Origin of the sequence: Streptomyces sp. NPDC048361 (assembly GCF_040651795.1) — a bacterium.
Lineage (GTDB): Bacteria > Actinomycetota > Actinomycetes > Streptomycetales > Streptomycetaceae > Streptomyces.
Genome location: NZ_JBEZKW010000010.1, coordinates 1 through 115343, shown reverse-complemented (window position 1 = coordinate 115343; position 115343 = coordinate 1). Strand labels below are relative to the sequence as shown.

The 115343-nt window shown below is 71.7% G+C and carries 89 protein-coding genes, 1 rRNA gene and 3 pseudogenes (1 of these 93 running past the window's edge); 44 read left to right on the top strand and 49 right to left on the bottom strand.

The window, feature by feature from the left end:
• Nucleotides 1-457: the 5' end (the start) of a winged helix DNA-binding domain-containing protein gene (locus tag AB0D31_RS08350; protein WP_362718766.1), read on the bottom strand. It extends 746 nt beyond the left edge of the window; the window shows 457 of its 1203 coding nt (coding positions 1-457); the start codon lies at nucleotides 455-457; the stop codon falls past the left edge of the window.
• A gap of 395 nt (nucleotides 458-852) precedes the next feature.
• Between AB0D31_RS08350 and AB0D31_RS08345 the strand changes: the two genes are divergently transcribed.
• From AB0D31_RS08345 to AB0D31_RS08335, 3 genes are all read left to right on the top strand, one after another.
• The gene (locus AB0D31_RS08345) at nucleotides 853-2076 is read left to right on the top strand and encodes a magnesium and cobalt transport protein CorA (protein ID WP_362718764.1); all 1224 of its coding nucleotides are present in this window, start codon (nucleotides 853-855) and stop codon (nucleotides 2074-2076) included.
• A 463-nt stretch (nucleotides 2077-2539) separates the two neighbouring features.
• On the top strand, nucleotides 2540-2779 hold the full coding sequence (locus AB0D31_RS08340; protein WP_362718762.1) for a DUF6243 family protein: 240 nt from the start codon (nucleotides 2540-2542) through the stop codon (nucleotides 2777-2779).
• Between the two features lie 275 nt (nucleotides 2780-3054).
• The gene (locus AB0D31_RS08335) at nucleotides 3055-4371 is read left to right on the top strand and encodes a phosphatase PAP2 family protein (protein ID WP_362718868.1); all 1317 of its coding nucleotides are present in this window, start codon (nucleotides 3055-3057) and stop codon (nucleotides 4369-4371) included.
• A 100-nt stretch (nucleotides 4372-4471) separates the two neighbouring features.
• Here the strand turns inward: AB0D31_RS08335 and AB0D31_RS08330 are convergent, their stop codons facing one another.
• The gene (locus tag AB0D31_RS08330; protein ID WP_362718760.1) at nucleotides 4472-5563 is read right to left on the bottom strand and encodes a helix-turn-helix domain-containing protein; all 1092 of its coding nucleotides are present in this window, start codon (nucleotides 5561-5563) and stop codon (nucleotides 4472-4474) included.
• Between the two features lie 316 nt (nucleotides 5564-5879).
• On the opposite strand from AB0D31_RS08330, the gene AB0D31_RS08325 reads away from it, so the two are divergent.
• From AB0D31_RS08325 to AB0D31_RS08315, 3 genes are all read left to right on the top strand, one after another.
• Entirely contained in the window at nucleotides 5880-6494 is a 615-nt protein-coding gene (locus tag AB0D31_RS08325; RefSeq protein WP_362718866.1) for a hypothetical protein, read from the top strand.
• An 81-nt stretch (nucleotides 6495-6575) separates the two neighbouring features.
• Nucleotides 6576-8714 carry a flotillin family protein gene (locus tag AB0D31_RS08320; protein WP_362718757.1) on the top strand — a complete coding sequence of 713 codons (2139 nt, stop codon included), beginning with the start codon at nucleotides 6576-6578 and terminating at the stop codon, nucleotides 8712-8714.
• A 138-nt stretch (nucleotides 8715-8852) separates the two neighbouring features.
• A complete protein-coding gene (locus AB0D31_RS08315; RefSeq protein ID WP_362718756.1) occupies nucleotides 8853-13700 on the top strand; it encodes a DNA repair ATPase in 4848 nt (1615 codons plus the stop codon).
• Between the two features lie 36 nt (nucleotides 13701-13736).
• On the opposite strand, the gene lgt is transcribed toward AB0D31_RS08315, so the two are convergent.
• From lgt to AB0D31_RS08300, 3 genes are all read right to left on the bottom strand, one after another.
• Entirely contained in the window at nucleotides 13737-14579 is an 843-nt protein-coding gene (lgt, locus tag AB0D31_RS08310; protein ID WP_362718754.1) for a prolipoprotein diacylglyceryl transferase, read from the bottom strand.
• Nucleotides 14580-14916: 337 nt separating this feature from the next.
• The gene (locus AB0D31_RS08305; RefSeq protein WP_362718751.1) at nucleotides 14917-16434 is read right to left on the bottom strand and encodes a DEAD/DEAH box helicase; all 1518 of its coding nucleotides are present in this window, start codon (nucleotides 16432-16434) and stop codon (nucleotides 14917-14919) included.
• A gap of 385 nt (nucleotides 16435-16819) precedes the next feature.
• Nucleotides 16820-17023: a cold-shock protein gene (locus AB0D31_RS08300; RefSeq protein WP_035796868.1), complete on the bottom strand. Its 204-nt coding sequence runs from the start codon at nucleotides 17021-17023 to the stop codon at nucleotides 16820-16822.
• 345 nt (nucleotides 17024-17368) lie between these two features.
• Here AB0D31_RS08300 and AB0D31_RS08295 point away from each other — a divergent pair, with 345 nt between their 5' ends.
• The 4 genes and pseudogenes from AB0D31_RS08295 to AB0D31_RS08280 all read left to right on the top strand — a co-directional run bounded on the left by AB0D31_RS08295 (nucleotide 17369) and on the right by AB0D31_RS08280 (nucleotide 21795).
• On the top strand, nucleotides 17369-18622 hold the full coding sequence (locus AB0D31_RS08295; protein ID WP_362718863.1) for a histidine kinase: 1254 nt from the start codon (nucleotides 17369-17371) through the stop codon (nucleotides 18620-18622).
• Nucleotides 18619-19275, top strand: coding sequence for a response regulator transcription factor (locus AB0D31_RS08290; RefSeq protein ID WP_362718748.1), 657 nt, complete (start codon nucleotides 18619-18621; stop codon nucleotides 19273-19275). Before AB0D31_RS08295 ends, AB0D31_RS08290 begins: the two co-directional genes overlap by 4 nt.
• 239 nt (nucleotides 19276-19514) lie before the next feature.
• Nucleotides 19515-20159, top strand: a complete 645-nt coding sequence (locus AB0D31_RS08285) for a GPP34 family phosphoprotein (RefSeq protein ID WP_362718745.1) — start codon at nucleotides 19515-19517, stop codon at nucleotides 20157-20159.
• A pseudogene (locus AB0D31_RS08280) lies at nucleotides 20152-21795 on the top strand (carboxylesterase family protein). The gene AB0D31_RS08285 and the pseudogene AB0D31_RS08280 overlap by 8 nt, the downstream one beginning before the upstream one ends.
• Nucleotides 21796-21916: 121 nt before the next feature.
• Here AB0D31_RS08280 and AB0D31_RS08275 read toward each other — a convergent pair.
• The 7 genes from AB0D31_RS08275 to AB0D31_RS08245 all read right to left on the bottom strand — a co-directional run bounded on the left by AB0D31_RS08275 (nucleotide 21917) and on the right by AB0D31_RS08245 (nucleotide 31648).
• On the bottom strand, nucleotides 21917-22801 hold the full coding sequence (locus AB0D31_RS08275) for a polysaccharide deacetylase family protein (protein WP_362718742.1): 885 nt from the start codon (nucleotides 22799-22801) through the stop codon (nucleotides 21917-21919).
• Nucleotides 22802-23217: 416 nt separating this feature from the next.
• Nucleotides 23218-24450, bottom strand: coding sequence for a GNAT family N-acetyltransferase (locus AB0D31_RS08270; protein ID WP_362718739.1), 1233 nt, complete (start codon nucleotides 24448-24450; stop codon nucleotides 23218-23220).
• Between the two features lie 205 nt (nucleotides 24451-24655).
• Nucleotides 24656-25807 carry an XdhC/CoxI family protein gene (locus tag AB0D31_RS08265; RefSeq protein WP_362718737.1) on the bottom strand — a complete coding sequence of 384 codons (1152 nt, stop codon included), beginning with the start codon at nucleotides 25805-25807 and terminating at the stop codon, nucleotides 24656-24658.
• Nucleotides 25808-25854: 47 nt separating this feature from the next.
• Nucleotides 25855-27318: an NCS2 family permease gene (locus tag AB0D31_RS08260; protein WP_362718734.1), complete on the bottom strand. Its 1464-nt coding sequence runs from the start codon at nucleotides 27316-27318 to the stop codon at nucleotides 25855-25857.
• Nucleotides 27319-27735: 417 nt separating this feature from the next.
• On the bottom strand, nucleotides 27736-30141 hold the full coding sequence (locus AB0D31_RS08255) for a molybdopterin cofactor-binding domain-containing protein (RefSeq protein WP_362718732.1): 2406 nt from the start codon (nucleotides 30139-30141) through the stop codon (nucleotides 27736-27738).
• A 2-nt stretch (nucleotides 30142-30143) separates the two neighbouring features.
• Complete coding sequence (locus tag AB0D31_RS08250) at nucleotides 30144-30752, bottom strand: (2Fe-2S)-binding protein (RefSeq protein WP_362718862.1); 609 nt, start codon at nucleotides 30750-30752, stop codon at nucleotides 30144-30146.
• A 2-nt stretch (nucleotides 30753-30754) separates the two neighbouring features.
• Nucleotides 30755-31648, bottom strand: coding sequence for an FAD binding domain-containing protein (locus tag AB0D31_RS08245; RefSeq protein ID WP_362718729.1), 894 nt, complete (start codon nucleotides 31646-31648; stop codon nucleotides 30755-30757).
• Between the two features lie 259 nt (nucleotides 31649-31907).
• On the opposite strand from AB0D31_RS08245, the gene AB0D31_RS08240 reads away from it, so the two are divergent.
• Together AB0D31_RS08240 and AB0D31_RS08235 are read left to right on the top strand one after the other, a co-directional pair.
• Nucleotides 31908-33578, top strand: coding sequence for a PucR family transcriptional regulator ligand-binding domain-containing protein (locus AB0D31_RS08240; protein WP_362718726.1), 1671 nt, complete (start codon nucleotides 31908-31910; stop codon nucleotides 33576-33578).
• Between the two features lie 142 nt (nucleotides 33579-33720).
• On the top strand, nucleotides 33721-34494 hold the full coding sequence (locus AB0D31_RS08235; RefSeq protein ID WP_362718723.1) for a hypothetical protein: 774 nt from the start codon (nucleotides 33721-33723) through the stop codon (nucleotides 34492-34494).
• A 100-nt stretch (nucleotides 34495-34594) separates the two neighbouring features.
• Here AB0D31_RS08235 and AB0D31_RS08230 read toward each other — a convergent pair whose 3' ends face one another.
• Nucleotides 34595-35308: a GntR family transcriptional regulator gene (locus AB0D31_RS08230; RefSeq protein WP_362718859.1), complete on the bottom strand. Its 714-nt coding sequence runs from the start codon at nucleotides 35306-35308 to the stop codon at nucleotides 34595-34597.
• A 154-nt stretch (nucleotides 35309-35462) separates the two neighbouring features.
• Here AB0D31_RS08230 and AB0D31_RS08225 point away from each other — a divergent pair, with 154 nt between their 5' ends.
• Both AB0D31_RS08225 and AB0D31_RS08220 read left to right on the top strand, forming a co-directional pair.
• Entirely contained in the window at nucleotides 35463-36323 is an 861-nt protein-coding gene (locus AB0D31_RS08225) for a (2Fe-2S)-binding protein (RefSeq protein WP_362718721.1), read from the top strand.
• Between the two features lie 194 nt (nucleotides 36324-36517).
• Nucleotides 36518-37591 (top strand): DUF2637 domain-containing protein, encoded by a 1074-nt coding sequence (locus tag AB0D31_RS08220; RefSeq protein WP_362718719.1) that lies wholly within the window; start codon nucleotides 36518-36520, stop codon nucleotides 37589-37591.
• 172 nt (nucleotides 37592-37763) lie between these two features.
• Here the strand turns inward: AB0D31_RS08220 and AB0D31_RS08215 are convergent, their stop codons facing one another.
• The 4 genes from AB0D31_RS08215 to AB0D31_RS08200 form a co-directional block, all read right to left on the bottom strand.
• A complete protein-coding gene (locus AB0D31_RS08215) occupies nucleotides 37764-38231 on the bottom strand; it encodes an ATP-binding protein (RefSeq protein ID WP_362718717.1) in 468 nt (155 codons plus the stop codon).
• Nucleotides 38232-39211: 980 nt separating this feature from the next.
• Nucleotides 39212-41110 (bottom strand): serine/threonine-protein kinase, encoded by a 1899-nt coding sequence (locus AB0D31_RS08210; protein WP_362718714.1) that lies wholly within the window; start codon nucleotides 41108-41110, stop codon nucleotides 39212-39214.
• Nucleotides 41111-41388: 278 nt separating this feature from the next.
• Nucleotides 41389-43131 (bottom strand): pyruvate dehydrogenase, encoded by a 1743-nt coding sequence (locus tag AB0D31_RS08205; protein WP_362718711.1) that lies wholly within the window; start codon nucleotides 43129-43131, stop codon nucleotides 41389-41391.
• A gap of 27 nt (nucleotides 43132-43158) precedes the next feature.
• Entirely contained in the window at nucleotides 43159-44946 is a 1788-nt protein-coding gene (locus AB0D31_RS08200; RefSeq protein ID WP_362718856.1) for a protein phosphatase 2C domain-containing protein, read from the bottom strand.
• Here AB0D31_RS08200 and AB0D31_RS08195 point away from each other — a divergent pair.
• Nucleotides 44900-45271 (top strand): hypothetical protein, encoded by a 372-nt coding sequence (locus AB0D31_RS08195; protein WP_362718885.1) that lies wholly within the window; start codon nucleotides 44900-44902, stop codon nucleotides 45269-45271. The genes AB0D31_RS08200 and AB0D31_RS08195 overlap by 47 nt on opposite strands.
• A 149-nt stretch (nucleotides 45272-45420) precedes the next feature.
• On the opposite strand, the gene AB0D31_RS08190 is transcribed toward AB0D31_RS08195, so the two are convergent.
• Nucleotides 45421-49203 carry a S8 family serine peptidase gene (locus AB0D31_RS08190; protein ID WP_362718709.1) on the bottom strand — a complete coding sequence of 1261 codons (3783 nt, stop codon included), beginning with the start codon at nucleotides 49201-49203 and terminating at the stop codon, nucleotides 45421-45423.
• A 192-nt stretch (nucleotides 49204-49395) separates the two neighbouring features.
• Between AB0D31_RS08190 and AB0D31_RS08185 the strand changes: the two genes are divergently transcribed.
• The 4 genes from AB0D31_RS08185 (at nucleotide 49396) to AB0D31_RS08170 (ending at nucleotide 53251) form a co-directional block, all read left to right on the top strand.
• On the top strand, nucleotides 49396-50376 hold the full coding sequence (locus AB0D31_RS08185; protein ID WP_362718854.1) for a helix-turn-helix domain-containing protein: 981 nt from the start codon (nucleotides 49396-49398) through the stop codon (nucleotides 50374-50376).
• 199 nt (nucleotides 50377-50575) lie between these two features.
• Nucleotides 50576-51058 (top strand): DUF456 domain-containing protein, encoded by a 483-nt coding sequence (locus tag AB0D31_RS08180; protein ID WP_362718706.1) that lies wholly within the window; start codon nucleotides 50576-50578, stop codon nucleotides 51056-51058.
• An 89-nt stretch (nucleotides 51059-51147) separates the two neighbouring features.
• The gene (locus AB0D31_RS08175) at nucleotides 51148-51519 is read left to right on the top strand and encodes a PPOX class F420-dependent oxidoreductase (RefSeq protein WP_362718703.1); all 372 of its coding nucleotides are present in this window, start codon (nucleotides 51148-51150) and stop codon (nucleotides 51517-51519) included.
• Between the two features lie 292 nt (nucleotides 51520-51811).
• Nucleotides 51812-53251: a hypothetical protein gene (locus AB0D31_RS08170; protein WP_362718701.1), complete on the top strand. Its 1440-nt coding sequence runs from the start codon at nucleotides 51812-51814 to the stop codon at nucleotides 53249-53251.
• Nucleotides 53252-53375: 124 nt separating this feature from the next.
• Here AB0D31_RS08170 and asnB read toward each other — a convergent pair whose 3' ends face one another.
• The 12 genes from asnB to AB0D31_RS08110 all read right to left on the bottom strand — a co-directional run bounded on the left by asnB (nucleotide 53376) and on the right by AB0D31_RS08110 (nucleotide 66946).
• Nucleotides 53376-55217: an asparagine synthase (glutamine-hydrolyzing) gene (asnB, locus tag AB0D31_RS08165; RefSeq protein WP_362718699.1), complete on the bottom strand. Its 1842-nt coding sequence runs from the start codon at nucleotides 55215-55217 to the stop codon at nucleotides 53376-53378.
• Between the two features lie 342 nt (nucleotides 55218-55559).
• Complete coding sequence (locus AB0D31_RS08160) at nucleotides 55560-56660, bottom strand: ionic transporter y4hA (protein ID WP_362718697.1); 1101 nt, start codon at nucleotides 56658-56660, stop codon at nucleotides 55560-55562.
• Nucleotides 56661-56856: 196 nt separating this feature from the next.
• Nucleotides 56857-58263: an AlkA N-terminal domain-containing protein gene (locus AB0D31_RS08155; RefSeq protein ID WP_362718853.1), complete on the bottom strand. Its 1407-nt coding sequence runs from the start codon at nucleotides 58261-58263 to the stop codon at nucleotides 56857-56859.
• 453 nt (nucleotides 58264-58716) lie between these two features.
• A complete protein-coding gene (gene rsgA / locus AB0D31_RS08150; RefSeq protein ID WP_362718694.1) occupies nucleotides 58717-59883 on the bottom strand; it encodes a ribosome small subunit-dependent GTPase A in 1167 nt (388 codons plus the stop codon).
• 396 nt (nucleotides 59884-60279) lie between these two features.
• Nucleotides 60280-61302, bottom strand: coding sequence for an ornithine cyclodeaminase family protein (locus tag AB0D31_RS08145; RefSeq protein ID WP_362718691.1), 1023 nt, complete (start codon nucleotides 61300-61302; stop codon nucleotides 60280-60282).
• Nucleotides 61299-61982: a hypothetical protein gene (locus tag AB0D31_RS08140; protein ID WP_362718688.1), complete on the bottom strand. Its 684-nt coding sequence runs from the start codon at nucleotides 61980-61982 to the stop codon at nucleotides 61299-61301. Before AB0D31_RS08140 ends, AB0D31_RS08145 begins: the two co-directional genes overlap by 4 nt.
• A 140-nt stretch (nucleotides 61983-62122) precedes the next feature.
• Entirely contained in the window at nucleotides 62123-63106 is a 984-nt protein-coding gene (locus tag AB0D31_RS08135) for a branched-chain amino acid transaminase (RefSeq protein ID WP_362718685.1), read from the bottom strand.
• The gene (locus AB0D31_RS08130; RefSeq protein ID WP_362718682.1) at nucleotides 63103-64383 is read right to left on the bottom strand and encodes a phenylacetate--CoA ligase family protein; all 1281 of its coding nucleotides are present in this window, start codon (nucleotides 64381-64383) and stop codon (nucleotides 63103-63105) included. The genes AB0D31_RS08135 and AB0D31_RS08130 overlap by 4 nt, the downstream gene beginning before the upstream one ends.
• Before the next feature lie 228 nt (nucleotides 64384-64611).
• On the bottom strand, nucleotides 64612-65034 hold the full coding sequence (locus AB0D31_RS08125; RefSeq protein ID WP_362718680.1) for a DUF2000 domain-containing protein: 423 nt from the start codon (nucleotides 65032-65034) through the stop codon (nucleotides 64612-64614).
• A complete protein-coding gene (locus AB0D31_RS08120) occupies nucleotides 65031-66107 on the bottom strand; it encodes a DMT family transporter (protein WP_362718678.1) in 1077 nt (358 codons plus the stop codon). The genes AB0D31_RS08125 and AB0D31_RS08120 overlap by 4 nt, the downstream gene beginning before the upstream one ends.
• Before the next feature lie 31 nt (nucleotides 66108-66138).
• On the bottom strand, nucleotides 66139-66447 hold the full coding sequence (locus AB0D31_RS08115; RefSeq protein WP_362718676.1) for a Dabb family protein: 309 nt from the start codon (nucleotides 66445-66447) through the stop codon (nucleotides 66139-66141).
• Nucleotides 66448-66679: 232 nt separating this feature from the next.
• Nucleotides 66680-66946 carry a hypothetical protein gene (locus tag AB0D31_RS08110; protein ID WP_362718673.1) on the bottom strand — a complete coding sequence of 89 codons (267 nt, stop codon included), beginning with the start codon at nucleotides 66944-66946 and terminating at the stop codon, nucleotides 66680-66682.
• A 254-nt stretch (nucleotides 66947-67200) separates the two neighbouring features.
• Here AB0D31_RS08110 and AB0D31_RS08105 point away from each other — a divergent pair, with 254 nt between their 5' ends.
• The 3 genes from AB0D31_RS08105 to AB0D31_RS08095 all read left to right on the top strand — a co-directional run bounded on the left by AB0D31_RS08105 (nucleotide 67201) and on the right by AB0D31_RS08095 (nucleotide 70895).
• Nucleotides 67201-68949, top strand: coding sequence for an ABC transporter permease subunit (locus tag AB0D31_RS08105; RefSeq protein WP_362718671.1), 1749 nt, complete (start codon nucleotides 67201-67203; stop codon nucleotides 68947-68949).
• A 72-nt stretch (nucleotides 68950-69021) separates the two neighbouring features.
• A complete protein-coding gene (locus AB0D31_RS08100) occupies nucleotides 69022-70440 on the top strand; it encodes a nitrate/sulfonate/bicarbonate ABC transporter ATP-binding protein (protein WP_362718668.1) in 1419 nt (472 codons plus the stop codon).
• Nucleotides 70441-70496: 56 nt separating this feature from the next.
• Nucleotides 70497-70895: a metalloregulator ArsR/SmtB family transcription factor gene (locus AB0D31_RS08095; protein WP_362718666.1), complete on the top strand. Its 399-nt coding sequence runs from the start codon at nucleotides 70497-70499 to the stop codon at nucleotides 70893-70895.
• A gap of 102 nt (nucleotides 70896-70997) precedes the next feature.
• Here the strand turns inward: AB0D31_RS08095 and AB0D31_RS08090 are convergent, their stop codons facing one another.
• Nucleotides 70998-72350: a M28 family metallopeptidase gene (locus tag AB0D31_RS08090; protein WP_362718664.1), complete on the bottom strand. Its 1353-nt coding sequence runs from the start codon at nucleotides 72348-72350 to the stop codon at nucleotides 70998-71000.
• Between the two features lie 581 nt (nucleotides 72351-72931).
• Here AB0D31_RS08090 and AB0D31_RS08085 point away from each other — a divergent pair.
• Complete coding sequence (locus AB0D31_RS08085) at nucleotides 72932-73324, top strand: VOC family protein (RefSeq protein ID WP_362718661.1); 393 nt, start codon at nucleotides 72932-72934, stop codon at nucleotides 73322-73324.
• Here AB0D31_RS08085 and AB0D31_RS08080 read toward each other — a convergent pair.
• Together AB0D31_RS08080 and AB0D31_RS08075 are read right to left on the bottom strand one after the other, a co-directional pair.
• Nucleotides 73264-74019 (bottom strand): AraC family transcriptional regulator, encoded by a 756-nt coding sequence (locus tag AB0D31_RS08080; protein ID WP_362718658.1) that lies wholly within the window; start codon nucleotides 74017-74019, stop codon nucleotides 73264-73266. The two genes, AB0D31_RS08085 and AB0D31_RS08080, sit on opposite strands and share 61 nt — an antisense overlap.
• Before the next feature lie 39 nt (nucleotides 74020-74058).
• Nucleotides 74059-75384: a YihY/virulence factor BrkB family protein gene (locus tag AB0D31_RS08075; protein WP_362718656.1), complete on the bottom strand. Its 1326-nt coding sequence runs from the start codon at nucleotides 75382-75384 to the stop codon at nucleotides 74059-74061.
• Nucleotides 75385-75401: 17 nt separating this feature from the next.
• On the opposite strand from AB0D31_RS08075, the gene AB0D31_RS08070 reads away from it, so the two are divergent.
• From AB0D31_RS08070 to AB0D31_RS08005, 14 genes are all read left to right on the top strand, one after another.
• Complete coding sequence (locus tag AB0D31_RS08070) at nucleotides 75402-77036, top strand: acyl-CoA dehydrogenase family protein (RefSeq protein WP_362718654.1); 1635 nt, start codon at nucleotides 75402-75404, stop codon at nucleotides 77034-77036.
• A 351-nt stretch (nucleotides 77037-77387) separates the two neighbouring features.
• The gene (locus AB0D31_RS08065) at nucleotides 77388-78725 is read left to right on the top strand and encodes a GAF domain-containing protein (RefSeq protein WP_362718651.1); all 1338 of its coding nucleotides are present in this window, start codon (nucleotides 77388-77390) and stop codon (nucleotides 78723-78725) included.
• A 43-nt stretch (nucleotides 78726-78768) separates the two neighbouring features.
• Nucleotides 78769-79332: a GNAT family N-acetyltransferase gene (locus AB0D31_RS08060; protein ID WP_362718648.1), complete on the top strand. Its 564-nt coding sequence runs from the start codon at nucleotides 78769-78771 to the stop codon at nucleotides 79330-79332.
• 144 nt (nucleotides 79333-79476) lie between these two features.
• Nucleotides 79477-79560, top strand: a complete 84-nt coding sequence (locus tag AB0D31_RS08055; protein ID WP_310591794.1) for a putative leader peptide — start codon at nucleotides 79477-79479, stop codon at nucleotides 79558-79560.
• A 115-nt stretch (nucleotides 79561-79675) separates the two neighbouring features.
• Nucleotides 79676-81373 (top strand): nitrite/sulfite reductase, encoded by a 1698-nt coding sequence (locus AB0D31_RS08050; RefSeq protein WP_362718645.1) that lies wholly within the window; start codon nucleotides 79676-79678, stop codon nucleotides 81371-81373.
• Nucleotides 81370-81549 (top strand): hypothetical protein, encoded by a 180-nt coding sequence (locus AB0D31_RS08045; RefSeq protein WP_362718642.1) that lies wholly within the window; start codon nucleotides 81370-81372, stop codon nucleotides 81547-81549. The genes AB0D31_RS08050 and AB0D31_RS08045 overlap by 4 nt, the downstream gene beginning before the upstream one ends.
• A complete protein-coding gene (locus AB0D31_RS08040; protein WP_362718639.1) occupies nucleotides 81546-82262 on the top strand; it encodes a phosphoadenylyl-sulfate reductase in 717 nt (238 codons plus the stop codon). The genes AB0D31_RS08045 and AB0D31_RS08040 overlap by 4 nt, the downstream gene beginning before the upstream one ends.
• A gap of 32 nt (nucleotides 82263-82294) precedes the next feature.
• On the top strand, nucleotides 82295-82840 hold the full coding sequence (gene cysC, locus AB0D31_RS08035; protein WP_362718636.1) for an adenylyl-sulfate kinase: 546 nt from the start codon (nucleotides 82295-82297) through the stop codon (nucleotides 82838-82840).
• Between the two features lie 118 nt (nucleotides 82841-82958).
• Nucleotides 82959-83894: a sulfate adenylyltransferase subunit CysD gene (gene cysD / locus AB0D31_RS08030; RefSeq protein ID WP_362718634.1), complete on the top strand. Its 936-nt coding sequence runs from the start codon at nucleotides 82959-82961 to the stop codon at nucleotides 83892-83894.
• Between the two features lies 1 nt (nucleotide 83895).
• Nucleotides 83896-85251: a GTP-binding protein gene (locus AB0D31_RS08025; RefSeq protein WP_362718631.1), complete on the top strand. Its 1356-nt coding sequence runs from the start codon at nucleotides 83896-83898 to the stop codon at nucleotides 85249-85251.
• Nucleotides 85252-85487: 236 nt separating this feature from the next.
• Nucleotides 85488-86600 carry an aliphatic sulfonate ABC transporter substrate-binding protein gene (locus AB0D31_RS08020; RefSeq protein WP_362718628.1) on the top strand — a complete coding sequence of 371 codons (1113 nt, stop codon included), beginning with the start codon at nucleotides 85488-85490 and terminating at the stop codon, nucleotides 86598-86600.
• 46 nt (nucleotides 86601-86646) lie between these two features.
• A complete protein-coding gene (locus AB0D31_RS08015; protein ID WP_362718625.1) occupies nucleotides 86647-87441 on the top strand; it encodes an ABC transporter ATP-binding protein in 795 nt (264 codons plus the stop codon).
• Nucleotides 87428-88327 (top strand): ABC transporter permease, encoded by a 900-nt coding sequence (locus tag AB0D31_RS08010; protein ID WP_362718622.1) that lies wholly within the window; start codon nucleotides 87428-87430, stop codon nucleotides 88325-88327. The genes AB0D31_RS08015 and AB0D31_RS08010 overlap by 14 nt, the downstream gene beginning before the upstream one ends.
• A gap of 3 nt (nucleotides 88328-88330) precedes the next feature.
• Nucleotides 88331-89071, top strand: a complete 741-nt coding sequence (locus tag AB0D31_RS08005; RefSeq protein ID WP_362718619.1) for a sirohydrochlorin chelatase — start codon at nucleotides 88331-88333, stop codon at nucleotides 89069-89071.
• A 45-nt stretch (nucleotides 89072-89116) separates the two neighbouring features.
• On the opposite strand, the gene AB0D31_RS08000 is transcribed toward AB0D31_RS08005, so the two are convergent.
• Nucleotides 89117-89785: a hypothetical protein gene (locus tag AB0D31_RS08000; RefSeq protein ID WP_362718616.1), complete on the bottom strand. Its 669-nt coding sequence runs from the start codon at nucleotides 89783-89785 to the stop codon at nucleotides 89117-89119.
• 257 nt (nucleotides 89786-90042) lie between these two features.
• On the bottom strand, nucleotides 90043-90672 hold the full coding sequence (locus AB0D31_RS07995) for a DsbA family protein (RefSeq protein ID WP_362718613.1): 630 nt from the start codon (nucleotides 90670-90672) through the stop codon (nucleotides 90043-90045).
• A 201-nt stretch (nucleotides 90673-90873) separates the two neighbouring features.
• Here AB0D31_RS07995 and AB0D31_RS07990 point away from each other — a divergent pair, with 201 nt between their 5' ends.
• On the top strand, nucleotides 90874-91725 hold the full coding sequence (locus tag AB0D31_RS07990) for an aldo/keto reductase (protein ID WP_362718611.1): 852 nt from the start codon (nucleotides 90874-90876) through the stop codon (nucleotides 91723-91725).
• A gap of 18 nt (nucleotides 91726-91743) precedes the next feature.
• Here AB0D31_RS07990 and AB0D31_RS07985 read toward each other — a convergent pair whose 3' ends face one another.
• From AB0D31_RS07985 to AB0D31_RS07965, 5 genes and pseudogenes are all read right to left on the bottom strand, one after another.
• Nucleotides 91744-92304: a DUF1697 domain-containing protein gene (locus tag AB0D31_RS07985; protein ID WP_362718609.1), complete on the bottom strand. Its 561-nt coding sequence runs from the start codon at nucleotides 92302-92304 to the stop codon at nucleotides 91744-91746.
• A 77-nt stretch (nucleotides 92305-92381) separates the two neighbouring features.
• Nucleotides 92382-93587 (bottom strand): S8 family serine peptidase, encoded by a 1206-nt coding sequence (locus AB0D31_RS07980; protein WP_362718606.1) that lies wholly within the window; start codon nucleotides 93585-93587, stop codon nucleotides 92382-92384.
• Nucleotides 93588-93859: 272 nt separating this feature from the next.
• Entirely contained in the window at nucleotides 93860-95149 is a 1290-nt protein-coding gene (locus AB0D31_RS07975; RefSeq protein ID WP_362718603.1) for an extracellular solute-binding protein, read from the bottom strand.
• Nucleotides 95150-95232: 83 nt separating this feature from the next.
• Nucleotides 95233-96071: pseudogene (locus AB0D31_RS07970) on the bottom strand (carbohydrate ABC transporter permease).
• Nucleotides 96068-96970, bottom strand: a complete 903-nt coding sequence (locus AB0D31_RS07965) for a sugar ABC transporter permease (RefSeq protein ID WP_362718850.1) — start codon at nucleotides 96968-96970, stop codon at nucleotides 96068-96070. Before AB0D31_RS07965 ends, AB0D31_RS07970 begins: the two are co-directional and overlap by 4 nt.
• Nucleotides 96971-97155: 185 nt before the next feature.
• On the opposite strand from AB0D31_RS07965, the gene AB0D31_RS07960 reads away from it, so the two are divergent.
• Nucleotides 97156-98067 carry an aminoglycoside phosphotransferase family protein gene (locus AB0D31_RS07960; RefSeq protein WP_362718848.1) on the top strand — a complete coding sequence of 304 codons (912 nt, stop codon included), beginning with the start codon at nucleotides 97156-97158 and terminating at the stop codon, nucleotides 98065-98067.
• Between the two features lie 39 nt (nucleotides 98068-98106).
• Here AB0D31_RS07960 and AB0D31_RS07955 read toward each other — a convergent pair whose 3' ends face one another.
• Together AB0D31_RS07955 and AB0D31_RS07950 are read right to left on the bottom strand one after the other, a co-directional pair.
• Nucleotides 98107-98829 carry a 3'-5' exonuclease gene (locus tag AB0D31_RS07955; RefSeq protein ID WP_362718600.1) on the bottom strand — a complete coding sequence of 241 codons (723 nt, stop codon included), beginning with the start codon at nucleotides 98827-98829 and terminating at the stop codon, nucleotides 98107-98109.
• A 111-nt stretch (nucleotides 98830-98940) separates the two neighbouring features.
• The gene (locus AB0D31_RS07950) at nucleotides 98941-100176 is read right to left on the bottom strand and encodes an SAV2148 family HEPN domain-containing protein (protein ID WP_362718598.1); all 1236 of its coding nucleotides are present in this window, start codon (nucleotides 100174-100176) and stop codon (nucleotides 98941-98943) included.
• 343 nt (nucleotides 100177-100519) lie between these two features.
• On the opposite strand from AB0D31_RS07950, the gene glgX reads away from it, so the two are divergent.
• Together glgX and treY are read left to right on the top strand one after the other, a co-directional pair.
• A complete protein-coding gene (gene glgX, locus AB0D31_RS07945; RefSeq protein ID WP_362718595.1) occupies nucleotides 100520-102640 on the top strand; it encodes a glycogen debranching protein GlgX in 2121 nt (706 codons plus the stop codon).
• A gap of 194 nt (nucleotides 102641-102834) precedes the next feature.
• Entirely contained in the window at nucleotides 102835-105186 is a 2352-nt protein-coding gene (gene treY / locus AB0D31_RS07940) for a malto-oligosyltrehalose synthase (RefSeq protein ID WP_362718592.1), read from the top strand.
• On the opposite strand, the gene AB0D31_RS07935 is transcribed toward treY, so the two are convergent.
• On the bottom strand, nucleotides 105146-106177 hold the full coding sequence (locus AB0D31_RS07935) for a cytochrome P450 (protein ID WP_362718589.1): 1032 nt from the start codon (nucleotides 106175-106177) through the stop codon (nucleotides 105146-105148). The genes treY and AB0D31_RS07935 overlap by 41 nt on opposite strands.
• 94 nt (nucleotides 106178-106271) lie before the next feature.
• On the bottom strand, nucleotides 106272-107219 hold the full coding sequence (locus tag AB0D31_RS07930; RefSeq protein ID WP_362718587.1) for a LysR family transcriptional regulator: 948 nt from the start codon (nucleotides 107217-107219) through the stop codon (nucleotides 106272-106274).
• 175 nt (nucleotides 107220-107394) lie between these two features.
• Here AB0D31_RS07930 and lpdA point away from each other — a divergent pair, with 175 nt between their 5' ends.
• On the top strand, nucleotides 107395-108861 hold the full coding sequence (gene lpdA, locus AB0D31_RS07925) for a dihydrolipoyl dehydrogenase (protein ID WP_362718584.1): 1467 nt from the start codon (nucleotides 107395-107397) through the stop codon (nucleotides 108859-108861).
• A gap of 44 nt (nucleotides 108862-108905) precedes the next feature.
• Here the strand turns inward: lpdA and AB0D31_RS07920 are convergent, their stop codons facing one another.
• Nucleotides 108906-109460, bottom strand: coding sequence for a DUF1707 and FHA domain-containing protein (locus AB0D31_RS07920; protein WP_362718581.1), 555 nt, complete (start codon nucleotides 109458-109460; stop codon nucleotides 108906-108908).
• A gap of 189 nt (nucleotides 109461-109649) precedes the next feature.
• Here AB0D31_RS07920 and AB0D31_RS07915 point away from each other — a divergent pair.
• Nucleotides 109650-110217, top strand: a pseudogene (locus AB0D31_RS07915) (hypothetical protein).
• A gap of 73 nt (nucleotides 110218-110290) precedes the next feature.
• Nucleotides 110291-112033 (top strand): malto-oligosyltrehalose trehalohydrolase, encoded by a 1743-nt coding sequence (gene treZ / locus AB0D31_RS07910; protein WP_362718845.1) that lies wholly within the window; start codon nucleotides 110291-110293, stop codon nucleotides 112031-112033.
• Nucleotides 112034-112069: 36 nt separating this feature from the next.
• Here treZ and AB0D31_RS07905 read toward each other — a convergent pair whose 3' ends face one another.
• The 4 genes from AB0D31_RS07905 to rrf form a co-directional block, all read right to left on the bottom strand.
• Nucleotides 112070-113200, bottom strand: coding sequence for an aminopeptidase P family protein (locus tag AB0D31_RS07905; protein WP_362718578.1), 1131 nt, complete (start codon nucleotides 113198-113200; stop codon nucleotides 112070-112072).
• 207 nt (nucleotides 113201-113407) lie between these two features.
• A complete protein-coding gene (locus AB0D31_RS07900; RefSeq protein ID WP_362718575.1) occupies nucleotides 113408-114361 on the bottom strand; it encodes a hypothetical protein in 954 nt (317 codons plus the stop codon).
• A gap of 60 nt (nucleotides 114362-114421) precedes the next feature.
• On the bottom strand, nucleotides 114422-115066 hold the full coding sequence (locus AB0D31_RS07895) for a nucleoside/nucleotide kinase family protein (RefSeq protein WP_362718572.1): 645 nt from the start codon (nucleotides 115064-115066) through the stop codon (nucleotides 114422-114424).
• 185 nt (nucleotides 115067-115251) lie between these two features.
• Nucleotides 115252-115343, bottom strand: a 5S ribosomal RNA gene (gene rrf, locus AB0D31_RS07890); the annotation flags it as partial.

The window sequence follows — 115343 nt, the reverse complement described above, 5'->3', positions numbered from 1 at the left end:
CGAGGTGGTCCGTGTCGACGCCGGCCAACCCTTTGCGGAACGTGTTCAGCTCGCGGTTCCGCGCGGCCTGTACCAGGGGGCGCAGGGTGAGAGCGTCGTCCGCGGTGTGCGTGTGGATGGTGGACCGCATGGTGACGAGCCGCACGACCTCGCGCTTCTCCATCAGCTCTGAGAGCGCTTCCGGCCGGAACCCGGCGAGCCGCGACCAGAGGGCGAAGTAGGGCGGCTTGACGTTCTGGGCCTGGAGTCCGAGCAGGTGGGCGACGGCATCCCTGGGCGAGAGCGTGTCGCAGCGCCGCAGCAGGAGCTGACGGTCGAGGGTGGCACGGTTGAGCGCACGGCGCGACAGCACGGGGTGGGCGTGCCGGGGTGCGCGGGTACTGGGGCCCGCGCCCGGGTTGGGGCCGGGCCCCGTGTTGCGGCCGGGCCCCGTGCCGGTGCCGGTGTTCGAGGGCATGGCGCGCACGGTACTCCACGCCACGTGGGCCGCGGTTTTACAGGCCGACGCCTCCTCCCCGTCACCCTTGGAAGCGCTCTCACAACCGGCGGGTCAGTGCGTGTCGCATACCGCGGCGGACCTGGGAGCCCTCCGGCTCTTCCGAGGCCCGGCCCATGGGCCCAATGCCGCGGTCCGTACCCCCCGTAACCTCCCCCAACCCCACGCACGCACCCACCCAGCCACCCCCGCCCAGGGAGGTACGCCGACTGCCTCCCCGGCCCCAAGGCCATACCCCAAGTCCATACCCCAAGTCCATGCCCGCGCCATTTGAGGCGTATATCCTGCTCCGGGGGCATACGGACGAACGCGTCGGCCGCTCGCCGGGCCGGTCGCAGAGCGGGAGGTGAGTGGCCATGCCCGAGCGACGCGCCCGCCCCGCGCGACCATCGAAGCTGCATTCCTGGCGCAGGCAGTCCTCCGTCGAACCATCCCCTCCACCGGATCCGGCTTCGACCACCGACGTCCCCGGATCAGCGGCGGTCCCCGGCGGGCCCAGGCCGCCCGCCGACGCACCCGCGAGGGACAGCCGCGACAACGGTCAGGCCGGCGGTGGAGTGGGCAGCGTCGTCCAGTCGTCCCTGTACCGCGGCGGGCGGCACATCGCATCGCCGGGCACCCTCGCGGAGACATTCCGCCGACTGCGCGAGACGCCCGACGGCATGGCGTGGATCGGCCTGCAACGCCCTTCGGAGGCCGAACTCCTCTCCCTGGCAGGCGAGTTCGACCTGCACGAGCTCGCGGTGGAGGACGCGCTCGAAGCCCACCAGCGCCCGAAGCTGGAACGCTACGGCGACACTCTCTTCGTCGTGCTGCGCGCGGCGCGCTATCTCGACGCCCCGGAGGAGGTCGACTTCGGCGAGCTCCACGTCTTCGTCGGCCGGGACTTCCTCATCACGGTCCGTCACGGCGCCGCCCCGGACCTCTCCGCGGTCCGCCGCCGCATGGAGGAGGACCCCGAACTCCTCGCGCTGGGCCCGGAAGCGGTGCTGTACGCGATCCTCGACGCGGTGGTGGACGGGTACGCCCCCGTGGTCGCGGGCGTCCAGAACGACATCGACGAGATCGAGACGGAGGTCTTCCGCGGCGACCCGGAGGTGTCTCGGCGCATCTATGAACTCTCCCGCGAAATGGTCGAGTTCCAGCGCGCCACCCGCCCGCTGGTCGGCATGCTGCACGGTCTGATGGCCGGCTTCGCGAAGTACCGCACCGACGAGGAGCTCCAGCGCTACCTCCGCGACGTCGCCGACCACGTCACCCACATCAGCGAACGCGTCGACGGCTTCCGCCAGGCCCTCACCGACATCCTCACCGTGAACGCCACCCTGGTCACCCAGCAACAGAACGCGGAAATGCGGGCGTTGGCGGAGGCGGGGTTCGAGCAGAACGAGGAAATCAAGAAGATCTCGTCGTGGGCTGCCATTTTGTTTGCCCCCACGCTGGTGGGGACGATCTACGGCATGAACTTCGAGCGAATGCCCGAGCTGGAATGGGAGCTCGGGTATCCGTTCGCGATCCTGCTGATGGCGGCGGTGTGCGTGAGCCTGTACTTCGTCTTCAAGCGGCGGGACTGGCTGTAGGAGCCAACTCGGCGCGACTCACCCCCTCGCCTGCTCCTGCGCACCTGCCGTACGACGCGGTTCAGCCGAGCGGCTTCAGCCAACCGGCACCGAGTCGTCTCCTGCAAGGCCCTGTCGATAATCCCCGTGGACGCTTTTGACCGTCTTGGTGAGAGCGATGGCGGGTCCGAGCCACCCGGCACGCCTGGCCACCCTGCCCGGCGACGACGGGTCGGCCGGTCGGGAGTCACGTTCTGCCGCGCCTTCGACGGCGGCGTGCATGCCTGTCTGCGCGGCGTCGATGTTCCCGAGGCGAGAGTGGGCCGCGGGACCGGGTAACGTCTTTGTCATGTTCGTCGTGTTCTTCCAGACGCCGATTTACGAGTGAGCGGGCGGCGGTCCCCGCCGGCGTCCTTCGCCGTTGCCGCGCCCGTCCCCCACCGTCGGATCCGTAGATCACCTCACTTCACCACCGGGAGAACCCGTGACTGACAGCAAGAACATCAACAACCCCGTGGGCCAGGGCGGCGGCCACCGCAAGAAGCTCTCGCGGGCCGAGCGGCAGAACAACGGTCCGCACCGCAACCTCGACCGCCAGAACGCCGCCGACCAGAAGGCGGAGCTCGTGCGCAAGATGCGGGAGAAGGCGGCCGCAGCCAAGGATGCCGGGCAGGCGGGCGATGACACCGCCGCCGACACGGGCTCCGGCGCCGCGAAGAGCTGACCCTCCGCCCGCACCTGGGCGACACCCCCTGGAACCGCCAGTACCAGCGGCACCGGCCCGCTCCACCGGCCCGATGACATGATCGAGCTTTCGACGAGCGCCCGCATCACGTCCCTTCCGCCGGGACGGGAAACGCCGTGCCACGTGGCGGGTGTGCCGCTCGGACGGTACCTACGACAACGGCCAGAGAATTGATATCGAGATTTTCGCGGATCTTTCCGCGCGCACCCCGCGAAGCGACGGCGATACCCGCCCCGCCGCATCCGCGCCGCGGGATCCTGTGGGGCGCGGCCGGCCTGATGGGGCTCGGGTTCCTCGTTCTTCTTGAGGTCTTCGCGCGTCGCCACGGCATACCCGGGCCGATCAGCGCCCAGGTGCGCGAGGTCGTTTTCGCGCCCAAGCCGGGGCCGCTGTACGGCGGTCTGGCGTTGACGATGGTCGTGCTCACCTGGCGGCAGCGGTTCGTCGTGGCCGGCGCCGCCGTAGGGGTCGACATCGTTTTCGCGCTGGTGCGCTGGGCCGTCGGAGCCCAGGTCCCCGAGGGGCAGTACTTCGGCAACGGCGCCCTGTGGGCGATGCTCGGCTGCGCCGTCTTCGCCGTCGTGCGCCGCACCGGCCGCGAACGCGTCCTGCTCCTCAAGGGCGTCGGCCTCGGGCTGCTGCTCGTCACCGGGCGCAAGATCGGTGACACCTGGCTGCTCATCACCTCCAAGACCCGCCCCACCGTGCTCGACCCGTACGTCGCGACCGCCGATCACGCGCTCGGCAACCCCTCGTGGGCCGCGGGCCGGATGCTCAAGGCCATGGGTCCGTTCAGCGGCCATGTCGTGCATGTGGTCTACGCCCAGCTCGCGGTGGCCGCCGTGGTCGTCGCGCTCTACCAGTTGCGCAACGTGGCGGCCGAGCGCCGCTTCCCGCGCCACCATCTGGTGCGGACGTTTCTGGCGATCGGCCTCCTCGGGCCCGCCATCTACATGATCTTCCCGGTGGTCGGACCGGTCTTCGCCTACGGTCCCGGCACCTCCGGCACCGGCGGCGTCGAGTGGGCCGTGGCCAATCTGTGGCCGCACACCCCGCCACCCGTCGGCAGCCCGCACCCCGTGCCGTACGACGCGATCACGCCCCGCAACTGCATGCCCAGCCTGCATACGGCGTGGGCCACCGCGATCTTCATCCACACCCGGAAGGGGCCTCGACTCCTGCGGTTCGCCGGGGCGTTCTGGCTCGTGGCGACGCTCGGCGCGACGCTGGGCTTCGGGTACCACTACGGCGTGGACCTCGTGGCCGGTGTGGTGTTCTCGCTCACCGTCGAGGCGGCCCTGCGCACCGTCGATCGCGGCTGGGACCGGTCGGGGCTCCGGCTCGTCGCGTACGGCACCGCGGTCTTCGCTGCGCTCCTGGTGGCGTACCGCTGGCTGCCGGTGACGATGGCCGGGCATCCCTGGGTGTTCGGCCCTCTTGTCGTGCTCGCGATGGTCTCGGTGGTCTGTGGCTACCTGCGCACCACGCGGGCCTGGGAACCGGAGGCCGTGCCCGTCGCGCGGAGCGAACCGCAGTCCGAAGTAGCCCGAATCGGTATGACCCCGCTCTGAAGGGCCACGCCTCCGTCGCGCTTTGGTCGCGCCTCCGTCGCGCCTCCGTCGCGCTTTGGTCGCGCCTCGGTCGCAGGTCATCACAGCTCGTCGCCACTCGTCACAGCTCCTTCGCCGGCCAGTCAAGGAGCCTCGCCCCGATGACGGCGGTCTGCAAGGTGTAGCGGTGGACCGGGTCGGCCGGGTCGGCGCCGGTGAGCTGGTGGACGCGTTCCATGCGGTACGTGAAGGCCCGCACGCTCAGGCTGAGCCGGCGGGCCGCCTCGGCGGCGACGCAGCCCGCGTCGAAGTAGGCGATGAGGGTGTCCAGAAGCGACTGGGGGCCGCCGCGGGACCCTCGCAGCGGGCCGAGCACCCGCGCCACCAAATCCGCCATGGCTTGGCGGTCGCGCATGAGGACGGGGAAGACCAGCAGGTCGGCGGCGTGCAGCACCCGGTTTTCGAGGTTCATGCGCGTGGCGAGGTCGAGGGCGTTGAGCGCTTCCTCGTAGGAGTGGGCGACGCCGCCCGCGCCGGGGTGCGGGCGCCCGATGGCGACCCGGCCCGTGGTGGCGGCGTACGCCTGTTGGGCGAAGTGGCGCAGGACGTCGTCCTGGTCGGCCGGGGCGACGCAGATGAGCCGGCCGTCCTTGGTGGTGGTCAGGATGCGCCGGTTGCCGAAGCGGCCGAAGAGCGCCTGCCGTACCCGCTGGGTCGCGGGGTGCGCGTCGTCGTACGCGTCCGGGCCCTTCGCCACGGCCACGGCGTGGGCGTGGGAGAGCAGCAACCCGAAGCGTTCGGAGCGTTCTACCAGGTTGCCCGGGTCGCTGCGCCCGTACAGGAGGTCGTCGATGAACTCGCGGCGCGACGCCTCCTCTTGGCGTACGGCCAGGAGCTGTGCGCGTTCGTGTCCTTCGGCGAGGGCGTCGATGACCTGGCCCACGGTGGCGAGGAGGTGGTCGAACGAGGCGCGGGGCAGATCGGGGCAGGCGGTTCGGGCGGTCGCCAGGTGTTGCTGCACCAGTGTGCGCAGGCTGTGGCCGGCCGCGGCGGCGCGTCCGCCGAGGGCGCGGCGCGACTCCAGTTCGTCACGGGTCAGTCGGCGGCCGGTGGCGCAGGTCTCGGCCAGTATGCGGGCGTAGCCGTCGAGATAGTCCGTCGGTATGCCCTGATCCGCGATCTGCCCCGTGTGCCCCTTGCCCTGCCCTGCCACTGGTTCTCCTGGTGTTGATGGGCCGGCCAGTCCTTGATGCGCCACTGTCGGCTTCTTGACGCTCTGCCGACGCCTTCTTGACGGGACGGCGCCGTCGGCGGGCGCCGCGCCCTCGTGGTGAGTATCCGGCATCAGAGAATCGTAAAGACTGCCGGGATCCGGCAATGCGAACAGCCGTGCCCCGTGGCCAAGATGGCCGAGGGGAAACACGGGGGAATGACTCCGGTGCCGGGATGCGACGACGCGCCTGGTGCCGGAGAACCCCGGTGTGTCCCGGAATCACCATCACCGGGCCATGAGCGAAGGGGGCGCCACGATGACCGAGTTCATGGCCGCCGCGCTCGGCTTCCCCGCCGCCCTGTTCAGCGCGGCTCTGATCGTCGTGGTGGCCTTCTGGCTCCTGGTGCTGGTCGGAGCCGCCGAACACACCACCTTCGACGGGGATGTGCACGGCCATGTGTTCGGCGGGGACGGCGTTCCCGTGAGCGTCGCGGTGTCGCTGCTCACCGGGGTCTCCTGGTTCATCAGCCTCAGCGGTTCCGTTCTGATACGCCGCTCCGGCGCGTCCGGCACCACGGCCGCGGCCCTCGCCGCCGGGGTGCTCGCGGTGGCCCTGCTGTGCGGCTGGATCGTCACCCGGTTCCTGGTCGGCCGGCTGCGGCGCGCCTTCCCCGACCATCCGCCGCCGTCCCGGCTCGACTTCGTCGGCCTCACCTGCACGATCCGTACCGGCTCCGTGTCGGCCGACTTCGGGCAGGCGGAGGTCGCGGCGGCCGACGGATCGACCGCCCTGGTGCAGGTCCGCCAGAGCGGCACCGAGCCCCTGCGCCTGGGCAGCACGGGCCTGTTGTACGCGTTCGACGACGACGGCGAGTTCTTCTGGGTCGCGCCCTACGACGCGGCGCTCGACCCGCGCACCACCCGCACCTGACGCGTCCGTACCCATCCGGCCTCCGGCCCGGCCCGGCCCGCGCTTGTTCCTTCTCACTTCACCTGTCCCCAAGGACGTCTCATGGATGCCATTTCCCTGGGCCTCGGCGTACTCGTCGCCGTTGTCCTGCTCATCGCGATCGCCCTGCTCCTGGTGGTCGGCAAGCTGTTCCGGAAGGTGGAGCAGGGCCGCGCGCTGATCATCTCCAAGACCAAGAAGGTCGACGTCACCTTCACCGGCGCCGTGGTGCTTCCGGTGCTGCACAAGGCCGAGTACATGGACATCTCGGTGAAGACCATCGAGATCCGCCGTACCGGGCGCGAGGGCCTGATCTGCCAGGACAACATCCGGGCCGACATCCACATCTCGTTCTTCGTGCGGGTCAACAAGACCGTCGAGGACGTCATCAAGGTGGCGCAGTCGATCGGCACCCAGCGGGCCAGTGACCGGGTCGCCATCCAGGACTTCTTCGCCGCGAAGTTCTCCGAGGCGCTCAAGACCGTGGGCAAGCAGCTCGACTTCGTCGACCTCTACACCAAGCGCGAGGAGTTCCGGGACCGGATCATCCGGGTCATCGGCACCGATCTGAACGGCTACCACCTCGACGACGCCGCCATCGACCACCTCGAACAGACACCGATGACGCAGCTGGACGCGGCGAACATCCTCGACGCCCAGGGCATCCGCAAGATCACCGAGCTGACGGCCGTCGAGCACGTACGCACCAACGAGTTCCAGCGCACCGAGCAGAAGGAGATCACCCGGCAGAACGTGGATGCCAGGGAGACCATCCTGGAGCTGGAGCGGCGGCAGGCCGAGGCCGAGATCAAGCAGCGCCGCGAGGTCGAGACGCTCCGTGCCCGGGAGGAGGCGGCCACGTCCAAGGTGCAGGAGGAGGAGCGGCTCGGGGCGCAGACCGCGTTCCTGCGCACCGAGGAGCAGCTCGGGGTCCAGCGGGAGAACCAGGCCCGGGAGATCGCGGTCGCGCAGAAGAACCGTGAACGGGTCATCGCCGTCGAGAACGAGCGCATCGAGAAGGACCGGATGCTTGAAGTCATCGGCCGTGAGCGGGAGACGGCGCTGTCGGCGATCGCCAAGGACAAGGAGGTCGAGGCGGAGCGCCGTGAGGTCGCCGATGTGGTCAGGGAGCGCATCGCCGTGGACCGTACGGTCGCCGAGCAGGAGGAGTCGATCAAGAAGCTCCGCATGGTCGAGGAGGCCGAGCGCACCCGGCAGGCCGTGATCATCGGCGCCGAGGCGGAGGCTCAGGAGAAGTTGGTCAAGGACATCAAGGCGGCGGAGGCCGCTGAGGCCGCCGCCAAGCACCGGGCGGCCGAGCAACTCACGCTGGCCGAGGCCCGGTTGAAGTCCGCGGACCTCGACGCGCGCGCCAAGCTGCGGCTCGCCGAGGGGCTCCAGGCGGAGGCGGCGGCCGAGGGTCTCGCCCAGGTGCAGGTCCGCGACAAGGAGGCCGAGGTCATCGAGAAGGCCGGCCGCGCCGAGGCAGAGGCGACCGGGGCGCGTCTGAAGGCGGAGGCGGAGGGGGCCCGGCTCAAGGCGCTCGCGGTCGCGGAGGGCACCCAGGCGCAGGCCACGGCGGACGCCGCGATGATCGGCGAGAAGCTGAAGGCGGAGGCCGAGGGGCTGACCGAGAAGGCGGCCGCGATGGCGGCGCTCGACGACGCGTCGCGCGGCCACGAGGAGTACCGTCTGCGGCTCGCCGCGGAGAAGGAGATCCGGCTCGCCGGGCTCACCGCCCAGCGGCAGGTGGCCGAGGCTCAGGCCTCGGTCGTGGCCGCGGGCCTGGAGAAGGCCGACATCAACATCGTCGGCGGCGAGTCCGTCTTCTTCGACCGGCTGGTCTCCTCGATCTCCCTCGGGCAGAGCGTCGACGCGTTCGTGCGGCACTCCGAGACCGCGCAGGCGCTCGCGGGGCCCTGGCTCGACGGGAGCGCGAGCTTCCCCGAGGACCTGACCCGTGTGCTCGGCTCGGTGTCCACCGGCGACGTACAGAACCTGACCGTGTCCGCGCTCCTGATGAAGCTGATGAACTCCGGCGGCGCCGACGCCGGCCAGCTGGGCGAACTGCTCGACAAGGCAGGCAAGTTGGGCCTGACGGACATCCCGGTCTCGGCACTGGCCGCCTCGCTCAACGGCTCGCCCGCCGGCTCGCCCGCCGGCTCGCCCACAGGCACGCTCAACGGCACGAGCACGGTCTGAACCCGGTTTGAACTCGGCCTGACCCCGGCCTGACCTGTGCCCCGGCCCGGGTCCGTGTCCGGGGCCCGGCCCGGGTCCGGGGCCCGGCCCGGGGCCGGGGCCGAGTCACGTACGTACGCATCCGCAGGGAGCCCCACCATGAACAGCACGTCCTCCTCGTCCGCGGTGGACGCGGGCACCTATGAGGTGCTGCGGGACCGGCTGGCCGCGCAGGCCGCCGAACTGAGCCGCAGGGCCGAGGCGCTCGACGCACGGCGCACCGAGGAGTTCGGCTCCACCGAGCTGTCCCTCACCGGCACCGAGCAGCTGCGCACCGCGGACGGCTGTGTGGCCCGGGACGTCGTGGCGGTCGGCGAGCGGCTGTTGGTCGGTTACAGCGCCGCCGCCGGCCCGAAGAACACGACCGCTGTCGGTGACGTCTTCGCCCTGTATGAGCGCGACGGCCTGGAGCGGCTCCCCGAGGACGACGTCCCCGGGCTGCTCGACGATGCGGCGTTCGTCCGCGAGTTCACCGAGCTGCACCGCTACTACCGCGAGGCCCGGCTCCTGCGGCTGCGCCGCGTCGAGGGGAAGCTGCTCGCCGTCTTCAGGACCGGTGAGAGCGGCGACGACATCCGTGTGCTGCGCTGGGCCGTGGACGCGGACGGTGGCGCCACGTTCCTGGACGCCCACGGCGAGCGCGACCACGTCTTCCCGCCGTCCCAGGATGTCGAGTGGACCGCCGTCACCCGCGAGGACCAGGTGCTCGGCCGGCACCCGCACGTATCCGTCGGCGGCGAGGTGTTCGTGTCGACGGTCGGCGGCGCCCTCACCGTGAAAGTGGAGGACAACACCGAGACGGCTGAGGGGATTTACTCCGAGCCGGTCGACGAGGCGCTCCAGTCGCTCGCCGACGCGGAGATCGAGTACGCCTACGCGGGCCGGCTCGTGCTGCTGCGGGTGCGCCCGTACAAGGAGGAGGCGCGGCGCCATCTCGTCTTCAACCGCGCCACGCGCACCGTCGTCCGTATGGACGGCATCGGGCAGGCGTGCCTGCGCCTCCCCGAGGACCAGGGGCTCGTCTTCCCCGGCGGTTACTGCCTCACCACCGGCGCCGCCAAGACCTTCGACATCGCCACCGAGGGCCTGGAGTTCGAGCGGGTCCTGCGCTCCCCGGGCGCGGAGGACGTGCTGTACGCCTTCCATGCCCGGGCCGAGGGCCGGGGCCTGCTCCTGCCGTACCACGCGATCCGCAAGACGGTCACCGCCCCGCTCCCCTGCCACGGATACGCGCTCTTCGACGACGGCACGCTCCTGGTGCTGCGCGCCGACCCTGCCGGGGCGGCCGCGGAGCCGGTCCGCATCCATCCGATCCAGCGCTGGCGCTCCCCGTACGTCAGCGACACCTACGCGGCCGCCCGGCCCGCCGGTGGCGGCCCGCTGGCCCGCATCGGCAACGCGGACCTGGTGCGCGGCATCGCCGACTGCCTCTTCCTCGCGCGTACGGTCTCCGAGGCCACCGCGCCGACCACCGGTGTGTACGAGGCCCTGCTCGCGTCCTGTGTCCGCGCCGCCGACACCCACCACTGGCTGGGCGACTCCGATGTGGGCTACCTGCTGGGCCCGTTGAGCGAGGTCCGTGCCACGGCCGAGCAGGTTCTTGCCGAGTTCGAAACCGTCCAGACCCTGACCCGGCAGGCCGCCGAGGCGCTGGAGGAGGCCGCCGCGCAGATCGCCTCGCTGGTGCGCCGGCTGCGCGGGGAGGCGCCGCGCGAGGCCGCCGAGTGGGTGGCTCGGCTGAGCGAACTTCGCCGCGCCCAGGGTCACTTGGTGACGCTGAAGGAGCTCCGGTACGCGGACACCGGGCGCATCGACGAGCTGGCCGCGGAGGTCACGGCCGACATCGGCACGTTCGCGCAGCGCGCCGTGGTGTTCCTGGCGCGCGAGGACGCGTTCGCCGGGTATCACGACGACATCGCCGAACTGGCGGCACGGGCCGAGGGGATCGGCACGGTCGCCGAGGCGGCCCCGGTCACGGCCCGGCTCGACGAGCGGACCGAAGGGCTCAGGACCGTCACGGAGGTCGTCGCGGGGCTCGATGTCGGCGACGCCACCGTCCGTACCTCGATCCTGGAGCGGATCGCGGACGTCCTCGGCGGCGTCAACCGGGCCCGTGCCGCCCTCGACGCGCGCACCCGCGAGCTCCGCGACCATGAGGGTGCGGCCGAACTCGCGGCGGAAATGGGCCTGTTGGGGCAGTCCGTCACCGCGGCGCTCGCCGGCGCCGACACCCCGGAGCGCTGCGACGACCAGCTCGCCGGGCTCCTGCTGCGTCTGGAGGACCTGGAGTCGCGGTTCGCGCACTCCGACGCGGCGCTCGCCGAGATCGGCACCCGGCGCACCGAGGTGTACGAGGCGTTCTCGGCCCGCAAACAGACGGTGCAGGACGCCCGCGCCCGTCACGCCGAGCGCCTCGCCGACTCGGCCGGGCGTGTCCTTGAAACGATCGCTCGGCGACTGACAGCCCTCCCCGACCTGGACGCGGTCAACACCTACTTCGCCTCCGACCCGATGGTCGCCAAGGTCCGCAGGACCGCAGGTGAGCTGCGTGAACTGGGCGACCGGGTCAGGGCCGAGGAACTGGAGGGCCGCGTCAAAGCGGCCCGCCAGGAGGCGGCGCGCGCCCTGCGCGACCGTAGCGAGCTGTACGGCGACGGCGGCAGGACGGTACGGCTGGGGCGGCACGCGTTCGCGGTCAACACCCAGCCGCTGGACCTGACCCTCGTACCGCACGGCGACGGCCTGGCCTTCGCACTGACCGGCACCGACTACCGCTCCCCCGTCGACGACCCGGCGTTCGAGGCCACCCGCCCCTACTGGGGGCAGTCGCTGCCGTCCGAGAACGCCGAGGTGTACCGCGCCGAGTACCTCGCCGTGCGCCTGTTCACCGAGCACGGTCCCGCCGCCCTCGCCGACGCCGATCTGCCCGCGCTCGTGCGGCGGGCCGCCGAGTCGGCGTACGACGAGGGGTACGAGCGGGGTGTCCACGACCATGACGCCACCCTGGTGCTCGGCGCCCTGCTGCGGCTGCACGACGGTGCGGGCCTGCTGCGCCACCCGCCGGCGGCCCGCGCCGAGGCCCAGCTGTTCTGGGCGCACCGCACCACCGGCCCTGAGCGGGCCACCTGGACGCGGCGCGCGTCGTCGCTGGCCCGCGCCCGCGCCACCTTCGGTCTCGCCCCGGCCAGCGCGGACTTCCTGGCCGAACTGGCCGTCGCCATGGGGGCTTCGGCCACGGCGGCCGCGTACCTCTTCGACGAGCTGGCGTGCGCGCCCGACGGGTTCGTCACCCGTGCCGCGACCCGCGATCTGCTGGACAAGTTCCGCCGGGCGGCGGGCACTTCGGCGTACGAGGACGACTTGGCGGCGCTCGATGCCCTGGCCGACCGGCGTCAGCTCGTCGAGGCGTGGCTGTCGTCCTACGCCACCGCCGCGGGTGAGCCCCTCGACGAGGGCGATCTCGCGGAGGCGGTCGCCGTGGAACTCTGTCCCGGCCTGGTCCGGTACGGCTGTGAGGCATCCGTGTCCGTCACGGTCGAGGGGCTGCTCGGCACCCATCCCCGCATCACCGCGGGCCGCACTCTCACCGTGCGCATCGACGAACTCCTCACCCGTACAGGGGCGTTCACGGAGCGAGCCGCCGTCGGATTCCGCGACTACCAGCGTCTGCGGACGGCTCTGGTCGCCGCGGAGCGCGGACGGCTCCGCCTGGAGGAGTACCAGCCGCGGGTCATGTCGTCGTTCGTGCGCAACCGCCTCCTCGACGAGGTCTGTCTGCCGCTCATCGGCGACAGCCTCGCCAAGCAGCTCGGCACGACCGGTGACACCAAGCGGACCGACAGCAACGGCCTGCTGCTGCTCATCTCCCCGCCCGGCTACGGCAAGACGACGTTGATGGAGTACGTGGCGAACCGACTCGGTCTCGTCCTGGTGAAGGTCAGCGGGCCGGCGCTCGGCCACGCGGTCACCTCGCTCGACCCGTCCGAGGCGCCCGACGCCACGGCCCGCCGCGAGGTCGAGAAAATCAACTTCGCTCTTGAGGCGGGCAACAACACCCTGCTCTACCTCGATGACATCCAGCACACCTCGCCGGAGCTGCTGCAGAAGTTCATCCCGCTGTGCGACGCCACCCGGCGCATGGAGGGCGTGCGGGACGGCCGGGCCCGCAGCTACGACCTGCGCGGCAAGCGGTTCGCCGTCTGCATGGCGGGCAACCCGTACACCGAGTCCGGGCAGCTCTTCACCCTCCCCGACATGCTGGCCAACCGCGCCGACGTATGGAACCTCGGTTCCGTACTCACCGGCAAGGAGGACGCGTTCGCGCTGAGCTTCGTCGAGAACGCGCTGACGTCGAACCCGGTGCTCGCCCCGCTCGCCGGCCGCGACCGCGCCGACCTCGATCTGCTGGTGCGGCTCGCCGAACGCGACCCGTCGGCCCGCGCGGACCGGCTCAACCATCCTTACGCAGCGGCGGAGTTGGAGCGCGTCCTTGCGGTACTGGGTCACCTTCTCGTCGCCCGGTCCACCGTTCTCGCCGTGAACGCCGCGTACATCGCCTCCGCGGCCCGGAGCGACGGCAGCCGCACGGAACCGCCGTTCCAGCTCCAGGGTTCGTACCGCAACATGAACAAGATCGCCGAGCGGCTCGACCCCGTCATGAACGACGCCGAGCTCGCCGCCATCATCGAGGACCACTACAGGAGCGAGGCGCAGACCCTCACCACGGGCGCCGAGGCCAACCTCCTGAAGCTGGCCGAACTGAGGGGCCGGCTCACCGCCGAGCAGGGTGCGCGCTGGGCGGAGGTCACCTCCGCGTACGTCCGCGCCCAGGCGCTCGGCGGCGCCGAGGGCGACCCGCTCACCCGGGCGGTCGCGGCCCTCGGCCTGCTCGCGGACCGTGTCGCGGCCGTCGAATCCGCCATCACACGGGCCGGGGAGGCCCGGTAGGTTCCGGGCCCCCGTTGCCGGGCCCGAGGGCTCCGGTCATGGCGTCTTCTGTTCCTCCCGTGCCCTGGCGGGTTCGTCAACGGCCGCCGTTGGACGGCGAGTTGCGGCCAAGTAGGTCACGGCGCCGAGGAACAGAGCGACGGAGACCCAGTCGTTGAGGCGCAGACCGAGGAACTCGTTGGCGTGGTCGATGCGCAGGGCTTCGATCCAGGACCGTCCCGCGGTGTAGACCACGACGTAGCAGGCGAAGAGCCGGCCGCGCCGCAGCCGGTACCGCCGGTCGAGCCACAGGAGCAGGGCCATCGCGCCCAGGTCCCAGAGCGATTCGTACAGGAACGTGGGGTGGTAGAACGCGATGTCCGCGGACCCGTCGGGCCGGTGGGCCGGGTCGATGAGCAGCTTCCACGGCAGGGAGGTGGCGCGTCCGTAGAGCTCCTGGTTGAAGTAGTTGCCCCACCGCCCCATCGCCTGGGCCAGTACGAGGCCGGGCGCGGCGGCGTCCGCGAAGTCCGCGAGGGTGATGCCACGGCGGCGGCAGCCGAGCCACGCCCCCACGGCGCCGAGCGCGACGGCGCCGGGAATGCCGAGGCCGCCGTCCCAGATGTACAGCGCCCTGATCGGCTGGTGCCCGGCGGTGAAGTACAGCTCGGGGTCGGTGATCACGTGGTAGAGCCGGCCGCCCAGGAGCCCGAACGGCACCGCCCACACGGCGATGTCGGAGATGTCTTCGGGATTCCCGCCGCGCGCCGCCCAACGGCGCCGGGTGAGCCAGACCCCGGCGAAGACACCGGCGATGATGCAGAGCGCGTACGCCCTGATGGGGAGCGGGCCCAGGTGCCACACCCCCTGGGAAGGGCTCGGCAGATACGCCAGAACCATGAGCTCGACCACTCTCCACGCACGAAGGACCGGCGAGGTGCCGGGGGACCCGCCCGACAGTACAGAGGAGGCCGGATCGTCCGGCGGTCACGGTCACGGTCGCGGTCGGAGTCGGAGTCGGAGTCGGAGTCGGGGCAGGGTGGGGTGGGGGTGGGCGGTCACGGCCATGGTGGCGGGCCCGGCGGTCGACCGCCCCGCGCCGTCGCCCGGTTTGCCGGCTGACGCGCCGTCGCGCCGGTCGACCGCCACGGGCCCGCCCGCGCACCATGCGGTGGTGCGCGGGCGGGCCCGTGGTGAGATGACTGCTGAACTGCCGTACTGGAGAGCCGAGTTGGCGTCAGGCCGCGCGGCGGACGCGGGCGGCCTTGCGGGCCTCGCTCAGCTCACGGGTCTCGCCGGTGCGGCGCGAACCGGTGCTGCGGCCGGCCTGGCCGCGTGCGGTGCCCCGCCCCCGGAACGGGGCCTGGCCGCGCTGCTTGGGGCGGTCCTCCGTGGACGCCGCGGGGCCGACGGGGATGCCGGAGGGGGTCTGGGCGCCGGTGATGCGGCTCAGCTCGGCCTCGCCGGAGCGGACCTGGGTGATGGTCGGGGTGATCCCGGCGGCCATCATCAGGCGGCTCATCTCGCGGCGCTGGTTGGGCAGGACGAGGGTGACGACGCTGCCGGACTCGCCGGCGCGGGCGGTGCGGCCGCCGCGGTGCAGGTAGTCCTTGTGGTCGGTCGGCGGGTCCACGTTGACGACGAGGTCGAGGTTGTCGACGTGGATGCCGCGTGCGGCGACATTGGTGGCGACCAGGACCGACACCGCGCCGGTCTTGAACTGGGCCAGGGTGCGGGTGCGCTGCGGCTGGGACTTGCCGCCGTGCAGGGCCGCGGCCCGCACGCCGCTCTGGAGGAGGTGCTTGGTGAGCTGGTCGACGGCGTGCTTGGTGTCGAGGAACATGATCACCCGGCCCTCGCGGGCCGCGATCTCGGTGGTCGTGGCGTACTTGTCGGCGCTCTGCACATGCAGTACGTGGTGCTCCATCGTGGTGACCGCGCCGGCCGACGGGTCGACGGAGTGGACCACGGGGTCGTGCAGGTAGCGCCGGACCAGGAGGTCGACGTTGCGGTCCAGGGTGGCCGAGAACAGCATGCGCTGGCCTTCGGGGCGCACCTGGTCGAGGAGCTCGGTGACCTGCGGCATGAAGCCCATGTCGGCCATCTGGTCGGCCTCGTCGAGCACGGTGATGGCGACCTGGTCGAGGCGGCAGTCGCGGCGCTCGATGAGGTCCTTGAGGCGGCCGGGCGTGGCCACGACGACCTCGGCGCCGGAGCGCAGCGCGCCGGCCTGCCGCCCGATCGACATGCCGCCGACGACGGTGGCCATGCGCAGTTTGAGGGCCTTGGCGTACGGGGTGAGGGCGTCGGTGACCTGCTGGGCCAGCTCACGGGTGGGGACCAGGACCAGGGCGAGCGGCTTCTTCGACTCGGCTCGGCGTCCCGCGGTGCGCACCAGGAGGGCGAGGCCGAAGGCGAGGGTCTTGCCCGAGCCGGTGCGGCCGCGGCCCAGGACGTCCCGGCCGGCCAGCGAGTTCGGCAGCGTGGCCGCCTGGATGGGGAACGGCTCGTTCATGCCCAGGCTGGTGAGCAGGTCGAGGATGGGCGCGGGCATGTCGAGGTCGCCGAAGTTCTCGACGGGCGGCAGGGCCGGCGTCATGGTGACGGGGAGGGCGAACTCGCCCTGCGGCGCGGCGGGCCTACGGCCGCCGCCGGAGCGGTTCGAGCCCTGGGGGCGGAAGCGGGCGCCCCGGTCGGTGCTGCCGCCCTTGCGGGCGGCGGAGTAGCGGTCGTTCGTGCGAGCTGAACGGTTCAAGGAGAACCTTCCTCGATATGGCACGTATCGAGGGATCCCCGGCGCAGTGGAGCAGCCGGTACATCGCAAGAACGAGCCGAAACAGAAGTCGAATTCTGATCCGGCCGCACGGGGGCGCGTGAATGTTTCGCCCGTTGTCGGAATGCCGGGCATCCGCCGCCTGGTGGGGCGGTCGGGCCGGATCAGGACAGCGGGCCGGTCCGCGCCGGGCCGTGGCCATGGCGGTCGGTCCGCTGGGTGGCGGGACGCCCGGGGTGGTCCCCGGTGTCCCGCGGGGCCGCGAGAGTGCCGTCACACGGTGACGGCGGGCCCGGTGGTACAGCAACGGGCTGGGGCCCGCACCTCAAGGTGCGGGCCCCAGCCGCGCGCAGAAAACGCCTCAGCGTCAGGCAGGCGTGATGTTCTCGGCCTGGGGGCCCTTCTGGCCCTGCGTGACGTCGAAGTTCACCTTCTGGCCTTCCTGAAGCTCACGGAAGCCCTGGGTGGCGATGTTCGAGTAGTGGGCGAACACGTCCGGGCCGCCACCCTCCTGCTCAATGAAGCCGAAGCCCTTTTCCGCGTTGAACCACTTCACGGTGCCAGTAGCCATGTCATATCTCCTTCGGGGCAATGCCCGGGGGTCCGCACTGTGCTGACCCCGTCGTTACCGCGATGATTGCCCCGTCCGGAAAAAACACCGGAAATACAAAAGCGCCCGACGGCATAAAACCATCGAGGCACTTGAAGTCTTTGGGAACCACAACTGCAACTGGGATCAACAGTAGCACGGTTCCGAGAAGCAGGCACGGCGAATACCACCATTTCGGGCGCGCCGCCAGGAGACCTCGCCGTACATTGCGCAAATTTCTGCCGCTGGAGGGTGGACCGGGGCCCCGGAGTATTCAGCCGGACGGCCGGTCCCCGTAGGCCTTGATAGCGTCGCCGCGTGGGTCTCATGCGCGGTGCCGGCGGCGGTGGACGGGTGGTGACGGCCCGGGCGCTGCGGATGTCGCGGGCCGGCTCGACGGTGCTGGTGCTCGGTGTGACGGTGCCCACCTTCCTCGCGGCCGGCACCGGCATGCGGGCCGTCGGCGCCCTTGTCCTCGCCGTGGCGCAGACCGCGCTGCTGTGGTGGGTGATGATCCGGCCCGGCGGGGTGCTCGCGGTGAGCGCGCTGCTCGGCACCGCGATGTGGCTGCTCTTTCCCGCCCTGAGCCTGACCGGCGCCTTCCTCGGGGCCCAGATCGCCTTGTGCGCGCTCTCCGCCCTGCGTCCGGTGCGGACGTCGCGGTGGTGGCTGCTCGGGATGCTCGCGTTCGCCCCACTCGCGTACGTCGGCGCGGGCACCCTGGTGCTGGTCACCCACGTGCTGGCCGTGACACTGGCGTGGACGGCCGGGCAGTGGCGCCGGGCCCACCAGGACCGGCTGGCCGCCGAGACGCGGCGGGCGGTCGCGGAGGAGCGGGCCAGGATCGCCCGCGAGGTGCACGACGTGGTGGCCCACACGGTCTCGGTGATGGTGATCCAGGCGAGCGCCGCGGAGGACGTCTTCGCCACCCAACCCGAGCAGGCCAGACAGGCGCTGCGCGCCATCGACAGCGCGGGCCGCTCGGCGCTCGGGGAGCTGCGGCTGCTGCTGCGCGCCGAAACAGGCGAGTACGGCGAGTACGGCGGGTACGGACAGTACGGCGAGGGCCGCGAATACGGCGCGGAGGGTGCGCGGGGCGAGTACGGCGCGCAGGGTGAGCAGGGCGCGGGCGACGGCCGGGGCGCGGACGAGGGTCAGGACCCGGGCGACGACGGGTGGCGGCCGGCGCGCGGGCTCGGGGACCTCGACGGGCTCGCCGCCAACGCGCGGGCCGCGGGCCTCGCCGTCGAGTTGCACGAGGAGGGCACGGCGCTGGACGTCCCGGCCGCCGTGGGTCTCGCGGCGTACCGGATCGTGCAGGAGGCGCTCACCAACACGATGCGGCACGCGGGGGCGAGCCGGGTACGGGTCTCGGTGTGCCGGGGCGCGGATTCGGTGCGGGTCGAGGTGAGCGACAACGGCCGCCAGGGAGGCCGGAGTTGGCGCTCCGGCGGGTCGGGGCGCGGGCTCGCGGGGATGCGCGAGCGGGCCGCGCTGCTGGGCGGCACTCTGGAGGCCGGGCCCGGCCCCGGCGGAGGTTTCGAGGTGCGCGCCGAGCTGCCGATACAGTACGCCCCGTGACGATCCGGGTGGTGGTGGCCGACGACCAGGCGCTGGTGCGCGGCGGGTTCCGCCTGATCATCGACGCCAGGGACGACCTCGAAGTGGTCGGCGAGGCCGTCGACGGGCGTCACGCGGTGCGCCTGGTCGAGGAGGTGCGGCCGGACGTCGTCCTCATGGATGTGCGGATGCCGGTGATGGACGGTATCGAGGCCACGCGCGCCATCATCGCCTCGGGCAGTGCGGCCCGGGTCCTCGTCGTCACCACCTTCGACCTCGACGAACACGTCCTGACCGCGCTGCGCGCCGGAGCCAGCGGGTTCCTGCTCAAGGACATCAGGCCCGCCGAACTCGCCGAGGCGGTCCGGGTGGTCGCGCGGGGGGACGCGCTGCTCGCGCCGACCGTGACGCGGCGCATGCTGGACCGCTTCGCGCACACCACCGCCCCCTCGGCGCCTGCCGCGCTCGCCGAGCTGTCGCCGCGCGAGCGGGAGGTGCTCACCCTTGTCGGGCAGGCGCTGTCCAACACCGAGATCGCCCGGCTGCTGCATCTGTCGGAGGCGACGGTCAAGACCCATGTGTCGGCGGTCCTGCGCAAGCTGCGCCTGCGCGACCGGGTCCAGGCGGTGGTCGCCGCGTACGACCACGGCCTGGTCGAGCCCCGCCGGGGCTGAGCCACCGTGGCGGTCGAGCCACGCTCAGCCCGAGCCACCGTGGCGGTCGAGACCGCCGGACCCGAGCCACCCCAGGCGGCCGAGCGCCGCCATGCCCGAGCCACCCCGGTGGGCCGGTCCCGGCGGTCACGCTCCTCATCCCCCGGGGTGAGTCGTCCGCGCACTCATCCCGTGGGCCGAGCGCGGATCCGTACGCCGGGTGGATCCCGGCGCGGCGCGGATTGCCTAGCGTCGGTGCCATGACGCTCTCTCTGTACGGCCGGCTGTATCTCACGGCCTACAACACCGACGCCGGCGCGCTGTACGACCGCACCCGGGCCGGGTTCCTGCTGCGCGTCGCGGTGCTGGCCGAGCTGGCCCGTGCGGGCCGGGTCGCCGACCGTGCGGGCGAGGTGGCGGTCGTGGACGCAGCCGCCACCGGCGATCCCGTCCTCGATCTCGTCCTGCCCCGCCTCGGGGCGCACCGGCGCACGTGGAAGGCGTGGACGCGCGCCGACCGCAAGGAGACCCTCGCCGCCGTCGAGGACCGGCTCGCGGCGCTCGGGGTGATCACCGTGCGGGAGCGGCGGTCGGCTGCGTTCGCGCGCCCGGCGCGGCGCGAGGTGACGGTGTGCGACGCGGCGGAGGTACGGGCGCTCCAGGGCGCTCTCGCCGGGGTGCTGCGGGGCGAGGGGTCCGCCGAGCCGGACGACGCCGTCCTGGTGGCCCTCGCCGCGGCGGGCGGGGCGCACCACGTCGTGTCGCGTGCCGATGCCAGGGCCCGCAAGGACCGCGTGGGCGCGCTGACCGGGCATCTGGACGCGATCGCGCCCTCGCTCGGCCGAGCTGTCCGGGGGCTCGGGACCACCCTGGTCGCGGCTCAGGGCGGGATGGGCGGTGGCTGAGGTGCGCGCGATCGTGGCGGCACTCGCCGGCGCACTGGCCCTGACGCTTTCGCCGCCCGCGGCCCACGCGCCCTCCTCTCCCCCGGCTCTCCCGCTTTCACCGCCCGCGGCCCAGGCGCCCTCATCGCCCCCGCCCCGCACTCCCTCGCCGCCCGCGGCCCACGCACCCTCGCCGACGGCGCCCGTGGTGCACACCCCGGCCGGAGCCGTGCGCGGCTCGGCCCAGGACGGCTACCGGGTCTTCGACGGCATCCCGTACGCCGCGCCGCCCGTCGGTGCGTTGCGCTGGGCGGCGCCCCGCCCGGCCGCCGTGTGGTCCGGGATCCGCGACGCGACCGAGCCGGGCGACGCCTGTGCGCAGCCGGCGGGTGAGGTGCCGGGCGGCAGCACGAGCGAGGACTGTCTGTATCTGAACGTGACCACACCCGCCGACGCGTCGGCGAGCCGCCCCCGGCCGGTGATCGTATGGCTGCACGGCGGCGGCTTCATCAGCGGCGCCGGCAGCTCCTACGACGCGCACCGCATGGCGACCGGCGGCGACGTGGTCGTGGTCACCGTCAACTACCGCCTGGGAGCGCTCGGTTTCCTCGGCCTCCCCGGCCTGCCGGGGTCGGGCACCATCGGCCTCGCCGATCAGCAGGCCGCCCTGCGGTACGTACGGGACGACATCGCGGCGTTCGGCGGCGATCCCCGGAACGTGACGCTGGCCGGTGAGTCGGCCGGGAGTTACGCGGTCTGCGCTTAGCTCGCCTCCCCGTCGGCCGCGGGGCTCTTCCAACGGGCGATCATGGAGAGCGGGCCCTGCACGGGCGGCCCGGCGCGCCCGTTCGCCCCGTACGCGGTGGCACCTGGGGCGACTGATGCCGCCGGGGCGAAACTCGTGGCCGCCGTGGGGTGCGCCAAGGCGGTGGACGTGCCGCGGTGTCTGCGCACGGTCCCCGTCTCCCGGCTGCTCACGGCGCAGGGCGCGGACGCGCAGCCCGAGTACGGCACACCGCTGCTGCCGCGCGACCCGGCCGAGGCGCTCGCCTCGGGGCGGACGGCCCGGGTTCCGGTGCTCGTCGGCGCCAACCACGACGAGGGCACCATCTGGGCGGCGGGCATCATGGCGGCCGGCATCACGGTCACCCCGGCGAACTGGCCTGACGTGGTACGGGAGTTCGTGCCCGACCCGGCTCGCGCCGCGGAAGTGGTGAACGCCTACCCCGTGAGCGCCGCGGACGGCGGTCCGGTGTTCGGCGCGGTCATCGGCGATGCGAACTACGCCTGCCCCGCGCTGCGTACGGGGTCGCTGTTGGCGGCGCGGGGACGGGTGTGGCGCTACGAGTTCGCCGACCCCGATCCGCCACGGCCCCTTCCCACTCCCCCGCCGTTCCCGCTGGGCGCCACCCACACCACCGAGCTGCCCTACCTCTTCGATCTGGGCGGCCGGCCACGGGAGATGACGGCCGGCCAACATCGCCTGGCCGCCACCATGATCGGGTACTGGACGCGGTTCGCCCGCACCGGCGACCCCAACGGCGGGGACGCGCCGCGCTGGTCGCGCTCTCAGGTGCAGAGCCTCGCTCCGGGCCGCACGGGTCCGGTGCGGCCGGGTCCGGGTCATCATTGCGCGCTGTGGGCGACGATGCCGTAAGTCGTCAGGGGCCGCGCTGACATCCGAGGGGCCGTCGGCGCGGGCACGGGCCCTGTGCGGCGGCGCGTCGGAGGGCCCGTCAGGGCCTCGGCGGTGGCAGCGCTCAGACAGCGGGAAGCTGTCAGACGGCGGGGAAGCTGAAGGTGTACCCCTGCTGCGCCAGCCAGGGCAGCACCTCCTTGAGAGCGCTCACCGTCTGGGCGCGGTCGCCTCCTCCGTCGTGGAAGAGCACGATCGGGCCGTTCTTGAGCTCGTGCTTCACCGTGTTCACGATGGTCGCGGTGCCGGGCTGCTTCCAGTCCTTGGTGTCGACGTTCCAGCCGAGCGGGCGCATCCCGTGGATGGCCGAGATGTGCCGGTTGTCGGGCGTGAAGGCGCCGCCGGGCGCGCGGAAGTACTGCACCTTGGCGCCGCCCGACGCCCCCTCGATCATCTTCTGGGCGTCCAGAACCTCGGTGCTCTGGTAGGCGACGGGCTTCTTGTTCATGGCCTCGTCGTGGCTGACCGTGTGGTCGCACAGCCGGTGGCCGGCGGCGACGATCTGCTTGACCAGGGCGGGGTTCGCCTTGGCCTGCGGGCCGATCATGCAGAAGGTGGCCTTGACGCCGTACTGCTTGAGGACCGCGAGGATCTTCGGCGTCCAGACCGGGCTGGGGCCGTCGTCGATGGTGATCGAGACGGACTTGCCGCCGCTCTCGGTGGCGTGGTCGATCGTCTCCGATATCCCGGCGGTGCCGGGCGGCGCCGCGGGACCGGTGGCGCCGCGCGAGCCGTCCGAGCCGTCCGGGGCGCTGTCGTCGCCGGCCGGCCGCGACGGCGTGGCCGGCCGGCCGCCGGGCTTGTCGTCGGAGTTCGAGGTCGCCGTGGAGTGGGCGAGGATGGGGCCGGGACCGTCGGCGGATGTGTCACTGCCGAGGAACACCGCGGCGGCGACGCCGCCCGTCATGACGACGGCCGCGGCGGCGGCCATCACGATGCGGCGTGTGTGGGCAGTCGATCGCGCCATGGTTTCCCCATCCCCTCGGTACGTGCCGGTTCGGCAGCGGAGCTTCACCAGTCGGCCACGATCGCACGGTCGCGCTCGAATCCCGAAATGTGAATTCTCCGGCCGGTTACGGACGGAAAACACCCCTGTCCCGGCAACTTCCCTCGCCGGCAAGGGGGTTGACGAGAGCTCAGCGATCCGAGGTGTCCGGTGCGGGCGCCGCGCGCCGGGACCTTGGTCCCTAACGCGCAAGCAAAGACCGCACCAAGGGTCTTTCCGGTTCCCTCTCCCAGCAGGCAGTTCACCGGCGGTTCACCCGGGACCTTCGTCCCCGGCCCGGCGCTTCCCGTACGAGAGCCGCGTCACGCCGTACGGGAGTGGCGTCGTGCCGCCGCTCGGGGCGCCCCTCGCCGGCGCCCCTCGCCGGACGCGGCCGGTCAGAACTCGTCGACCGTGTGCGGCAGTTCCGCGGTGCGCAGCGCCGCGTCCAGGGCCGCCGCCGCGCCCGGGGTGTGCTCGGTCACCAGGCCCGCCGCGACCAGACGGCGCACTTCGGTGCCGCCGAGGTAGCAGGCGGCCAGGTCGCGCACGTCGAAGGTGAGGTCGGGCGCGGCCGGGGTCGGCTCGTAGGTGCAGCCGTGCGCGGACGCGGTCAGACGGAAGCGGCCGGAGTTGGCCGGGATGCGGTCGTCGCGGACGTCGAGGGCGAGGAAGATCTCGTCCGCCCAGGAGCGGGCGGTGAGCGCGGCCCGTACGTCCACCAGACGGATCCACAGCGCGGGGAACTGGGCGACGGCCTTGACCTGGTCCCGGTCGGTGGCGAACAGGAGCAGCGGGTCGTCCGGCGCGAGGCCCCAGGCGCGGACGGTGCCGGTGAGGTCGATGCCGGCGAGGTAGTTCCACAGCGCGGCCTCGGCGGCCGGGGTGTCCGCGGCCAGCTCGGCGACCTGGACGGTGCCGGGCTTGGCGGGGTCGTCCTCGCGCCGGGTGCGGTAGAGGGCGTATCCGGCGAGCGGTTCGCCCAGGGCGCCTAGCCCGACGATGCGGGGCGGGCCGAGCTCTTCGTCGTCCTCGTCGTTCTCGGGCAGCCACTCGCCGCGCCAGCGGTCGGCGTCGCGCGCGACGCGGCCGGCGCGGCGGGCCCGGGTCGCCTCGTAGTAGGGGCCGAGTTCGGCGGGGACGTCCGCGGGGTCGATGAGGCGCAGGGCGCGCGGGTCGGGGTCGACGCGCAGGGCGAGCGGGCGGGTGGAGTCGATCTCGACGGAGGTGCCGTAGGTGCCTGCGCCGAAGCCGAACCGGCCGTAGATGGCGGCTTCGGTCGCCCACAGCGCGGCGATGGGGCGGCCGTGCTCGGCGCAGCGCCGGAACACCTCGGCGATCATGCCGGAGAGCACGCCGCGGCGGCGATGGGTGGGGGCGACGGAGACGAACGTGAGCCCGGGGCAAGGGAGTTCGCCACCGGGCACGGACAGGGTGAAGCGGTGGGCGACGAGGAAACCGACGAGCGCGTCGCCGTCGTAGGCGCCGACCCGGTCGCAGCGCAGCACCATCGCGCGGTGGTAGGCACGCTTTTCCGGCTCGTCGGGCCGGTCGTGATAGACGAGCCACCAGAGTTCCAGCGCGCGGTCGACATCGGACTCGGGTACGTCGCGGAAGTGCAGCTCGCTCATGGCGGGACCCTAACCCGTACGAAACGGGCAGTCACTCACAGAACGGGCGGGTCGGTCGGGGGCGGGCACCGGGGTGTGCGTCGGCGTGTGTGGCGTGGCGCCGGACAACCTGCGCGGCGGCCACCGACGCAGCCGGCCACGGCGCCCCAGGTGCGACCTGGACGACACGCGACCTACTCCACTACGCGACTACGCGACTACGCGACTACGCGACCGACCCTATGCGCCGCCCCGTCGGCCCCGCGCCGTCGTGGTGGATCGGGGTGTGTGCTCCGGCCAGCGGGACGCCGCTGCCGCCGCGCCGGTTCGCGACGATCTCCGCGGCGATGGAGAGCGCGGTCTCCTCGGGCGTACGGGCCCCGAGGTCGAGGCCGATCGGGGAGCGCAGCCGGTTCAGTTCGAGCTCGGAGACGCCTGCCTCGCGGAGCCGCCTGTTGCGGTCCAGGTGGGTGCGGCGCGACCCCATCGCGCCGACGTAGGCGAGCGGCATCCTGAGAGCGCGTTCAAGCAGCGGGATGTCGAACTTGGCGTCGTGGGTGAGGACGCACAGGACCGTGCGGGAGTCCACGGTGGTGCGCTCCAGGTACTTGTGCGGCCACTCGACGGCGATCTCGTCGGCGTCGGGGAAGCGGGTCCTGGTCGCGAAGACGGGCCGGGCGTCGCACACGGTGACGTGGTAGTTGAGGAATTTGCCGACGCCTACCAGGGCGGCGGCGAAGTCGATGGCACCGAAGACGATCATGCGCGGGGCCGGGACGCTCGATTCGACCAGGACGGTGAGCGGCTGCCCGCACAGGCGGCCGTCGGCGCCGAGGGAGAGCGTGGCGGTGCGGCCCGCGTCGAGCAGGGCGACCGCTTCGTCGGCGACGGCGCGGTCGAGTTCGGGGTGTCCGCCGAGCACACCCTCGTAGTCGCCGTCCGGGTGGACGAGCAGGGCGTGGCCCATGAGGTCGGCCGGGCCCTCGGTGACGCGGGCGACGGCGGCGGCCTCGCCGCGGGCCGCGACGGCGAGCGCGGCGGCGAAGACCGGCCGGGCGGCGGAGTCCGCCCGGACCGGGGTGATGAGGATGTCGATGACGCCGCCGCAGGTCAGTCCGACCGCGAAGGCGTCCTCGTCGCTGTATCCGAAGCGTTCGAGGACGGTTTCGCCGTCGTCGAGCGCTTGTTGGCACAGTTCATAGACCGCGCCCTCCACACACCCGCCGGAGACCGAGCCGATCGCCGTACCCTCGCTGTCGACCGCGAGGGCGGCTCCTGGCAGTCGGGGCGCGCTGCCGCCGACGGCCACCACGGTGGCCACGGCGAACTCGCGTCCCTGCTCGACCCACCGGTTGAGCTCTTCGGCGATGTCCAGCATGTTCGGTTCTCCTTACGGATGTGCGGAGGGCACCAGCGGCACGGCCGCTACTTGACGCCCAGCCAGTTCTCGATCGGATGGAGCGCGAAGTAGATGGTGAAGACGGCCGTCAGGGCCCACATGAACCCGCCGATCTCGCGCCACTTGCCCTGGGACGCCTTGATCACGGTGTAGGCGATGACACCGGCGCCGACACCGGCGGTGATGTTGTACGTGAACGGCATCAGGGCGACGGTGAGGAACACCGGGATGGAGACCGACCGGTCGGTCCAGTCCACGTGCTTGGCGGCGCTCATCATCATCGAACCGATGACCACGAGGGCCGCGGAGGCGACCTGGGCGGGAACGAGCTGGGTGACCGGGGTGAAGAAGAGGCAGGCCGCGAAGAAGAGGCCGGTGACGACCGAGGAGAGACCCGTACGGGCTCCCTCACCGGCGCCGGATGCCGATTCGATGAAGACGGTCTGGCCGGAGGCGCCGGCGACGCCACCGATCGCACCGCCCGCACCGTCGATGAACAGTGCCTTGGACAGGCCCGGCATGCGGCCCTGCTCATCGGCGAGCTTGGCTTCCTGGCCGACGCCGATGATGGTGGCCATCGCGTCGAAGAAGCCGGCGAGCACCAGAGTGAAGACGATCATGGTGACGCCGATCGCACCGATGGAGCTCCAGCCGCCGAACTCGACGTGACCGAAGAGGCCGAAGTCGGGCGTGGAGACCGCGCTGCCGTTGAGGCCGGGAGCGGTGCCGCCCCAATCCGCGTCGGTCAGACCGGCGACCTTGGTGACCACGAAGGCCAGGACGCTGCCCGAGACGATGCCGATCAGGATCGCGCCGGGGACCTTGCGGGCCTGGAGCGCGAAGATCAGCAGCAGGGTGATGGCGAAGAAGAAGACGGGCCAGCCGACGAGCTGACCGGTCAGGCCGAGGGTGACCGGCGGCCCGTGTTCGGGGCCCTTGCCGACGAACCCCGCCTTCACCAGGCCGAGCAGGGCGACGAACATGCCGATGCCCATGGTGATGGCGTGCTTGAGCGCCAGCGGGATGGCGTTCATGATCATCTCGCGGAGGCCGGTGACGACCAGGAGCATGATCACGACGCCGTACATGACACACATGCCCATGGCCTGCGGCCAGGTCATGTTGGGGACCACCTGCGTGGTCAGGGCCGCGGAGACGTTCAGTCCGGCGGCGAGTGCGAGCGGAACCTTTCCGATGAAGCCCATCAGCAGGGTGCTGGCCGCGGCCGCGATCGCGGTGGCGGTCACCAGGCCGGCGTGACTCAGCGTGTGCTTGTCGACGTCGGGCGTCGAGAGAATCAGGGGGTTGAGCAGGAGGATGTAACACATCGCCATGAAGGTGGTGATGCCGCCGCGCACTTCCTGCGCGAGCGTGGATCCTCGCTCGGATATGTGAAAGTACCGGTCGAGCCAAGACCTGCCGGCGGAGGGACGGGAGCCGGAGCCCGCGTCCTCAACGGTGGTCTTGGGCTCCACAGACTGCTGGGTCATGGTGCCTACTCCCAAGGTTCACAGGGGCACCCGCATAAGACTTGAGTCCTCAGGTCAGACAAGCTGCGGGATTTGGGATTGCTGCGTGGGCTGCACGACCCGGGGGACGGCCCGAGACGAACGGTGTCTGCTCCTGCGGGGGTACCTACGGGTACCGCAGTGCAGATGGCTACGGGTGTTGCTGGTGTGACTCGGTAACGCTGGTGGTGCTGATGGTGCTGTTACTGCCGGTGTTGCGGGTGGTGCCTGTATTTCTTGTGTTGCCGGTCTTGCTGGTCTTGCTGGTCTTGCTGGTCTTGCTGGTTACGAGGACCGCGAGCGGTGCGGTACTGGTGTGCTCCGGGCGGTGCGGGCGTCGGAAGTGTGACGTTCCTGGGAGGCACGCACCGCCCGGAGGGCTTGGGGGATCCCGGGGGCTCAGACTCCGTTTCCCGTGAGGTGCTCGGGGCGGACCGGGGTCTTGTTCAGCGCCAGACCCGTCGCGTCCCGGATCGCCGCGAGGACGGCCGGGGTGGACGAGAGGGTCGGAGCCTCGCCGACACCGCGCAGGCCGTACGGCGCGTTCGGGTCGGCGAGCTCCAGGACATCGACCGGCATCGCCGGAGTGTCGAGGATGGTCGGGATCAGATAGTCCGTGAAGGACGGGTTGCGTACCTTCGCGGTCTTCGGATCCACGATGATCTCCTCCATCACCGCGACGCCCAGCCCCTGGGTGGTGCCACCCTGGATCTGACCGACGACGGAGAGCATATTGAGGGCCTTGCCCACGTCCTGCGCGGTGGCGAGCTCGACGACCTTGACGAGGCCGAGCTCGGTGTCCACCTCGACCACCGCGCGGTGCGCGGCGAAGCTGTACTGGACGTGACCGTTGCCCTCGCCGGTGACCAGGTCGAACGCCTGGGTCGGGCGGTGCCGGAACTCCAGCTCCACATCGATCTCCTCGCCCTCCAGGACGTCCGCGAGGTCGGCGAGGACCTCGCCGCCGTCGGTGACGACCTTGCCGGCTTCGAGCAGGAGCTCGGCCGTGGCCCAGGCGGGGTGGTAGGAGCCGAACTTGCGGCGGCCGATCTCCAGCACCCGGGCCCGGACGGCCTCGCAGGTGTTCTTCACGGCGCCGCCGGTCATGTACGTCTGCCGGGAGGCGGAGGTGGAGCCGGCGGAGCCGACCTGGGTGTCGGCCGGGTGAATGGTCACCTGCGCGACACCCAGCTCCGTGCGGGCGATCTGGGCGTGCACGGTGACACCGCCCTGACCGACCTCCGCCATGGCCGTGTGGACCATCGCGACGGGCCGCCCGTTGATCACTTCGAGGCGCACCCGGGCGGTGGAGTAGTCGTCGAAACCCTCGGAGAAGCCGACGTTCTTGATGCCGACCGCGTAGCCGACACCCCGGACGACGCCTTCGCCGTGCGTGGTGTTGGACAGGCCGCCGGGCAGGGCGCGCACGTCGGCGGCCTCGCCGGCCGACAGCCACTGCTGCTCGGGCGGCAGCGGGCGGGCCTTGACGCGGCGCAGGAGTTCGGCGACCGGGGCCGGGGAGTCCACGACCTGGCCCGTCGGCATGATCGTGCCCTGCTCCATGGCGTTGAGCTGTCGGAACTCGACCGGGTCCATGTTCAGCTTCGCCGCGAGCCGGTCCATCTGGGCCTCGTAGGCGAAGCAGGCCTGGACGGCGCCGAAGCCGCGCATCGCGCCGCAGGGCGGGTTGTTGGTGTAGAGCGCGATCGCCTCGATGTCGACGTTGTCCACGACGTAGGGACCGACGGAGAGCGAGGAGGCGTTGCCGACGACGGCCGGGGAGGCCGAGGCGTAGGCGCCGCCGTCCAGGACGATCCGGCACGTCATGTGCGTGATCCTGCCGTCCTTGGTGGCGCCGTGCTCGTAGGAGAGCTTCGCCGGGTGGCGGTGCACATGGCCGAAGAAGGACTCGAACCGGTTGTAGACCATCTTGACGGGCTTGCCGGTGCGCAGTGCCAGGAGGCAGGCGTGGATCTGCATCGAGATGTCCTCGCGGCCGCCGAAGGCGCCGCCGACGCCGGAGAGCGTCATACGGATCTTCTCCGGCGGCAGTCCGAGGACCGGGGCGATCTGCTGGAGGTCGGAGTGCAGCCACTGGGTGGCGACGTACAGGTCGACGCCGCCGTCGTCGGCGGGCACCGCGAGGCCGGACTCCGGGCCGAGGAAGGCCTGGTCCTGCATGCCGAAGGTGTACTCGCCCTGGACGATCACGTCGGCGCGTGCGCGCGCCTGTTCCACGTCGCCGCGGACGATCGGCTGGCGGTGCACGATGTTGGGGTGCGGGACGTGCGCGGCGTGGTGGTCGTCGCGGTTCTCGTGGATCAGCGGCGCGTGCGGGGCGGTGGCCGAGGCCTCGTCCGTGACGAGCGGCAGCTCCGTGCACTCGACCCTGATCTTGGCGGCGGCGCGGCGTGCGGTCTCCGGGTGATCGGCGGCCACGAGGGCGACCGGCTCGCCGTGGTGACGGATGCGGCCGTGGGCCAGGACCGGGGTGTCCTTGATCTCCAGGCCGTAGTGCTTCACCTTGGCCGGCAGGTCGTCGTAGGTGAGCACGGCGTACACGCCGGGCATCGCGACGGCCTCGGTGATGTCGATGTTCTCGATCCGGGCGTGGGCCACGGTGGAGCGCAGGGTGTGGCCCCAGAGCATGTCCTCGTGCCACATGTCCGAGGAGTAGGCGAACGCGCCGGTGACCTTGAGGGTGCCGTCCGGACGCAGGGTCGATGCGCCGATGCCGCCCTCGACGTGGTTCTGGGACACGTTGGTGGGTGTGCCGGCCGGTGTGGTGCGGGTTTCGCGCGCCATGGTCACACCGCCTCTTCCTGACGGGCGGCCGCGAGGCGGACCGCGTCCAGGATCTTCTCGTAACCGGTGCAGCGGCACAGGTTGCCCGAGAGCGCCTCGCGGATGTCGGCGTCGGACGGCTCGGCGTTGCGCTCCAGGAGCTCGTCGGCGGCGACCAGGAGACCCGGGGTGCAAAAACCGCACTGCACGGCGCCGGCATCGATGAAGGCCTGCTGGATCGGGGCGAGCGCGTCCGCCTCTCCAGTCTGCCCGTCCTCGGCCCGCGAGCCGAACTCGTCATCGGGTCCGTGGGCCGACCAGCGCCGGGCGGCGTCGATGGAGGTACCGCGGGCGCCCGGGTCGCGGCCGGCGGCGGCGCGGTGGGCGGCGTAGTCGGCCAGGCCCTCCACGGTGACGACCTCGCGGCCCTCGGCCTGACCGGCCGCGACCAGACAGGCACAGACGGGCACGCCGTCGAGACGGACCGTGCAGGAGCCGCACTCGCCCTGCTCGCAGGCGTTCTTCGACCCCGGAAGCCCCATGCGCTCGCGCAGGACGTACAGGAGGCTCTCGCCCTCCCAGACGTCGTCGGCCTGCTGCTCGCGCCCATTGACCGTGAAGTTCACGCGCATGGTCATGCAGCTCCTTCCAGGGTGCGGCCGTCGCCGCGGTAGGACTCCCAGGTCCACATCAGCGTGCGGCGGGCCATGACGCCGACGGCGTGCCGGCGGTAGCTCGCGGTGCCGCGGACGTCGTCGATCGGGTTGCAGGCGGCCGAGGCGAGCTGGGCGAACTGCTTGGCGATCGACGGGGTGATGATCTTGCCGTTGTCCCAGAAGCCGCCTTCGTCGAGCGCCGCGTTGAGAAATTCTTCGGCGGTCTTCGCCCGAATGGGGGTAGGGGCGGCCGAACCGATGCCGGTGCGGACCGTGCGCGTGGCGGGGTGCAGGGCCAGGCCGAACGCGCAGACCGCGATGACCATGGCGTTGCGGGTGCCCACCTTGGAGAACTGCTGGGGCCCGTCCGCCGTGGGGATGTGGACCGCCTTGATCAGCTCGTCCGCCGCCAGGGCGCTGCGCTTGACGCCCTTGTAGAAAGCGTCGATCGGGATCAGCCGGACACCGCGTGCCTGCGACTCGACCTCGACGTCGGCTCCGGAGGCCAGCAGCGCCGGGTGGGCGTCACCGGCCGGCGAGGCGGTGCCGAGGTTGCCGCCGACGCCGCCGCGATTGCGGATCTGCGGGGAGGCGACGGTGTGCGAGGCGAGTGCCAGGCCCGGCAGTTCGGCGCGCAGGTTCTCCATGATCTCGGTGTACGGAACGGAGGGGCCGAGCCGGACGCTGTCCGCTCCGACCTCCCACTGGGCCAGCTCGCCGATGCGGTTCAGGTCCAGCAGGTACTCGGGCCTGCGGTGATCGAAGTTGATCTCGACCATGATGTCGGTGCCACCCGCGATGGGCACAGCGGTGGGGTGCTCGGCCTTGACGGCGAGCGCCTCCTCCCAGCTGGCGGGGCGAAGGAAGTCCATGACTGGCTCCTCTTCTCAAGATCGCGGTGTTCCGTGGGCGACCCGCGTGGCAGCGGGTCTTCGGCATCCAGGTCGTTCATCTGTTGTTAACGCGGTGTGAGATCAGTACACAAGCCACGATCCCTCGGGTGCAGTCACCGAAACCATGAAGCAGTTGGCTGGTCTCCGCTCACGTTCTGTAGATTCGTATGAAAGGCGGTGCTCTGTTGACCCACCGTCTTCCAACGGCAACATCAAGACAGATCGGCGGCGACACGCGATGCGGCTGCGCGCACTTCTGGAAACCGACGCGCTGGGGCTGCGGCTGCTCGGCGGCGAGGACGAGCTGGACCGTACGGTGCGGGGAGTAATGACCACCGACCTGCGGGATCCGAGCCGCTACCTCACCGGCGGAGAGCTGGTTCTGACGGGTCTCGCCTGGCGCCGGGACGCCGAAGATTCTGAGCCATTCGTACGCATCCTCGCGGGTGCGGGCGTGGCCGGCCTCGCGGCCGGTGAGGCGGAGCTCAGCGCCATTCCCGATGATCTTGTTTTGGCTTGTTCTCGCCACCGTCTGCCGCTCTTCGCGGTGAATGAGTCGGTCGCGTTCGCAACGATCACGGAACATGTCGTACGGCAGGTCTCGGGCGAGCGCGCGGGCGACCTCGCGGCGGTCGTGGACCGTCACCGCAGGCTGATGACGTCGGGCCCGGCGGGGGGCGGCCCCGAGGTGGTCCTCGACCTGCTCGGTTCCGACCTCGATCTGCGGGCCTGGGTGCTTTCTCCGACCGGCCGCCAGATCGCGGGGGTCGGTGACCCGCTGCCGCCCGCGCTCGGCGCCGCGCTCGCTGCCGAGCACCTGGGTGCCACGCGCACCGGGCGCCGGGGCCCGCACCGGGCGGCCGTCGACGGAGTGACCTACTCGCTCTTCCCGATCCGCAACAACGGGCGGGGCGCCGCGCCCGCCGCCCGTGACGTGCGCGAGAGCGTGCTTTCGGACTGGCTGCTCGCCGTCGAGGCGGACGCGAGCGACTGGCCGGCCGCCCGGCTCGACCTGCTCCAGGGCGTCACCCAGCTCATCGCGGTCGAGCGCGACCGGCGCGACGCGGCCCGTACGGTGCGCCGCAGGCTCGCCCAGGAGGTGCTCGAACTGGTGCAGGCCGGCGCCGCGCCCGCCGAGATCGCGGCCCGCCTCAGGGTCGCGGCCCCGGTGCTGCTGCCCGGGCTCGGCTCTGCGCCGCACTGGCAGGTCGTAGTGGCCCGGGTGGACTGGGAGCGGGACTCGGGCGCGGAGATCGAGAGCGGCCCGGTCGCCCAGTCCCTCCTGGAGGAGATCCTCGTCGACCCCGCGGTCGTCGGCGCCGAGTCCTCCGACCGGATCGCCGTGGCCCACGCGGGCGACGAGGCGATCGCGCTCGTACCGCTGCCCCCGGTCACGGCCGAGGACGCCGAGGGCGGTCTGCACGCCGACGCGCTCCTCAACGTCGTCCGCGCGCCGCTCTCGGCGGGTCTCGCCGACGACGGCCGCCTGACACTGGGTGTCAGCGCCGCGGTGCACTCCGCTGAGGGTCTGCGCGGCGCTCTGGAAGAGGCCCGGCACGCCCGCCGGGTCGCCGCGGCCCGCCCCGGCCGGGTGTGCGCGGCCGGCCACCACGAGCTGGCCTCGCATGTGCTGCTGCTGCCGTTCGTGCCGGACGACGTGCGGCGCGCCTTCACGGCCCGCCTCCTGGACCCGCTGCGCGACTACGACCGGCGCCACCGGGCCGAACTCATCCCGACCCTGGAGGCCTTCCTGGACTGCGACGGATCGTGGACCCGGTGCGCGACGCGGCTGCACCTCCACGTCAACACCCTGCGCTACCGGGTGGGCAGGATCGAGCAGTTGACGGCCCGTGACCTGTCACGTCTGGAGGACAAGCTGGACTTCTTCCTGGCGCTTCGTATGAGCTGACAGTCGATCCCCGGCCAGTGTCGGACGATTGTGAACTCATTCACGCACCCCCCTTGGCCCGGCGTGCCATTCCGTGTTCAGATGCGGATCTACTCAGCAGCTCGATGGCGCGCTCGGGGAGGGCAACGTGGCGCTTACCGCCATGTCTGGTTCCGGAACGACTGCAGATGACGGGGATCCGCTCCAGACCGCGGTATGGCGGCTGCGCTCGCGCGGCTGCTGGACGGATGCCGCGGCGCTGCTCGAACCACATGCGGGAACGCCGGCCGGCGCCCTCCAGCGCACCGCGCTCCTCACCGAGCGCTGTGTCTACACCGAGTCCGGCTGGGCGGAGGCCGACGAGGCGCTGCGCGCCGCCGAGGCCATCGCCCGCAGCGACGAGGACCGCGGCGCCGCCGCCTGCGAGCGCGGCTATCTCGCGTACGCCTCCACGCTGTTCGGGGTGCGCGACCGGGCGGACGAGGCGCGTTCGGCGTTCGGCCGGGCCGCCGCGCTGACCGCGCCGGCCGGACGCGGCCGTGCGCTGCTCGACTTCCGCCGCGGCCTGCTCGCCGAGAACGTGGCCGACGCGCCCCAGGCCGCCCGCGCCGCCTACCGCCGCGCCCACGAGGGCGCCGAGGCGCACGGCGACATCCTGCTGCTCTCCTTCACCTGGCGCCATCTGGCCGGACTCGCCCTGCGCGACGGGGAGTTGGCGGAGGCGCGGCACGGCTTCACCGAGTCCCTGCGGATCCGCGAGGAGCTCGGCTACCTCATCGGCACGGCCCCGGCGCTCGCCGCGCTTGCCGACACCGAGGAGGAACCGGCCTCGACCCGGCTGCGCACGGAGGCCGCCCGTCTCGTACGCCTCCTCGGCGTGCCCACGTGGCTGGTGGCCCATCTGGGGGCGGTGCCACCCCCGTCACCGGCGACCTGACGGCACGTCACCTCAACGAACCCGTCAGCTCGACCAGCCCGTCAGCTCGACGAACCGGCTTGACGCGTACGGGAGTTGAGCCGAGCCGCAGCGGGCCGGATCAGAGCGCGGAACCGGTGAAGTGTTCCCGTACAAGGGCCTGGACGACCGGCAGGTTCTGGGCGCACAGGGCGTCCAGGAGGGCCAGGTGCTCGGCCGCGTCGGCCACCAGGTCGGCCCGGCGGGCGACCGGCGCCTCGGTCAGCGGCCACTGCGAGCGCCGGTGCAGATCGTCGGCGACCTGCACCAGCTGCCGGTTGCCCGCGAGGGCGAGGACCGCGCGGTGGAAGGCCCGGTCGCACTCGGCGTATCCCGCCCGGTCACCGGTCGCGGCCGCCTCGGTGGTGGCCTCGGCGAGCGGGCGCAGCTCGGCCCAGCGGGCCGCCGGCACGCTGCGGGCGAGCCGCAGCATCACCGGAACCTCGATCATGGCCCGCACCTCGGCGAGTTCGGCGAGCTCATGGGCGCTGCGCTCGGTGACCCGGAAACCCCGGTTGGGCACGACCTCGACCGCGCCCTCGATGCTGAGCTGCTGCATGGCCTCGCGCACGGGAGTCGCGGAGACCCCGAACCGCTCCCCCAGCGCCGGCGCCGAGTACACCTCGCCGGGCACGAGCTCGCCGTCGACCAGCGCGGTGCGCAGGGCGGCCAGGATCTGGCCGCGTACGGAGTGGCGATGGACGGCTCGGGGCGCGGGCGGCTCGCTGTGGGTGTGTTCGCCGCGCGCGTCGCTCCGGGTCTGGCCGGGGACGCGGGGTGACCCGGACGGAGGCATCGCCGCCTCCCGCGCGCTGCCCTGCTCCACCCCGGCCTCCTACGGCTCCGCCTGCCCCACACAGACCATAGGCGGACAAAGCGCGAGTTCAAACATCACAGCGATCGGCTAAGGTAAGCCTTACCTGTCAACGATCGCGATTAGGTGGTCCCGTATGACCGTCTCCACCTTGCTGCCCCGCCCGCTTCCCAGCCCGCCGCCGAGCCCCGTGGCGGACTCCTACGCCCGGCTCGCCGAGGTGTTCTCCGGCCTGGAGATCAGGGAGCCGGCCGAGGCGGAGGAGGCGCCCCGCGGCGCGGGCTGGGTCGGCGCGGCGGAGCTCGCGGAGGGCGGCGCGGCCCTCGACACCTTCCTGGCCTGGGACAACGCCCAGGTCATACGGGACTACGGCCACCAGGCCCGCCCCGACGTCATCGCCTCTTTCGGCTTCCACCGTTACGCCTGGCCGGCCTGCCTCCTGGTGACGGTGCCGTGGTTCCTGCACCGGCGGGTGCCGCGGATCCCGGTCGCCGACGTGGCGTTCCAGCGCACGCTCGGCCGGATGACCGTACGGGTGCGGGATTTCGCCTGTCTGCCCGGCGACCCGGCCGCGGCCCTGCCGGGGGCCCGTGTCGTACGGGACGAGGAGGAGCTGCGGGGCGAGGTACGGGCCGCGGTGGCCGACCACCTGGGCCCGGTGCTCGACGGCTTCGGGCCGCGCATGCGGCGCGGCAGGCGGGCGTTGTGGGGCATGGCGACCGACGAGATCGTGGAGGGGCTCTGGTACGTCGGCGCGCTGCTCGGCGAGGAGCCGCGCGCGATGGCCGAACTCGACGCGCTGCTCCCCGGCACCGCGAAGCCGTACGTGGGCACCCCCGGCTTCCGCGAGCTGACCGCGCCGGACGGACGGCGGCTGCCGACCCGGGACCGCGCGAGCTGCTGCTTCTTCTACACGATCCGCCCCGAGGACACCTGCGTCACCTGTCCCCGCACCTGCGACGCGGACCGGGTGGAGCGGCTCAGCGCCGCTTCCTGACTCCATGCCACCCGTACGGGTGAGCACCGGTCGAACCCAACTGGGCTGCGGGGAACGAAAGTTCGGGCCAATACCCCCTATCCGACCTCCCTCGGACTCCGTTGGCGTCCTCTTGCCCCGAAACCCCCTTGCCGCCCCGTACGGCTGGAGCAGTATGGCGGCCGATACGCCCTACGCGATGCAAGGGACACCGCATGCGACTGACCGACATATCGCTGGACTGGCTGCTTCCGGGCGGCGTGATGATCGTGGGGGTCGTCGTGGCTCTGGTAGTGCTCGCGCGCGGCAAGCGCACCGCTGACAACGCCACCGGGGACGACTCGTGGGAACGCAGCGAGGAGCGCCGCAGAAGGAAGGAGGCGGTGTACGGCACCGCTTCCTATGTGCTCCTGTTCTGCTGCGCGGCGGTGGCCGCCGCGCTCTCCTTCCACGGTCTGGTCGGCTTCGGCCGGCAGAACCTGAATCTGACGGACGGCTGGGAGTACCTCGTTCCGTTCGGCCTCGACGGCGCGGCCATGTTCTGTTCCGTGCTCGCGGTGCGCGAGGCGAGTCACGGTGACGCGGCGCTCGGCTCGCGGCTGCTCGTGTGGACGTTCGCGGGCGCGGCGGCCTGGTTCAACTGGGTGCACGCGCCGCGCGGCATGGCGCACGCGGGCGCCCCGCAGTTCTTCGCCGGGATGTCGCTGTCGGCGGCGGTGCTCTTCGACCGCGCCCTGAAGCAGACCCGCCGCGCCGCCCTGCGCGAACAGGGCCTGGTTCCGCGGCCGTTGCCGCAGATCCGGATCGTACGGTGGCTGCGCGCCCCGAGGGAGACCTTCGGCGCCTGGTCGCTGATGCTCCTGGAGGGCGTACGCACCCTGGACGAGGCGGTCGACGAGGTCCGCGAGGACAAGCGCACCAAGGAGGAGAACAAGCTGCGCAGGCGCGACCAGGAAAAGCTGGACCGGGCGCACTTCAAGGCGCTCAGCCGGCAGAACCGGGCCTGGGGACGCGGCCGGGGCGGCGGCCGTCAGGTCGACGTCCAGGGGATCGGCGCGGGGCCGGGCTCCGCGCAGCCCAAGGCCGTCGCGGAGCCGGCCATAGCGGAGCCGGGACAGCTGCCCCTGCGCAACCGGCCCTCCCTGCAAGCCGTCGGGACCACCGATCCCGCGGCGGCCGGCCCGGCGTCCCGGGCCGTGGACCTCACCGCCGAGGACGACACCCAGGCCCTTCCCCGGCTCGACTCCCTGGAGCGCAAACTGAAGGACCTTGAGCAGCAGTTCGGATAACGGCGGCGGCCCGGTCCGGGCGGGGGCGGACCGCACCGCGAGGCCGCGGACCGCACCGCGAGGCTCCCTCGCGGGTGGCGGCCCGGGCAGCGCGCGTTGTTCGTCGGTGGCTTTCGATGCTCTCGACGCCGCACCGGTCGGCGCGTGCACCAGCACCGTGGCGGCGCGTGCACTAACACCTGGGCGGTGCCCCGCCGTCGAGTTCGAACCAGACGGCCTTCCCCCGGTCGTGTTCGCGCACGCCCCAGGCGTCGGCCAGCGCCTCCACGAGGAGCAGCCCCCTGCCGTGCGTACCGTCGTCGCAGGATGGCCGGTACGGCGTGGGCAGATCGGCCACGAAGTCCTTCACCTCCACGCGGAGCCCGGACTCCCCGACCACGACGGTGACCACGGCGCCCCGGTCGGTGTGGATGAGGGCGTTGGTCACCAGCTCGCTGGTGAGCAGCTCCGCCACGTCGGCCGCGTCCGCATGCGGCGACGACGCGAGAAGTTCCCGCAGCGCGCGGCGGACGTCCCGCACCGCGGCCAGGTCGGCCTGCCCCACTCTCCTGCACAGCAGACGCTGGTCCCCCTGCTGCGCATCAGGTGTCCGGACGGGCCCGCTCCCCGCGGGACCGAATCCTGCCTGATGCCCTGTCATAACCCCCACCTGCACGGTGTGACGACCTTCTTTCCCTCGAACACGCACACGGGATGCATGCCCCGCCTGGCCACGGTCACGCATCGTGATTCCGCGACAACCGAAAGAGAGTGCTCTGCCCGCCCCCGCGAGATATCTCGGCAGTACGTCAACTACCGTCGTCGGAGCGGGGGTTGGGCGGCCCGTGCGCCCGTGTCTGCGCCCCGCGCGACCCCACGTCCGAAGGCCCTCCTCCCTCGCCGTTTGGCATGTGCCGGTCGAATCAGCGCGCCCCCGCCGAGCCCGTTGACGCCCGGATACGTAGGATTCGACGCCGTTACGCGGCAGAGCCCGGCCGGGCCGAGGGGCGGGTTCCGGATCGGAGGAGGGGTTTCCGGGCGTTCGCGGGCGTTACGAGGGGCCGAGATCGGCGGTGGGCGCCGGTCGCGAATCCTCCGCGCGGACGCGGGCTTCGGGGCGGCGGCGCTGGTGAACGCCTCGGCCTGCCCCGCGCGGCGCGTTCCCGCAGGCAGGGGGCGCATCCGGGCGGCAGCGCGTGAGGCGGGCGCGCGCCGGGTGTCCACGCCCGGGCACGCCCCGATCCCCGGCAGGGTCGCACGTCCGGGGACCGACGACTCCCCGAGAGACGCGGTGACCACAAGAGGCCGCCCCATGTGCAGATGCAGCGCTCCTGAAATCGGCGTACCCGACGACCGACCGGTGCACGCAAAGCTGGGCGCGGCGCTGGGGCCCGAGCCCGTGGGTGAGGGGCGCGATCCGGTCCTCAGCACGGCTGCGGCGCGCGGCCGTGGGGTCGCGCCGTCCGCCCCGGGGCGCGTACAGCCTCTCGTACGGCGCTCCCGACCGGTTGGGGAAGACGGCGCTGCTGCATCGGTCCCACGCCGTCCCGCCCGTTCACGGGCCACCCGCGCGCACCGGCGGCCGCACAAGACGTAGGCGCGCGTACGTCCCGCGGCAGACGGCACGCTCGCCGGGGCCGATCAGTAGGGCACCGTGCCGCACCAGGTCTGCGCCCACGCCGACGCGCCGTACTTGTTGGCCGCGCGCACCGCGACACAGATCTCGTCGCCCGAGTAGGGACCGTTGATCGTGTAGCCGAGGCCGCCGGTGGAGAGGATGGTGTCCACGCTCTTCTTCGTGAAGTTGCTGCCCTTGTTGGTGTAGTGGATGTCGTAGCGGGTCGCCCTGGAGACCGCAGGCCAGCTCACGGCGATCGGCATGGAACACGCGCCGACGCAGGAGTTGGTGTACTCCAGCTTGTAGGCGGTCATGGCCGGCGGCGGGGAGCCCGCGGTCGACCCGGACGAGCCCGATGACCCGGACGAGCCGGACGAACCCGTACCGCCGGAGCTTCCGCCCGATCCGGCGTGGCCCGTGGCGCCGGAGCCGCCGACCGCTCCCCCGCCGGCGCCCCGGGTGGAGCCGCCGCCGGTCGCGCTGCCGCCGCCTCCGGAGGACACCGCGCCGCCGCCGCTCTGGGCGTTCTGCCCGTCCGCGCCGCCGACGGTGACGCCGCCCTTGCCGTCCTGCCCCTGCGTATCGCCCTTGGCCTGGTCGCTCGGCGCCGCGGACGGTGAACTACTGGCCGCACTGGGCGAGTTGCTCGCCAGAGGCGTGGCGCTGACGGCGGGCCCGGCACTCGCGCCGGCACTCGCGTGGGCGCTCGCGCTGCTACTCGGCGGCTTGCCGTGGGCGTCGTTCCTGCCGTCGCTCGCGAAGGGCTGGAGCACGGCGACCGTGCCGCCGCCGACGGTGAGCACGGCGATGACGGGGAGCACGATGAGCCTGCGCCGGCGGGGCTTCTTCTCGGGCTCGCGCGCCGTGATGGTGCCGTCCCCCACGAGCCCGTCGGGCGGCGGGGTTCCCGGCCCGAGGGCGATGGTCGCCCGGTCCACGGGCTCCTCCCGCAGGGGCTTCGCCTCCGCGTCGAGCAGCCGCGCGGACTGCTGCGCGATGCGCGCCACGACGCGTGCGGGCAGCCAGGCGCCGCGCGCGCCGCTCGGACGTGGACGTTCCGGGTCGGCCAACAGCTCGTCCACAGTGGGCCGTTGGTCGATGTCCTTCTCCAGGCACCGGGTGATGAACGCGCGCAGCGCATCGTCCTCGACACCCGACAGGTCGGGCTCGCCCTCCACGATCTGGAACATCACGGCATGCTGGTTGCTGGCCCCCTGCCCGAACGGCAGCTGTCCCGTCGCCGCGTAGGTCAGCACACACCCGAGCGTGAACACGTCGCTCTCGACCCCGGCGCTCTGGCCGCGCACCTGTTCCGGCGACATGAACCCGGGAGAGCCGACCGCCATCCCCGTGCTGGTCAGCAGGGACTCCACGGAGGTTTCCAGGGCCCGGGCGATCCCGAAGTCGATGACCTTGGCGCCGTCCACGGTGAGCATCACATTGGACGGTTTCAGGTCGCGGTGCACGATCCCCGCGCCGTGAATGTCCTTGAGCGCCTTCAACAGCCCCTCGGCCAGGGCGTACAGAGACGTGGCGGGCAGCGGCCCGTACCGCCGCACGATCTGTTCGAGCGAGAGCCCGGGCACGTATCCCGTGGCCACCCAGGGCGGTTCGTCGCCCGGGCCCGCGTCGATGACCGGCGCCGTGTACCGCTCCCCGACCTTGCGCGCCGCCTCGATCTCCCGGCGGAACCGCGCCCGGAAGTGTTCGTTGGACACGTGCTCCTCGTGCACGACCTTCACCGCGACGGTGCGCCCGCTCTCCGACCGGGCGAGGAACACCCGCCCCATGCCGCCGGCGCCGAGCCGGCCCAGCAGCAGATACGGTCCGATCCGCGCGGGGTCACTGGCCGCGAGCGGTTTGATCCCCCCGTCGACGTAATCGTCCTTGTCGCCGTGCCCGTCCCCGTTAGTACCGCTCATGATGATGTGGCTCCCCCGGCCCTTCTCGCCTGGTCATCGGCGCAACTCGGCTGAGCGTAGTCGGTGTTGGGACGCCGAGTGAAGGTGAGGACGCGCGGGGCGGGCGGGACGGTTCTGCGGGCCGGGCGGTCACTTGGCCACCACTGGGCCGTCGCCTGGGCCTCGCCTGGGCCGTCGCTGGGCCTCGCCTGGCCGTCACTGGGCCGTCGCCTGGGCCTCGCCTGGGTCGTCGCTGGGCCGTCACCCGCGTCGCCGCTGGGTCGCCGCTTGAGGGGGCTCTACGGCCTCGGGACGTTGCGGAGGTTCGAGCGGGCCATCTGGAGCATGCGGCCCACCCCGCCGTCCAGGACGATCTTGCTGGCGGAGAGCGCGAAGCCCGACACCATGTCGGCGCTGATCTTCGGCGGAATGGAGAGCGCGTTGGGATCGGTGACGATGTCGACCAGGGCCGGTCCCTTGTGCTGGAAGGCGTCCTTGAGAGCGCTCCCAAGCTGCTTGGGCTTGTCCACCCGCACTCCGTACGCCCCGGCGGCTCGCGCGATCGCCGCGAAATCGGGGTTGTGGTTGGTCGTTCCGTACGAAGGCAGACCTGCCACGAGCATCTCCAACTCGACCATGCCGAGCGAGGAGTTGTTGAAAAGCACGATTTTCACGGGCAGGTCGTACTGGACGAGCGTGAGAAAGTCGCCCATCAACATCGAGAAGCCGCCGTCGCCGGACATCGAGATCACCTGGCGGTTCCGGTCGGTGAACTGGGCGCCGATGGCCTGCGGCAGCGCGTTGGCCATCGAGCCATGGCTGAACGAACCGATGATGCGGCGCCTGCCGTTGGGCGAGATGTAGCGGGCCGCCCAAACGTTGCACATCCCGGTGTCGACGGTGAACACCGCGTCGTCGTCGGCGAGTTCGTCCAGGACCGAGGCCACGTACTCGGGGTGGATCGGGACGTGCTTCTCCACCTTGCGGGTGTACGCCTTGACGACGCCCTCCAGCGCATCGGCGTGTTTCTTCAGCATCTTGTCGAGGAACTTGCGGTCCGTCTTCACCTTCACCCGCGGTGTCAGACAGCGCAGCGTCTCCTTCACGTCGCCCCACACCGCGAGGTCCAGCTTCGAGCGCCGGCCCAGGTGTTCGGGGCGCACATCCACCTGGACGATCTTGACGTCGTCGGGCAGGAAGGCGTTGTACGGGAAGTCGGTGCCGAGAAGGATCAGCAGATCGCACTCGTGGGTCGCCTCGTACGCGGCGCCGTACCCGAGAAGCCCGCTCATGCCGACGTCGTACGGGTTGTCGTACTGGATCCACTCCTTGCCGCGCAGGGCGTGGCCGACCGGCGCCTTGACGCGCTCCGCGAACTCCATGACCTCCGCGTGCGCTCCCGCCGTGCCGCTGCCGCAGAACAGGGTGACGCGTTTGGCCTTGTCGATGAGGGCCGCGAGCTTGTCGATCTCGGTGTCACCGGGCCGCACGGTGGGCCGGGACGTCACGAGGGCGTGGTCGATCGCCTTGTCGGGGGCGGCCGCGGAGGCGATGTCGCCGGGCAGCGCGAGGACGCTGACCCCGCCCCGGCCGATCGCGTGCTGGATCGCCGTCTGCATCACGCGGGGCATCTGCTGCGGGTTCGAGATCAGCTCGCTGTAGTGGGAGCACTCCCGGAACAGCTGGTCGGGGTGGGTCTCCTGGAAGTAGCCGAGGCCGATCTCGGAGGACGGGATCTGCGAGGCGAGGGCGAGGACGGGGGCCATCGAGCGGTGCGCGTCGTACAGGCCGTTGATGAGGTGGAGGTTGCCCGGCCCGCACGATCCGGCGCACGCGGCGAGGCTGCCGGTGAGCTGGGCCTCGGCACCGGCCGCGAACGCGGCCACCTCCTCGTGCCTGACCTGGATCCAGTCGATGCCCGGGGTGCGGCGGATGGCGTCGACGACGGGGTTCAGACTGTCGCCGACGACTCCGTACAGCCGCTTGACGCCCGCGCGCCGGAGGATGTCGACGAACTGCTCCGCAACGTTCTGCTTGGCCATGGGTCCATCAACCCATGGCCCGCGCGGTTACGCCTCCCAGACCGCGACTGCCGTACGGTCGTCGGCGTAACCCTTCACCCTCAGCTGGAGGTCGGCGAGGTACTCGGCGAGGCCCGGCGGCTCGGGGCGGGCCCAGCGTTCGGCCAGCTCCTTGCCGAGAGCGCTCTCACCGCGCAGGGGTTCGGCGAGGCCTGCGCTGCACAGCAGAAGGGTGTCGCCCGGACGGGCCACCGAGGCCCGGAAGCGGAACGGTTCGCCCGGCGGCGCCGGCGGGCCGATGTAGGGGCGGGCGGGCTCGACGGTGTTCAGGTCCATCGTGAGGCGGTCCCCCTGCGGGGTCTCGGCGGGGGCGGAACCGAAGCCGACGACCGGCGCCCCGGGCACGGCGCCGGGCTCGGGCACGACGGGCTCTATGTCCTGCCACACGCCGCCGCGCAGCCGGAACAGACCGCCGTGTCCGACGCCGAAGAAGACCCGGGTGCGGCAGGCGGGATCGGCCGAGAGCAGCAGACAGCGCAGGCTCGCGGTGTACTCCTCCGGCGGCATCCCGAGCTCGCCCGCGCGGGCCCGCAGCAGGCCGTAGCTGCGGTCGGTGAGCCGGTGCAGGCCCGACTTGAGGTCGCCGCGCCGGCCGGCCCTGATGTCCTCGGCGAGCCGGAGGTGGCTGCGGCCGATGGCACCGCCGATCCAGTGGCAGGCGTCGGCGGCGGCGAGGTGGGCCCGGTCGCTGGTGCGTGCGCCGCTGGCCACCGCGACCAGCACGAGAGCGCTCTCACCGGTGCCGAAGCGGGCGGTGAGCAGGGCGTCGCGGCGGGGCTCGCCGCGGTAGCGGGCGGAGTCGCCGCGCGAGGATCCGGCCCGCAGGACGTACGCGCCGTAACGGGCGCCGTCGAGCACGGTGTCGGCGACGAGTTCGTCGAGTCCGTCGGGGCGGGCGCCCGGCAGCGCGGTGGGCTCGGCGTCGTAGGTGGGCGGCCCGTCGCCCACATGGCCGGTACGGGGCCGGGGCACCGGGGCGAACTGCTCGGGCGGCGCGGTCTGCGCCGGCCCGAATCGCTCGTCGGGCGCGGTCTGCGCCGGCCCGAACTGCTCGTCGGGCGCGGTCAGGGGCGGGCCGGGCGTCTCGACGGGGGGTGTACGCAGACTCCGCGGCGCGTTTGCGACGCGCCGTTCGCCGTCGTCCCGCGGCGGCCCGGACGGAACCGGAGGCCGCCGCGCCCCCTCCACCGGACCACCCTCCGCCCACCCGGGCGGCAGCCCGGGCACGGGCTCGACCGGAGGCGGCGGAGCGGCCGGCACGGACGCCCACCAGGGGGCCCCACTTGACGGGGCGGTGCTGCTTGGCGGGGCGGTGGTGCTTGGAGCGGTGGTGCCGCTCGGCGGGGCTGTCCCGCCTGGCGTGGTGGTGCCGCTCGGCGGGGCGGAGGGGATGTGGCCCGGCGCGGCGGTGTGGCCCGGCGCTGCGGAGGGGGCGGTGGTGGCCGGCGCCTCGGGGGTACCGCTGGGCGGTGGAGGGGCGCTGTCGCGCGGCCCGGGAGATGAAGCGCCACCGGAAGAGGCGGGAACAGTACCGCTCGGCTCAGTGGCGGGAGTGCTGCCCGGCGGATTGACGTAGGTCCCGCTGGGCGGTGTTGGCGCGGTGGCGCTCGGCGGCGCGGGCGGAGGGGTGCTCCGGGGCGGCGCGGGCGGGGGGGTGCCCCCAAGCGGGCCCCGGGGGCGGTCCGCCTCGGCTCGGCCCGGGGCCGCCGGGTCGGGTTTGGCCGGGAGCGTGGCGGACGCCGACTCCTCCCGGGCCGCCGAGCCGGGGTCGGCCAGCGGCGCAGCCGACGCCGACGCGCCCGGGGCCGCCGAAGCGGAGGAGCCCGGCGGCGCCGCAGGCGCGGCGGACCCCGATGCGTCCGGGGCCGGGCTCGGGCGGGCCGCGGTCGGCGTGGGGCCCGGCCCGACCGGCCCAGCCGGTCCACCCGGCGCCGCCCGCTCCGGAGCACCCGGAGCCGCCGTGGACCCCACCGTGTCCGACGCCGAGTCGAAGCGGTCGTCGAGGGTGTCGCCCGAACCGTCGGGGCCGGTGTCCGGGGCCGACTCGTCGTACAGCCGGTGCCACCAGTCGTCGTCCCGGGTCTGCCTCTCCCCCTGCTGACTCATGCCCTTATTGTCCACCGCCGGAGGCACCCGAAAACGGGGCATCGGGAAAATGTGCTCAACGGACAAGTGTGGCAAGGGAAGCCGAGAGCCCGCCGGGTGCCCCCACCCCCCACGGGAGGGACACCCGGCGGACCCATCGCGTGGCTAACGCACGGAGTATGCGTTCACCACGGTCTGGGTGACCGAGTTGCCGTTGGCGTCGGTCAGTTCGGTCTTCAGGGTCACGTCCTTGGCGGCGGCGCCCGCATGGTTCACGGCGGCCGTCCAACTACCGCCGCGGTGGCTCGACTTGGCTTCGGTCCAGGTCGTACCGCCGTCGTAGGAGTACGACAGCTTGGCCGACACCAGGGCGGCCGGGGTGTAGCCGGCGTGGCCCGTGACGGAGAGCGCGATCGTCTGGCCGTCGGCGGCCGGGACCGTCTTGAGGCCGTCCGTCGGCACGCCGTAGTGGGGGAAGAGGAGCGGGATTGCCTGGGAGAGCGCGTTCGTGTCGAGGTGGGAGCGGAACGTCCAGCTCGTCACGACTTCCTGAGAGCGCTTCCAGACCGCGCCGGAGGGTCCGATCTTCTGGTTGTCGCTGATGAGTTCGTACGCCGCGTCGTCCGCGGGGACGGTGAACACCCCCGAGGGCCAGCCGCTGCTGTCGTAGTCCTCGCCGTTGCGGCGCAGGAGCAGGGAGCCGATGTCTCCGAACGAGCCGGGCTGCGCGCTGTGTTCGGTGTCGCCCCACATGTTCGGGGCGAAGCCCATCAGGTTGCCCTGGCGTTCGGCGGCGAGCAGGGGCTTGCCCGTCGCGTCGCGCCCGGCGTCGGGACCCACTACACCGTCGTACCAGCTCTCCCTGGTCTCGGTGCCCGGCCGGTAGGCCTTGGCCGGGGAGAGCATGAACTCGCCGAACGGGAAGCTGGACGAGACGAAGTGGTCCCAGGTGGTGCCGCTTGCGGTGTAGTACTCGGTGCGGGTCGAGGGGACGGCCACCAGGTCGATGCCGGAGACGCCGATCGGGTCGCCGCCGACGGGGCGGTGGGCGCTCACGCCGTCGATGAAGTCGGCCGGCACGCCCATCGAGTGGTAGGTGGAGACGTTGCGGCCGAGCTGTCCGTCGCGCACCCGGTAGGTGCGGTCGAAACGGAAGCCGCGGTCCTCCTGGAAGCCCAGGTTGTAGACGTATCCGCTCCTGGCCGTCGCTTTCCAGTCGAGGGTGACCGGGCCGTGCGCCAGGCGTCCGGCGAGCGCGGTCGCCTCGGCCGCCTCCACGGCGAGGGTGGGCAGCGGGCCGCCCGTGAAGCCGTACACCGGCAGCCAGCGGCCGGCCGAGGGGCGGTGCACGACGAGTGCCGTGGCGCCCGCCGCCTTGGCATCCCTGCCCAGGGTCGCGAGCGAGTCGGCGCCGTCCGGCACCGCCACGAGGGCGATCTTCCCGTCGACCCCGGCGGCCTTGAGCTCGTCCGGGGTGCCGTTGCCGGCGTCGACGAGTGGTGCGCGGCCGGTGCCGTCGAGGTTGTCGGAGCCGACGCTCGCGGTGAGCGGGTGCAGCGCGGGGCCGCCGGTCACGGACAGCTTCTCGAACTGCGGGGCGTACGCCCGCCAGTAGCTGCCGAACTCGAAGTCGCCCGTGCGGGCGTCGCCCTGGACGTCGGCGTAGTAGTCCTTGATCAGCCGGGTTCCGGTGATCGAGCCCGAGTGGAGCCATTGGCCGCCCCAGGAGCGGGCGAAGTCGAGGGTCGTGGTGCGGACCTCGCTCGGCCGGTCGGTCCGCACCGAGAGCCGGTGCGCGGCGCGGGCGTCCAGGACGAGCGTGGTGTCCTTCGTCAGGTCGAGCTGCGGGCGGCCGAGGTAGCTGACCGAGCCGACGTTCGCGCCGGTGGCGTCGCCGGGGTCGGCGGAGGCGACGAAGGAGGAGACGAAGTACGCGCCGGGGCGCAGCCGGTAGAGCTGGTCGGTGGCGCCCTCGTTGAAGCGGCGCTCGCCGGTCGCGGTGTCGGTGCCGATGACGTCGAGCGAGGAGGCGCCCGCGGCGGGCTTGCCCTGGCGGTCGACGAGCTTGACGCGCAGGGTGACGGTCTCCGGTTCGACGTACAGCGAGAACGGGGTGGAGACCTTGACGCCGTGCGCGGTGGCGAGCACGCGGCCGGTGACGTCTCCGTACTGGGCGGCCTTGAGGCGGGCGGCGGGGTCGAGGGTGAGCGGCACCTTGACGGTGGCGCCGGCCGGGACGGTCACCGATCCCGAACTCATCCTGGCTATACGGAAGTTGATGGGCGAGCCGTCGTTGCCGGTAACGCCCGCGACCTTGAGGTCGAGCCGCACGGAGCGATCGGAGACGTTGGTGTAGGGCACGGTGACGGTGGTGCGGTCGCTCGTGTCCTGCGGCCAGGCGAAGGTGCCGCCCTGCACGGCGGGCGCGCCGATGACGGTCTCGTCGATGGCGGCCTTGACGTCGAGCCGGCCGCCGCCGGTCTCGCGTACGTCCCCGGGGATGGCGCTGTCGGCGGACGAGACGAGCGCGGCCTTGATCTGCTGGGCGGTCCAGTCGGGGTGGCGCTGCTTGACGATGGCGGCGGCGCCCGCGACGTGCGGGGTGGCCATGGAGGTACCGGACATGGACTGGTAGGCGTAGATACCCCGGCCACCGGCGTTGGCGGCGAGGATGTCGACGCCGGGCGCGGTGATCTCCGGCTTCAGGGTGTGGGTGAAGGGCGCCGGGCCGCGGCTGGAGAAGCTCGCGGTGGTGTCGTCGTGGTCGACGGCGCCGACGGTCAGGACGGCGGGCGCGCAGCCGGGCGAGGACACGGTGTTCAGGCCCGGGCCCGCGTTGCCGGCCGCGACGACGAACAGGGTGTGGTCGGCCTGGGTGGCGAGCTGTTGTGCGGCGACGCTCATCGGGTCGGTGCAGTCGGTCGGCACGGGGCTGCCGAGCGACATGGAGACGACGTCCGCCTTGTTGCCGACGGCCCACTGCATGCCGGCGATGATCCATGAACTGTCGCCGGAGCCCGAGTCGTTGAGGACCTTGCCGACCAGCAGCGAGGTGCCGGGCGCGATGCCCTTCTGCTTGCCGCCGCTGGCCGCGCCCGAGCCGCCCACCGTGGAGGTGGTGTGGGTGCCGTGGCCCTGCCGGTCCTCGGTGTCGGGTGAGTCGGTGAAGTTCTCGGAGGCGGTGACGCGGCCCTTGAGGTCGGGGTGTTCGGCGTCGATCCCGGTGTCGAGGACGGCGACTCTGGTGCCCTTGCCGTCGTAGCCGGCGGCCTGGGCGAGGTCGGCGTGGATCTGCTGCGAGGACTGGTCGAGGGAGGCGGTCACCTTCCGGTCGAGCCACAGCTTCTTGATCCCGGCCGACGCGGAGCGGGTCCGGGGGCCGGTGACGTCGGCCCACAGCTGGGCGGCCTTGGCCTTGTCGGCGCTCAGGGCACGGCCGTTGACCGCGGGCAGGTTCAGGCCGGCCTTGGTGCCGCGCGGCACGGCCGGGGCCGCCGACCTCGCCGCAGCGCTGCCGTAGACCGCGATCAGCGGCATCGTCTTGGTGTGCGCGTCGTCGTAGCCCTGGCGGATGAGCCCGGCGACGTTGAAGAGTTCCTCGTCGACCGTGCCGGCGGCCAGCGCCGACGCCGCGTCGTCCGGGTAGACGTACAGCTCCTTGCCCGCCTGCCGGGTCTGCACGAGGGGTACGGAGCCGTCCTCGCGGGGCAGGGCGGTGACGCCGGTGGGCGTGCCGGAGGCGTCCCGGCTCACCACGACCTTGTCGCCGGTGACGAGGGTGACGGTGGCCGGTGTTCCCGTGCTGCTCGCGGCGGTGCCGACGAGAGGTCTCTTGGCGGTGTCCGCCGTGCCGTCGCCTCGTGGCGCTGCCACGGACGGCGCCACCGCGGTGACGGCGAGGGCGGCTGCGGTCGCCACCCCCAGAGCCGTACGCGATATCGGGCGCATCGCTCTCCCCAGATGATTCCGGAACAAAAGACACCCGTGCCCGAAGAGCACAAATGCCGTGCGCCCGGAGGCGGTTGGTGCTGCGGTGGCTCGACATTGGCAGAGCGGTGACGGATACGGCGATGATGTTGTGCGGCGGGTTTGTGCCGGGGCGGTTTCCCGCCATCGCGCAGGTGAGGAAGGCGGTCCGTGGTGCTGGGAGCGATAGGTCTCGACGAGACGCAGGAGTCGGCGTACCGCGCCCTGGTCGCGGTGGGGGCGGCCGAGGTGAGCGACCTCGCGCACCGGCTCGCGCTGCCGGAGAGCGAGACCGAGCGCGCGCTGCGCCGCCTGGAGCGCCACGGCCTGGCCGCCCAGTCCTCGGCCCGTACCGGACGCTGGGTCGCGGCGCCGCCGGGGGTGGCGCTGGGCGCGCTCCTCACCCAGCAGCGCCACGAGTTGGAGCAGGCGGAGCTTGCGGCGGCGCTGCTCGCCACGGAGTACCGGGCCGAGGCGGCCGAGCCCGCCGTGCACGACCTCGTCGAGGTGGTGACGGGCGCGAGCGCGGTCGCCCACCGCTTCCACCAGTTGCAGCTGGGCGCCGCCGACGAGGTGTGTGCGCTGGTGACGGGCACACCGGTCGCGGTGACCGGCATGGACAACGAGTCCGAGGAGCGGGCCTCGATCCGCGGGGTCGCCTACCGGGTGGTGGTCGAGCGTGCGGTGCTCTCCCTGCCCGCCGGGATCGTCGAGCTGTCGGCGGCGCTCGGCCGGGACGAGCAGGTGCGCACGGTGGAGCGGGTGCCGACCAAGCTCGTCGTCGCGGACCGCACGCTCGCGATGGTGCCGCTGACCGGCCGCGGCGCCGAGCCGGCCGCGCTGGTGGTGCACGCGAGCGGGCTGCTCGAATCGCTGATGGGTCTGTTCGAGGCGGTGTGGCGGGACGCGCTGCCGCTGCGGCTCGGCGGCGGGGGCCGCGACATCGTGGTGGACGGTTCGGGTCCCGACGCGACCGACCTGGAGATCCTCTCGCTGCTGCTCGCCGGGATGACGGACGCCAGCGCCGCCAAGCAGCTGGATCTCGGCCTGCGGACCGTGCAGCGCCGGGTCAAGGGCCTGATGGAGCTCACCGGGGTGACGACGCGGCTTCAGCTCGGGTGGCACGCCTACGAACGGGGCTGGGTCGCCCGCTGAACACCGCGCCGCGGGGCCGGGAGCGGGCCGGCACAGGAACCCCGTACGCCGCGGCCGAAGGCGGACCGGCACGCGGACCCCGTACCGCGGGGCGGGGGCGGGGCGGGGGCGGGGGCGGGGGCGGGCTTGAACCCCGTCCTACCGAGGCCGGGAATGGGCCGGAACTGCGGGAAACGGCCGCTTCCTGCACCCTAGGCAGATGGGCGTGTGGCAGCTCCTCGCGGTCGGGGCGGTGAACCTGATGGGCCTGTGCGGTGTGCTGGTGCCCGGCATTCCCGGGCCGGCGATCGTGTGGGCCGCCGTCGCGTGGTGGGCGCTGGACGACACGACCGGGCTCGCCTGGGCCGTCCTCGCGGGGGCCACCGGCGTCCTTCTCCTGAACCAGGCGCTCCGACCGCTCCTGCCACCGCGCCGCTTCAAGGCGGCCGGGGTGTCCAAACGGTCGGTGCTCACCGCGGGCGCGGCGGCCGTGGCGGGGTTCTTCGTACTGCCGGTGGTCGGCGCGATCGCCGGGTTCCTCGGCGGGCTCTACGGCGCGGAACGGGTACGGCTGGGCAGCCACGGCGACGGCTGGGCCTCGGCCCGCGCGATCCTGCGCGCGGGCGGCTACTCGGTGATGGCCGAACTCTTCGCCTGCCTCCTGGTGACCGGTGCATGGATCGGCGTGGTCGTCGGGGACTGACTCGGGGACCGACCGGGGCACGGCGTACGACCGAAGTCCCGGACCCGCGTGCCGATGACGGGGCGACGGCGGGCGTGTGAGGGTGAGCCATGACCGAATTCAGCGAGGCCGAGCGCACCTATCTCAAGAGCCAGCGCCTTGGCCGGCTCGCCACCGTGGACGGGAAGGGCCAGCCGCAGGCGAACCCCGTGGGGTTCTTCCCGCAGGACGACGGGACGATCCTCATCGGCGGGTACGCCCTGGGCACGACGAAGAAGTGGCGCAACCTCCAGGTCAACCCGAGGGCCGCCCTGGTGATCGACGACGTGGTGAGCGTACGGCCGTGGAAGGTGCGCGGCGTGGAGATCCGCGGAACGGCCGAACTCCTCACCGGGCCCCATGAGTTGGGTCCGCACTTCAGCGAGGAGCTGATCCGTATCCACCCGGACAAGATCCACAGCTGGGGGCTGGACGACCGGTGAGCGAGGCGGCCCTCCCGGCCGGGCCGTCGGCCGAAAGAAGGCAAAAGAAGGCTCTGACCTCCTGCTTGTCAGGATTTCGTGCATCAGTTACGGGGGGATTTCGCTGATTGTGGGGGGATTCGCGCCCTCCGGTCGTCCTCTCCTGCCCACGCATCACGCACCACGCATCACGCACCACGCATCGCCAGGAGGGCACGTGCACCATTGCGCCATACCGAGCCGGTCCCGTTCGTCACGTTCGACCGGGGGGTCGCGCCGACTCGTCACCGCGGCCACCGCGCTCGCTCTGGCGGTGACGGCCGGTCCGCTCGCCGCGCCCGCCCTGGCCGCCCCGGCGGCGGTGCCCGGCGCTCCGGCGAGCTCCGACGCGGCACCGTTCAAGATCGCCGCCGATGCGGAGCTCCTGAGCGCCGGCCGGACCGGTTTCCTGTCCATCGCGGGGTCGGGCAGCGGACACGACGTGCTGTGGACGCGGTACGCCGACGGGAAGACGACGGTGGTGGTGAAGGACGCGCCGTCGTATGCGACCCTGCCCACGTTCTACGGGACCGGGTCGGACGTCGTGGCGGTGAGGGACGACTCCGGCAGCACCGGCTCGCAGAAGGTCACCCTGCTCGACATGGCCACCGGATCGTCGAGCGTCATCGACCTCGACCAGTACGGCTACTCCTACCTGGGCGCGGTCGGTTCGCGCACCGTCGCGACCAAGCGGACCGGTGACAAGGTGGAGGCCCACGTCCTGGAGGTCGTGGATCAGAAGGTGTCCGACCGGGTCCTCACCGGCCTGCCCGCGGGCACGCAGGAGGTCGCCCTGAGGGCGGGCTCGGGCGATTCCGCCGTGCTGCGTTACTCGGTCTCCGCGGCGAACGGCGGTCTCTTCGACTACACCGCGGCCGACCTCTCCTCGGCCAAGGTCGTCACCGGCAACGGCATGGTGGGCGGCTACGTCGTAGGTATCGCCGTCTCCGCCACCCACCTGGCTCTCTCCGGCAACCTGTACATGGGCGACATCTCGTCGTCGGTGCGGACCATGGAGCTCGGCGGGGACCAGAAGCGGTGGAACATGAGTCTGGGCCGTCAGCAGGGGGACGACCTGGTGGGCCTGGTCGGCGGCTGGACCCTGTACGGCGAGAACCGCAGGCTCAACGAGGGCAACGACATCAAGGGTTCGGCCCTGCGCGCCACGCCGGTCGGCGGAGGCACGGAGCGCATGGTCATGGACCACGCCGGCTCCGTCGCACCCGCCCCGGACGGCAGTCTCCTCGCGGTGGGCGGCACCGCCGCCGACGGCGAAGGCCTCTACCGGATCTCCGCCGGGGCCGACGGGGCGCCGGTCGCCCACCTCCTGACGGGCACGGGCCGTCCCACGAAGCTCATCGTGGAGGAGTCGCAGGTCCCGACGGTGGCCGAACTCGACAAGGCGCCCTGGCAGCCGAAGTGGCGCCTGACGCACAACAACACCGATGCGACCGTCACCCTGCGCCATACCGCCTCCGGCGCCCAGCGCGAGATCGAGCTTCCGGTCGACCCCGCCAAGTGGGAGTCGGCCGAACCCGCCTGGCGCGAGCTGAACTGGGACGGCCTGCTCGGCGGCCCCTCCTACGCCCCGAACCAGTCCGCCCCCAACGGCGCCTACACCTGGACCCTGACCGCCAAGCCCCGCAACGGCATCGGCCCCGATCTGGTCGCGGAACGGGCAACTGGCGGGCCCCCTTCGCCCCGCGCGAGCTGACCGGCCTGTCCCGCGTGTGGTTCAACGAGACGATCAGCTAGGGCAGCAGGGGCATGCGCGCCGGGCGGGGTGGCACGTCCACCCCGCCCGGCGTTGCCCGGCGGACGCGGTTCCGCCGCTCCCGTTACGCCAGTTTCACTTCCGGCTTGTACAGGTCGAGCCAGATCGCGAGGTCGAGGGAGCGCTCCAGGCTGCGGCGCGAGGCCTGATGGATCTGCGGGGCGCTCACCTCGGTGGCCCGGCGCAGACCGTCCCGGTCGATGAGGTCGAAGACGGGGTGCGCGGGCTGGGCCAGCAGGTCCTTGGCGTGGGCCTGGAGGGCGGTGGCGTACTTCGGGTCCTGAGTCGAGGGGTAGGGGCTCTTGACCCGGTCGTACACCGTCTGCGGGATGACGTCCCTGGCCGCCTCGCGCAGCAGGCTCTTCTCGCGGCCGTCGAAGGACTTCACCGACCAGGGCGCGTTGTAGACGTACTCGACGAGACGGTGGTCGCAGAACGGTACGCGCACTTCGAGCCCGACGGCCATGCTCGCCCGGTCCTTGCGGTCGAGCAGGACGCGCACGAAGCGGGTCAGGTGGAGGTGGCAGATCTTGCGCATCCGGTACTCGAAGTCGCTCTCGCCGTCGAGGCGTTGGACGCCGGCGACGGCGGTGTCGTAGGAGTCCTTGACGTAGGCGGGAACGTTGAGCGCGGCGGTCAGGTCGGGGCGCAGCAGACCCGCGTCGTCGCCGAACTGCTCGGCGAACCTGACGAGCCAGGGGAAGGTGTCGGCGGCCCGGGCCTCCTCGTCGAAGAACTGCTTGTAGCCGCCGAACACCTCGTCCGCGGACTCGCCGGACAGTGCGACCGTGGAGTGTTCGCGTATCGCCTTGAAGAGCAGGTAGAGCGAGGCGTCCATGTCGCCGAAGCCCATGGGGATGTCGCGGGCGCGGATGACCTTGGCGCGCACCTCGGGGTCGGCGAGCGCCTGGGCGTCCAGGACGATGTCCTGGTGGATGGTGCCGGAGGTGCGGGCCACGTCGTGGACGTAGGGCGTGTCGGGGGTGGCGCGCAGTTCGTCGGCGACGAAGTTCTCGGTCTGGCCGACGAAGTCCACGGCGAAGCTGCGCACCTTCTGGTCCACCTCGCCGAGCTGGCGGGCGGCTATCGCGGTGAGCGCGGAGGAGTCGAGGCCGCCGGAGAGCAGCATGCAGCGCGGTACGTCGGCGACGAGCTGGCGCCGGACGATGTCGTCGAGCAACTCGCGGACGTGCGCGATGCTGGTGGCGCGGTCGTCGTCGTGCGGGCGGGTTTCGAGCGACCAGTAGGTGTGGGTGCGCAGTCCGCCGCGGTCGACGGTGACGACGGTGCCGGGCTCGACCTCCCGCATGCCGTCCCACACGGCATGGCCGGGGGTCTTGACCATGGTGAACATCTCGCGCAGGCCGTCGAGCGAGACGGAGCGCCGGGCCAGCGGGTTGGCGAGGATCGCCTTGGGCTCGGAGCCGAAGAGGACGCCGTCGGGGGTCTCGAAGTAGTAGAAGGGCTTGATGCCCATGCGGTCGCGGATCATGACGAGGCGCTGGGCGCGCTCGTCCCAGACGGCGAAGGCGTACATGCCGTTGAGGCGTTCGGCGACGGCCTCGCCCCATTCGAGGTAGCCGTGCAGGACGACCTCGGTGTCGGAGTCGGTGGTGAACCGGTGTCCGCGTGCGGCCAGTTCGGACCTGAGCTCGGTGAAGTTGTAGGCCTCGCCCGAGTAGACGAGGGCGACGGTCTTGCCGCCGGCTTCGACGGTCATGGGCTGGCGCCCGCCCGGAAGGTCGATGATCGCGAGCCTGCGATGGCCGAGGGCGGCCGGCCCGGCGGCCCAGACCCCGCGGTCGTCGGGTCCGCGGCATTCCATCGTCTCGGTCATCGCATCCAGGGTGTCCCGCTCGGCGCGCAGTTCACGGTCGAAGGAGATCCAGCCGGTGATGCCACACATGGTGCCTCCTGCCTCGCCGCTCCGGCCGGAGGGGGGACGTTCCGCCGGCCCAAGCGGATGTATTGAGCAACTACCTACCTTTCGATCGTGTGGCTCGGTTGGCGGCTCGTCAACAGGGCGGTGGCAGAAGTGGCTTGAATGTGGTGGGTTGGGTGAGGGCGGGTGCGGGCGCGTTGAGGACGAGCGCCCTTCAGGCGCGAACGGGATCCGGGGCGGAACCCCAGGGAGCCGGCACCCTCACGTAGCCGCAGGGCGGGTCAGGGGGTGGGAGAACGCGCTGGGCCGGCCCGGGGACACGGGCTGACTGGGTGGGTGGGAGAACGCGCTGGGCCGGCCCGAGGGCTACGGGCTGACCGCCAGCACGATGTACGCGGCGAACAGCGACAAGTGCACCCCGCCCTGCATCAGCGTCGCCCGCCCCGGCACAACCGTCAGAATGCCGACCGCCACGGTCAACGCGAGCAGCACCATATGGCTGGCGCCAAGCCCGAGCACCAGCGGCCCCGAAAGCCAGATCGTGGCGAGCGCGACGGCCGGAATGGTGAGCCCGATACTGGCCATCGCCGAGCCGAGCGCCAGATTGAGGCTGGTCTGAACCCGGTCGCGCCGGGCCGCACGCACCGCGGCGATGGTCTCGGGCAACAGCACGAGCAGTGCGATGACGACACCCACGACCGAAGCCGGCAGCCCGGCCGCGGCCACCCCCCGCTCGATGGTCGGCGACACGCCCTTGGCCAGGCCCACCACCGCGACCAGCGCCACCCCGAGCAGCGCGACGCTGACCCAGGCGGTGCGCGCGGAGGGCGGGTTGGCGTGGTCGTCGTCCCGCATCACCTCGCCCTGCTGGGTCACCGGCAGGAAGTAGTCGCGGTGGCGCACGGTCTGGGTGGCGACGAAGAGTCCGTACAGGAAGACCGAGGCGATCGCGGCGAAGATCAGCTGCGCCGCCGAGAACTCGGGGCCCGGCTTGCTGGTGGTGAAGGTGGGCAGGGCAAGGCTGAGGCCGGCGAGCGTGGTGACGGTCGCGAACGCCGTGACGGTGCCCTCGGCGTTGAAGACGGTGACCCTGCGGCGCAGAGCGCCCACCAGAAGGCACACCCCGACGATGCCGTTGCAGGTGATCATCACCGCGGCGAAAACGGTGTCCCGGGCCAGCGAGGCGCTCTTGTCGCCGCCGTCCGACATCAAGGTGACGATCAGCGCGACCTCGATGACGGTGACCGCGACGGCGAGCACCAGGGACCCGAACGGTTCGCCCACCCGGTGCGCGACCACCTCGGCATGGTGCACCGCGGCGAGCACCGCACCCGCAAGGAAGCAGGCGACCAGCGCCACGAGGCCGGCGGGCAGTGAGCGCCCCCAGGTGAGCGCGAGCAGCACGACGGCGAGCAGCGGCATCACCGTCGACCAGCGGTCCAGGGGCAGGCGCGCGAGACGGATCATGTCTTCGACGTTCGCAGAAGTGGCCGGGGCCCGCCCGTCGGACTACTGCGGCCAGGCCCGCCGGACCGCCCGTGGCCGGGGCCCGCCCGTCGGACTACTGCGATCATGCCTTTGACGTTCGCAGAAGTGGCTGGCACCCGCCCGTCGGACTACTGCGGCCAGGCCCGCCGTACCGTCCGCTCCACGCCCGGAGGATCTACTGCGCCCCATCCGTGCCGCGACCCCGGGTGACGTCGGCCGCCGCGACCGCCAGATGGCGCCGGGCGTAGGACCGCCAAGGTCGCCATGGGCCCTCCTCCTCATCCTCCCCCGCCCCTACATCGGGGTCGCCGAGCGCCCGCGTACGGATCACCGCGACGGTCTCGTCGTCCATGCCGGGCAGCGTACGCAGCACCCGTACGGCCTCGTCGCGGTCGGCGCCGGCGTCCAGGCGCAGGGTGGCGTCGGCAAGGGCGGTGGCGAGGGCGGCGAGGTGCGGATCGGGGTGGGTGGCGAGCGCGGCGGGCTCAGGGAAGAGGTGGGTGAGCGTGCCGCACGGCACATCGAGGCGTTTGCCGCACGTCTCGACGAGGGCGGCCGCGCGCTCCCGTCCGGCCAGCGCCCGTACCGCACACTCGTCGGGGTCGACGGCGCCGGGTGAGCGAAGGCCCGGGGTCCGCGCGACGAGGGGCGCGAGGCGCGGGTCGGCGCCGAGCCGCTCGTCCACGGCGTACGGGTCGGCGTCCAGGTCGAACAGGCGCCGCAGGCGCTGCACGGCGGTGGTGAGGTCGCGCAGGTCGGTGAGGTGGATGCGGGCCTCGAGCCAGCCCTGTCGGGCGGTGGGGTGCGCGGGGGCCGCCTCGTCGACGGCCACGACGGCGGTGCCGTGGGGCAGCCGCAGCGTACGGCGGTAGGTGCGGGCGCCGGGTTCGCCCGTGACCTCCTCGACGTGCTCGACGGCTTCGGCGGCCAGCAGGTCGAAGGTCTGCTGCACCGCGTACGGGCCCCGGTGGGCGAGGCGCAGCGGGACCCCGGCGGAGGTGGCGACGCCGGGCCTGGTGGCGCGGGTGCCGGCCTCTTCGCGCAAGGCGCTGGGGGTACGGGCGTAGATCTGCCGGATCGTGTCGTTGAACTGGCGCACGCTGGCGAACCCGGCGGCGAAGGCGATCTCGGTGACGGGGAGTTCGGTGGTCTGGAGCAGGACGCGGGCCGTGTGGGCGCGCTGGGCCCGGGCGAGGGCGACCGGGCCGGCGCCCACCTCGGCGGTGAGCTGGCGCTGGACCTGCCGGGCGCTGTACCCGAGCCGGGTCGCGAGCCCGGGCACGCCCTCCCGGTCGACGACACCGTCCCCGATCATGCGCATGGCCCGGCCCACGACGTCGGCCCGGACGTTCCACGCCGCGGAGCCGGGCACGGCGTCCGGGCGGCAGCGGCGGCACGCCCGGAAGCCGTTGCCCTGGGCGGCGGCGGCGCTCGGGAAGAACCGGACGTTCTTGCGGCGGGGGGTGACCGCGGGGCAGCTCGGCCGGCAGTAGATGCCGGTCGTCGACACGGCGAAGAAGAACTCCCCGTCGAACCGGGCGTCCCTGCTGCTGACGGCCTCGTACTGGGCTTCTTGGTCCATCACACGGTCCAGTGTGCGGGGTCCTCTGCTGGAGTGCTGGCGGGTTTCGGACGTGGCCCCCGGGGCGCGTTTTCCCGCCCTCCCGCCCGTGCGTTGCGGCTACTTGAGCGTGGGTGCCGGATCCCTGGGGCTCCGCTCCAGACCCCCTTCGCGCCTCATGGGCGCTCGTCCTCAATCCCCCAAGGCCTTACGGGCCAGGGGCCCCATGACGGGCTGACTACGCCAGGGCGGGCCCGCACCGAGTAGTTGAGGGTGCGGAGAACTGCGCGACCAGCCGCGCACGGCCCGCAGACGAAAGCGGGTTTCAGGGGCGTGGGAATTGCGCGGGCCCCCCAGCACCGTCCGCAGCCGAACGGCGGGGCTGGGGTGTCGGCCGCAGGACGAGCCCCGCCGAATCGCTCCCCGAAGGCTACGAGACGGCGGGGCGAGGCGGGGCCGGGCGGGGCCCCGGGCTCAGCGCAAGCGGCCCCGCTTCAGGGCGCCGTTCGCCCGCCCCTCCGCCCCCTTCGCCTTCCAGTCGCGCCTGATCTCCGCCCGGACCCGCGCATCCGTCTTCGCCACGATCCGCTGGTTCTCGCGCAGCAGCTTGCGGTAGCTGTCGAGGCGCCGCCCGCGCAGCGAGCCGTCCTCGATCGCGGCGAGCACCGCGCACCCCGGCTCAGCCTGGTGCGCGCAGTCGTGGAAACGGCAGTCGGCGGCCAGTTCCTCGATCTCGGTGAACACCTGGCCGACGCCGCTCTCCGCGTCGTACAGGCCGACGCCCCGCAACCCCGGGGTGTCGACGAGGGCGCCCCCGCCGGGCAGCACCAGTAGATTGCGCGTGGTCGTGGTGTGGCGGCCCTTGCCGTCGACCTCGCGGGCCGCCTGGACCGCCATCACCTCCTCGCCGAGCAGCGCGTTGGCGAGCGTGGACTTGCCCGCGCCGGACTGCCCGAGCAGCACACTGGTGCCACCCGAGACGACCGCGCCGAGCGCTTCGATGCCCTCACCGGTCCGCGCGCTGACGGGGACGACCCGTACGCCGGGCGCGGCGGTCTCCACGTCCTGGACGAGGTGGGAGAGTCCGGCCGGGTCGGGGATCAGGTCGCACTTGGTGAGCACGACCATCGGCTGCGCGCCCGACTCCCAGGAGAGCGCCGACGTGCGCAGCAGCGCGTCGCCACTCGAACTGGACATCGCAAGCGCGAGGAACCGCTCGATCCGCCCGAGGTCCAGTTCGACCGCGAGCGACACACAGACAACGACGTGATCGATGTTGGTGGCCAGCACCTGGCCTTCGGAACGCTTGGACGACGTCGACCGTACGAAGGCCGTACGGCGAGGGAGGATGGTGCGGGCGTACCGCGGGTCACCGCCCTCGGGATCGACGGCGACCCAGTCTCCTGTGCACACGACCTTCATCGGATCACGAGGAACGACGAACTCGGTGTCGGCCCGGATGACGCCGTCGGAGGTGGCGACGTCACACTGACCGCGGTCGACCCGTACGACCCGCCCGGGGGTCAGACCCCGCGCAGCGTACGGAGCGAACTCGGCTTCCCAGCCCTCGTCCCAGCCGTACTCGGCGAGGACGTGCTGAGCATCAGAAGGGGAAGGTGTGTTGAGCGAAGCGTTGAACAAGGGGAACCCTTCGAAGGGCAGCCCCCGGCGGCGCGCTCTGCGCGCGGAAGTCGAGTGGTGTCAGCCGGAGGCCACAGGGGTGGAGACGATGAACTCCTGAATGCGGGCAGCGCCCGTCACCGTGACAGTCATCAATGTCCTCACCTCCTGCTTCTTCTCAACGAACCGACACCGTCCCCCTCGGGAACGGATGAGCAGAACCCTAGGCCCCCTTCAGGGCACAGCACCACCGATTAAATGCGGGGGGCTCGCCCGTACGGCACGGCACGGCACCTGCAGCCGCGGATGTCGCCCCGTCCGGCGGCGATCGGGTAGACGCGGAAGGAACCGTGGACCCGCGCCGATGGAGCGACCGAGTCTCCTCATGTGCCCGCGTTCACCTCCCGCCGCACGGGCTCAGTACCGCGACCACCAGGTGCCGCCCGGGGCGCGGCCCGCATGCTCCGCGTGGCGGCGGGCGATCGCCACGGCGGCCGCCACGTCCTGGGCGGCGAGGCCGAGGGAGAGGTAGACGGTGCGCTCCCGCTCGTCGCGCCGGCCGGGCGCGGTGCCGTTCAGCACGGCGCCGAGCTCGGGGTGCGCGAGCCCGGAGGGCAGCAGCCCCTCTCGTGCGGGCACCAGCAGTTCGGATGCCTCCTTGGCTGCGGCCTCGGCGCTGTCCAGGAACACCGAGGAGCCGGCGACCAGTTCGGAGGACAGCTCCCGGGCTCCGGGCTGGCAGGCTCCCACGGCGGCGACGAATGCGCCCTCGCGGACATCGGCGTCCCCGAGGAAGGGCTCCTTCGCGGCCGTGGTGGTGCAGATCAGCCCGGCGTCGCGGACGGCCCCGACCGCACTGGCGCAGGCCTCGGCCGCGATCCCGTGGGTGGCTTCGGCCCAGGCCGCCGCCGCCTGCGCCTGCTCGACGCGCCGGCTCCAGAACCGCACGCGCTCGATGGGCAGGACCGCCGCCAGCGCGGTGACGTGGGCGCGCGCCTGGATGCCCGCTCCGGCGACCGCCAGCGTGTGCGGGCCGGGCAGTGCGAGGGCTTGCGCCGCCACCGCCGAGACAGCGGCGGTGCGCAGCTCGGTGATGGTGTCGGCCGGGAGTACGGCGACGGGCAGTCCCGTGTCGGGGGCGAAGACGGTCACCGTCCCGACGTGGGTGGGCAGTCCGCGCGCCGGGTTGTCCTCGCGGACTGCCACGGCCTTGATACCGAACCAGTACCCGCCCTCGAAGGGCACATGCGCGGGCATGGACCCGAACAGTCCGGGCTCGCTGCCCCCGCGCGCGGGCGGACGCAGCACCGTACGGACCGGCTGGGTGACCTCACCGGCCGAGAAGCTCTTCATGACCTCGCGCATCGCATCGACAGCGACGTCGGGGGTGAAGAGAGCGCGGGCCTCCGCGTCGGTGATGAAGACGGGCGCCGGGGTCACCACGACGGGTTCGCGGTGTTCGCCAGGAGCCGGCCGGGGGCCAGGCGGCGGTCGTCGAGCAGTTCGGCCCGGGTGAACACCGACCACACCATGCGGATGGGGCGGGTGCGGGAGACGAATTCGAGTCCGCGCAGGCGGGCGGCGGGCATGGTGGTCAGGGCGAGGGGCACCTCGCCGGCTACGACGGCCTCGGCGGCGGCGCTGGTGGAGTCGACGAACACGGTCTCCGTCAGGGTGTACTCCGCCGGCAGCAGTTCCTCGACGAGGGCGCGGGGCGCAGGGTGGGTGGCGACCGCGACCTTGGCGTCGCGGTCGCTGCCCGGCAGGCCGGCGATGCCGTAGTTCGGGGTGTCCTTGACGAACACGGCCGCGAGTCGCAGCGCAGGGTTCATATAGAACTGCTCGATGCGCGCATAGGCGTTCGCGACGACGACGAGGCTGCTGTCACCGGAGAGCAGGCTCGCGCCGGCTGCCTCGTACTGGTCGAACAGGTCGATGCGGACGTGTTCGTGGCCGCGCTGACCGAGGTGGCCCAGCAGGGCGCGGCTGGCCTGTTCGCTGCTGGTGCCCTCGGGGCCCAGCGAGGCGATGGACAGCGGGGTGCCCAACGGGAGTTGGAAGAGCGCCACGTCGGTGACCTGTCCGCTGAGCGCGGCTTCGGGATGGTGATGGGTGAGCATGGTTCCCCCTGGGAGCCTCAGTGGGGCGGCGGACCGGCTCCTGCGGCAGGAGCGCCCGGCGCGCCGCTCTGAGGAAGTTTTCACTGGTGAGGTGTGGGGTGCCGCCGGGAGAGGCCCGGCGGTACCCCGTGGATGTACGACTACGCGTGCGCGGCAGCGGCCGGCTTGGCCGCGGATGCGAGCCCGACCGGGGTGTTCCAGTCCCGGTAGCGGGGCAGTGCGCCCCGAACCGCTTGCTGGTAGACCTCACGGATCTGCCGGGTGAGCGGGCCGGGGATGCCGGCGCCGATCGGGCGGCCGTCGATCTCCACGACGGGGACGATCTGACAGCCGGTGCCGGTGAGGAACACCTCGTCCGCCGTGTACAACTCGGAGCGCGGTACGGCGCGTTCGGCCACGGTGATGCCCGCCTCCTCGGCGAGGATCCGCATGACGGCGGTACGCGTCAGCCCGAGCAGGATGTCGGCGTCCGCGCCCGGGGTGGCCACCTGGCCGTCGCGGACCACGAACACGTTGGCGGTGCTGGCCTCGGCCACGGAGCCCTGCTGGTTGAGCATGATGGCGTCGTCATAACCGGCGGCCGTCGCCTCGTCCACGGCGAGCGCGTTGTTGGCGTAGGCACCGGTGATCTTCGCGCGGGCGGGCAGTGAGGTGTCGGGGACCCGGCGCCAGGAGCTGATGCCGCAGCGGATTCCCTCGGCGCGTGTGTAGTCGCCCATGGGCAGCGCCAGGATGCTGACCGAGGTGCTCACCCCGCGCAGCCGCACCCCGAAGGGGGTGCCCGGCTCCAGGCTCAGCTTGTATACGAGGGGCCTGATGTAGGCGTCCCCGCGCAGGTCGTTGCGCCGGATCAACTCCGTGGTGATCTCGACGAGTTCGTCCGGGGTGTGGGGCAGGTCGAGGCGGAGCAGCCGGCAGGAGGCGTGCAGCCGCTCGTAGTGCTCGCGTGCCTTGAAGACTAGGGAGTCCCGGCCCTCGGTATCGGCGTAGGCACGGATGCCCTCGAAGACGCCGGTGCCGTAGTGCAGGGCCTGGGTGCCCGCGCCGAGGGCGACGTCGCCGGCTCGGACGAAGGCACCCTGGTGGAAGACCCACCGGTCCGCAGGGGCGGCCGCGGTGCTCATTCGCTCCGCCTCAGGGCGACCATGGCGAGGGCTGCTTGGCGTTCGGCGTCCGGGGCGCTGCGGCGGTCGTGGACGCGGGCCGCCTTCCAGCTGACCATGGCGCCGGTGGTGGTGACGCCTCCCAGCTTCCCGTAGGTGACCGACAGTGGGCATCCCCAGGCCTGCCGAGCGGCCGTGGCCAGCGCCGCGGTGGTGTCGGCCGGCAGCGGGATCCCGTCGCGGGTCTCCACCTCGACCTCGAGGGTGTCGGTGCCGTCGACCCGGTCGATGATCAGCTGGTAGTCCATGGCTCCGGAGAGCCCGTCCAGGATGAGCGCCTCCAGCTCGTACGCGGTGACCTGACGTCCGTTCAGATCGATACGGTCGCGGACCCGGCCGAGCGGGAGCAGCACCTCGGAGGGATAACTCGCGTCGCCGGCAGCGTCGTAGAGGCGCACCAGGTCACCGGTGCGGTAGCGCACCAGGGGCTTGCTGCCCTGGTAGAGGTGGGTGATGACGAGTTCGCCCTGGCGGTAGCCGTTTTCGGAGCGCGGGGCCGGGAGGGTGGTCACCGGGTCGATCAGCTCGTAGTAGACGTTGAGCGGGACGGTGCGGAGGCGGCCGTCGCCGTGGACGGCGCCGAGGATGGAGGCCTCCTGCGACGCGTAGAGGCAGTTGTACGCGGTCGCGCCCCACATCTCGCCGATGTTCTTCAGCAGGCCGGGGGTGGCCAACTCGCCGGTGAACATGAAGAAGCGCAGGCCCAGTTCCCTGGGTTCCAGGCCCGCCCGGATCGCTTCCTTGGCCATCGACATGGCGACGTTGGGGGTGCAGAAGACTCCGGTGACCGAGATCTCCTGGAGCACTTCCAGGGCCCGTTTGAAACCGACGACGGGCGAGTGCGGCCACATCTTGGCGTGGGCGTGCCCGAGGTTGCGGCACACGTCGCCGAAGGTGTCCCCGGTGGAGTGGAGCTCGTTGGGGCCCATCACGCCGATGACGTGGTTTTCGCCGTGGGCGCGGAAGACGTGGTCGTAACAGACCGACAGCGCGGTGTTGTTGACGATCGAGTCGACGTTGTCCCGGGGGCAGGGCGTGGCGCGGCCCGTGGTGCCGGTTGTCTCGTAAAAGATCCAGCCCTCGTGGATGGGCTTGGAGAGCAGGTCCTTCAGGCGCGTCCGGAGGTCGTCCTTGGTGGTGAAGGGGAGCCGGGCGAAGGATTCGGGGGTGAGGGCCGCGATGTCGCCCTCGTCGAGGTGACCGAGGAGTTCCTTGTAGAACGGGGAACGCCCGCTCACGTAACGGAGCGTTTCGCGCACTCCGTTCAGCTGGTGCGCGTCGAGTTCTTCCTGGTTCCAACCGGCGCTGTCGAAGCGCCGGTGGTCAGCGAGGGCTCGACGCGCGAAGACATCCAGTTCGTCATCGAATAGAGTGAACACAGTCCTGGGCCGATCAGTGTGGAAGCTGGCGGATTATGGGCTCTAGGTGCCCGCGGGTTGCAGCCGCGGGCACCTTTTTTGGGTCGGTCAGCGCAGCAGGGAGAGGTTCCCCGTCAGTTTGTTGAGGGGCTTGCGGGGGCCGAAAAGGCCGATTGAGGAGAAAGCGAGGTCCGTGGCGGGTGTTTGCGCCATACGGTCCGTGTACTCGTCGTAGGTGCGGCAGGACTGGGCCAGGTCACTGAAGCCGACGGTGATCACGTCGGGGTCGGCGTCGGCCAGGCGGTGGATCTCCGCGATCTTCTCCGCCGAGGCCTTGAGAATGGGCACCGGGATCAGGGTGATGCCGAGATGTACGCCGCCGTCTGCGTCCTTCACGTCCTGGCCGATGAGCCCGGGTACGGTGCGGCCCAGCGTGAGGGCAACCACGGAAGCCGCGTTCACGGTGAGGCCCGCGGCGAGCTCCTCGTTGACGATGATCACGCACTTGCTGCTGTCGATGTCGTGGTTCATTTCGATTCCAGCCCGGTGTCGTTCGTGGCCACGAACAGGCCGTGGCACTCTTTGCCCTCTTGACCATTGGTGTTTCCGTCGCGGCGGGATTCACCTGCGGGATCCTTCACGGATTCGAATCCGGAATCGTTCCTGGACGCTTTCCCGGATTTCGCAGTCGCGCCGAATGCGACGCCCACCACGACGACGGCACAGCCCAGCAGCTCGACCGTGCCGACCTGCTCCCCCGTGACCAGCGCCGCAGAGGCAAGGCCGAATACGGGGACGAGATTGAGAATGTTGACCGCCGCGCTGGGCGATACATCCCGGAGACCGTAATTGTAAAGAACGAATGCAGCGATGGAACACATTCCGGCCAGGAATGCCAGCATGCCGATGTCCTGGAGGTCCGGCGTCTGCCAGTTCCGGTACTCGATCGGGGTCAGCACGACGAAACCGGCCGCTCCGGCCAGCGTCTGATAATAGGTGCTCGTCAGCGCGGAATGCCCCGGGCTGGTGCGCCTCGCCACCATGTTGTAACCGGCCCACGCAATTCCCGCGGCCAGAAGGATGATGTCACCGAGCAGCCGGTGGCTTCCGCCCGCATTCGCGCTCTGGCGGACGATGAGCCAGACGCCGAAGATAGCCAGCGCCATGCCGGCCGAACCGGCCACCGAGGCGCGGCCCCGCTGGAACGCTATTTCGAGGAGCAGCGTGACGACGGGGAAGGACGCCACGATGACCGCCGCGTCACTCGCGGTGGCGAGGTCCACCCCGATGTTCTCCAGCCCGAAGTACGCGGTGATACCCAGGAGTCCCGCCCCTCCCATGGCTGCCGCCGAACGGAGGCCGACCGGCTTCCAGCCGCGTTGGAGACGCACGAGCACGGCGAGGATGAGCGCGGCCGCGGAGAAGCGGATCGCGCCGATCGTCAGCGGCGGAACGTTCTCCAGGAGAACCTTGGTCACGGCGAAGGACGTGCTCCAGATCAGCGCGGCGGCGATGATCGCCGAAAACGCCCGCCATGACACCTGCGGCCTGGATTTTAACGACATCGCCTTGCTCCCGTTCCGTCTTTCACGCACATCGTCCACACCGCGCCACTGCCGTCAGTGAAGACCGCCGTCAGTGAAGATCTTCGACTTCGAAATCCACGACCGACCAATCGGCGATGGCGCGCCACAATTCGACACCCTTCACGTGGTCGGGGTGAACGAGATAGCGGGCGACGGCGTCACGGTCGCGGAATCCGCCTACCAGTGCGAAATCGTGGGAGATGGAACGGTCCGCCACATTGCGTCCGCACTCCCAGGTGATGATGTCCGCGATCTGCTCCGGGTGCCCCTCGGTTGCGACAGCCGCCTCTCGGGCCCGGGGATCACCCCAGTCGACACCATCTTTGAATTTGAAAACCACGACATGCCGGACAGGCACCAGGCCGCTCCCCCCGTGTGTATTGCCGGTGCTGAGCAGTACATTTCCAAGATCTACATGGTGCGGAGCGGGGCCAGCAAATCGGGTCCACGATCCGAGATCCAGCCGATTGTGCGGGGGGAGTGCCTCGAAGTGGTCGCCCGTGACCGGTTCATGGTGGCCCGTCAGCTTGATGACGGGGGCCGGAACGTGACAGGGCACTCGCGCGGCACATACGGGCGGTGCCCACAACTCACCCGCCGCCGACCAGGCCGGGGGCTCCACCACGGGTTCCGGCGAGGCGGCGATACTGGGCGGTCCGGCCACGAAGCGGCGCCGGCGGATTCCCCGAGAACCGCACCGAGAACCGCACCGGCCTCGCGGCCCTGCGCATCGTCAGCGGCTTCGAGTTCACGCCCCACAGCGGCCGCCCCCCATATTTGCGCATCAGCGCAATAAGCGGCACACTGCAGTCGGCACCAAAAGCCGCATCACCGACATCACGGAAGGGGGCAGTCATGGACGCCGATCCTCCCAGTCCGCGCTGCCCCGCCGACCGCGCCTGACGGCTGTCTCATCCCGCCCCCGCCCGCTCCGGGCCGGCGGCCAGGGGTGACGGCGCGGTGCGGCTCGGGGTTCTCCAGGGCCGAGCGGCCCTCCTTCCCCACCCTTCCTCCCCCACCCTTTTCCCACCACGCCGGGCCGCGCCCGCCGGGGTGCGCGGTCGCGCCCCCGGGGCTCCTGTGCTCACCGTGTGGTTCGGAGGTTCCTGTGATGTCGTACCGGACGAGCAGCCACGCACCCCGGCTCGCCTCCCGTTTCGCCGGGCGTCTCGCCCGTCTGAGCTGGATCGACGCCGTGGTCGCCGCGGCCGTGCTCGTACTCTTCTACGTCGTGCTCCACGTGGGGCACGGCACCACGGTCCGGTTCTCCACCGATCAGTCGATCAAGGTCGACACCGATCCCGCCCAACTGCCCTACGACGCGGCGCGTTCGCTGCTCCGCATGTTCATCGCCCTGGCCGCGTCGATCGTCTTCACCTTCGTGTACGCGCTGGCCGCCGCGAAGAGCCGCCGCCTCGAACGCGTCCTGATCCCGGCGCTCGACATCCTCCAGTCGGTGCCGGTGCTCGGCTTCCTGACGGTCGCCGTCAGCGGGTTCATCGCCCTGTTCCCCGGCTCCCTGCTCGGCCTGGAGTGCGCTTCGATCTTCGCGATCTTCACCTCGCAGGCCTGGAACATGACGTTCGGTTTCTACCACTCGCTGACCTCGCTCCCCCGTGAACTCGACGAGCTGTCACGGTCGTTCGGGTTCACGCGCTGGATGCGGTTCTGGAAGGTCGAGCTGCCGTCGGGAATGATCGGCCTCGTCTGGAACGGCATGATGAGCTTCGGCGGAGGCTGGTTCTTCCTCGTCGCCTCCGAGGCGATCAGCGTCAACAACAAGGACTACGCGCTGCCCGGCGTCGGCTCGTACGCGGGCGCCGCCATCGCCGACGGCGACCTCGGCAAGGTCGGCTGGGCCATCCTCACCATGGCCGCCATGGTCATCGGGGTGAACTTCTTCTTCTGGCGGCCGCTGACCGCCTGGGCCGAGAAGTTCAAGAACGAGCAGTCGGAGGCGAGCGAGGTCCAGCGTTCCGTGGTCCTCGGCTTCCTGCGCCGCTCGCACTGGCCGCAGCTGCTCGGCACGGCGTTCCGTCCGGTGGGACGGTTCCTGAGCCGCGCGGGCCGGATCTTCGGCACCGACGACCGGCCGCTCACCGTCGACCCGGCCCGGCGCCGCACCGGCGACATCGCCTTCACCGTCGTCGCGGGCGGCCTCATCCTGTGGGGCCTGTACGACCTGGGCCGCTACCTCCACGACGAGACAGGCCTCGGTGTCTTCGGCGAACCGCTGCTCCTGGGTCTTGCGACGCTGGCCCGGGTGGTGGTCCTGGTGGCCGTCGCCACGGTCGTCTGGGTGCCGGTCGGCGTGAAGATCGGCTTTTCGCCGAGGCTGACCCGGATCGCGCAGCCGGTCGTACAGGTCCTGGCGAGCTTCCCCGCCAACTTCCTCTTCCCGCTGGCCGTCTGGTTCTTCCTCAGGACGGGCCTGTCCATCGACATCGGCGGCATCCTGCTGATGGCACTCGGCGCCCAGTGGTACATCCTCTTCAACACCATCGCAGGCGCCATGTCGATCCCCAGCGATCTGCGCGAGGCCATGGACGACCTCGGTGTACGCGGCCTGCAGCGCTGGAAGCGGCTGATCCTGCCCGGCATCTTCCCCGCGTACGTCACCGGCGGCATCACCGCGTCGGGCGGCGCCTGGAACGCCTCGATCGTCGCCGAGGTCGTCACCTTCGGCGGCACCACCCTCACCGCCACCGGCCTCGGCGCCTATATCGCCGAGGCCACGGCCTCCGGTGACTTCCCGCACCTGCTCGCCGGCGTGGCGGTGATGAGCCTGTACGTCGTCGGCCTCAACCGCCTGCTGTGGCGCCGCCTGTACCGGCTCGCCGACACGCGGTACGCCCTCTGACACCGGCCCCCGTGTCCCGGATCCCGGGTACCCCAAGCCTCCCTGAAACTCCGAGCCCTACTGGAGCTCCTCATGGTCCTGAACACCCTTCGCACCCTGCGCAACGCACGACACACGGCCGCCCCCAGGGCGCCTCGCGCCGCCGACGGCGAGATCCTGCTCGAAACGGTCGGCCTCACCAAGGCGTACGCCGGAGCCGACGGCGAGCTGCCCGTGCTCGGCGGCATCGACCTTCAGGTCCGGGCCGGCGAAATCGTCGCGCTGCTCGGCAAGTCGGGGTCGGGCAAGTCGACGTTGCTGCGTTGCCTGGCCGGGCTCGTGCCGCCGAGCTCCGGCACGGTCTCCTACCGCGGCACCCCGCTCACCGGCGCCAACCCGGGCACCGCCATGGTGTTCCAGACCTTCGCGCTGCTGCCCTGGCTGACCGTGCTGCAGAACGTGGAACTGGGCCTGGAAGCGCGGGGCGTACCGGCCGACGCGCGGGCCGACGCGGCACGCCGGGCCATCGACCTGATCGGCCTCGACGGCTTCGAGTCGGCCTACCCCAAGGAACTGTCGGGCGGCATGCGCCAGCGCGTCGGGTTCGCGCGGGCGCTGGTCGTCGAGCCGGACGTCCTGATGATGGACGAGCCGTTCTCCGCGCTCGACGTGCTGACGGCGGAGAACCTGCGCGGCGAGCTGATGGAGCTGTGGGAGTCGGGGCAGTTCCCGACCCGGGCGATCGTCCTGGTGACGCACAACATCGAGGAGGCGGTCCTGATGGCCGACCGGATCGTGGTGCTGGGCTCACGTCCGTACGGCACGATCCGCGAGACGTTCGAGGTGGGGCTCGACCGGCCGCGCGATCGCGAGGCGCCCGCGTTCGACGAGCTCATCGACCGGGTCTACCGCACGATGACGGGCCGCACGAAGGAGACGTCTCCGCCCGTGCTGCACGCTGTGCCGGAGGCGCTGCCCGCGTCCTCGGGCCGCCCCGAGAGTGTCGAGCCGGACCGGCGCACACCGGCGAACACCCCGCTGCCCGGGGCGAGCGTGGACGGCCTTTCGGGTCTGGCCGAGATGGTCGCCCACCGTGGGGGCGACTGCGACCTGGCGGACTTGGCGGACGATCTCGGCCTGGAGATCGACGACGTGCTGCCGCTGGTGGACGCGCTGGAGCTGCTCGGCTTCGCGGCCGTCAGCGGGGACGACCTGGTCCTGACCGACCTGGGCGCGGCGTTCGCGGGCGCGGACGTCCGCGGCTCGAAGGAGATCTTCGCGGCGGCAGCCCCGGAGGCCCCCTTGATCCACCTGATCACGACGAGCCTGCGCCAGAGCCCCGACGGCACCCTGCGGGCGGGGTTCTTCCGGGACGTACTCGCCCACCACTACACGAGCGAACAGGTGGCGCGGCAGTTGGAGACGGCGACGGACTGGGGGCGGTACGGGGAGCTGTACGGGTATGACGCGGAGCGGGAGGAGTACGGGCTCGACGGGGGTGTGCCCGCGTGACCCGGCGTGCGCGACGGGGCCCGCCCTGGGCTGAGCCGGAACGTTAGGCTATTTGCATGGGAGCGCAAGTGGAGAGTTGGGACGCCGAGCGGGCCGAGCGGGCGGTCGGGGTACTGAAGGCGGTGGCGGATCCGTCGCGGTACCGGCTGCTGTGGGCACTGAGCGGGGCCGAGCTGCCGGTGAGCGCGCTCGCGGAACTCCTCGGCGCGCATGTCGCCGCGACCTCCCAGCACTTGGCCAAGCTGCGCGCCGCCGGGCTCGTCACGTCGCGCCGCGACGGCACCCGGATCTTCTACCGGGCGGCCGGACCACGGGTGCGCGCCCTGCTGGAGGAGGCATCGCTGGCCGCCCTGGCGGCCTCCCCCGAGGCGGCGCCCGCCGCCCCCGCACCCCACGCCGCCGAGCCGGCCCGAGCGACCCGCAGGGCAAGGGCCCCGCATCCGGCGACGGAGTAGCGGCCACTCGCCGGGTGCCCTGCCCGGGGGCGGGGAACTGCGGCGCGGACCGCCGGCCGGGTTCGCGGACGGTGCCCGGGCCGGTCGGCCCGGGCGGGCTCGTCAGAAGGTGAGCTTCCAGCTGTCGAGGTAGCCGGTGTCCTGCGGACCCTTGTCCTGGAGCTTCAGCTTCCAGGTGCCGTTGGCGGCCTCCGACGAGGCGTTCACGGTGTACGTCGTGTTGATGTCGGGCGTGGAGTCGGACGACGAGTTGTGCAGCCGGTAGGAGCGTCCGCTCGGCCCGATCAGATCGATGACCAGGTCGCCGCTGTACGTGTGGACGGCGTTGACGGCGACCTTCAGGGTGGCGGGGGCGTTGCCGGTGCGACCGGAGACGGTGATCGAGGACGTCACGGCGGGCCCGGGCGAGTCCGGGACGGTGAGGTCCGTGGTGTTCTCGAAGGAGCTGCCCGGGTCGGGCGGGGTGGTGCCCCCTGCGGCGGCCAGCTGCCACAGTGCGTAGGCGATGGCATCGCTGTTGTGGTCCAGGGCCGTGGTGTCGATGTTGGAGCTGGTGTCGCAGGAGGCGTGGTAGCAGGCGTCGAACTCCTGGCCCACCGAGCCGCCCCACTTCTGCGCCTGTGCGGAGGTCTTGGTGTAGTCCGCGCCGGAGAACAGACCGCCGACGGGGATGCCCGCGTTCTTGAACGGGGCGTGGTCGGAGCGGCCGTCGCCCTCCGTCTCGATCTCGGTGGGGATGGAGAGGGTGGCGAAGTAGTCCTTGAAGACCTTCTCCAGGGTGGGGTCGTCGTCGTAGACGAAGTAGCCCGGGTTCGGCGAGCCGATCATGTCGAAGTTCAGATAGCCCGATATCTTCGAACGGTCGGCGCCCGCCAGGGAGTTGACGTAGTACCGCGAGCCGACCATGCCCAGCTCCTCGGCGCCCCACCAGGCGAACCTGAGGTGCTTGTCGGGCTTGAGCTGGGCGCGTGAGACGGCGAGCGCGGTCTCCAGGATGCCGGCCGAGCCGGAGCCGTTGTCGTTGATGCCGGGGCCCGCAGTGACGGAGTCGAGGTGGGCGCCCGCCATGACGGTCTGCGAGATGTCGCCGCCCGGCCAGTCGGCGATCAGGTTGTAGCCGGTCGCGCCCGAGGAGCTGAACTGCTGGACGGAGGTGGCGAATCCGGCGGCGTCGAGCTTGCCCTTCACGTAGTCGAGCGAGGCCCGGTAGCCGGATCGACCGTGCGCACGGTTGCCGCCGTTGGCGTTGGCTATCTGCTGCAACTGGGCCAGGTGCGCCTTGACGTTGGCGACGGGTATGTCGGGCGCGGCGACGGCCGCGGGGCTCGCGGCGGACGGGGTCGCCGGGGCGGCATGGGCGGCCGGTGCGAGCAGTCCGACGGCGAGCGTGGCGGTGGCCAGGGCCGCGCCGGCGGCCAGGGTGCGTGGGGAGTGGGAAAGGTGCCAGGAGTGCATGGGGGGGCTCCGTGTTCCGTTCGGGGATGGGGACGGAATGGGGACGGAAACGCGAGCCCGATGGTCAAGGAGAGGTACAGGGGTCGTCAAGAACGTTAATCGGCCATGGCCGTTCTCTTTCCGGACGCCCAAGGCAAACCAAATAGGAGCCCAACTCGCGCTAAATGACGGCCAATTGGGGTATGTCGGCCCGCCCCCGTCCCGACCCCGGGCGAGGGCCCGTCCCGATCCCGGGGCGAGGGCGGGCCGAGGGGTCCGGGTCACCCGGGCGGGCCGTCGCGGTGCGGTGTGCCGGTCGTACGGGTCTGTGCCTCGGCTGGGTCCTGGCCGTGCCCGGGCCGCGCCTTCGCCCTGCGGCCGGCGCCGCGTCCGGGTCACTGAGCGCAGGACTCGTCGGCCTCCGGGTCGGTCATCACGGTGCCCGGGGGCCGCTCTCGGGGCCGTACGGATCGTCCGGATGCCGGTCGGCGGCCGGATCTCGCGAGGCGAGGACCGGACTCGCCCGGAGCGCACCCCCGCACCCCGGCAGGACGTCCGATTCGTTCAAGACCGGCACGCCCCGCCCTGCCTACGGTGGCCCCATGACTCCCCGACTCGACGCCTTCGGCCTCATCGTGGCCGACATGGCCGCATCGCTCGCCTTCTACCGCCGTCTCGGCCTCGACCTCCCCGCCGAGGCGGACACTCAGCCGCACGTGGAGTGCACGCTCCCCGGCGGTATCCGGGTCCTGTGGGACACCGAGGACACCATCCGCTCCTTCGACCCCGGCTGGAAGCGCCCCGAGGGCGGCTCCCGCACCGGCCTCGCCTTCGCCTGCGACTCCCCCGCCGAGGTGGACGCGGTGTACGAGACGCTCACGGCGGCCGGCCACCACGGCCACCTCAAGCCCTGGGACGCCTTCTGGGGCCAGCGTTACGCCAGCGTCCACGACCCGGACGGCACGGAGGTGTCGCTGTTCGCCGCGTCCGCGTAGACGGACACGTGGGCGGCGGCGTACTCCCCCAGCGTCATCCCGGCCAGCGACCGCATCTCGCGGGCCAGGTGCGCCTGGTCGGCGCAGCCCGCGGCGAGCGCGGCCTCGGCGAACGGCGTGCCCCGCCGCACAAGGGCGAGAGCGCGCTGGAGGCGCAGGATGCGGGCCAGGGTCTTGGGTCCGTAGCCGAAGACGTCGAGGCAGCGCCGGTGCAACTGGCGGGCGCCGAGGCCCGCGTCGGCGGCGGTGGCGGCCACGCTCCAGCCGGCGGCGATGCGGTCGGCGACCGCGCGGGTCAGCGGGTCGGGCGCGGGCGCCCGGCCGAGAGCCACCGCTTCGAGCGCCGAGGCCGGGTCCGCCGCATCCCCGATCCGTTCGGCCAGCCGCCGCACCTCCGCGCCGGCCCAGAACGCGTCGAGCGCCACCCTTGCATCACGTACCTCGTGCGCCGCGACGCCGAGTACGGCGGGCCCGGCGCCCGGCGCGAAGCGGATCCCCGCGTACCGCGTGCCCGGGGCCGCCTCGGGTACGTGGGCGCGGGTGTCGGGGCCCGCCACCAGGAGGTGTCCCTCGCACCAGAGCAGATCCATGCAGCCGTCGGGGAGCACGGGCCGCGCGCCGTCGTCGTCGTCACCGCCGATGGTCCGGGACCACACGACGGCCCCTGCCAGCCGTGAGGGCCGCTCTCGGTACATGCTTCGAGGGTAGCCCTGGGGCGGGTGCGACCGGCGGGGTCAGTCGTGGTGGTGCGGGGACTTCCGGTGATGGGGTGTCCTCTGTTCCCCGGCGTTGTCGGACGCCTTGTCGGGCGCCCTGTCGGACGCCTTGCCGGTCGCCCTGTCGGACGCCTTGCCCGACGCCTCGCCGGACGGCTTCTCCGACGCCCTGTCCTCGTGCCTCTTCACGGTGTGCAGACGGGACTTCACGTCCTCGGGGGGCAGGAACTTCGACCAGCGTTCGGGGAATTCGGACGGCATCCCCGGATCGATGCCCTCGTCGTCCGCGCCCTCGCCGTCATCGTCGTCGCCGTCGTCACCGTCGTCGGTGTCGTCGAAGGACGCCGGCTTCCACGGCTGGGCGCGGGCGACCAACTCGGCGGCCTGCGCGGCACGCAGCCGGTCCGCCGCGGCGCGGGCCGCCGCCGTGGCCACCGACGGCCACACCCGGTCGATGGCCGCGTTGACGGCCGCGCCGACCAGGACCGCGAACGCCGAGATGCCGATCCAGAGCAACACCGCGATGGGCGCCGCGAGCGAACCGTAGATGGTGGGGCCCTCGACCGTACTGGTCAGGTAGATCCGTAGCAGGAACGAACCGAGCACCCACATCGCGAGGGCCACGAGCGCCCCCGGCACGTCCTCGATCCACGGCGAGCGGACCGGCACCGAGACGTGGAAGAGCGTGGTGAGGAAGGCGATGGACAGCAGGATCATCGTGGGCCAGTACAGGAAGCTGATCACGTCCGTGCCCCACGGGACCCACTCCACCACCCGGTCCGGACCCACCACCGCGAGCGGCAGCACGACCGCGCCGATGAGCAGCGCGACGATGTAGAGCAGCAGGGAGAGCAGCCGGGTCTTCACGATGCCGCGCTGCCCGTCGAGCCCGTACATCACGGTGATGGTGTCGATGAAGACGTTGACGGCGCGCGAGCCCGACCACAGCGCGATGGCGAAGCCGATCGAGACGATGTCGGGGCGCTTGCCCTTGGTGACGTCTTCGAGGAGCGGCTGCGCGAACTCGTGGACCCCCCGGTCGGACAGTACGGTTCCGGCCGCGTTGAGGATGTTCTGCTCGATGCTGGCGACGGTGTGGGTGCTGGTCCAGCCGTCCACGTAGCCGAGCAGCGCGATGACGCTGAGCAGCAGCGGAGGGAGCGAGAGCAGCGTGAAGAACGCGGCCTCCGCTGCCAGTCCCAGGATCCGGTACTCGACACAGGAGTTGACGGTGTCCTTAAGAAGCAGCCAGCCCAATTTCCGCTTCGAGACGTTGCGGTAGACGACGCGGGCCCGATGAAGGCGGCCGGATGTCCGCTCGGGTGTTTCATTTGCTGGCTGCACGTCCTTACCGTATCGGCATGGCAGCCACCACCCACACAGTGACCAACCAGGCTCCGCCCCTGGTGGGGTACGACGTCTTCACCGCCGACCGCGCCCTTGGCGAGGCGGTCGAGCGGCACACGCCGCCGGAGCTCGTCGACGAGGTACGAGAGGAGCTCGCGGGTCTGGGAAAGACCGCGGGATCGGCCCAGGCCCAGGAGTGGGGTGTGCTGGCCAACGAGAACCCGCCGAAGCTGCGCACCCACGACCGGTACGGCAACCGGATCGACGAGGTCGAGTTCCATCCGAGCTGGCACCGCCTGCTCGGCAAGGCCGTCACGTCGGGGCTCACCGACGCCTGGGGCCGGCCCGCGGGCCACGTACGGCGTGCGGCCGGGTTCCTGGTGTGGACCCAGGCGGAGGGCGGGCACGGATGCCCGGTCTCCATGACGCACGCGGCGGTGCCCGCGCTGCGCACCGACCCGGCGCTCGCCGCCGAGTGGGAGCCGCGGCTCACCTCCCATGTGTACGAGGAGGGGCTGCGGCCCGCCGCCGAGAAGAGCGGCGTGCTCTTCGGCATGGGCATGACGGAGAAGCAGGGCGGCAGCGACGTACGGGCGAACACGACGTCCGCGGTGCCGCTCTCCGCCGACGGCGAGTACGTCCTGACCGGGCACAAGTGGTTCTGTTCGGCGCCGATGAGCGACGGGTTCCTGGTACTCGCCCAGGCGCCCGGAGGCCTCACCTGCTTCCTGGTGCCGCGGGTCCTGGCCGACGGGACGCGCAACGCGTTCGCGATCCAGCGGCTCAAGGACAAGCTGGGCAACAAGTCGAACGCGTCGAGCGAGGTCGAGTTCGACGGGACGTGGGCGCGCCGGGTCGGCGAGGAGGGGCGCGGGGTGCGCACCATCATCGAGATGGTGGCCGCCACCCGCCTCGACTGTGTGATCGGCTCGGCGGCGATCATGCGTCAGGCGGTGACGCAGGCGGTCCACCACGCCGCGTACCGACGTGCGTTCGGCGGGTTGCTCATCGAGAAGCCGCTGATGCGCAACGTCCTGGCCGATCTGGCCCTGGAGTCGGAGGCCGCGACCACGCTGGCGCTGCGTCTGGCGGCCGCCTATGACGCGGACACGGAGGAGGAGCGGGCGTTTCTGCGGCTCGCGGTGCCGGCCTCCAAGTACTGGGTCACCAAGCGGTGTACGCCGGTGGCGGGCGAGGCGCTGGAGTGCCTGGGCGGCAACGGGTACGTGGAGGAGTCGGGGATGCCGCGGCTGCTGCGCGAGGCCCCGCTCAACTCGATCTGGGAGGGTTCGGGCAATGTCCAGGCGCTCGACGTGCTGCGGGCGCTCCAGCGTGAGCCGCATGCGATCAACGCGTTCCTCCAGGAGGTCGGCAAGGCGCGCGGCGCCGATCACCGCCTTGACGGGGCGATCAAAGGCCTGCTGACCGAACTCGCCGACCTGGACGGCATCGAGGGGCGGGCGCGGCGTCTGGTGGAGCGGATGGCGCTGGTGCTGCAGGGTTCGCTGCTGGTGCGCTGGGCGCCGTCGGAGGTGGCAGACGCGTTCTGCGCTTCACGGCTCGGCGGCGACTGGGGCGCGGCCTTCGGGACCCTGCCGCACTCGCTCGACCTGGCGTCGGTGGTGGAGCGGGCCCGGGCCGAGGGGTGAGGGCGGGCCCGGCGCGGTGAGCCCGGTGGGCCCGGGTGGAGGTGTGAGGGCGGGCCCGGCGCGGTGAGCCCGGTGGGGCCGGGTCGAGGTGTGAGGGCGGGCCCGGCGCGGTGAGCCCGGTGGGGCCGGCGGGGGTGGTGCCGCGCCGACACGGCGCCACCCCCGCGCTCTCATGCCTCCGTGGACGGGGCATGACGACCGGCCATCCGGTGCATGCTCACCTTCGTCCACCCGCGTGCGGCTCGCGAGGGTTGCACGGGGTTGCAAGCGTTGCGGGACCCGTCCACGTACGGCCGTTCGACATCAACCACCGGACAAGCGCGTCCAGTTGACGACGTACGGGCGCGCCGGATGCCGATCCCGGGCGGACACCGGGGCGACCGCAGGGAGGTTCGCGTGGAGAGCGAGGCGCTCGATGTGGCCCGGCTGGCCGCCATGGACTCCCGGGAGGCGACGCGGCTCCTGCAGCGCGTGCGCGCGGCCGCCCTCACCGGCCGGCGCTCAACGGTCGTACCGCGCAAGGAGATCGGAGAGTCCTGGCGGCGGGCGCTGCACAGCGGGCTCGACCCGGACGGCGGCAACCACACGGGGATCCTGCCGACGGCCGAGGTCGAACGGCGCAGGCGCCATTCGCCGTTCACGGACGTCCTGCCGGTCCTCAGGGACGCGCTGGTGTCGGTGGCCGACGCCGCGCAGCACATCATGGTCGTGTCGGACGCCGAGGGGCGGGTGCTGTGGCGGGAGGGCCACGCTTCCGTCCTGCGGCTCGCCGACACCCTGGGGTTCGAGGTGGGCGCGGACTGGAGCGAGCCGGCTGTCGGCACCAACGGGGTGGGCACCCCGCTTGTCACCGGGCGGCCCGTGCAGGTGTTCTCGGCCGAGCACTTCGTCTCCGCGCACCACACCTGGACCTGCGCGGGCGCGCCCGTCGTCGACCCGCGCGACGGCCGTCTGATCGGTGTGGTCGACGTGAGCGGGCCGCTGGCCACCATGCACCCGGCCACGCTGTCCTTCGTGACGTCGGTGACCCGGCTCGCGGCGGCCGAGCTGCGCGCCCAGCATCTGCTCGCCCTCGAACGGCTGCGCGCGGTGGCCGCGCCGGTGCTGTGCCGGGTCGGCGGGCGGGCCCTCGCCGTCGACGCCAACGGCTGGGTCGCCGCGGTCACCGGCATGCCGCCGAGGGACCGGCTCGCGGTCCCGAAGTCCGCTGTGTCGGGCCGGGTGTGGCTGCCGTCGCTCGGCATGTGCACGGTCGAGCCACTGCCGGGCGGCCGGCTGGTCCAGGCCGTCGACGGGACCCGTGACGCCCCGGCCGCGCGCGCCCTGCGGGTCGTGCTCGACCTGAGCCGGCCGCGGCACTGCTCGGTGACGGTGTCGGGGGACGCGGGCAGCTGGGCCCAGGAGCTCAGCCCGCGCCACGCCGAGCTGCTGTTCGTCCTCGCCCTGCACCGAGAGGGGCGCAGCGCCGCGCAGCTCGCGCAGGACATCTTCGCGGACCCGACGCGCACGGTGACGGTGCGGGCCGAGATGTCGCGCCTGCGCCGGCGCCTCGCGGAGGTGCTCGCCCATCGCCCCTACCGTTTCGGCGAGGACGTACGGGTGGAGGTGATCCGGCCGGACCGCGCCGCGGACCTGCTCCCCGGCTCCTCCTCGCCCGCCGTCGGCAAGGCCCGGGAGCGACAGCCCTGACCTGCGTTGGAAGCCGCGGGGAACGCATGATTGCCTGGCCTGCATGAGTACTACCGTGACCATCTGGTCCCTGGAGCAGACGGCGGCCGCCGATCTGCGCCCGGCCGCCGAGCCGCCGGGCGACATCACGATCCGGCGCGCCGAGGTCCCCTCGCCCGAGTTCAGCCGCTTCCTCTATACGGCGGTCGGCGGCGACATCATGTGGACCGACCGGCTCGGCATGACGTACGCCGAGTGGGAGCGGGCCCTGGACCGGCCCGGCACGGAGACCTGGGTCGCGTACGAACGCGGGACCCCCGCGGGCTACGTCGAACTGGAGGCACAGCCCGGTGGCAGCGTAGAGATCGTCTACTTCGGTCTGATCCCCGCCTTCCGCGGGCGGCGCATCGGCGGCCACCTCCTGACGCACGGGGTGCGGCGGGCCTGGGATCTGGCCGAACGCTGGCCCGGGCTGTCCGCCACGGAGCGGGTGTGGCTGCACACCTGCTCGCTCGACGGGGAGCACGCCATGGACAATTATCTGCGGCGTGGCTTCAAGCTCTTCGACACCAAGGAGGAGCCGGGGAGCGACGCGCCCGCGCCGGGTCCCTGGCCGGGAGCGTTCTGAACCAGCGCCGGCCGGCCCGGAATCGGACGCCGATTCGGCCCACGACCAGTGACCCGGAACACGTCGTCTCGCGCTTCGAGACATCTATGTCCACATTTTGGATAGTGGTGGACTGGGTCCAAAGTCCCATGACACGCTTCCGTCATGTCTGGAACTGGAATTGCCTTGGTGAGTCGGCGGCACGTCGACCTCGGCCGCATGTCCAGCGCCATCTGTCCGGCACGCTGACGCCTCCGGCAGCGCCGCGAATCCGATTTCCCCTTTCCTGACCTGCGCACCGCCGCGCCGAAGCGCGAGTGTGCAGGTCAGAGCCGCCCTCCTGCAGTCCCGAAGGACATACGCCATGGCCGCCAGCCCAGAAAACCCTGCCCCCACGACGCCCCGCCGCAAGCCGGGCCGGCACCGTGGTGAAGGCCAGTGGGCCGTCGGGCACTTCACGCCGCTCAACGGCAACGAGCAGGTGAAGAAGGACGACGACGGTCTCAACGTGCGGACACGCATTGAGACGATCTACTCCAAGCGCGGCTTCGACTCCATCGACCCCAGCGACCTGCGCGGCCGTATGCGCTGGTGGGGCCTGTACACCCAGCGCCGGCAGGGCATCGACGGCGGCAAGACGGCGATCCTGGAGCCGGAGGAGCTGGACGACGAGTTCTTCATGCTGCGCGTCCGCATCGACGGCGGCCGGCTCACCACCGAGCAGCTGCGGGTCATCGGCGAGATCTCGCAGGAGTTCGCACGCGGCACCGCCGACCTCACCGACCGGCAGAACGTCCAGTACCACTGGATCCGCATCGAGGACGTCCCCGAGATCTGGGAGCGTCTCGAAGCGGTCGGCCTGTCCACCACCGAGGCGTGCGGCGACACCCCGCGCACCATCCTCGGCTCGCCGGTCGCCGGGATCGCCGCGGACGAGATCATCGACGGCAGCCCCGCCGTCGACGAGATCCACCGCCGCTTCATCGGCAACCCGGCCTTCTCCAACCTGCCCCGCAAGTTCAAGACGGCGATCTCCGGATCCCCGCAGCTGGACGTCGCGCACGAGATCAACGACATCGCGTTCGTCGGCGTCGACCACCCCGAGCACGGCCCCGGCTTCGACCTGTGGGTCGGCGGCGGCCTCTCCACCAACCCCAAGCTCGGTGTGCGGCTCGGCGCGTGGGTGCCGCTGGACGAGGTGCCGGACGTCTTCGAGGGCGTCATCTCGATCTTCCGCGACTACGGCTACCGGCGGCTGCGCACCCGCGCCCGGCTGAAGTTCCTGGTCGCCGACTGGGGCCCGGAGAAGTTCCGCCAGGTCCTCCAGGACGAGTACCTCAAGCGCGATCTGCTCGACGGCCCCGCGCCCGAGCTGCCCAAGGACGTCTGGCGCGACCACCTCGGGGTGCACCGCCAGAACGACGGCCGCTTCTACATCGGCTTCGCCCCGCGCGTCGGCCGCGTGGACGGCGCCACCCTGAGCAAGATCGCCGAGCTCGCCGAGACACACGGCTCGGGCCGGCTGCGCACCACCACGGAGCAGAAGCTGATCGTGCTCGACGTCGCGGAGGACCGCGTCGAGTCGCTCGTCGCCGGTCTGGAGGCGCTCGGCCTCAAGGTCAACGCCTCGCCGTTCCGGCGCGGCACGATGGCCTGCACCGGCATCGAGTTCTGCAAGCTCGCCATTGTCGAGACCAAGGCGCGCGGCGCCTCGCTCATCGACGAACTGGAGCGCCGCATCCCCGAGTTCGACGAGCCGATCACCATCAACATCAACGGCTGCCCCAACTCCTGCGCCCGTATCCAGGTCGCCGACATCGGCCTCAAGGGCCAGCTGATCCTGGACGACGAGGGCAACCAGGTCGAGGGCTTCCAGGTGCACCTGGGTGGCGCGCTCGGCCTCGAAGCCGGCTTCGGCCGCAAGGTCCGCGGCCTGAAGGTCACATCGGCCGAGCTGCCCGACTACGTCGAGCGCGTCCTCAAGCGCTTCCAGGCCGAGCGTGCCGAGGGCGAGCGGTTCGCGACCTGGACCGCCCGCGCGAGCGAAGAGGCCCTGTCATGAGCGAGCGCGCGGCGCCCTTCCACTGCCCGTACTGCGGCGACGAGGACCTGCGTCCCAACGAGACCGGACACGGCGCGTGGGAATGCGCGGCGTGCAATCGGGCCTTCCAACTGAAGTTCCTCGGGCTGCTGTCCCGTGGAGTGACGCGCAACGACCGGGGAGGGGAAGCGATATGACGTCCACTCAGGTTTCCGCGGGCCGCACGGCGGCCGAGCTCAAGGCGCTCGCCGAACAGGCGGGCCGCGACCTCGAAGAGGCGTCCCCGCTGGAGATCCTGCGGTGGGCCGCCGACACCTTCGGCAAGCGGTTCTGCGTCACCTCCTCCATGGAGGACGCGGTCGTCGCCCACCTCGCCTCCCGTGCGATGCCCGGCGTCGACGTGGTGTTCCTCGACACCGGCTACCACTTCCCCGAGACCATCGGCACCCGTGACGCCGTCGCCGAGGTGATGGACGTCAACGTCATCACCCTGACGCCGCGTCAGAGCGTCGCCGAGCAGGACGCCGAGTACGGCCCGAAGCTGCACGACCGCGACCCCGACCTGTGTTGCGCCCTGCGCAAGGTCAATCCCCTTGAGCAGGGCCTGAGTTCGTACGCCGCGTGGGCCACCGGCCTGCGCCGCGACGAGTCCCCGACGCGGGCCAACACCCCGGTGGTCGGCTGGGACGAGAAGCGGCAGAAGGTCAAGGTGTCACCGATCGCCCGCTGGACGCAGGACGACGTGGACGCTTACGTCGCCGAGCACGGCGTGATCACCAACCTGCTCCTCATGGACGGCTACCCCTCGATCGGCTGCGCCCCCTGCACCCGCCGGGTCGCCGACGGCGAGGACGCGCGCGCCGGACGCTGGGCCGGACGCAACAAGACCGAGTGCGGACTGCACGGATGACGGGCCGTCAGAAGAACGATCAGGAGACTTCGATGAGCGTGACGGAGGCGGGAGCCACCATCTGGCTGACCGGTCTGCCGAGCGCCGGCAAGACGACCATCGCGTACGAGCTCGCGGGCCGGCTGCGTGCGGACGGCCACCGGGTGGAGGTGCTCGACGGCGACGAGATCCGTGAGTTCCTCTCCGCGGGCCTCGGCTTCAGCCGCGAGGACCGGCACACCAATGTGCAGCGGATCGGCTTCGTCTCCGAACTGCTCGCCGCCAACGGCGTGAAGGCGCTCGTGCCGGTCATCGCGCCGTACGCCGACAGCCGCGAGGCCGTCCGCAAGCGCCACCAGGCCGAGGGCACCGCCTACTTGGAGGTGCACGTCGCCACGCCGGTCGAGGTCTGCTCCGTACGCGATGTGAAGGGTCTGTACGCCAAGCAGGCGGCGGGCGAGATCAGCGGCCTGACCGGCGTCGATGACCCGTACGAGGCGCCCGCCGCGCCGGACCTGCGGATCGAGTCGCACACCCAGACCGTGCAGGAGTCCGCGGCGGCGCTTCACGCGCTGCTCACCGAGAGGGGCTTGGCGTGAGCGACGCACGCGCGGCCACCGGTCCGCAGACAACCGCGAAAGCCGCACCGGCGCGCCGCGCGGGCGCTGGGGGTACCCCCTGGACGAAGTCCTTGGGGGAGAACGAATGGGGCACAGCATGACGTCGGCAGCTACCGTGACCGAGGGTGCGGACAGCCCGTATGCGCTCAGCCACCTGGACGCCCTGGAGTCCGAGGCGGTGCACATCTTCCGCGAGGTGGCGGGTGAGTTCGAGCGGCCGGTGATTCTTTTCTCCGGCGGCAAGGACTCCATCCTCATGCTGCACCTGGCGCTGAAGGCGTTCGCCCCGGCCTCCGTCCCCTTCTCTCTGCTGCACGTCGACACCGGGCACAACTTCCCCGAGGTCCTGGCCTACCGCGACCGGGTGGTGGCCGAGCACGGCCTGCGCCTGCACGTCGCCTCGGTGCAGGAGTACATCGACGCCGGCAAGCTGCGCGAGCGGCCCGACGGGGTGCGCAACCCGCTCCAGACGGTGCCGCTGACCGAGGCCATCCAGCAGCACCGCTTCGACGCGGTGTTCGGCGGCGGCCGGCGCGACGAGGAGAAGGCCCGCGCCAAGGAGCGGGTGTTCTCGCTGCGTGACGAGTTCTCGCAGTGGGACCCCCGGCGCCAGCGCCCCGAACTGTGGCAGCTCTACAACGGCCGGCACGCCCCGGGCGAGCACGTCCGCGTCTTTCCGCTCTCCAACTGGACCGAGCTCGACGTGTGGCAGTACATCGCCCGCGAGGACATCGACCTGCCGCAGATCTACTTCGCCCACGAGCGTGAGGTGTTCAAGCGGTCCGGCATGTGGCTGACCGCGGGTGAGTGGGGCGGCCCCAAGGCCGACGAGAGCGTCGAGACCCGTCTGGTGCGCTACCGCACCGTCGGCGACATGTCCTGCACCGGCGCCGTCGACTCCGACGCGACGACGCTGGACGCCGTCATCACCGAGATCGCCGCATCGAGGCTGACCGAGCGGGGCGCCACCCGTGCCGACGACAAGCTGTCCGAGGCCGCGATGGAAGACCGCAAGCGCGAGGGGTACTTCTAGAATGTCCAACTCTGTTGACACCGTGGCACAGTTGGCCGATGTCTCGGCCACCACGCTGCTGCGCTTCGCGACCGCCGGTTCCGTAGACGACGGCAAGTCCACCCTGGTGGGCCGGCTCCTGCACGACTCCAAGTCGGTCCTCACCGACCAGTTGGAGGCCGTGGAGGCCGCCTCCCTCAAGCGCGGCCAGGACACCCCCGACCTGGCGCTGCTCACCGACGGCCTGCGCGCCGAGCGTGAGCAGGGCATCACCATCGACGTGGCCTACCGCTACTTCGCGACCCCGCGGCGCCGGTTCATCCTGGCCGACACCCCCGGGCACGTGCAGTACACCCGCAACATGGTGACCGGCGCCTCCACCGCCGACCTCGCGGTCGTCCTGGTCGACGCCCGCAACGGCGTCATCGAGCAGACCCGCCGGCACGCCGCGGTCGCCGCCCTGCTGCGCGTCCCGCACGTGGTCCTCGCCGTCAACAAGATGGACCTGGTGGCGTACGAGGAGAAGGTCTTCGCGGCCATTGCCGAAGAATTCACCGCGTACGCAAGCGAGTTGGGCGTCCCCGAGATCACCGCGATCCCCATCTCGGCGCTGGCCGGGGACAACGTGGTGGAGCCCAGCGCCAACATGGACTGGTACGGCGGTCCCACCGTCCTGGAACACCTGGAGACGGTGCCGGTCAGCCACGATCTGACCTCCTGCCACGCCCGGCTCCCCGTGCAGTACGTGATCCGGCCGCAGACCGCGGAGCTCCCCGACTACCGGGGCTACGCGGGCCAGATCGCCGCCGGCACGTTCCGGGTCGGCGAGCCGGTGACCGTGCTCCCCTCGGGGCGCACCAGCACCATCGCGGGCATCGATCTGCTGGGCGAGTCCGTCGACATCGCGTGGACGCCGCAGTCGGTCACGCTGCTACTCAAGGACGACATCGACATCTCGCGCGGCGACCTGATCGTGCCGAGCGGGGACGCTCCGGCCACCACCCAGGACGTCGAGGCGACGGTGTGCCACGTGGCGGACCAGCCTCTGACGGTGGGTCAGCGGGTACTGCTCAAGCACACCACCCGCACGGTCAAGGCGATCGTCAAGGAGATCGAGTCCCGGCTCACCCTGGACGACCTCTCCCAGCACCCGAACCCCGGTCGGCTGGTCGCCAACGACATCGGCCGGGTCAAGGTCCGCACCGCGGAGCCGCTCGCGCTCGACTCGTACGCGGCCTCGCGGCGCACCGGATCCTTCCTGCTGATCGACCCCGCGGACGGCACCACGCTCGCGGCCGGAATGGCGGGCGAGGCGTTCGCCGGCGACCAGGCCGTCGCCGCCGACGCCGTCGCGGACGAGGACGGCTGGGACTTCTGATGACTCTCGACGTCTATTCGACCTTCGCGAAAGAGGGCGGCCGCATCGGCAGCGGCGCCCTCGGCAGCGGGCAGGGCGGGGTGTCCCGATGTGCGTGATGACGTACGCGCACCGCTCGCGCGCCCTGCCGCACCACGACCCCCCGCACCATCGAAGACCTGCCGACTTCCCGGCCGCGTCCCGGAGTTGAGACTCCGCCGGACGTAAGCACCGGGCCTCCGAGAGGACACCCTCCCGTGCCTGCCAGTTCCCCCTTGAAGCGCAGCCTCGTCGCCGCCGCCGCACTGCCCCTGCTGTTCGGCGCGCTCGCGGCCTGCGGCTACGGCTCGTCCGCCGACAAGGACGACGCGGGGAAGGTCACACCCGCCGCCAACGGCAAGAAGCTCTCCGCCGACTCGGTGAAGATCGGCTACTTCCCGAACCTGACCCACGCCACGGCGCTGGTCGGTGTCCAGGAGGGCCTCTTCCAGAAGGAGCTGGGCGGCACGTCGATCAAGACGGCCACCTTCAACGCGGGGCCCTCCGAGATCGAGGCGCTCAACGCGGGCTCGATCGACATCGGCTGGATCGGCCCCTCCCCGGCCATCAACGGCTACACCAAGTCCAAGGGCCAGAGCCTGCGCGTCATCGGCGGCTCCGCGTCGGGCGGCGTGAAGCTGGTGGTCGACCCCCACAAGGTGCCGTCGGTGGACGCCCTCAAGGGCAAGAACATCGCCACCCCGCAGCTCGGCAACACCCAGGACGTCGCGTTCCTCAACTGGCTGGCCGGCAAGGGTTGGAAGGTCGACGCGCAGAGCGGCAAGGGCGACGTCAACGTGGTCCGCACCGACAACAAGATCACCCCGGACGCCTTCAAGTCCGGTTCGATCGACGGTGCGTGGGTGCCCGAGCCGACCGCGTCCAAGCTGGTCGCCGAGGGCGGCAAGGTGCTGCTCGACGAATCAGACCTGTGGCCGGACAAGCAGTTCGTGATCACCAACATCATCGTGTCGCAGAAGTTCCTCAAGGAGCACCCCGACGTCGTCGAGGCGGTCCTGCGCGGCTCGGTGAAGACCAACGAGTGGATCGGTGCCCACCCCGACGAGGCGAAGGCCTCGGCCAACGCCGCGCTCAAGAAGCTCTCCGGCAAGGCGCTGCCCGCGGACGTCATCGACCCGGCGTGGAAGTCGATCAAGACGCTGGACGACCCGCTGGCGGCCACCCTCCAGGCGCAGGCCGACCACGCGGTGAAGGCCGGTCTCCTCAAGGCACCCGACCTCAAGGGCATCTACGACCTGGCCCCGCTCAACAAGGTCCTCAAGTCCCTGGGCAAGCCCGAGGTCGGCGACGCCGGTCTCGGCGTCAAGTAGTCCCCCCACCCAGCCGGTTCCACAGGTTTCCCAGGAGGTGACGACCATGGCCACCGCACTCGTCAAGGCCACGGACCGTACGACGGCGACGCACGAGTACGCCGCGCGCATCGGGCATGTCTCGAAGTCCTTCGGCGGTCCCGCGGGGCCCCAGCTCGTCCTCGACGACATCACCCTCGATGTCGCGCCGGGCGAGTTCGTCACCCTCCTGGGGGCCTCCGGCTGCGGCAAGTCGACGCTGCTCAACCTGGTCGCGGGTCTGGACGCCCCGACGGCGGGCACCATCGAGACGCCCGGCGGGCGGCCCGCCCTGATGTTCCAGGAGCACGCGCTTTTCCCGTGGCTGACCGCGGGCAAGAACATCGAGCTCGCGCTCAGGTTGCGCGGGGTGCCCAAGAACGACCGGCGCGACCGGGCCGAGGAGCTCCTCTCCCTGGTCCGCCTCCAGGGCGCGTACGGCAAGCGGGTGCACGAGCTGTCCGGCGGCATGCGCCAGCGCGTCGCGATGGCGCGGGCGATCGCCCAGGATTCCCAACTCCTGTTGATGGACGAGCCGTTCGCGGCGCTCGACGCCATCACGCGTGACGTGCTGCACGACGAGCTGACCCGCATCTGGCGCGAGACGAACCTGTCGGTGCTCTTCGTGACGCACAACGTGCGCGAGGCGGTCCGGCTCGCGCAGCGCGTGGTGCTGCTCTCCTCGCGGCCCGGCCGGGTCGCCCACGAGTGGACGGTCGACATCGACCAGCCGCGCCGCATCGAGGACGCCGAAGTGGCGGAACTCTCCGTCGAGATCACCGAACAACTGCGTGGGGAGATCCGCCGCCATGGCCAGCACTGAGACCACCGCCGTCAAGGACGCCGAGGACTCCCCCGGGCTCGGCAGCCTGGAAGCAGGGCTCGACGCGCTCGAAACCGTCCAGACCCACCGCACCCCGGTGCGCGAGGTGCTGGTCAGGAAGGTCCTGCCGCCGCTGACCGCGGTCGCCCTGGTCCTGGTGGTGTGGCAGGTCCTCGTCTCGGCGAAGGTCACCGACGCGTACAAGCTGCCCGCGCCGTCCGCGGTGTGGTCGAGCCTGCAGGACATGTGGCTCCAGGGGACTCTGCTCGATGTCGTGTGGACCAGCGTCTCGCGCGGCCTGCTGGGTTTCCTGCTCGCGCTGGTCATCGGCACGCCGCTCGGTCTGATCGTCGCGCGGGTCAAGTTCGTGCGGGCGGCCATCGGCCCGATCCTCTCCGGGCTCCAGTCGCTGCCGTCGGTGGCGTGGGTCCCGCCGACGGTGCTGTGGCTCGGCCTCAACGACTCGATGATGTACGCGGTGATCCTGCTCGGCGCGGTCCCTTCGATCGCCAACGGGCTCGTCTCCGGCGTCGACCAGGTGCCCCCGCTGTATCTGCGGGCCGGCCGCACCCTCGGCGCGACCGGGGTGCGCGGGGCCTGGCACATCCTGATGCCGGCCGCCCTGCCCGGCTACCTCGCGGGACTCAAGCAGGGCTGGGCGTTCTCCTGGCGCTCCCTGATGGCCGCCGAGATCATCGCGTCCTCACCCGATCTGGGCCTGGGGCTCGGTCAGTTGCTGGAGAACGGCCGCAACAACTCCGACATGCCCGGGATCTTCCTGGCGATCATCCTGATCCTCATCGTGGGCATCGCCATCGACCTGCTGATCTTCAGCCCGCTGGAGCGCAGGGTGCTGCGCGGCCGCGGACTGCTCGTGAAGGGCTGACCCGTGCACCGCCCGGTCCTCCTCGTCATCGCCCACGGCAGCCGCGACCCCCGGCACGCCGCGACCGTCGACGCCCTGGTGCGCCGGGCGCGGGCGCTGCGGCCGGGGCTGCGCGTGGAGACCGGCTTCCTGGACTTCGACGCGCCGTCCGTCCCGCAGGTCCTCGACCGCCTCGCCCTCGAAGGCGTACGGGACGTGGTGGCCCTCCCCCTCCTCCTGACCCGCGCCTTTCACGCCAAGGCCGACATCCCGGCGGTGCTCGACCGGGCCCCGGCCCGCCTGAACATCCGTCTCGCGGACGTCCTCGGCCCCTCGCCCCTGCTGCTCGCCACCCTTGAGCGACGGCTCTACGAGGCGGGGCTCAGCCCCGCCGACAGAAGCTCGACCGGGCTCGTCCTGGCCTCGGCGGGCTCCACCGACCCGGAGGCGATCGCAGTGATCGCTGAAATTGCGCGGGAGCTGCGGCACACCGGTTGGTGCGCCGTGCGGCCTGCGTTCGCCTCCGCGGCTCTGCCCCGTACGGAGGACGCCGTACGGGAGCTGCGCGCCATGGGCGTACGACGCGTCGCCGTCGCCCCCTACGTCATAGCCCCCGGCTTCCTGCCCGACCGGATCGCCCGGGGCGCGGCCGGGGCCGACGTCCTCGCCGATGTGCTGGGCGCCGCGCCGGAGCTGGCCCGCCTGCTGCTGGTCCGGTACGACGAGGCCCGCGTACGCGACGGGGTGCCGGCGCTGTCCGCGTGAGGTGCGGGGGCGCGACCGGGGCGGCCGTGTCGGGCCTGCGGCCGTTCAGGGAGTGGGAAACGGCGGTAGCTCGGCGTGCCGCACGGTGTATCCACCCTTGGTGACGGGGGCGTTCGGAGCCGGGGCCATGCAGGTGCCGACCTCGCCCTCGGGCGCCTCCGTCGTGCCGCCCGGCATCAGGTTCATGGTCTGGTCCCACGAAAATCCCACCCGGTCGCGCGAGTGCCCCTTGTCCTTGCCGCCGTCGTAGACGCTGAACCCGAGGCGCTTGCCCACCCAGTCCGGACCTCCGGGACTGACCTTGTCGATGACGGCCGTCAGGGTGGCGGTGTTCGGACCCGTGACCAGACAGTCCACGTGCCCTTCCGCCGTGACGGTGATGTGCTGGTCGGCCCCGTAGTGGAGCACCTTCACCGTGCCGCGAGCGTCCGTGGGCAGGCCGGTGGGAATGCCCGGCAACGGCTTGCTGAAGGGCGCGGAGGCCGCGTCGAAGGTGAACGAACGAACGTCGTCGTCCTTGTAATAGGGGAGCACGAACTCTCCGCTGCCGGTCACGCTCGCGCCGCCGCTCGCGTTCCGGGGGCCGGCGATGACGTGGCCGCCGTCGCCCCGGCTGCTGCCGTGGGCGTCCGTGTCGGCCGACGCGGAGGCGGTCGTGCTCAAGGTGGTCACCACGGCGAGCACCGACAGGACGGTCACCGCTGTGCGAGTCATCGCGTAACGCACGGTATTCTCCAAGGAGTTGAGGTGTCTGACACCTGATCGGCGCGTCTGCGCCGGCTACAGCACCATGGTGTCCGGGACCACCCCGCCTCTCCATCCTCCTGAAGCCGCGACCATCACGCCTCTGCGTACCTCTCAGGACGCCCACCGCGTCAACCTCAAGTAGCAGAGCGGCACTTGGCCGGGGCAAGTGCAAGCGCTCCGCACCGGCATGTGACCGCGGCCGGAGTCCGGAGCAAGGGGGAGACCTAGTCGAAGCTGAGGGAGCCGGTCCTCACCCGCTTCAGCTCGAAGAAGTCCGGATACGCCGCGATCGTGCGCACACTGTCGAAGAGGCGGGCCGCCTCCTCGCCGCGCGGGATCGAGCTGAGGACCGGGCCGAAGTAGACCGTGCCGTCGAGGTGCATGGTCGGGGTGCCGACATAGCCGTCCTCCGCCGGGTCCTTGCCCGCGTCGTGGCTGCGCAGCACGGCGGCGTCATACGCCGGGTCGTGGGCGGCTTCGGCGAGGGCGGCGGGCAGGCCGAGTTCCGCGAGGGACTGGGCGATCACCTCGTCGAAGTCCTGGTTGCCGCCGTCGTGGATCCGCGTGCCGAAGGCGGTGTAGAGGTCGCGCAGCACCCCTTCCCCGTGCGCCTCGGCGGCCGCGACGGCGACCCGCACCGGGCCGATCGAGCGGTCCACCAAGTCCCGGTACCAGTCGGGCAGTTCATTGCCGATGTTGTGGAAGTAGAGACTCATCGGACGGAACCGGAGGTCGATGGCGCGGTACCGCTCGACCTCGGTCATCCAGCGGGAGGTGATCCAGGCGAAGGGGCAGGCCGGGTCGAAGTAGAAGTCGACGGTGGTGCGCGCGGGGTCTGTCGTGGTGTCCGTCATGCGTCGAGCCTAGCCGCGCAGTGGCCCTCGCTCATGGGCCAATGCCACCAGGGTTCGCTGGGCCACTTGGCGGCCCGCCACCACAGCGCCCGGCACCACGGCGTCCGGCGTCGCCCGCCCGGTCGGGACCGCCGTGCCGCGCCGTCGCGACGAGGTACCCCGGGGCCGGGCCGCACCGGCCCCCTCCGGTACCGTCCGGCCATGATCCCCGCAACCTTCTCCCTCGGCGGAGACCGCCCCGTGCGCCGCCTCGGGTTCGGCACCGCGCAGCTCACCGGCCCCGGATACTGGGGCCCGCGCGGCGACCGGGCGGACGCGCTCGCCGTACTGCGGCGGGCCGTCGAGCGGGGCGTCACCCTGATCGACACCGCCGACAACTACGGCCCTGAGCTCGCCGAGGAACTCGTCGCGGAGGCGCTGCACCCCTACCCCGCCGACGTCGTCGTCGCGACCAAGGGCGGTGTCGTACGGACCGGTGACAGCGCCTGGCACATCGCGGGGCGGCCCGAGCAGCTGCGGGCGATGTGCGAGGCGAGCCTGCGCCGGCTGCGCGTGGACACCATCGACCTGTACCAGTTGCACCGGCTCGACCCGGCCGTACCGATGGCCGAACAGCTGGGCGCCCTCGACGAGTTGCGGCGGGCCGGCAAGATCCGGCACATCGGCCTGGACAGCGTCGACACCGGCCAGGTGGAGCAGGCGCTGCGGCTGACCGCCATCGCCTCCGTGCAGAACCGCTTCAATCTCCTGGACCGGGAATCCGAGGCGGTGCTGGCCCTGTGCGAGGCGCGCGGCCTGGCGTTCCTGCCCTGGTTCCCGCTGGCCAACGGCGCCCTCACCGGGAACGGGGCCGCCGTCCTGGACGGGATCGCACGGGACCACAGTGCGAGCCGGGGCCAGATCGCCCTGGCCTGGCTACTGCAGCGTTCCCCGGCGCTGTGCCCGACGCCCGGCACCGGTTCGCTGAAGCACTTGGAGGAGAACCTCGACGCCGGTCACGTGTTGCTGTCGGAGGCGGAGTTGACTGCGCTGAACGGTCTCGTGCCGTCCTGAGCCAGGTGACTTCGGCCCTTACCCCCGGCCCGCCTCCACCATCTCCACCAGCGCCTTGACGGTGTTCCAGTTGCGGGAGGTCGCGGAGACACCCTTGAGCAGGCCGGGCCGGGACAGGGCCGGGGCGAGCTGTGAGGTGCCGAGGCCGCCGGGCGCGTACAGGTAGAGGACCTGATCGCCCAGGCGGAATTCCTCGGGGAGGTAGGCCGCCCGGTCGATGCCCGCGAAGCGGTCGGCGGTGACCGGCGGGCCGGAGAAGAAGGTGGCGTGCAGCTGCTTGCCGGCGAGCTGCTCGGCGGGGAAGGGACAGGCGTCGTGGACGGCCCGCAGATAGGGCCCGCCGCGCACCATGCACGCGACGGAGAAGCCGAAGTGCTTCTCGATGGCGGCTTCCAGTTCGGCGGCGAGCACGTCCTCGTCGCGGGAGGCGCTGCTGAAGACGGCGTTGCCGCTGTTGAGATACGTCTTCACATCATCGTGCCCCAGGTCGCCGAGGACCTTCCGCAGCTCGGCCATGGGAACTTTCTTGGCCCCGCCCACATTGATGCCGCGCAGGAGAGCGGCGTACGTCGTCGTCATGGCCACACCCTAGGACGGCCTCCGCGCCCCGTGGGGGACGGGCGCGGAGGCCGTCGTTCAGTGCTGCCGGGTTCCGTCTACTCGACGACCTTCAGCAGCTTGTTCGGGGTGCCCTGGCTCGCGTTGGAGATCTTGTCGGGCGTCGCACCCTTGGTGAGGGCGTCGGCGACCTGGGCGGGTGTGGCGTCCTTGTGGCCGGCCAGGTAGACGGCGGCGGCGCCGACGACGTGCGGGGTGGCCATGGACGTGCCGGAGATGGTGTTGGTGGCCGTGTCGCCGGTGTTCCAGTCGGAGGTGATGTCCGAGCCTGGGGCGTAAAGGTCCACGACGGAGCCGAAGTTGGAGAAACTCGACTGCTGGTCGTCCTTGGTGGACGAGGCGACGGTGAGGGCCTCCTTCACCCGGGACGGCGAGCTGGTGCCCGCGTCGGCCGACTCGTTGCCGGCCGCCACTGCGAAGGTGATGCCGGAGGCGATCGCCTTCTGCACGGCTTCGTCGAGCGCCGGGTCGGCGGTGCCGCCGAGGCTCAGATTGGCGACGGAGGGGCCCTTGTGGTTCTTGGTGACCCAGTCGATGCCGGCGACGACCTGCTCTGTGCTGCCGGAGCCGTTGTTGTCGAGTACCCGTACGGCGACGATCTTCGCCTTCTTGGCGACGCCGTGCGCGGTGCCCGCGATGGTGCCGGCGACATGGGTCCCGTGGCCGTTGCCGTCGTCGGCCTTGTCGTTGTTGTCGACGGCGTTGAATCCGTAGGAGGCGCGCCCGCCGAAGTCCTTGTGGGTGATGCGGACCCCGGTGTCGATCACATAGGCGGTGACGCCGTCCCCGGCGGCGGCCGGATAGGTGTACTTCCCGTCACCGGCGGTGCCCGTCTGGTCGATCCGGTCCAGGCCCCAGGACGGCGGGTTGGTCTGGGTGTCGTTGATGTGGAACTTCTTGTTCTGTACGACTTTGCCGACCGCGGGGTCGGCGGCGAGCCGCTTTGCCTCGGTCTGCGAAAGCCCGGCGGCCGAGAAGCCGTTGAGCGAGGAGGAGTAGTCGCGCTTGAGTTCGCCGCCGTATTCCTCGGCGAGTTTGCGCTTGGAGTCCGCCGAGGCGGATTCGTCGAGCAGGACGATATAGCTCCCGTCGACCGCGTCCTGGGCGTTCAGTCCGTAGACCGTGCCTTCGGCGGGAGAGGCCCCGGCGAACGGGGAGTTGAGCGCGGTGACTCCGGCCGCGGCCAGTGCGGCGGTTATCGCCACCGTGAGTTTGATCTTGCTCGCACGCTTGTGGGATGCCATGAAGAGGGGTCTCCTCGTCACTGAATGTGGGGGGCTGACCTACCGGAGGCAAACCCTCCGGGGCTGGTTCGAAACCCTTGCCGATTGACGCGCGCAGATCAAGGACTTCATGCAGCTGTGACTTACCCAACAAGCTTTCGTAATGCGATACCGACCACGGAGGGGCAACTCGGGCTTTATGGAAGGCCGGTGGACATCCCGCCGCGGATCGCCGAATGTCGCGGCGATCAACTCGCTGGGTGAGCGGGCGAATGCGGGCTAAAACGCGCGGCTCAGCGCTGATAGCGCGCGAGAACCCGGTTTCCGTCCTGGACCAGGCGTTTCTTCACTTCGGCCGCGTCGATGGCACCGCTGTAGTACTCCTGAAGGGCGGGAGTGGCGACCTTGTCCTTCCACTCCGGATATCCCCGCACCGATTGCGCGGGCGCCGACCGCAGATGGGGCGCGAGCGCCGCGCCGGTGGCCCAGCCGTTCTCGGCGGTGTGCAGCGCCGGGTCCTTGAGGGCCTCGGTTCCGGTCGGCAGCATCCAGTCCCCCTTGGCCAGGCGGACCATGTTCGCCGGGCCCAGCAGGAAGTCGATGAACGCGACGGCTTCCTTGCGGTGCGGGCTGTCCTTGGCGACCGACAGGGTCTGCGGACTGACTCCCTGATCGAGTCCGGCGCTGCCCGCGGGCGCCGGCAGCACCGTCCAGGCGAAGCCGGGCGGCGCCTGCTGCACGATCTGCTGACGGTAGGAGAACCCGAGCGGCACCATGGCGTACTTGCCGCCGAAGAAGCCGGGCAGGGTGTCCGAGCCGCCCATGCCGAGTGTGCTGCGCGCGGCGCTCCGGTCGATGGTGACCTGGTCGTGGATGGTGTCCGGGACCACCGCGTCGGCGGCGGTGTACGTCACCTCGGCCTTGCCGTCCGCGTCGCGGCTGAAGAGGCGGCCGCCGGTGGACAGGCTCAGGTTGAGGGTGGCCGAGACGGGCTCCTTGAGCGGCCAGGCCACGCCGTACCGTCCGTCGCCGCTCAGCTTCTTGGCCGCCTGCCTGAACTCGGCCCAGCTCCATGGCTGTTCGGGCGTGGGGATCCGCACCCCGGACGCGTTGAGCAACTTCGTGTTGGCGATGAGAACCCTGGGCTCCTGGAGGAACGGCACGCCGTAGACACCCGTGCCGAAGGTGGCCGTCTGCCAACTCCGTTCAGGAATACCGCCCTTGAGCCGTGGCGGCAGCAGGCCGCTCAGGTCCGCAAGGTAGCCGCCGTAGGCGAAGTCGGCCAGGTCGTCGGAGGCGTCGTGAATGATGTCGGGCGCCTCGCCGCCCTCGAAGGAAGTGAGCAACTGGTCGTGGACGGTGTCCCAGCTGCCCTGCACATAGTCGACCTGGACGGCCGGGTGCGCCGCGTTCCACTCCTTGACGAGGCTCTTGGTCGCCGCGACCGACTCCTTCTGCCAGGCCAGGGACTGGAAGCGGAGCCTGACCACTCCCCCGTCGTCCGATCCGCCGCCCCCGCATCCCGCGAGGAGCGCCACCAGCAGCGCCAGGACCGCGGCCACGCTCAACCAACGCCTGCGCACGCCCAGTTCACCCTCACGCCTCAGGGCTTCGCCGCCCCGCCTCAGCGCTCCACCGCCGCGCATTGGCGCCTCGCCGCCACCCATCAGCTTTTCACCGCCCCAGTGAGCATGCCGCCGGTGATTCTCCTCTGGATGATCGCGAAGATCGCCAGGGACGGCAGGGTGGCGAGGAAGGCGGCCGCGGCGAGCGGGCCGAGGTCGGCGGCCCCTCCGCGCCGAGGAAGTGGGTGAGGACGACCGGCAGGGTCTGTTTTCCCGGGGTCTTCAGGAGGACGAGCGCGAAGAAGAACTCGTTCCAGGCCGTGATGAAGGCGAACAGGGCGGTGGCCACGATGCCGGGGGCGAGCAGCGGCGCGGTGACCGAGACGAGGGTACGCAGCCGTCCCGCGCCGTCGACCGCGGCCGCCTCCTCCAGTTCGGCAGGCACCGCGCGAACGTAGCCGCTCAGCATCCACAACGCGAACGGCAGCGACCAGACCACGTACACCATGACCAGGCCGCCCACCGAGTTGATCGCGTGCAGGTTCTTGAGGACGAGGAAGAGCGGAATGATCAGCAGCACGAACGGGAACGCCTGGCTGATCACCACCCAGCCGGTGGCGGCGGCCGCGAGCCGGCCCCGGTGGCGGGCCATGACGTACGCCATCGGCGTGGCGATGACCACCGCGATGAGGGAGGCCGAGACGGCGGCGATCAGGCTGTTCAGGCCGGCGTGGAGCAGGGGCTGTTCGTCGAAGGCCTGGCGGAAGTTGTCGAGCGTGGGATGCCGGGGAATCCAGGTGGGGTGGAGCGAGCCCAGTTCGCGGGCCGGCTTGAAGGCGGTGGAGATCAGCCACACGAAGGGAAAGGCGAGGAAGACCAGGTAGGCCAGGAGCGCGAGGTACTGTCCCGCGCGCCCCGCTCTGCGGGTGCGCGTGCTCACGTGTCGCCCCCCTGCCTCAGCCGCCCGGCCAGGAAGAATGCGAGGCAGGCCGCGACGACGGCGACCATGACACAGCCCATGGCCGCGGCGTACCCGAACTGGCCGTAGCGGAAGGCCTCTTCGTAGGCGAAGAGCATGGGGAGCCGGGTGCGGCCGCCGGGACCGCCGTTGGTCAGGACGTAGACCAGGGCGAAGGAATTGAAGTTCCAGATGAAGTTGAGCGCGGTGATGGCGAGGGCCACGGGTTTCAGGGCCGGCCAGGTCACCGCCCGGAAGCGGCGCCACGCGCCGGCCCCGTCGATGGCGGCGGCCTCGTGCAGCTCCTGCGGGGTGTTCTGCAACCCGGCGAGGAGGGCGACCGTGGTCTGGGGCATGCCCGCCCAGATGCCGACGACGATCACGGCGGGCAGCGCGGTGGCGAGGCCGGTGAGCCAGTCCCGTCCGTCACCGAGACCCAGGTCGCGCAGGGTTTCGTTGAGGACGCCCGCGTCGGGGTGGTAGACGAGGCGCCACATGATGCCCACCACGACCTCGGGCATGGCCCACGGGATGATCGCGAGCGCCCGGGCGAGCCGGCGCAGCCGGAGTCGCTGGTTGAGGAGCAGGGCGAGGCCGAGGGCCAGCAGGAACTGCGGCACGGTGACACCGACTGCCCACAGCAGCCCGATCCTGAACGACTCCCAGAACAGACCGTCGTGGGCCAGGTCGCGGAAGTTGAGCAGTCCCGTCCAGCGGGTCGCGGCGGTACGGCCCGACTGTGCGTCGGTGAAGGCGAGCGCGATGCCGTAGAGGAGCGGTCCCACGCTGAGGACCAGGATGGGGATGAGGGCCGGCAGCACGAGGAACCAGGCGCCGCCGGGGCCGTTCGTCGGCGATCCGGTGGCCGACCGTGTCCGCACGGTCGCCGATGACACCGTTTCAACCCCCTTTTTCCGGTACGGCCAGTAAGGCCATTAAAGCCAGTCAGGGCCAGTGGGGCCGAACAGTCCCCGTCATGGTGCTGACGGTCCGTCCGTCCGTCAAGACGATCTGCGTGAATGCGAGACTTGACCGGCAACGAGACGATCACCGGGAGACGACGACCATGGACGAGGCACGGGCACGCGAACTGCTCACCGCGGCGGCACGGCACGACCCCGGCGCCCTGCCCGGCGCCGCGCGGGCCGATCTGCTGGCCCTGGGTGAGAACGCCGTCTTCGCCCTGCCCGGCACCGGGGCCGCCCACGCCGGCGGTCTTGTCGTCAAGGTCGGCCGCGACGCCTCGCGCCACCCGGAGCTTTTGGAGCGCGCCGAGCGCGAAGTGGCCATCGCCACCTGGCTCGCCGGGGCCGGGGTGCCCGCGGTACGGGCCGCCGAGCCGAAGCCGCGAGCGGTCGAGGGCCACCCCCTGACGGTGTGGCACCGGCTGCCCGCCGCCGAACGCCCGGCCACCGCCGCGGACCTGGCCGTCCTGCTGCGCCGTATCCACGCCCTGCCCGCGCCCGGCTTCCTGCTGCCCCGCCGCGAACTGCTCGGCGGTGTCGAACGCTGGCTGACCCTGGCCGGCGCGGCGATCGACCCCGACGACGCCGCGTATCTGCGCGCCCGCAGGGATGGCTTCGCGGCCGCGGCCGCGGCGCTCACCCCGCACCTTCCGCCCGGTCCCATCCACGGCGACGCCCTGCCGCGCAATGTGCACATCGGGCCCGAAGGGCCGGTCCTGGTCGACCTGGAGACCTTCTCCTTCGACCTGCGCGAGCACGACCTGGTCGTCATGGCCCTCTCGCGCGACCGCTACGGGCTGCCCGCCGAGGAGTACGACGCGTTCGTCACCGCGTACGGCTGGGACGTACGCGCATGGGAGGGGTGCGCGGTGTTGCGCGGCGCCCGCGAGACGGCGAGCTGCGCCTGGGTGGCGCAGCACGCCCCCACCAACCCGAAGGCGCTCGACGAGTTCCGCCGCCGCGTCGCCTCCCTGCGCGACGACGACCCCGGGGTGCGCTGGTACCCCTTCTGATCCGCGCCGGCGCCGTATCGGCCGGCCCGGTCACGGGGATCAGCGCTGGGCGGGCGTCAGCTCGCGCAGCGGCCAGGCACCGTCGATCACCGCGTCGACGGTGCCCTTCGTACGCAGGAACCGCTGGAAGTCGGCGGCCCACTCCGCGTACCACTGGATCTGACGCTCATGCAGCTCCGCCAGGGCGAGACGCGCCACCTGTGGGTGGCGCTCGGCTATCGCCACCGCGACCAGGGCCGCGGCCAGCGCGTCGGCCCCCGCGTCGTGCGCCGTCTCAAGGACCACTCCGTACTCGACGCACACCGCTTCGAGGGTGCGCTTGCCCTTGCGGTAGCGGTCCACGGAGCGGTCGATCGTATAGGGGTCGACGACGGGGCCTATGGGTGCGCCGCCCAGCCGGTCGGTGAGCGAGGGCAGTTGGTGGCGGCGCAGCTCGGCCGCGAGGAGCGTCAGATCGAACGCCGCGTTGTAGGCCACCACCGGCACGCCGCGGCGCCAGTGGCCCGTCAGGACCTCGGCGATCTCGTCGGCCACCTCCGGGGCGGGCCGCCCCTCCGCCGCCGCCCGCTCGCTGCTGATGCCGTGGACCGCGGAGGCCTGGGCCGGAATCCGGATCCCCGGATCGGCGAGCCAGCCGCGCCGCCCCACCACCTCGGGGCCCCGCACTTCGACGATCGCCGCCGTCACGATGCGTGCCTCGCGCGGCTCGGTGCCGGTCGTCTCCAGGTCGAAGCCGACCAGCGGCTCCAGGTGCCAGCTCATGCTGCTGCCCCTCCTTCTGTGGTGCTTTCCCCCAGTTGACGACCACCCTCGCACGCGGCACTGACAATCGGCCGCGCGGCCGGAACGCATCACAGTGAGCACCAGGCCAATTCAGGACACCGGGCGCGAATCAACCCAGACCGACTCGAACTCCTCGCGATACGTCTCGAAGAGCCCGTGCTCCACGTCCTGCCCGGGCCGCACCACACCCCGCCGGCCGCCCCCGCGCAGCACCAGGACCGGCGCCTCCATGCCGCGGGCGCGCCGCAGATAGGACTGCACGACCGCGAGGCCGTCGGCGCCGTCGCCGTCCACCAGGTACGCGGTGAAGCGCGGAGTCTCGTCGAAGACCTGGATCTCGAAGGCCCCGGGATCGCGCAGCGCCGTCCGCACCCGCCGCATGTGCAGGATGTTCATCTCCACCGACCGGCTCAACTCGCCCTTTTTCAGGCCGAGTTCCCGCTCACGCCGCTTGACGGCGCTGCTCGCCGGGTTGAGGAAGAGCAGCCGGATGCGGCAGCCGGACTCGGCGAGCCGCACCAGGCGCCGGCCCGAGTAGTTCTGCACCAGCAGATTGAGCCCGATGCCTATGGCGTCGAGGCGCCGGGCGCCCCCGAAGAGGTCCTCGGCGGGCAGCTGGCGCTGCAGGCGCACCCGGTCGGAGTGGACGGAGACCACATCGGCGTACCGGTCGCCGACGAGGTCCTCGACGGCGTCGATGGGCAGCCGGTGCGCGGCCGGCGCGCCGCTCGCGCCGCCGAGCACGTCCAGGAGCCGCGCCGAGGCCCGCTCCGCCTGGGCGAGCACCGCCTCGTTGAGTGCACGGTTGCGGGAGACGACGTTGCGCGCCACCTCCAGCTCGTCGAGGGCGAGCTCTACGTCACGCCGGTCGTCGACGTACGGCTCGAAGCAGGGCCAGTGCTGCACCATCAGCTCGCGCAGCTGCGGCAGGGTGAGAAAGCTGAGCACGTTGTCGTCGGCGGGGTCGAGCAGATAGCCCTTGCGGCGCGAGACCTCGCGCACCGCGACGGCCCGCTGCACCCACTCCTGGCCGGCGGGCCCGGCCGCCGCGACCACCCAGTCGTCGCCGTGGACCGGTTCGTAGATCGGCCGGAGCACGGCGGCCACCACGGCGCGCAGCCGCTGCTCCACCAGGTTCAGCCAGATGTAGGCGCGCCCGGCCCGCTGCGCGCGCGTACGCACCTCGCTCCAGGCGTCGGTGTCCCAGTCCAGCTCGGCCCCGATCTCCATCGGGCGCGCGAGGGAGACCGCTCCGGGCGGGATGTCGCCGGACTCCCCCTCATGACCCGTGTCACCAGGGGGCAGCTCAAGACCTCCCGAGCTCACCCGCGCACCGCCTTCCGCCCCCCGGCAAACCCGAGCGGGCCGAGCCCGCCCCGCACACCCTTCAACGATCAAGGAAGGGTACTCCGCGAGCGGGAGGCGGTGCAGCCCGATGGCGAGTCGAGTTTGCCAACTCGGCGGAGGGTACGGCCTGTTCTGGTGGGCACTATCTGACCGGGTGAGCCGATTCATGGCTCCTGGCTGCCTTCGCGGGCCACCGGGTCACCCGTTGGCGCACCCGGACGTCCCGGGTGACCCTCGTCTTTTCAGGGAGGATCTGGCTTTCAGGGAGGATCTGGCCGAACAGCCCCTCAGGACCCCGAGCGGAAGTGGAAGAGTCTTGCCCATGCAGGTGTGGCCGGGACAGGCTTACCCACTCGGCGCCACGTACGACGGCGCCGGGACAAATTTCGCGGTCTTCTCCGAGGCCGCCCGTCGGATCGAGTTGTGTCTGCTGCACGACGACGGCTCGGAGACAGCCGTCGAACTGCGCGAGTCCGATGCGTTCGTACGCCACGCCTATCTGCCCGGTGTGCTGCCGGGCCAGCGGTACGGCTTTCGGGTGCACGGACCGTACGAGCCGCAGGGGGGCCATCGCTGCAACTCGGCGAAGCTGCTGCTCGACCCCTACGCGCGCGCCATAAGCGGCCAGATCGAGTGGAACGAGTCGGTGTACGGCTACCACTTCGGGCGGCCCGACAGCCGCAACGACCTGGACTCGGCGCCGCACACCATGGCCTCGGTGGTGGTCAACCCCTTCTTCGACTGGGGCGACGACCGGCCGCCCCGCACCGACTACCACCACACCGTCTTCTACGAGGCCCATGTCAAGGGCCTCACCATGCTCCACCCCGAACTCCCGCCGGAGCAGCGCGGCACCTACGCGGCCCTCGCCCATCCGGCCGTCATCGAGCACCTCACCCAACTCGGCGTCACCGCACTCGAATTGATGCCGGTGCACCAGTTCGTCAACGACCACCGGCTGGTCGACGCCGGTATGGCGAACTACTGGGGCTACAACACCATCGGCTTCTTCGCCCCGCACAACTCCTACGCCTCGTGGGGCGACCGCGGCCAGCAGGTCCTGGAGTTCAAGCAGGCGGTGCGGGCGCTGCACGAGGCCGGCATCGAGGTCATCCTCGACGTGGTCTACAACCACACGGCGGAGGGCAACCACCTCGGCCCCACCCTCTCCTTCCGGGGCCTGGACAACGCGCAGTACTACCGGCTCGCCGACGACGCGCGCTACTACGAGGACACCACCGGCACCGGCAACAGCCTCCTGATGCGCTCCCCGCACGTCCTTCAGCTGATCATGGATTCGCTGCGCTACTGGGTGACCGAGATGCATGTGGACGGCTTCCGCTTCGACCTCGCCGCGACGCTGGCCCGCCAGTTCCACGAGGTCGACCGGCTCTCGTCCTTCTTCGACCTGGTCCAGCAGGACCCGGTGGTCAGCCAGGTCAAGCTGATCGCCGAGCCGTGGGACGTGGGCGAGGGCGGCTACCAGGTCGGCAACTTCCCCCCGCTGTGGACGGAGTGGAACGGCAAGTACCGCGACACCGTACGGGACCTGTGGCGCGGCGAGCCGCGCACGCTCGCCGAGTTCGCGGGCCGGCTCACCGGTTCGTCCGACCTCTACCAGGACGACGGGCGGCGCCCGCTCGCCTCCATCAACTTCCACACCTGCCACGACGGCTTCACCCTCAACGACCTGGTCTCGTACAACGACAAGCACAACGCCGCCAACGGCGAGGACAACCGCGACGGCGAGAGCCACAACCGTTCGTGGAACTGCGGCGCGGAGGGCCCGACCGACGACACGGAGGTGGCGGAACTGCGCGCGCGCCAGATGCGCAACTTCGTCGCCACCCTGATGCTGTCGCAGGGCGTGCCCATGATCAGCCATGGTGACGAGTTCGGCCGGACGCAGGGCGGCAACAACAACGCGTACTGCCAGGACAACGAGGTGTCCTGGGTCCAGTGGCCCGACCCGGACGACGACCCCGAAGGCACGCTCCTCGCATTCACCCGGGCCATGGTGTGGCTGCGCAGGGACCACCCCGTCTTCCGGCGCAGGCGCTTCTTCCACGGCCGGCCGGTGCAGGGCACCCACGACGAGCTCTCCGACATCGCCTGGTTCACCCCCGAGGGCGAGGAGATGGCGGACCGGCACTGGCAGTCGGCGAACGCGAAGGCGCTGTCGGTCTTCCTCAACGGGAACGCGATCTCCGAGCCGGGGCCGCGCGGCGAGCGGATCAGCGACGATTCGTTCCTGCTGATGTTCAACGCCAGCGCCGAGACCCTCGACTTCGTGGTGCCGGTCAACCACGGCCGGCAGTGGCAGGTGGTCGTGGAGACCGCCCTGCCCGAGGGCGTGCCGCCGGAGGGGGGAGCGAAGATCGAGGCAGGCGGTCGGATCACGCTGATCGGGCGGAGCATGACGGTCCTGCGGCGGCCCGCGTAGCCCGCCTCCGCTCCCTGCACAACGGCTGCGACCTGGGCCGGAGTTCCCCGTTGCGTGGACTCCGGCCCAGCGGTCGCCCCGCGCGCCGCCGGCGCCGGGCGGAAACCGGCCATCGGGCGGAGCCGACGCCGCCGACCGGAGCAACCACATGGGTCCGAACGCACACAAGCCGCTCAACGGGGTACCTACGTCCCATGACCCCGCCCATCGCGACTTACCGGCTCCAGCTCCAGCCTGCGTTCCCGTTCGCCGCCGCCGAGGAGGCGCTGCCCTACCTCGCGGGTCTCGGAGTCTCCCATCTCCATCTGTCCCCGATCCTGGAAGCCGTGCCCGGCTCGACCCACGGGTACGACGTCACCGACCATACGACGGTCCGCGAGGAGCTCGGCGGCGAGGCCGGCCTGCGTCAACTGGCCGCCAGAGCAAGGGAGTCGGGCCTCGGCCTGATCCTCGACATCGTGCCGAACCACATGTCGGCGTCCGCCCGCCACAACCGCCCGCTGTGGGACGTGCTGCGCGCCGGCCCCTCCTCTCCGTACGCCTCGTGGTTCGACATCGACTGGGCGGCGGGCGACGGACGCGTGCTGCTGCCCGTCCTCGGCGGGCCGCTCGGCACGGAAATGGACCGCCTGACGGTGGAGGGCGACGTACTGCACCATGGCGAGGCGCGCTTCCCCTTGCGCGACGGTACGGCCCACCTGCCGATGGCCGAACTGCTCGACGCCCAGTGGTACCGGCTCGGCTGGTGGCGGCTGGCCAGGACCGAGCTGAACTACCGGCGGTTCTTCACCATCTCCGACCTGATCGGCCTGCGGGTGGAGGACGAGGACGTCTTCGCCGCGACCCACGCCAAGGTCCTCGAACTGCTGCACGACGGGGTCGCCGACGGGCTGCGCATCGACCACCCGGACGGGCTCGCGGACCCCGAGGCCTATCTGCGCCGTCTGAACACGGCGAGCGGCGGACGCTGGACGGTGGTCGAGAAGATCCTCACCGGCGACGAACACCTGCCGGCGGACTGGCAGGTCGCCGGGACGACCGGCTACGACGCCCTGCGCCACATCGACGGCCTCTTCGCCGACCCGTCCGGCACGAAGCAACTGGGCTCCCTCTACCGGCAGTTCACCGGTGCCGACGACGACCTGGGCGGACAGTGGGAGCCGACGGTGCGCCGCGCGGCGTACCGGGTGCTCACCCACGACCTGGCGGCCGAGACCGAGCACCTGGTGCGGCTCGCCCGGCGGATCTGCGCGACCGGCGGCCCCGAGCTGCGCGATCACGCCCCCTGGGCGCTTCGGCTGGCCCTGCGCGAGCTCCTGGTGCGCGTCCCGGTCTACCGGCCCTACCGGACCGGGGCCGAGCTGGTGCTGCCCGCTTCTGCCGCCGCGGAGGCGAAGGCGGCCTTCACGGTGGCGGAGGAGTCGGCCGCGGTGGACGTGGTGCGCGGCCTGGCCCTCGGACTGCTCGGTGACGACGAGGACCGCGACCGCTTCCGTACGCGCTTCGCGCAGACGTCGTCGGCGCTGCACGCCAAGTCCGTCGAGGACACCGCCTTCTACCGGTACACGCCGCTCCTGTCGGTGAACGAGGTGGGCGGGGACCCGGGGCGGCCTTCGGCGGAGCCGGGCGAGTTCCACGCGTTCTGCGCCCGCCTGGCCCGCGACTGGCCGGGCACCGGCACCGTCCTGTCCACCCATGACACCAAGCGCAGCGCGGAGGTACGGGCCAGGATCGCCGTGCTTTCGGAGTGCCCCGACCGGTGGGCGGCGCTCCTCGACCGGGTCGCCGGGGCGCAGGCGCCCGACGCGCACCTCGCGTGGGTGGCGTGGCAGACCTCGGTGGGGCTCGGCGGGGCTGCGGAGACGGAACGGATCGGCGGGGCGCTCCTGAAGGCGGTGCGCGAGGCAGGGCTGCGCACCGGCTGGACGGAGCAGGACCCCGACTACGAGAAGGCCGTGAGCGACTTCGTCGAAGCGGGGCCCGGCGGTCAACAGGCCGCCGCTGTACGGGAGTTCGTCCAGGAGACCGAGGATGCCGCGCGGGCCAACAGCCTCGGGGCCGCGCTGCTGCATCTCACGATGCCGGGTGTGCCGGAGCTCTACCAGGGCACGGAGGCCGAGTACGCGGCGCTGGTGGACCCGGACAACCGGCGCCCGGTGCCGTTCGATCCGGCGGCCCTCGCCGACCCCGGTGACAAGCTCGGGGTGACCCTGGCCGCGCTGCGGCTGCGCCGCGAACTCCCGGAGGTGTTCGGCCCGGCGTCCGGGTACGCGGCGCTTGAGGCCCGGGGCGCGCGCGCCGCGCACTGTGTGGCGTTCTGCCGCTCCGGCCAGGTGGTGACGGCGGTGACCCGGCTGTCGCTGCGGCTCGCCGAGTCGGGCGGCTGGACGGGCACGGAGCTGGCACTGCCGGACGGCGCCTGGGCGGATGTCCTCACGCCGGGGCGGCGGTTCAGCGGCGCCGTGGAGCTCGACAAGCTGTTCGCGCAGCGGCCGGTGGCGCTGCTCAGGCGGGTCGGACCAGAAGAAGGCGAGGGGCCCGGGTGAGCAGGCCGCTCTCGGCGGGGTCGAAGCCGTCGGCCCGGCGAAGGCCCGGCATGGCGGTGAGCAGGGCGGTCACGGCGCACTCCGCCTGAAGCTCGGCGACCCGCGCCGCCGGGCAGCCCGCCGGCCCGAAGGCGAGCCCGCCGGGTGTGGTGCGGTGCAGGTCGAAGCGGTCGGGGTCGGCGAACCGGCCGGGGTCGCGGTTGGCGGCCCCGACGAGCAGGGCCACCGCTCCCCCGGCGGGCACCACACCGCCGGACAAGGCATGTTCGTCCACAGCCCGGCGCAGCACCACATGGACGGGCGGATTGCGCCGCAGTGATTCTTCCCAGGCCTGCCCTATCAGCGCGGGCACCGCCTTGATCAGCTCCAACTGGTCAGGATTGTCAAGGAGGTTGGCCAGCAGTGAGGCGAGGGCCTGACCGGTGAGGACGGCTTGGCCGGCGGAGCGCGCGGCGAGGAGCGCCACCCCGGTGCCGCCCCGGCCGCGGCCCGCGTCGACGGCGGCGGGTGCCTCCGCCCGGCTGCGGGCCGCCACCGCGCCGCGGCGGCCCATGACCGCCCCGTAGGAGAGGCCGGTCGCGGCGGCTATGGTCCCGGTCGGCAGCCACCGGCAGAACTCCTCGACGAGGTCCGCCTCCTGCCGCCCGGCCAGGCGGTGGGCCAGCACATACGCGGTGCGGGCGCACACCTCGCGCAGCAGCGCGAAGGCGCTCTCGGGGGCCGCGTACTCCTGGGCGCAGTGCACCGTCCCCGGCCCGCAGCAGGGGCCCCGGCGCGGTCCGGCGATGCTGGGGTCGCCGAGGGCGGGGGCGACGTCGGCGTACCGGCTGACCAGCCACGCCCCGAGCCGGGCATCCCACAGCAGGGGGTGTTCTTCGCGCAGGGTCCGGTAGAAGGCGTACGGGTCACCGCGGGCGGCGGGGCCCAGGAGCGAGAGCGTGCGCGGCGAGAACGCGAGGGCCGATGCGTCGGCCGGTTCGACGGTCGTCATGGCGCGCCTCCCCGTTGCGCGCCCGGCGGGGCGCGGCCGATGCGGCCCGGGGGTCCCGCGGAGCCGCAGAGCCGCCGGGCGCCGGTGACTGCTCTCAGCGGACCACTTCCGCGGCGCACTCGCGATCGGCGTTCGGCCGTACGGGTGAGAGGCGGGCCGTGCCGTACGGCGTTGACCTGCGCAGCAGTTCAGTGAAGGCGGCCGCGGCGTCGGCCAGCTCGACCCGCGAGAACACCGTCAGGTCGCGCTTCCACGACGGTTCGACCGAGAGCACCACACAGTCCTCGCCGACGCCGCCGCGTACGACGTGGGTGGGCACGGCGACCACGCCGACCCCGGCGGCCGCCATGCGCACCGCCGTCGAGGTGTGCTCGGTGCGGACGACGGTGCGCGGGGTGAAACCGGCGCGGCCGCAGACCAGGTCGAGGAAGGGCTGCCCTTCGACGACGGGTTCCATCGCGCACCGCACCCAGGCGTGGTCGGCGAACTCTTCCAGCCGCACCGAGACGCGGCCCGCGAGCGGGTCGTCGAAGGCGACGACGAGCGCGATCTCCTCCTCGCCGACCCGCACGACGGGGCCCTCCCAGTACTTCGGGGGCGGCCCGACGGCCAGGTCGGCGGCGCCCCGTTCGAGCGCCTCCTCCAGCGCCTCGGTACTGGCGTACTCGTGGAGGATCAGCCGCACCCCGGGGTGGCTGCGCCGCCAGCGGGCGAACGCTTCGGGCAGCACGCCCACGGCCACCGAGTGCACGCAGGCGATGTGCAGTTCGCCGCCCACGGCATCGGATGCCGCGCGGGCGGCGCGCCGGGCCTGGAGGGCGCTGCGCACCGCGAGCCGCGCGTGCGGCAGGAAGGCGCGGCCCATGGGGGTGAGCCGCACGCCGCGCGGCAGCCGCTCCAGGAGTGCGCCGCCCACGGACTTCTCCAGCGCCTTGATCTGGTGGGAGAGGGCGGGCTGCGTGACGTGCAGCAGTTCAGCGGCCCGGGTGAACGACGCCTCCTCCACGACCGTCACGAAGTACTCCATCTGTCGCAGGCTCACGGCGTGCTCCCTCTGTTCCCACTGACTCCGGTGGCGCGTCCGGCACGCGCTCACGCCATAAGCATGCTGCATGGATCTCACGCACAGATTGCCTTGGACTCATGGCAGCGGCCCGGCGGAGGCTTACCCCGTGAGCGGTCCCAGGGGGCCTTCGACCGAGAACGGGGATCGAACCATGCCCGACGCAACCAGCGGCGCGACCGACGAGCGGACCGACGACCGGACCGACGACCGGACCGGCGACCGCGTGGCCGATGTGATCGTGATCGGCGGTGGCACCGGCGGGTACTCCACTGCCCTGCGCGCCGCCGCACTCGGCCTGAAGGTCGTGCTCGCCGAGCGCGACAAGGTCGGCGGAACGTGCCTGCACCGGGGCTGCATCCCCAGCAAGGCGATGCTGCACGCCGCCGAACTGGTGGACGGAATCGCGGAGGCCCGTGAGCGGTGGGGCGTGAAGGCGAGCGTGGATTCCATCGACTGGCAGGCGCTGGTGGCGACGCGCGACGACATCGTCTCCCGCAATCACAAGGGCGTCGAGGGCCATCTCTCGCACGCGAACGTCGAAGTGCTGCGCGGCGGCGCCCGGTTGACGGGTCCGCGGAGCGTCCACGTGGAGGGCCATGGGACCGTGACCGCCCGGCGCGGCATCGTGCTCGCCACCGGTTCACGCCCCCGGATGCTGGCCGGTCTCACGGCGGACGGACACCACGTCGTCACCAGCGACGACGCGCTCTTCGCACCCGGGCTCCCGCACTCCGTGCTGGTGCTCGGCGGCGGCGCGATCGGTGTCGAGTACGCCTCCTTCCACCGGTCGATGGGCGCCGAGGTCACGCTCGTCGAGGCCGCCGACCGACTGGTGCCGCTCGAAGACGCCGACGTCGGCCGCCACTTGACGCGGGGCCTCAAGAAGCGCGGCATCGATGTGCAGTGCGGTGCGCGGTTCCTGGACGCGACCGTCGTGGACGGCGGTGTGCGTGCGTCGGTGCGCACCGCGCGCGGCGAGATCCGCGCCGTCGAGGCGGAACGGCTCCTGGTGGCGGTGGGCCGCGCGCCGGTCACCGACGGCCTCGACCTGGCCGCGGCCGGACTCGCCACCGACGAGCGGGGTTTCGTCGCGCCGACCGACTGGTCCCGGCTCGAAACCGCCGTCCCCGGCATCCACGTCGTGGGCGACCTGCTGCCGCCGCCCTCCCTCGGCCTGGCCCACGCGTCGTTCGCCGAGGGGCTGTTGGTCGCCGAGACACTGGCCGGGATGGCCTCCGCGCCCGTCGACTACGCCGCGGTGCCCCGGGTCACGTACTCCTCGCCGCAGACCGCGTCCGTCGGGCTGACCGAGGCCGACGCGCGCAACGGCGGCCACGACGTCGTCGTCAACACCATGCCGTTGACCGCCGTCGCCAAGGGCATGGTGCACGGGCAGGGCGGTGTGGTGAAGGTGGTGGCCGAACGGGGCGGACAGGTCCTCGGTGTCCACCTCGTCGGACCGAACGTGTCCGAAATGATCGCCGAGAGCCAGCTCATCGTCGGCTGGGACGCCGAACCGTCGGACGTGGCCCGCCACATCCACGCCCATCCCACGCTCTCGGAGGCCGTCGGTGAAACCTTCCTCACCCTGGCCGGGCGGGGCCTGCACCAGCAGTGAGGACGTGCGGGGGCCGGACGGGCGTAGGTGGCCCGGCCCGCCGCTCAGTGGGTGGCGAGCAGGAACGCCATCCGGCCGAAGCTGACCTGGTCGCCGTCGGCCACGGCGACGGCTCCCGTCACCCGGCGCCCATTCACACAGGTCCCGTTGGTGGAGCCGAGATCGCGCAGCTGCCAGATCCCCGACTGGAAGACGAGCTCCGCGTGCACCCGCGACACCGTTTCGTGGCTGAGGCGCAGCCCGTTGGCCGGGTCGCGGCCGATCCGCAGCGGATAGGGGCCGGGCGCCGGGAAAAGGAGCTTGGGCAGCCGCTCCGACTGCCAGGCCCTGCGCAGCGACACGGAGAACTCCGACACCCGGCTGACCGCACCGAACATTGCCTTGGACCACCGGCCGCGGCTCGTCAAGTCGGCAGTGAGAGGAGCGAGTTCACCGGAGTGGCGGGCGGCGAGCGCGATCTCCATGCGCCGCAGGAACGTGTCCTGCGACAGCTTGCCCTCGGCGGCGCCCTCGCGCAGCACGTCCAGAACCCGGTCGCGTTCCGCGTCGGAGAGCCGCGCGGGCGCCGAGGACGTCTGGAATTCAAAAGAGGGCGTCACACCGGCGATTGTCCTTCCCCGGGCCCGGACGTGTCCAGCAGACCGACCGCCCCTCTCGTGCTCCGCCCATCCTCCGCCGCCCCACCGCTGACCTGCGCCGCAAGGCGCTTCTCGCCGAAAAAGCCTTGCGCGTGGGGCCCATGGAGTTGTCAGGGTCCGCCGACTCGCACATCCTCCGGGGGGCCTCTTTTGCCGAACACCGCGTCGGACCTCGTCATCCGTCCGCTCGCCGGGCCCGAAGAACTCGGGCTCTTCCAGCAGCTTTCCTACGTCCTCGACCACGAAGTGGCGGGCGACCTGGCCTCCGGCCGCCGCATTTGGCAGTGGATGTGGATCGCCGTGCGCGACGGCCGCGTCCTCGCGCGCCTCGCGTGGTGGGCCGCGCGCCGCGGCGGCGTTCCGCACAGCCTCGACTTCTTCGACGTCGACGACGGCCTGCCCGCCGCCGAGCGGCACGAGATCGGCCTGCGCCTGCTGGAAACGGCGACCGGCGCCGTGGTCCCGGCCGGCTCGGCACGCCCCGAGTACGGCCGCTTCGTACCCGGTGACTGGCGTGAGGACCCCGCCGCGCGTGAGGTTGTCGAGACCAGGCGGCCACACCGACGACATCCTGGCCGAGGGCACCCGGATCCTCGCCGCACAGAACGTCCCCCGGATCCGTGCCGCTACCGACCTTCCCAACGTCCCGATGGCCAACGCGTTCGCCCGTGCGGGATACATCGTCTTCCAGCGCGTGCTCAACATGATCTGGAAGTAGTCCCGAATTGCGGGCGTGTCCGCGCCGTCTGTCGCACCATGGTCGCAACCGGTTACGACAGGGGGACATGCCAGTGCTGTTCGAAGTGTGGGCACCGCACGCCGACCGGACCGCCCTTCTCCTGGAGGGCGCCACCCATCCCATGCGCCGCCATCCCGTCCGCGCGGGCTGGTGGCTCGTCGAGGCCGACGCCCAACCCGGCGACCGCTACGGCTACGTACTGGACGACGGCCCGGTCCTGCCCGACCCGCGCTCACGCCGCCAGCCCGAAGGACCGGACGGTCTCAGCGCCGTCGTCGTCCACGAGAGCTTCGGCTGGCAGCACCCGTGGCAGGGCGGCCCCCCGCTCCAGCGATCCGTCCTGTACGAGCTGCACATCGGCACCTTCACCCCCGAGGGCACCCTCGACGCAGCACATCAACACCTCGCCGCACTCGCCGAGTTGGGGGTCACTCACATCGAGCTGATGCCGGTGTGCCCCTTCCCCGGCCGGCACGGCTGGGGGTACGAGGGTGTGTCCCTGTGGGCGGTGCACGAGCCCTATGGCGGGCCCGACGCCCTGAAGAGGTTCGTCGACGCGGCCCACGCCCACGGTCTCGGCGTGGTCCTGGACGTCGTGCACAACCACCTGGGCCCCTCCGGCAACTACCTGCCCGCCTTCGGACCGTACTTCACCGACACCCACCACACCCCCTGGGGTTCGGCCGTCAACCTGGATGCCCCGGGCTCCGACGAGGTGCGCGCCTTCCTCCTGGAGAGCGCGCTGGCGTGGCTGCGCGACTACCACCTCGACGGGCTGCGCCTGGACGCGGTGCACGCGCTGGCCGACACCCGCGCGTACACCTTCCTCGAAGAGCTCGCGACCGCCGTCGACGCGCTCGCCGCCGAGCTGGGCCGGCCGCTCTTCCTGATCGCCGAGTCCGACACGTGCGACCCGCGCACCACGACCCCACGCGACGAGGGTGGCACCGGGCTGCACGCCCAGTGGAACGACGACTTCCACCACGCCCTGCACACCGCGCTCACCGGCGAGTCCCAGGGCTACTACGCCGACTTCGCGCGCGCCCCGCTCTCCGCGCTCGCCAAGACCCTGACCCGGGTGTTCTTCCACGACGGTACGTATTCGAGCTTCCGTGGCCGCGCTCACGGGCGTCCCGTCGACCGCGTCCGCATCCCCGCCCACCGCTTCCTCGGCTACTCCCAGACCCACGACCAGATCGGCAACCGCGCCCAGGGCGACCGGCTCTCGGCGACCCTGTCGCCCGGCCTGCTGGCCTGCGCGGCGACGCTGACCCTGACGAGCCCGTTCCCGCCGATGCTGTTCATGGGCGAGGAGTGGGGCGCCGCCACCCCCTGGCAGTTCTTCACCGACCACACCGACCCCGACCTCGCCCGGGCCGTACGGGAGGGCAGGCGGCGGGAGTTCACCTCGCACGGCTGGGCCCCCGAGGACGTGCCCGACCCGCAGGACCCCGAGACCCGCGGGCGCTCCTGCCTGGACTGGTCGGAGCGGTCGGCCGAGCCGCACGCGCGACTGCTCGCCTGGTACCGCGAGCTCATCGCACTGCGCCACGACCGGCCCGACCTCACCGACCCCGACCTCGCGGCCGTCAAGGTGGCGTACGACGAGGAGGCGCGCTGGATCACCTACCGCCGCGGCGACCTGCGAGTCGTGATCAACCTCGCCAAGGAGGCGGTCAGGATCAAGCTCGGTGGCGGCGGCCGGGTCCTCGCGGCCTGGGAGCCGGTCGAGGCGCCGGGCGCGGACGGCCTGATGCTGATGCCGCCGGAGTCCTGCGCGGTACTCGGACGCTGAGCGACCCCGGCTCAACGCCCGTACCACGCAAGCCAGTTACTGGACGACGGCCATGGCGCGGTCGGTGTTGTTGAAACGCCGGCCGCCGTCCTCCGTCACGGTGACGATGTCCTCGATGCGGACGCCGAACCGGCCGGGCAGATAGATGCCGGGCTCGATCGAGAAGCACATCCCGGGCACCAGCGGCCGCTCCTCGCCCTCGATCATGTACGGCGGCTCATGGGTGGTGACACCGATGCCGTGGCCGGTGCGGTGGATGAAGTACTCGCCGTATCCGGCCTCCGCGATCACCGCGCGCGCCGCACGGTCGACATCCTGACAAGCGGCACCGGGGCGCACGGCGGCGAAGCCCGCCTCCTGCGCCGCGCGCACCACGTCGTGGACGTGCTGCTCCTCGGCGGTGGGCTCTCCGACGTGGACGGTACGGGTCGTGTCGGAGCCGTACCCGTGCTTGAGCCCGCCGAAGTCGAGCACCACCATGTCGCCGTGGCCGATCGTGCGGTCGCCCGCCTCGTGGTGCGGCTTGGCCCCGTTGGGCCCCGACCCGACGACGGTGAAGTCCACCTGTGCATGGCCGTACTTGATGAGCAGGGCCGCCAGATCGGCGGCCACCTCGGTCTCCAAGCGGCCCGCGAACCGTACCGTCACGATCTCCTCGTACGCCGCGTCGGCCGCCGCGCCCGCCGCCTCCAGACGGGCCAGTTCATGCTCGTCCTTGACGGCGCGCAGCATGGGCAGCGCCTCGGTCAGCGAGACGTACGAGGTGCCGGGCAACTCCTTCTGGAAGCCGAGCAGATGCATCGCCCACGCGTTGTCACTGACTCCGAAGCGCCCACCGGCATCGAGGAGCGGCGCCGTCACGGTGTACGGGTCCTTGCCGTCGGTCCACTCCCGCAGGGTCAGCGCGTCGGCGCCTGCGGCGTGCGCGGCATCCGGAGCTTCCAGGGTCGGCACGACCAGCACCGGGTCCTGCCCCGCCGCGAGCACCAGGACGGTGAGCCGCTCGGTGGTCGCGGTCGGCTGGTAGCCGGTGAGGTGGACGAGGTCGGGGCCGGGTGCGACGAGGAGGCCGGCAAGACCGGCGTCGGCGGCGGACCGGGCCGCGCGGGCCATCCGGGCCCGGTAGTCGTCGGCGGTGAAGGGCGCGGGAGCGGGCGTCGAGAGCATGGGCTCATCCTGCCCGTAGGCCTGCGTGGACGCGAGCGGTCCCGTGTGTCTGAGCCCGTAGCCGGTAGGTCTCCTGTGTCCCAGAGCCCGTCAGTCTTCATCTGTCTCAGAGCCCGTACCTCTGCTCTGTCTCAGAGCCCGTACCTCCGCTCTGTCTCAGAGCCCGTACGTCTTCGTCTGTCTCAGAGCCTGTACGTCTCCTCTGTCTCAGAGCCCGTCCGTCTCCTCGGCGACGAGCCGCTCCAAAAGCTCACCGAACTCGTCGCCGACGACGATGCGAAGCCCGTCCCCATCCCGGTCGCTGAGCTGGGTGAGCATGCCGCCGCGCCACCAGTAGACGTACGGGCTGATCGCCCCCGGGGTGTCCTCGTAGCCGGAGGCGGCGAACGACGCCATGGCGTTGAGGGCGAGCACCATGCCGGAGTCGCGGATGACGTGGAAGGCCAGCTGATGGCGGAAGGGCATGGCGACGAGGGCACCGTCCGGCGGGATCTCCTGCCCGGCCACGTCACGCACCACGGACTCCAGGGCGAGCACCCGGCTCGCGGTGTAGAAGGAGTCACCGATGACGATGTCGAAGCGCGTGCCGTCGTCGCCCTTGACCCTCTCGTGGCTCTCGACAGGCAGCTCCCGCAAGTTGCGCAGGGCCATTTCGCGCAGGTCGGGGACCTTGCCGAGGGGTTCGAGCGCCTCGTCCGTCAGCATCATGACGCTTTCGGGAAGGTCGAGGGCGAGGATCTCGTAGAGGCCGGGCGCCACACTGCGCGCGTAACCGAAGCTCTGCGGATCGAGACCGTCGCCGCTGATCACCCGGGGGTAGAGCTGGGCCCTGATCTGGTCGGGCGGCATGGTGTCGAGCGCGGACGGCGCGTCCATGGTGCGCAGCACCATGCCGACGTGTCTGCGAACCAATTCCGGCCACACACGCGGCCCTCGGGGTTCGTTGTGGCAGACGGCGGCGAGATTGCCGAGGCCGAACCGCCGGCTGCCGCTGTCCTTCACCGAGTCCGCGTAGACCGTGACCTCCAGGCCGAGCTCGGCGAACGCCTCCCTGACCAGGGCGCGGAACCGGGCACCCTCGTCCTCGGAGAAGAAGCCGAACTCGGAGTCCCGGGGAACGTCGCTCGCGTCCCGCCTCGGCCCTCGTCGGAATATCCCCACGTCTGCTGCCTTTCCCTCGCACGGTCGCCGGATGCCTCGCACGTCGCCAGAGCTGCGAGCCTACCCAGAGCGGGCCCCGCTGATGACAAGATCGGCCCGCATGCGAGCCGGGGCCACGAGACGGGCGTTGACCTCGTCGGACTCCTTGACCCAGCGTTCGGCGTGGGACCGGTCCTTTCCGTGCCGCACATGGCGCTCGACGAGCCGGCGCACCCGCTCAGAGTCGTCGATCTGGAGGTACCAGACCTCGTCGACGAGGTCCCTGACCTGTTGCCAGGGGCCGTCGTCGTGGAGCAGGTAGTTGCCTTCGGTCACGACGAGCGGCACCCGGGGATCGATGGCGATGCTCCCGGCCACCGCCTCTTCCAGCGTGCGGTCGAAATCCGGCGCGTAGACGACGGTGCCGGGATCGGGCGAGCGCAACCGACGGAGCAGGGCGACGTATCCGGCGGCGTCGAAGGTGTCCGGAGCGCCCTTGCGTTCGGCGCGCCCGAGCCGGCGCAGCTCGGCATTGGCGAGGTGGAAGCCGTCCATGGGCACCAGCACGGCCTCTCCGCCGAGCCGCCCCACCAACTCCCCCGCCAGCGTGGACTTCCCGGCACCGGGCGGTCCTCCGACACCGAGGATGCGACGCCGACCGGGGACGACGAGCCTGCGGGCACGGCCCACGAGCTGGTCGAGATCTAGATCCGTAGCGAGAGCCATACCTGCATTGTTCCCCCGAGATCGGTGGCGACCGATGCAGCGCGTCGGAGAGGATCGCCCGTGATCTGCCGTGATCTGCCTGAACTGCCTGAACTGCCTGAACTGCCTGAACTGCCGTGAACGCGAAAAAGCCCCGCACCGTGACCGTATTTCTACGATCTGGTGCGGGGCTTTCCCCAAAAATTGTTCGGCGGCGTCCTACTCTCCCACAGGGTCCCCCCTGCAGTACCATCGGCGCTGAAAGGCTTAGCTTCCGGGTTCGGAATGTAACCGGGCG

What these genes read in the sequence shown, in the direction of transcription:
- AB0D31_RS08225 (WP_362718721.1), top strand. Translation starts at nt 35,463, where the DNA reads ATGACCGTCTCCACCTTGCTGCCCCGCCCGCTTCCCAGCCCGCCGCCG.
- AB0D31_RS08175 (WP_362718703.1), top strand. Translation starts at nt 51,148, where the DNA reads ATGACCGAATTCAGCGAGGCCGAGCGCACCTATCTCAAGAGCCAGCGC.
- AB0D31_RS08040 (WP_362718639.1), top strand. Translation starts at nt 81,546, where the DNA reads ATGACGTCCACTCAGGTTTCCGCGGGCCGCACGGCGGCCGAGCTCAAG.
- AB0D31_RS07955 (WP_362718600.1), bottom strand. Translation starts at nt 98,829, where the DNA reads ATGAGCTGGCACCTGGAGCCGCTGGTCGGCTTCGACCTGGAGACGACC.
- lpdA (WP_362718584.1), top strand. Translation starts at nt 107,395, where the DNA reads ATGCCCGACGCAACCAGCGGCGCGACCGACGAGCGGACCGACGACCGG.
- AB0D31_RS07995 (WP_362718613.1), bottom strand. Translation starts at nt 90,672, where the DNA reads ATGACGGACACCACGACAGACCCCGCGCGCACCACCGTCGACTTCTAC.
- cysD (WP_362718634.1), top strand. Translation starts at nt 82,959, where the DNA reads ATGACGTCGGCAGCTACCGTGACCGAGGGTGCGGACAGCCCGTATGCG.
- AB0D31_RS08080 (WP_362718658.1), bottom strand. Translation starts at nt 74,019, where the DNA reads ATGTACCGAGAGCGGCCCTCACGGCTGGCAGGGGCCGTCGTGTGGTCC.
- AB0D31_RS08260 (WP_362718734.1), bottom strand. Translation starts at nt 27,318, where the DNA reads ATGACCCAGCAGTCTGTGGAGCCCAAGACCACCGTTGAGGACGCGGGC.
- AB0D31_RS08265 (WP_362718737.1), bottom strand. Translation starts at nt 25,807, where the DNA reads ATGCTGGACATCGCCGAAGAGCTCAACCGGTGGGTCGAGCAGGGACGC.
- AB0D31_RS08285 (WP_362718745.1), top strand. Translation starts at nt 19,515, where the DNA reads ATGACGCTCTCTCTGTACGGCCGGCTGTATCTCACGGCCTACAACACC.
- AB0D31_RS08210 (WP_362718714.1), bottom strand. Translation starts at nt 41,110, where the DNA reads ATGAGCGGTACTAACGGGGACGGGCACGGCGACAAGGACGATTACGTC.
- AB0D31_RS08065 (WP_362718651.1), top strand. Translation starts at nt 77,388, where the DNA reads ATGCCGATCCCGGGCGGACACCGGGGCGACCGCAGGGAGGTTCGCGTG.
- AB0D31_RS07935 (WP_362718589.1), bottom strand. Translation starts at nt 106,177, where the DNA reads ATGACGACCGTCGAACCGGCCGACGCATCGGCCCTCGCGTTCTCGCCG.
- AB0D31_RS08070 (WP_362718654.1), top strand. Translation starts at nt 75,402, where the DNA reads ATGGCAGCCACCACCCACACAGTGACCAACCAGGCTCCGCCCCTGGTG.
- AB0D31_RS08190 (WP_362718709.1), bottom strand. Translation starts at nt 49,203, where the DNA reads ATGCGCCCGATATCGCGTACGGCTCTGGGGGTGGCGACCGCAGCCGCC.
- AB0D31_RS08215 (WP_362718717.1), bottom strand. Translation starts at nt 38,231, where the DNA reads ATGACAGGGCATCAGGCAGGATTCGGTCCCGCGGGGAGCGGGCCCGTC.
- AB0D31_RS08295 (WP_362718863.1), top strand. Translation starts at nt 17,369, where the DNA reads ATGCGCGGTGCCGGCGGCGGTGGACGGGTGGTGACGGCCCGGGCGCTG.
- AB0D31_RS08205 (WP_362718711.1), bottom strand. Translation starts at nt 43,131, where the DNA reads ATGGCCAAGCAGAACGTTGCGGAGCAGTTCGTCGACATCCTCCGGCGC.
- AB0D31_RS07960 (WP_362718848.1), top strand. Translation starts at nt 97,156, where the DNA reads ATGGACGAGGCACGGGCACGCGAACTGCTCACCGCGGCGGCACGGCAC.
- cysC (WP_362718636.1), top strand. Translation starts at nt 82,295, where the DNA reads ATGAGCGTGACGGAGGCGGGAGCCACCATCTGGCTGACCGGTCTGCCG.
- AB0D31_RS07985 (WP_362718609.1), bottom strand. Translation starts at nt 92,304, where the DNA reads ATGACGACGACGTACGCCGCTCTCCTGCGCGGCATCAATGTGGGCGGG.
- AB0D31_RS08235 (WP_362718723.1), top strand. Translation starts at nt 33,721, where the DNA reads ATGTCTGGTTCCGGAACGACTGCAGATGACGGGGATCCGCTCCAGACC.
- AB0D31_RS08230 (WP_362718859.1), bottom strand. Translation starts at nt 35,308, where the DNA reads ATGCCTCCGTCCGGGTCACCCCGCGTCCCCGGCCAGACCCGGAGCGAC.
- AB0D31_RS08345 (WP_362718764.1), top strand. Translation starts at nt 853, where the DNA reads ATGCCCGAGCGACGCGCCCGCCCCGCGCGACCATCGAAGCTGCATTCC.
- AB0D31_RS08140 (WP_362718688.1), bottom strand. Translation starts at nt 61,982, where the DNA reads ATGCTCACCCATCACCATCCCGAAGCCGCGCTCAGCGGACAGGTCACC.
- AB0D31_RS07990 (WP_362718611.1), top strand. Translation starts at nt 90,874, where the DNA reads ATGATCCCCGCAACCTTCTCCCTCGGCGGAGACCGCCCCGTGCGCCGC.
- AB0D31_RS08095 (WP_362718666.1), top strand. Translation starts at nt 70,497, where the DNA reads ATGGGAGCGCAAGTGGAGAGTTGGGACGCCGAGCGGGCCGAGCGGGCG.
- lgt (WP_362718754.1), bottom strand. Translation starts at nt 14,579, where the DNA reads ATGGTTCTGGCGTATCTGCCGAGCCCTTCCCAGGGGGTGTGGCACCTG.
- AB0D31_RS08050 (WP_362718645.1), top strand. Translation starts at nt 79,676, where the DNA reads ATGGCCGCCAGCCCAGAAAACCCTGCCCCCACGACGCCCCGCCGCAAG.
- glgX (WP_362718595.1), top strand. Translation starts at nt 100,520, where the DNA reads ATGCAGGTGTGGCCGGGACAGGCTTACCCACTCGGCGCCACGTACGAC.
- AB0D31_RS08025 (WP_362718631.1), top strand. Translation starts at nt 83,896, where the DNA reads ATGTCCAACTCTGTTGACACCGTGGCACAGTTGGCCGATGTCTCGGCC.
- AB0D31_RS08060 (WP_362718648.1), top strand. Translation starts at nt 78,769, where the DNA reads ATGAGTACTACCGTGACCATCTGGTCCCTGGAGCAGACGGCGGCCGCC.
- AB0D31_RS08015 (WP_362718625.1), top strand. Translation starts at nt 86,647, where the DNA reads ATGGCCACCGCACTCGTCAAGGCCACGGACCGTACGACGGCGACGCAC.
- AB0D31_RS08325 (WP_362718866.1), top strand. Translation starts at nt 5,880, where the DNA reads ATGACCGAGTTCATGGCCGCCGCGCTCGGCTTCCCCGCCGCCCTGTTC.
- AB0D31_RS08045 (WP_362718642.1), top strand. Translation starts at nt 81,370, where the DNA reads ATGAGCGAGCGCGCGGCGCCCTTCCACTGCCCGTACTGCGGCGACGAG.
- AB0D31_RS08250 (WP_362718862.1), bottom strand. Translation starts at nt 30,752, where the DNA reads ATGCGCGTGAACTTCACGGTCAATGGGCGCGAGCAGCAGGCCGACGAC.
- AB0D31_RS08300 (WP_035796868.1), bottom strand. Translation starts at nt 17,023, where the DNA reads ATGGCTACTGGCACCGTGAAGTGGTTCAACGCGGAAAAGGGCTTCGGC.
- AB0D31_RS08155 (WP_362718853.1), bottom strand. Translation starts at nt 58,263, where the DNA reads ATGGACCAAGAAGCCCAGTACGAGGCCGTCAGCAGCAGGGACGCCCGG.
- AB0D31_RS08125 (WP_362718680.1), bottom strand. Translation starts at nt 65,034, where the DNA reads ATGAACCACGACATCGACAGCAGCAAGTGCGTGATCATCGTCAACGAG.
- AB0D31_RS08100 (WP_362718668.1), top strand. Translation starts at nt 69,022, where the DNA reads ATGGTCCTGAACACCCTTCGCACCCTGCGCAACGCACGACACACGGCC.
- AB0D31_RS08000 (WP_362718616.1), bottom strand. Translation starts at nt 89,785, where the DNA reads ATGACTCGCACAGCGGTGACCGTCCTGTCGGTGCTCGCCGTGGTGACC.
- AB0D31_RS08240 (WP_362718726.1), top strand. Translation starts at nt 31,908, where the DNA reads ATGCGGCTGCGCGCACTTCTGGAAACCGACGCGCTGGGGCTGCGGCTG.
- AB0D31_RS08315 (WP_362718756.1), top strand. Translation starts at nt 8,853, where the DNA reads ATGAACAGCACGTCCTCCTCGTCCGCGGTGGACGCGGGCACCTATGAG.
- AB0D31_RS08090 (WP_362718664.1), bottom strand. Translation starts at nt 72,350, where the DNA reads ATGCACTCCTGGCACCTTTCCCACTCCCCACGCACCCTGGCCGCCGGC.
- AB0D31_RS07895 (WP_362718572.1), bottom strand. Translation starts at nt 115,066, where the DNA reads ATGGCTCTCGCTACGGATCTAGATCTCGACCAGCTCGTGGGCCGTGCC.
- asnB (WP_362718699.1), bottom strand. Translation starts at nt 55,217, where the DNA reads ATGTGTGGCATCACCGGCTGGATCTCCTTCGACCGTGAACTGCGCGCC.
- treY (WP_362718592.1), top strand. Translation starts at nt 102,835, where the DNA reads ATGACCCCGCCCATCGCGACTTACCGGCTCCAGCTCCAGCCTGCGTTC.
- AB0D31_RS08160 (WP_362718697.1), bottom strand. Translation starts at nt 56,660, where the DNA reads ATGATCCGTCTCGCGCGCCTGCCCCTGGACCGCTGGTCGACGGTGATG.
- AB0D31_RS08220 (WP_362718719.1), top strand. Translation starts at nt 36,518, where the DNA reads ATGCGACTGACCGACATATCGCTGGACTGGCTGCTTCCGGGCGGCGTG.
- AB0D31_RS07905 (WP_362718578.1), bottom strand. Translation starts at nt 113,200, where the DNA reads ATGCTCTCGACGCCCGCTCCCGCGCCCTTCACCGCCGACGACTACCGG.
- AB0D31_RS08255 (WP_362718732.1), bottom strand. Translation starts at nt 30,141, where the DNA reads ATGGCGCGCGAAACCCGCACCACACCGGCCGGCACACCCACCAACGTG.
- AB0D31_RS08320 (WP_362718757.1), top strand. Translation starts at nt 6,576, where the DNA reads ATGGATGCCATTTCCCTGGGCCTCGGCGTACTCGTCGCCGTTGTCCTG.
- AB0D31_RS08135 (WP_362718685.1), bottom strand. Translation starts at nt 63,106, where the DNA reads ATGAGCACCGCGGCCGCCCCTGCGGACCGGTGGGTCTTCCACCAGGGT.
- AB0D31_RS08270 (WP_362718739.1), bottom strand. Translation starts at nt 24,450, where the DNA reads ATGAGCGAGCTGCACTTCCGCGACGTACCCGAGTCCGATGTCGACCGC.
- AB0D31_RS08245 (WP_362718729.1), bottom strand. Translation starts at nt 31,648, where the DNA reads ATGGACTTCCTTCGCCCCGCCAGCTGGGAGGAGGCGCTCGCCGTCAAG.
- AB0D31_RS08110 (WP_362718673.1), bottom strand. Translation starts at nt 66,946, where the DNA reads ATGACTGCCCCCTTCCGTGATGTCGGTGATGCGGCTTTTGGTGCCGAC.
- AB0D31_RS08180 (WP_362718706.1), top strand. Translation starts at nt 50,576, where the DNA reads ATGGGCGTGTGGCAGCTCCTCGCGGTCGGGGCGGTGAACCTGATGGGC.
- AB0D31_RS08085 (WP_362718661.1), top strand. Translation starts at nt 72,932, where the DNA reads ATGACTCCCCGACTCGACGCCTTCGGCCTCATCGTGGCCGACATGGCC.
- AB0D31_RS08105 (WP_362718671.1), top strand. Translation starts at nt 67,201, where the DNA reads ATGTCGTACCGGACGAGCAGCCACGCACCCCGGCTCGCCTCCCGTTTC.
- AB0D31_RS08275 (WP_362718742.1), bottom strand. Translation starts at nt 22,801, where the DNA reads ATGGCGCGATCGACTGCCCACACACGCCGCATCGTGATGGCCGCCGCC.
- AB0D31_RS07980 (WP_362718606.1), bottom strand. Translation starts at nt 93,587, where the DNA reads ATGGCATCCCACAAGCGTGCGAGCAAGATCAAACTCACGGTGGCGATA.
- AB0D31_RS08010 (WP_362718622.1), top strand. Translation starts at nt 87,428, where the DNA reads ATGGCCAGCACTGAGACCACCGCCGTCAAGGACGCCGAGGACTCCCCC.
- AB0D31_RS08055 (WP_310591794.1), top strand. Translation starts at nt 79,477, where the DNA reads ATGTCTGGAACTGGAATTGCCTTGGTGAGTCGGCGGCACGTCGACCTC.